Annotated in this window: 108 protein-coding genes, 1 other RNA gene and 1 pseudogene (2 of these 110 running past the window's edge); 70 read left to right on the forward strand and 40 right to left on the reverse strand. The window is 72.1% G+C overall.

The window, feature by feature from the left end:
* On the reverse strand, positions 1–148 hold the beginning of the coding sequence (locus tag HGA03_RS07815; protein WP_168629696.1) for a DoxX family membrane protein. Its footprint begins 350 nt before the window's first position; only the first 148 of its 498 coding nucleotides appear in the window; the start codon lies at positions 146–148; its stop codon lies beyond the left edge, outside the window.
* A gap of 92 nt (positions 149–240) precedes the next feature.
* On the opposite strand from HGA03_RS07815, the gene HGA03_RS07820 reads away from it, so the two are divergent.
* Together HGA03_RS07820 and rsrA are read left to right on the forward strand one after the other, a co-directional pair.
* Entirely contained in the window at positions 241–957 is a 717-nt protein-coding gene (locus HGA03_RS07820; RefSeq protein ID WP_275407576.1) for a sigma-70 family RNA polymerase sigma factor, read from the forward strand.
* A complete protein-coding gene (rsrA, locus tag HGA03_RS07825) occupies positions 954–1,238 on the forward strand; it encodes a mycothiol system anti-sigma-R factor (RefSeq protein ID WP_168629698.1) in 285 nt (94 codons plus the stop codon). The genes HGA03_RS07820 and rsrA overlap by 4 nt, the downstream gene beginning before the upstream one ends.
* Before the next feature lie 59 nt (positions 1,239–1,297).
* Here rsrA and HGA03_RS19695 read toward each other — a convergent pair whose 3' ends face one another.
* Complete coding sequence (locus HGA03_RS19695; protein WP_123371254.1) at positions 1,298–1,372, reverse strand: 50S ribosomal protein bL37; 75 nt, start codon at positions 1,370–1,372, stop codon at positions 1,298–1,300.
* 131 nt (positions 1,373–1,503) lie between these two features.
* Here HGA03_RS19695 and HGA03_RS07830 point away from each other — a divergent pair, with 131 nt between their 5' ends.
* From HGA03_RS07830 to HGA03_RS07840, 3 genes are all read left to right on the forward strand, one after another.
* Positions 1,504–2,592, forward strand: coding sequence for a type IV pilus twitching motility protein PilT (locus HGA03_RS07830; protein WP_203767232.1), 1,089 nt, complete (start codon positions 1,504–1,506; stop codon positions 2,590–2,592).
* Positions 2,593–2,700: 108 nt separating this feature from the next.
* The gene (locus HGA03_RS07835) at positions 2,701–3,519 is read left to right on the forward strand and encodes a DUF4097 family beta strand repeat-containing protein (protein WP_168629700.1); all 819 of its coding nucleotides are present in this window, start codon (positions 2,701–2,703) and stop codon (positions 3,517–3,519) included.
* Entirely contained in the window at positions 3,519–4,139 is a 621-nt protein-coding gene (locus HGA03_RS07840; protein WP_168629701.1) for a PadR family transcriptional regulator, read from the forward strand. Before HGA03_RS07835 ends, HGA03_RS07840 begins: the two co-directional genes overlap by 1 nt.
* A 4-nt stretch (positions 4,140–4,143) precedes the next feature.
* Here the strand turns inward: HGA03_RS07840 and HGA03_RS07845 are convergent, their stop codons facing one another.
* Both HGA03_RS07845 and HGA03_RS07850 read right to left on the reverse strand, forming a co-directional pair.
* Positions 4,144–4,743: a GDSL-type esterase/lipase family protein gene (locus HGA03_RS07845; protein ID WP_239073501.1), complete on the reverse strand. Its 600-nt coding sequence runs from the start codon at positions 4,741–4,743 to the stop codon at positions 4,144–4,146.
* 54 nt (positions 4,744–4,797) lie between these two features.
* Positions 4,798–4,986, reverse strand: a complete 189-nt coding sequence (locus tag HGA03_RS07850) for a hypothetical protein (RefSeq protein WP_168629518.1) — start codon at positions 4,984–4,986, stop codon at positions 4,798–4,800.
* A 93-nt stretch (positions 4,987–5,079) separates the two neighbouring features.
* Here HGA03_RS07850 and HGA03_RS07855 point away from each other — a divergent pair, with 93 nt between their 5' ends.
* The gene (locus HGA03_RS07855) at positions 5,080–6,045 is read left to right on the forward strand and encodes a helix-turn-helix domain-containing protein (RefSeq protein WP_168629702.1); all 966 of its coding nucleotides are present in this window, start codon (positions 5,080–5,082) and stop codon (positions 6,043–6,045) included.
* A gap of 82 nt (positions 6,046–6,127) precedes the next feature.
* Here HGA03_RS07855 and HGA03_RS07860 read toward each other — a convergent pair whose 3' ends face one another.
* The 5 genes from HGA03_RS07860 to HGA03_RS07880 all read right to left on the reverse strand — a co-directional run bounded on the left by HGA03_RS07860 (position 6,128) and on the right by HGA03_RS07880 (position 13,847).
* Positions 6,128–9,919, reverse strand: coding sequence for a multifunctional oxoglutarate decarboxylase/oxoglutarate dehydrogenase thiamine pyrophosphate-binding subunit/dihydrolipoyllysine-residue succinyltransferase subunit (locus HGA03_RS07860; protein WP_373307656.1), 3,792 nt, complete (start codon positions 9,917–9,919; stop codon positions 6,128–6,130).
* Positions 9,920–10,194: 275 nt separating this feature from the next.
* Positions 10,195–11,004 (reverse strand): ABC transporter permease subunit, encoded by an 810-nt coding sequence (locus tag HGA03_RS07865; protein ID WP_168629704.1) that lies wholly within the window; start codon positions 11,002–11,004, stop codon positions 10,195–10,197.
* Positions 11,001–11,924, reverse strand: a complete 924-nt coding sequence (locus HGA03_RS07870; RefSeq protein ID WP_168629705.1) for an ABC transporter ATP-binding protein — start codon at positions 11,922–11,924, stop codon at positions 11,001–11,003. Before HGA03_RS07870 ends, HGA03_RS07865 begins: the two co-directional genes overlap by 4 nt.
* 43 nt (positions 11,925–11,967) lie before the next feature.
* Positions 11,968–13,077, reverse strand: coding sequence for a sensor histidine kinase (locus tag HGA03_RS07875; RefSeq protein ID WP_239073500.1), 1,110 nt, complete (start codon positions 13,075–13,077; stop codon positions 11,968–11,970).
* A complete protein-coding gene (locus tag HGA03_RS07880) occupies positions 13,074–13,847 on the reverse strand; it encodes a response regulator transcription factor (protein ID WP_168629706.1) in 774 nt (257 codons plus the stop codon). The genes HGA03_RS07875 and HGA03_RS07880 overlap by 4 nt, the downstream gene beginning before the upstream one ends.
* A 163-nt stretch (positions 13,848–14,010) precedes the next feature.
* On the opposite strand from HGA03_RS07880, the gene HGA03_RS07885 reads away from it, so the two are divergent.
* From HGA03_RS07885 to HGA03_RS07905, 5 genes are all read left to right on the forward strand, one after another.
* Positions 14,011–15,321 carry a hemolysin family protein gene (locus HGA03_RS07885; protein ID WP_168629707.1) on the forward strand — a complete coding sequence of 437 codons (1,311 nt, stop codon included), beginning with the start codon at positions 14,011–14,013 and terminating at the stop codon, positions 15,319–15,321.
* Positions 15,318–16,388, forward strand: a complete 1,071-nt coding sequence (locus tag HGA03_RS07890; RefSeq protein WP_168629708.1) for a hemolysin family protein — start codon at positions 15,318–15,320, stop codon at positions 16,386–16,388. Before HGA03_RS07885 ends, HGA03_RS07890 begins: the two co-directional genes overlap by 4 nt.
* A 180-nt stretch (positions 16,389–16,568) precedes the next feature.
* Positions 16,569–17,429, forward strand: a complete 861-nt coding sequence (locus tag HGA03_RS19305; protein WP_168629709.1) for a M15 family metallopeptidase — start codon at positions 16,569–16,571, stop codon at positions 17,427–17,429.
* 256 nt (positions 17,430–17,685) lie between these two features.
* Positions 17,686–18,591: a hypothetical protein gene (locus HGA03_RS07900; RefSeq protein ID WP_168629710.1), complete on the forward strand. Its 906-nt coding sequence runs from the start codon at positions 17,686–17,688 to the stop codon at positions 18,589–18,591.
* A gap of 35 nt (positions 18,592–18,626) precedes the next feature.
* Positions 18,627–20,573, forward strand: a complete 1,947-nt coding sequence (locus tag HGA03_RS07905; protein ID WP_168629711.1) for a Tle-like phospholipase domain-containing protein — start codon at positions 18,627–18,629, stop codon at positions 20,571–20,573.
* 4 nt (positions 20,574–20,577) lie between these two features.
* On the opposite strand, the gene HGA03_RS07910 is transcribed toward HGA03_RS07905, so the two are convergent.
* The gene (locus HGA03_RS07910; RefSeq protein ID WP_168629712.1) at positions 20,578–21,489 is read right to left on the reverse strand and encodes an aldose 1-epimerase family protein; all 912 of its coding nucleotides are present in this window, start codon (positions 21,487–21,489) and stop codon (positions 20,578–20,580) included.
* Between the two features lie 54 nt (positions 21,490–21,543).
* On the opposite strand from HGA03_RS07910, the gene prfB reads away from it, so the two are divergent.
* The 5 genes from prfB (at position 21,544) to smpB (ending at position 26,351) form a co-directional block, all read left to right on the forward strand.
* The gene (gene prfB, locus HGA03_RS07915) at positions 21,544–22,662 is read left to right on the forward strand and encodes a peptide chain release factor 2 (RefSeq protein WP_168629713.1); all 1,119 of its coding nucleotides are present in this window, start codon (positions 21,544–21,546) and stop codon (positions 22,660–22,662) included.
* 155 nt (positions 22,663–22,817) lie between these two features.
* Positions 22,818–23,507, forward strand: a complete 690-nt coding sequence (gene ftsE / locus HGA03_RS07920; RefSeq protein ID WP_168629714.1) for a cell division ATP-binding protein FtsE — start codon at positions 22,818–22,820, stop codon at positions 23,505–23,507.
* Positions 23,508–23,517: 10 nt separating this feature from the next.
* Entirely contained in the window at positions 23,518–24,435 is a 918-nt protein-coding gene (gene ftsX, locus HGA03_RS07925) for a permease-like cell division protein FtsX (protein ID WP_168629715.1), read from the forward strand.
* A gap of 4 nt (positions 24,436–24,439) precedes the next feature.
* Entirely contained in the window at positions 24,440–25,804 is a 1,365-nt protein-coding gene (locus tag HGA03_RS07930) for a peptidoglycan DD-metalloendopeptidase family protein (protein WP_168629716.1), read from the forward strand.
* 76 nt (positions 25,805–25,880) lie between these two features.
* Entirely contained in the window at positions 25,881–26,351 is a 471-nt protein-coding gene (smpB, locus tag HGA03_RS07935) for an SsrA-binding protein SmpB (RefSeq protein WP_168629717.1), read from the forward strand.
* Here the strand turns inward: smpB and HGA03_RS07940 are convergent.
* On the reverse strand, positions 26,348–27,703 hold the full coding sequence (locus tag HGA03_RS07940) for an NAD(P)/FAD-dependent oxidoreductase (protein WP_168629718.1): 1,356 nt from the start codon (positions 27,701–27,703) through the stop codon (positions 26,348–26,350). The two genes, smpB and HGA03_RS07940, sit on opposite strands and share 4 nt — an antisense overlap.
* A gap of 69 nt (positions 27,704–27,772) precedes the next feature.
* Positions 27,773–28,267, reverse strand: a complete 495-nt coding sequence (locus tag HGA03_RS07945) for a GNAT family N-acetyltransferase (RefSeq protein WP_168629719.1) — start codon at positions 28,265–28,267, stop codon at positions 27,773–27,775.
* A gap of 487 nt (positions 28,268–28,754) precedes the next feature.
* Between HGA03_RS07945 and HGA03_RS19700 the strand changes: the two are divergent.
* A pseudogene (locus tag HGA03_RS19700) lies at positions 28,755–29,036 on the forward strand (CPBP family intramembrane glutamic endopeptidase); the annotation flags it as partial.
* A 108-nt stretch (positions 29,037–29,144) separates the two neighbouring features.
* Here HGA03_RS19700 and HGA03_RS07955 read toward each other — a convergent pair.
* From HGA03_RS07955 to HGA03_RS07965, 3 genes are read right to left on the reverse strand one after another with little or no spacing between them, the layout of a single operon-like run.
* Positions 29,145–30,203 carry an ATP-dependent DNA ligase gene (locus HGA03_RS07955; protein ID WP_168629720.1) on the reverse strand — a complete coding sequence of 353 codons (1,059 nt, stop codon included), beginning with the start codon at positions 30,201–30,203 and terminating at the stop codon, positions 29,145–29,147.
* Between the two features lie 45 nt (positions 30,204–30,248).
* Positions 30,249–30,983 (reverse strand): ABC transporter permease, encoded by a 735-nt coding sequence (locus HGA03_RS07960; RefSeq protein WP_168629721.1) that lies wholly within the window; start codon positions 30,981–30,983, stop codon positions 30,249–30,251.
* Positions 30,980–31,939, reverse strand: coding sequence for an ABC transporter ATP-binding protein (locus tag HGA03_RS07965; RefSeq protein WP_168629722.1), 960 nt, complete (start codon positions 31,937–31,939; stop codon positions 30,980–30,982). Before HGA03_RS07965 ends, HGA03_RS07960 begins: the two co-directional genes overlap by 4 nt.
* 98 nt (positions 31,940–32,037) lie before the next feature.
* Here HGA03_RS07965 and HGA03_RS07970 point away from each other — a divergent pair, with 98 nt between their 5' ends.
* Positions 32,038–32,820: a TetR/AcrR family transcriptional regulator gene (locus HGA03_RS07970; protein ID WP_168629723.1), complete on the forward strand. Its 783-nt coding sequence runs from the start codon at positions 32,038–32,040 to the stop codon at positions 32,818–32,820.
* Between the two features lie 4 nt (positions 32,821–32,824).
* Here HGA03_RS07970 and HGA03_RS07975 read toward each other — a convergent pair whose 3' ends face one another.
* Positions 32,825–33,331: a DUF6328 family protein gene (locus HGA03_RS07975; RefSeq protein ID WP_168629724.1), complete on the reverse strand. Its 507-nt coding sequence runs from the start codon at positions 33,329–33,331 to the stop codon at positions 32,825–32,827.
* A 159-nt stretch (positions 33,332–33,490) separates the two neighbouring features.
* On the opposite strand from HGA03_RS07975, the gene ssrA reads away from it, so the two are divergent.
* Together ssrA and HGA03_RS07985 are read left to right on the forward strand one after the other, a co-directional pair.
* Positions 33,491–33,858, forward strand: a transfer-messenger RNA (tmRNA) gene (gene ssrA / locus HGA03_RS07980).
* Positions 33,859–34,149: 291 nt separating this feature from the next.
* Positions 34,150–35,196 carry an alcohol dehydrogenase catalytic domain-containing protein gene (locus HGA03_RS07985; protein ID WP_168629725.1) on the forward strand — a complete coding sequence of 349 codons (1,047 nt, stop codon included), beginning with the start codon at positions 34,150–34,152 and terminating at the stop codon, positions 35,194–35,196.
* A gap of 233 nt (positions 35,197–35,429) precedes the next feature.
* On the opposite strand, the gene HGA03_RS07990 is transcribed toward HGA03_RS07985, so the two are convergent.
* The 7 genes from HGA03_RS07990 to HGA03_RS08020 are packed head-to-tail and all read right to left on the reverse strand — an operon-like array spanning position 35,430 to position 45,342.
* The gene (locus HGA03_RS07990; RefSeq protein WP_168629726.1) at positions 35,430–36,731 is read right to left on the reverse strand and encodes a glycosyltransferase family protein; all 1,302 of its coding nucleotides are present in this window, start codon (positions 36,729–36,731) and stop codon (positions 35,430–35,432) included.
* Positions 36,725–38,287: a glycosyltransferase gene (locus HGA03_RS19565; RefSeq protein WP_168629727.1), complete on the reverse strand. Its 1,563-nt coding sequence runs from the start codon at positions 38,285–38,287 to the stop codon at positions 36,725–36,727. The genes HGA03_RS07990 and HGA03_RS19565 overlap by 7 nt, the downstream gene beginning before the upstream one ends.
* Complete coding sequence (gene secA, locus HGA03_RS08000) at positions 38,284–40,608, reverse strand: preprotein translocase subunit SecA (protein WP_168629728.1); 2,325 nt, start codon at positions 40,606–40,608, stop codon at positions 38,284–38,286. Before secA ends, HGA03_RS19565 begins: the two co-directional genes overlap by 4 nt.
* Positions 40,601–41,053 carry an accessory Sec system protein Asp3 gene (gene asp3, locus HGA03_RS08005; RefSeq protein ID WP_168629729.1) on the reverse strand — a complete coding sequence of 151 codons (453 nt, stop codon included), beginning with the start codon at positions 41,051–41,053 and terminating at the stop codon, positions 40,601–40,603. Before asp3 ends, secA begins: the two co-directional genes overlap by 8 nt.
* Positions 41,050–42,537: an accessory Sec system protein Asp2 gene (gene asp2, locus HGA03_RS08010; RefSeq protein ID WP_168629730.1), complete on the reverse strand. Its 1,488-nt coding sequence runs from the start codon at positions 42,535–42,537 to the stop codon at positions 41,050–41,052. The genes asp3 and asp2 overlap by 4 nt, the downstream gene beginning before the upstream one ends.
* Positions 42,512–44,056: an accessory Sec system protein Asp1 gene (gene asp1 / locus HGA03_RS08015; protein ID WP_168629731.1), complete on the reverse strand. Its 1,545-nt coding sequence runs from the start codon at positions 44,054–44,056 to the stop codon at positions 42,512–42,514. Before asp1 ends, asp2 begins: the two co-directional genes overlap by 26 nt.
* Positions 44,053–45,342 carry a hypothetical protein gene (locus HGA03_RS08020; protein WP_168629732.1) on the reverse strand — a complete coding sequence of 430 codons (1,290 nt, stop codon included), beginning with the start codon at positions 45,340–45,342 and terminating at the stop codon, positions 44,053–44,055. The genes asp1 and HGA03_RS08020 overlap by 4 nt, the downstream gene beginning before the upstream one ends.
* Before the next feature lie 15 nt (positions 45,343–45,357).
* On the opposite strand from HGA03_RS08020, the gene HGA03_RS08025 reads away from it, so the two are divergent.
* The 10 genes from HGA03_RS08025 to HGA03_RS08065 all read left to right on the forward strand — a co-directional run bounded on the left by HGA03_RS08025 (position 45,358) and on the right by HGA03_RS08065 (position 50,637).
* Complete coding sequence (locus tag HGA03_RS08025; RefSeq protein ID WP_168629733.1) at positions 45,358–46,191, forward strand: hypothetical protein; 834 nt, start codon at positions 45,358–45,360, stop codon at positions 46,189–46,191.
* A 123-nt stretch (positions 46,192–46,314) separates the two neighbouring features.
* The gene (locus HGA03_RS08030; RefSeq protein WP_168629734.1) at positions 46,315–46,623 is read left to right on the forward strand and encodes a hypothetical protein; all 309 of its coding nucleotides are present in this window, start codon (positions 46,315–46,317) and stop codon (positions 46,621–46,623) included.
* Positions 46,624–46,674: 51 nt separating this feature from the next.
* Complete coding sequence (locus HGA03_RS18440) at positions 46,675–47,283, forward strand: hypothetical protein (RefSeq protein ID WP_203767229.1); 609 nt, start codon at positions 46,675–46,677, stop codon at positions 47,281–47,283.
* A gap of 249 nt (positions 47,284–47,532) precedes the next feature.
* Positions 47,533–47,751, forward strand: a complete 219-nt coding sequence (locus HGA03_RS08040; protein WP_168629735.1) for a hypothetical protein — start codon at positions 47,533–47,535, stop codon at positions 47,749–47,751.
* An 87-nt stretch (positions 47,752–47,838) separates the two neighbouring features.
* The gene (locus HGA03_RS18445; protein WP_203767226.1) at positions 47,839–48,123 is read left to right on the forward strand and encodes a hypothetical protein; all 285 of its coding nucleotides are present in this window, start codon (positions 47,839–47,841) and stop codon (positions 48,121–48,123) included.
* Positions 48,124–48,336: 213 nt separating this feature from the next.
* The gene (locus HGA03_RS18450) at positions 48,337–48,789 is read left to right on the forward strand and encodes a hypothetical protein (RefSeq protein WP_203767225.1); all 453 of its coding nucleotides are present in this window, start codon (positions 48,337–48,339) and stop codon (positions 48,787–48,789) included.
* 87 nt (positions 48,790–48,876) lie between these two features.
* A complete protein-coding gene (locus HGA03_RS08050; protein ID WP_168629736.1) occupies positions 48,877–49,233 on the forward strand; it encodes a hypothetical protein in 357 nt (118 codons plus the stop codon).
* 45 nt (positions 49,234–49,278) lie between these two features.
* On the forward strand, positions 49,279–49,932 hold the full coding sequence (locus HGA03_RS08055) for a hypothetical protein (protein WP_168629737.1): 654 nt from the start codon (positions 49,279–49,281) through the stop codon (positions 49,930–49,932).
* Between the two features lie 111 nt (positions 49,933–50,043).
* Positions 50,044–50,214 (forward strand): hypothetical protein, encoded by a 171-nt coding sequence (locus HGA03_RS08060; protein WP_168629738.1) that lies wholly within the window; start codon positions 50,044–50,046, stop codon positions 50,212–50,214.
* A 123-nt stretch (positions 50,215–50,337) separates the two neighbouring features.
* Positions 50,338–50,637, forward strand: a complete 300-nt coding sequence (locus HGA03_RS08065; RefSeq protein ID WP_168629739.1) for a hypothetical protein — start codon at positions 50,338–50,340, stop codon at positions 50,635–50,637.
* Between the two features lie 189 nt (positions 50,638–50,826).
* Here HGA03_RS08065 and HGA03_RS08070 read toward each other — a convergent pair whose 3' ends face one another.
* The 4 genes from HGA03_RS08070 to HGA03_RS08085 are packed head-to-tail and all read right to left on the reverse strand — an operon-like array spanning position 50,827 to position 53,235.
* Complete coding sequence (locus HGA03_RS08070; RefSeq protein WP_168629740.1) at positions 50,827–51,264, reverse strand: ATP-binding protein; 438 nt, start codon at positions 51,262–51,264, stop codon at positions 50,827–50,829.
* Positions 51,254–51,586 (reverse strand): STAS domain-containing protein, encoded by a 333-nt coding sequence (locus HGA03_RS08075; RefSeq protein WP_168629741.1) that lies wholly within the window; start codon positions 51,584–51,586, stop codon positions 51,254–51,256. The genes HGA03_RS08070 and HGA03_RS08075 overlap by 11 nt, the downstream gene beginning before the upstream one ends.
* 19 nt (positions 51,587–51,605) lie before the next feature.
* Entirely contained in the window at positions 51,606–52,805 is a 1,200-nt protein-coding gene (locus tag HGA03_RS08080) for a PP2C family protein-serine/threonine phosphatase (RefSeq protein ID WP_168629742.1), read from the reverse strand.
* Between the two features lie 10 nt (positions 52,806–52,815).
* Positions 52,816–53,235, reverse strand: coding sequence for a roadblock/LC7 domain-containing protein (locus HGA03_RS08085; RefSeq protein ID WP_168629743.1), 420 nt, complete (start codon positions 53,233–53,235; stop codon positions 52,816–52,818).
* A gap of 149 nt (positions 53,236–53,384) precedes the next feature.
* Here HGA03_RS08085 and HGA03_RS08090 point away from each other — a divergent pair, with 149 nt between their 5' ends.
* The 4 genes from HGA03_RS08090 to HGA03_RS08105 all read left to right on the forward strand — a co-directional run bounded on the left by HGA03_RS08090 (position 53,385) and on the right by HGA03_RS08105 (position 57,263).
* Positions 53,385–53,936, forward strand: coding sequence for a PadR family transcriptional regulator (locus HGA03_RS08090; RefSeq protein ID WP_168629744.1), 552 nt, complete (start codon positions 53,385–53,387; stop codon positions 53,934–53,936).
* Positions 53,937–53,938: 2 nt separating this feature from the next.
* Complete coding sequence (locus HGA03_RS08095; RefSeq protein ID WP_168629745.1) at positions 53,939–55,621, forward strand: ABC1 kinase family protein; 1,683 nt, start codon at positions 53,939–53,941, stop codon at positions 55,619–55,621.
* A 94-nt stretch (positions 55,622–55,715) separates the two neighbouring features.
* Entirely contained in the window at positions 55,716–56,951 is a 1,236-nt protein-coding gene (locus HGA03_RS08100) for a hypothetical protein (protein WP_168629746.1), read from the forward strand.
* Positions 56,952–56,969: 18 nt separating this feature from the next.
* Positions 56,970–57,263, forward strand: a complete 294-nt coding sequence (locus HGA03_RS08105) for a DUF1905 domain-containing protein (RefSeq protein WP_168629747.1) — start codon at positions 56,970–56,972, stop codon at positions 57,261–57,263.
* On the opposite strand, the gene HGA03_RS08110 is transcribed toward HGA03_RS08105, so the two are convergent.
* Positions 57,260–57,610, reverse strand: coding sequence for a CBU_0592 family membrane protein (locus HGA03_RS08110; RefSeq protein ID WP_203767222.1), 351 nt, complete (start codon positions 57,608–57,610; stop codon positions 57,260–57,262). The genes HGA03_RS08105 and HGA03_RS08110 overlap by 4 nt on opposite strands.
* A gap of 177 nt (positions 57,611–57,787) precedes the next feature.
* On the opposite strand from HGA03_RS08110, the gene HGA03_RS08115 reads away from it, so the two are divergent.
* From HGA03_RS08115 to HGA03_RS08160, 10 genes are all read left to right on the forward strand, one after another.
* Positions 57,788–58,663 carry a LysR family transcriptional regulator gene (locus HGA03_RS08115; RefSeq protein WP_239073499.1) on the forward strand — a complete coding sequence of 292 codons (876 nt, stop codon included), beginning with the start codon at positions 57,788–57,790 and terminating at the stop codon, positions 58,661–58,663.
* Between the two features lie 72 nt (positions 58,664–58,735).
* Positions 58,736–59,158: a VOC family protein gene (locus HGA03_RS08120; protein ID WP_168629749.1), complete on the forward strand. Its 423-nt coding sequence runs from the start codon at positions 58,736–58,738 to the stop codon at positions 59,156–59,158.
* Between the two features lie 78 nt (positions 59,159–59,236).
* Entirely contained in the window at positions 59,237–60,790 is a 1,554-nt protein-coding gene (locus tag HGA03_RS08125; RefSeq protein ID WP_168629750.1) for a PucR family transcriptional regulator, read from the forward strand.
* A gap of 66 nt (positions 60,791–60,856) precedes the next feature.
* Positions 60,857–61,984: a LacI family DNA-binding transcriptional regulator gene (locus HGA03_RS08130; RefSeq protein WP_203767220.1), complete on the forward strand. Its 1,128-nt coding sequence runs from the start codon at positions 60,857–60,859 to the stop codon at positions 61,982–61,984.
* A gap of 127 nt (positions 61,985–62,111) precedes the next feature.
* Entirely contained in the window at positions 62,112–63,761 is a 1,650-nt protein-coding gene (locus tag HGA03_RS08135; protein ID WP_168629751.1) for an ABC transporter substrate-binding protein, read from the forward strand.
* Positions 63,762–63,831: 70 nt separating this feature from the next.
* On the forward strand, positions 63,832–64,812 hold the full coding sequence (locus tag HGA03_RS08140; RefSeq protein WP_168629752.1) for an ABC transporter permease: 981 nt from the start codon (positions 63,832–63,834) through the stop codon (positions 64,810–64,812).
* Positions 64,813–64,817: 5 nt separating this feature from the next.
* Positions 64,818–65,759 (forward strand): ABC transporter permease, encoded by a 942-nt coding sequence (locus tag HGA03_RS08145; protein ID WP_239073498.1) that lies wholly within the window; start codon positions 64,818–64,820, stop codon positions 65,757–65,759.
* The gene (locus HGA03_RS08150) at positions 65,756–67,408 is read left to right on the forward strand and encodes an ABC transporter ATP-binding protein (RefSeq protein ID WP_168629753.1); all 1,653 of its coding nucleotides are present in this window, start codon (positions 65,756–65,758) and stop codon (positions 67,406–67,408) included. The genes HGA03_RS08145 and HGA03_RS08150 overlap by 4 nt, the downstream gene beginning before the upstream one ends.
* A complete protein-coding gene (locus HGA03_RS08155; RefSeq protein ID WP_168629754.1) occupies positions 67,405–68,268 on the forward strand; it encodes an alpha/beta fold hydrolase in 864 nt (287 codons plus the stop codon). Before HGA03_RS08150 ends, HGA03_RS08155 begins: the two co-directional genes overlap by 4 nt.
* A complete protein-coding gene (locus HGA03_RS08160) occupies positions 68,265–69,464 on the forward strand; it encodes a glycoside hydrolase family 1 protein (RefSeq protein ID WP_168629755.1) in 1,200 nt (399 codons plus the stop codon). The genes HGA03_RS08155 and HGA03_RS08160 overlap by 4 nt, the downstream gene beginning before the upstream one ends.
* Positions 69,465–69,638: 174 nt before the next feature.
* Here the strand turns inward: HGA03_RS08160 and HGA03_RS08165 are convergent, their stop codons facing one another.
* Together HGA03_RS08165 and add are read right to left on the reverse strand one after the other, a co-directional pair.
* Positions 69,639–70,097 (reverse strand): PPC domain-containing DNA-binding protein, encoded by a 459-nt coding sequence (locus tag HGA03_RS08165; RefSeq protein ID WP_168629756.1) that lies wholly within the window; start codon positions 70,095–70,097, stop codon positions 69,639–69,641.
* Entirely contained in the window at positions 70,097–71,104 is a 1,008-nt protein-coding gene (add, locus tag HGA03_RS08170) for an adenosine deaminase (protein WP_168629757.1), read from the reverse strand. Before add ends, HGA03_RS08165 begins: the two co-directional genes overlap by 1 nt.
* 323 nt (positions 71,105–71,427) lie before the next feature.
* Here add and HGA03_RS08175 point away from each other — a divergent pair, with 323 nt between their 5' ends.
* The 9 genes from HGA03_RS08175 (at position 71,428) to HGA03_RS08215 (ending at position 80,710) form a co-directional block, all read left to right on the forward strand.
* Positions 71,428–72,486: an ABC transporter substrate-binding protein gene (locus HGA03_RS08175; RefSeq protein ID WP_168629758.1), complete on the forward strand. Its 1,059-nt coding sequence runs from the start codon at positions 71,428–71,430 to the stop codon at positions 72,484–72,486.
* Positions 72,483–73,316: an ABC transporter ATP-binding protein gene (locus HGA03_RS08180; RefSeq protein ID WP_308439739.1), complete on the forward strand. Its 834-nt coding sequence runs from the start codon at positions 72,483–72,485 to the stop codon at positions 73,314–73,316. Before HGA03_RS08175 ends, HGA03_RS08180 begins: the two co-directional genes overlap by 4 nt.
* A gap of 1 nt (position 73,317) precedes the next feature.
* Positions 73,318–74,091 carry an ABC transporter permease gene (locus tag HGA03_RS08185; RefSeq protein WP_239073495.1) on the forward strand — a complete coding sequence of 258 codons (774 nt, stop codon included), beginning with the start codon at positions 73,318–73,320 and terminating at the stop codon, positions 74,089–74,091.
* Positions 74,088–74,867, forward strand: a complete 780-nt coding sequence (locus tag HGA03_RS08190) for an ABC transporter permease (protein WP_168629759.1) — start codon at positions 74,088–74,090, stop codon at positions 74,865–74,867. Before HGA03_RS08185 ends, HGA03_RS08190 begins: the two co-directional genes overlap by 4 nt.
* Entirely contained in the window at positions 74,864–76,438 is a 1,575-nt protein-coding gene (locus tag HGA03_RS08195; RefSeq protein ID WP_168629760.1) for an N-acyl-D-amino-acid deacylase family protein, read from the forward strand. Before HGA03_RS08190 ends, HGA03_RS08195 begins: the two co-directional genes overlap by 4 nt.
* Positions 76,435–77,481 (forward strand): alanine racemase, encoded by a 1,047-nt coding sequence (locus HGA03_RS08200; RefSeq protein ID WP_168629761.1) that lies wholly within the window; start codon positions 76,435–76,437, stop codon positions 77,479–77,481. The genes HGA03_RS08195 and HGA03_RS08200 overlap by 4 nt, the downstream gene beginning before the upstream one ends.
* A 14-nt stretch (positions 77,482–77,495) precedes the next feature.
* Complete coding sequence (locus tag HGA03_RS08205; protein WP_168629762.1) at positions 77,496–78,695, forward strand: amidohydrolase family protein; 1,200 nt, start codon at positions 77,496–77,498, stop codon at positions 78,693–78,695.
* 58 nt (positions 78,696–78,753) lie between these two features.
* A complete protein-coding gene (locus HGA03_RS08210) occupies positions 78,754–79,473 on the forward strand; it encodes a hypothetical protein (RefSeq protein WP_168629763.1) in 720 nt (239 codons plus the stop codon).
* Between the two features lie 106 nt (positions 79,474–79,579).
* A complete protein-coding gene (locus HGA03_RS08215; RefSeq protein WP_168629764.1) occupies positions 79,580–80,710 on the forward strand; it encodes a class I SAM-dependent methyltransferase in 1,131 nt (376 codons plus the stop codon).
* Here HGA03_RS08215 and HGA03_RS08220 read toward each other — a convergent pair.
* On the reverse strand, positions 80,682–82,364 hold the full coding sequence (locus tag HGA03_RS08220; protein ID WP_168629765.1) for an endo-1,4-beta-xylanase: 1,683 nt from the start codon (positions 82,362–82,364) through the stop codon (positions 80,682–80,684). The two genes, HGA03_RS08215 and HGA03_RS08220, sit on opposite strands and share 29 nt — an antisense overlap.
* Positions 82,365–82,496: 132 nt before the next feature.
* Between HGA03_RS08220 and HGA03_RS08225 the strand changes: the two genes are divergently transcribed.
* Positions 82,497–83,447, forward strand: coding sequence for a universal stress protein (locus tag HGA03_RS08225; protein WP_168629766.1), 951 nt, complete (start codon positions 82,497–82,499; stop codon positions 83,445–83,447).
* On the opposite strand, the gene HGA03_RS08230 is transcribed toward HGA03_RS08225, so the two are convergent.
* The gene (locus HGA03_RS08230) at positions 83,444–84,517 is read right to left on the reverse strand and encodes a LacI family DNA-binding transcriptional regulator (RefSeq protein WP_168629767.1); all 1,074 of its coding nucleotides are present in this window, start codon (positions 84,515–84,517) and stop codon (positions 83,444–83,446) included. The genes HGA03_RS08225 and HGA03_RS08230 overlap by 4 nt on opposite strands.
* 165 nt (positions 84,518–84,682) lie before the next feature.
* Here HGA03_RS08230 and HGA03_RS08235 point away from each other — a divergent pair, with 165 nt between their 5' ends.
* From HGA03_RS08235 to HGA03_RS08250, 4 genes are all read left to right on the forward strand, one after another.
* On the forward strand, positions 84,683–85,624 hold the full coding sequence (locus HGA03_RS08235; RefSeq protein WP_373307652.1) for a carbohydrate ABC transporter permease: 942 nt from the start codon (positions 84,683–84,685) through the stop codon (positions 85,622–85,624).
* 2 nt (positions 85,625–85,626) lie between these two features.
* Positions 85,627–86,526, forward strand: a complete 900-nt coding sequence (locus tag HGA03_RS08240) for a carbohydrate ABC transporter permease (RefSeq protein ID WP_168629769.1) — start codon at positions 85,627–85,629, stop codon at positions 86,524–86,526.
* A gap of 49 nt (positions 86,527–86,575) precedes the next feature.
* Positions 86,576–87,895, forward strand: coding sequence for an ABC transporter substrate-binding protein (locus tag HGA03_RS08245; protein WP_168629770.1), 1,320 nt, complete (start codon positions 86,576–86,578; stop codon positions 87,893–87,895).
* Between the two features lie 77 nt (positions 87,896–87,972).
* On the forward strand, positions 87,973–89,748 hold the full coding sequence (locus tag HGA03_RS08250; RefSeq protein ID WP_168629771.1) for a glycoside hydrolase family 35 protein: 1,776 nt from the start codon (positions 87,973–87,975) through the stop codon (positions 89,746–89,748).
* A gap of 329 nt (positions 89,749–90,077) precedes the next feature.
* On the opposite strand, the gene mtnN is transcribed toward HGA03_RS08250, so the two are convergent.
* From mtnN to HGA03_RS08275, 5 genes are all read right to left on the reverse strand, one after another.
* Positions 90,078–90,797: a 5'-methylthioadenosine/S-adenosylhomocysteine nucleosidase gene (gene mtnN, locus HGA03_RS08255; RefSeq protein ID WP_168629772.1), complete on the reverse strand. Its 720-nt coding sequence runs from the start codon at positions 90,795–90,797 to the stop codon at positions 90,078–90,080.
* Entirely contained in the window at positions 90,794–91,246 is a 453-nt protein-coding gene (locus tag HGA03_RS08260; RefSeq protein ID WP_168629968.1) for an S-ribosylhomocysteine lyase, read from the reverse strand. The genes mtnN and HGA03_RS08260 overlap by 4 nt, the downstream gene beginning before the upstream one ends.
* A 219-nt stretch (positions 91,247–91,465) precedes the next feature.
* Positions 91,466–92,371 (reverse strand): DNA-3-methyladenine glycosylase family protein, encoded by a 906-nt coding sequence (locus HGA03_RS08265; RefSeq protein ID WP_168629773.1) that lies wholly within the window; start codon positions 92,369–92,371, stop codon positions 91,466–91,468.
* A gap of 46 nt (positions 92,372–92,417) precedes the next feature.
* Entirely contained in the window at positions 92,418–93,377 is a 960-nt protein-coding gene (locus tag HGA03_RS08270; protein WP_168629774.1) for an alpha/beta hydrolase, read from the reverse strand.
* Positions 93,374–94,732, reverse strand: coding sequence for an MFS transporter (locus HGA03_RS08275; protein ID WP_168629775.1), 1,359 nt, complete (start codon positions 94,730–94,732; stop codon positions 93,374–93,376). The genes HGA03_RS08270 and HGA03_RS08275 overlap by 4 nt, the downstream gene beginning before the upstream one ends.
* A gap of 92 nt (positions 94,733–94,824) precedes the next feature.
* Between HGA03_RS08275 and HGA03_RS08280 the strand changes: the two genes are divergently transcribed.
* Complete coding sequence (locus HGA03_RS08280) at positions 94,825–95,697, forward strand: DUF72 domain-containing protein (RefSeq protein WP_168629776.1); 873 nt, start codon at positions 94,825–94,827, stop codon at positions 95,695–95,697.
* On the opposite strand, the gene HGA03_RS08285 is transcribed toward HGA03_RS08280, so the two are convergent.
* The gene (locus HGA03_RS08285) at positions 95,694–96,089 is read right to left on the reverse strand and encodes an RNA-binding S4 domain-containing protein (RefSeq protein WP_168629777.1); all 396 of its coding nucleotides are present in this window, start codon (positions 96,087–96,089) and stop codon (positions 95,694–95,696) included. The two genes, HGA03_RS08280 and HGA03_RS08285, sit on opposite strands and share 4 nt — an antisense overlap.
* Entirely contained in the window at positions 96,086–97,111 is a 1,026-nt protein-coding gene (locus HGA03_RS19570; protein ID WP_239073493.1) for a ketopantoate reductase family protein, read from the reverse strand. The genes HGA03_RS08285 and HGA03_RS19570 overlap by 4 nt, the downstream gene beginning before the upstream one ends.
* Positions 97,112–97,183: 72 nt before the next feature.
* On the opposite strand from HGA03_RS19570, the gene HGA03_RS08295 reads away from it, so the two are divergent.
* The 3 genes from HGA03_RS08295 (at position 97,184) to arfA (ending at position 101,598) form a co-directional block, all read left to right on the forward strand.
* A complete protein-coding gene (locus HGA03_RS08295) occupies positions 97,184–98,410 on the forward strand; it encodes an amidohydrolase (protein WP_168629778.1) in 1,227 nt (408 codons plus the stop codon).
* Between the two features lie 145 nt (positions 98,411–98,555).
* The gene (locus HGA03_RS08300) at positions 98,556–99,824 is read left to right on the forward strand and encodes a S1C family serine protease (protein WP_168629779.1); all 1,269 of its coding nucleotides are present in this window, start codon (positions 98,556–98,558) and stop codon (positions 99,822–99,824) included.
* Positions 99,825–100,083: 259 nt separating this feature from the next.
* Positions 100,084–101,598, forward strand: coding sequence for an arabinosylfuranosidase ArfA (gene arfA / locus HGA03_RS08305; protein WP_168629780.1), 1,515 nt, complete (start codon positions 100,084–100,086; stop codon positions 101,596–101,598).
* A gap of 63 nt (positions 101,599–101,661) precedes the next feature.
* Here the strand turns inward: arfA and pgi are convergent, their stop codons facing one another.
* On the reverse strand, positions 101,662–103,341 hold the full coding sequence (gene pgi / locus HGA03_RS08310; RefSeq protein WP_168629781.1) for a glucose-6-phosphate isomerase: 1,680 nt from the start codon (positions 103,339–103,341) through the stop codon (positions 101,662–101,664).
* Positions 103,342–103,473: 132 nt separating this feature from the next.
* Here pgi and HGA03_RS19325 point away from each other — a divergent pair, with 132 nt between their 5' ends.
* The 8 genes from HGA03_RS19325 to HGA03_RS08350 form a co-directional block, all read left to right on the forward strand.
* Positions 103,474–104,355: a PfkB family carbohydrate kinase gene (locus tag HGA03_RS19325; protein WP_210732361.1), complete on the forward strand. Its 882-nt coding sequence runs from the start codon at positions 103,474–103,476 to the stop codon at positions 104,353–104,355.
* 331 nt (positions 104,356–104,686) lie between these two features.
* Positions 104,687–105,880, forward strand: coding sequence for an ROK family transcriptional regulator (locus tag HGA03_RS08320; protein WP_168629783.1), 1,194 nt, complete (start codon positions 104,687–104,689; stop codon positions 105,878–105,880).
* Between the two features lie 82 nt (positions 105,881–105,962).
* Positions 105,963–107,261, forward strand: coding sequence for an extracellular solute-binding protein (locus HGA03_RS08325; protein ID WP_239073492.1), 1,299 nt, complete (start codon positions 105,963–105,965; stop codon positions 107,259–107,261).
* Between the two features lie 105 nt (positions 107,262–107,366).
* Complete coding sequence (locus tag HGA03_RS08330; protein ID WP_168629784.1) at positions 107,367–108,323, forward strand: carbohydrate ABC transporter permease; 957 nt, start codon at positions 107,367–107,369, stop codon at positions 108,321–108,323.
* A complete protein-coding gene (locus HGA03_RS08335) occupies positions 108,323–109,258 on the forward strand; it encodes a carbohydrate ABC transporter permease (RefSeq protein ID WP_168629785.1) in 936 nt (311 codons plus the stop codon). Before HGA03_RS08330 ends, HGA03_RS08335 begins: the two co-directional genes overlap by 1 nt.
* Before the next feature lie 2 nt (positions 109,259–109,260).
* Positions 109,261–110,226 carry an ROK family protein gene (locus tag HGA03_RS08340; RefSeq protein WP_308439738.1) on the forward strand — a complete coding sequence of 322 codons (966 nt, stop codon included), beginning with the start codon at positions 109,261–109,263 and terminating at the stop codon, positions 110,224–110,226.
* Positions 110,226–111,017: a glucosamine-6-phosphate deaminase gene (nagB, locus tag HGA03_RS08345; protein ID WP_168629786.1), complete on the forward strand. Its 792-nt coding sequence runs from the start codon at positions 110,226–110,228 to the stop codon at positions 111,015–111,017. Before HGA03_RS08340 ends, nagB begins: the two co-directional genes overlap by 1 nt.
* A gap of 810 nt (positions 111,018–111,827) precedes the next feature.
* Positions 111,828–112,722, forward strand: partial view of a hypothetical protein gene (locus HGA03_RS08350; RefSeq protein WP_168629787.1) — the 5' portion only. It continues 53 nt past the right edge of the window; 895 of the gene's 948 nt are visible here — the first part of the coding sequence; the start codon lies at positions 111,828–111,830; its stop codon lies beyond the right edge, outside the window.

Genomic DNA, 112,722 nt, shown 5'->3' on the forward strand with positions numbered 1-112,722 from the left:
GGTCGACGTCGGCCGGGATCGTGCCGTCCAGCCGGTCGAGCGCGGTGCGGGCGGTGGCGACGTGACCCTCGGGGTGCCGCAGGGCGTCGACGCCCTCGGCGACGAACCAGGATGCGAACAGCGGGCGGGCGATCCGGCGCAACAGCATGGGTCCTCCTCGACTCGACGTCCCCGGCGGGCCGTCCAGGATCCCACGCTAGTCCGGGAATGCACCGGCGTGCCCGTCGTGTTGTGCCCGGCATGATGACGACGACCCTGGAGCGGCCTCCGGTGCTCACGAGCACCCGGACGCGACTAGGCTCGGCCCCGATGAGCGAGGACACCACACGCGCCCCCGAGTCGGAGGACCAGGCAGCGCGCAGCGAGCGGTTCGAAGCCGAGGCTCTGGTCTACCTGGACCAGTTGTACGGCGCCGCCCTGCGCATGACCCGGAACCCCTCGGATGCCGAGGACCTGGTCCAGGAGACGTTCGCGAAGGCCTTCGCCGCCTTCCACCAGTACCGGCCGGGCACCAACCTCAAGGCCTGGCTGTACCGGATCCTGACCAACACCTTCATCAACTCGTACCGCAAGAAGCAGCGTGAACCGCAGCAGTCGCAGGCGGACGACATCGAGGACTGGCAGATCGCCCGGGCCGCGTCGCACACCTCCGCCGGCCTGCGGTCGGCCGAGGCCGAGGCGCTCGACCACCTGCCGGACTCGGATGTGAAGGACGCGCTCGCGCGGTTGCCGGAGGACTTCCGGATGGCGGTGTACCTCGCCGATGTCGAGGGCTTCGCCTACAAGGAGATCGCGGAGATCATGGGAACGCCGATCGGGACGGTGATGTCCCGCCTGCACCGCGGTCGCGGCCAGTTGCGCGAGATGCTCGCCGACTACGCCCGCGACCGGGGGCTGGTCGGCGCCGAGGACGAGGCGCCGGAGGCCGGCGTGGCGGGTTCGAGGAGGGGACGATGAGCGGCGAGGACGCGGCGAAGGAAGCCGGGGCCTGCGGCGGACCGGACTGCGAGGAGAAGGTGGACCGGCTGTTCGCCTTCCTCGACCACGAGCTGGCGACCGCCGACGAGGCCGAGGTGCGCGCCCACATCGAGGAGTGCCGGCCCTGCCTGGACGAAGTGACCGTCGACCAGGTGCTCAAGAACCTGGTCCGGCGCTGCTGCCAGGAGGAGGCGCCGGTGGACCTGCGGGTCCGGATCCGGGCGCAGCTGACCACCCTGCGGGTCGAGACCACCCGCTGACCGACGACGAAGGGCCCGGTGCGATCCGCACCGGGCCCTCGTACGTTGGGTGGCAGCGCTCAGGCGTTGGGGCGCTTGCCGTGGTTGGCGGAGCTCCCCGCACGGGAACGACGCTTGCGACCACGCTTGCTCATCGGAATCTCCTTGGCTCCTGGCGCTGATGCGCCGGTTGTCACCCGCCATCGTCCCACATCCCGGGCGGGCTGACGTCACCGGGCTCATCCCCGGGCTCATCCCCTGGCCCGGGGCGGCCGATAGGAACGGTGTGAGCGAACAGCCCCAGTCCGTCGTCCCCCTGTTGCACGCCCTGGTCCAGGCCGGTGGCTCCGACCTGCACGTGAAGGTCGGCTCCGAGCCCCGGGTCCGGGTGGACGGCCGGTTGCGCCGCCTGCAGGTGCCGTCGCTGAGTCCCAAGGACACCGCCTTCATGCTGGAGGAGGTGCTGCCGGACGAGCTGATGCCGGTGTTCGCCGAGCACCACGAGGCCGACTTCGCGTTCTCGCTGTCCGGGGTGGGCCGGTTCCGGGTGAACGCCTACCAGGCGCGGGGGACGTTCGGGATGGTGTTCCGGCTGGTCGGGGTCGGGGCGCAGTCGCTGCAGGAGCTCGGGCTGCCGGAGATCGTCGGCGAGCTCGCCCTGGAACCGCGCGGCCTGGTGCTGGTGACCGGCCCGACCGGTTCGGGCAAGACGACCACGCTGGCCTCGATGATCGACCTGATCAACACCGTGCGTGAGGCGAACATCGTCACGATCGAGGACCCGATCGAGGTGCTGCACCCGGACAAGCGGAGCATCGTCTCCCAGCGAGAGATCCGGCAGGACACCGCCGACTTCACGGTCGCCCTGCGCGCCGCCATGCGCCAGGACCCGGACGTGATCCTGGTCGGGGAGATGCGCGACGTGGAGACCGTGCGCGCCGCGCTGTCGGCCGCCGAGACCGGGCACCTGGTGCTGAGTACGCTGCACACCATCGACGCCGCCGAGTCGGTGAACCGGATCGTTGACTTCTTCCCGCCGCACGAGCAGCAGCAGATCCGGGTGGCGCTGTCGCAGTCGCTGCGCGGGATCGTGTCCCAGCGGCTGGCCCGCCGGGCGGACGGCGGGGGCCGGACCGCCGTGATCGAGGTGCTGGTCAACACCGGCCGCACCGCCGAGGCGATCGTCGACCCGGCGAGCACCGAGCCGCTGGCCGACCTGATCCGGGCGGGGGAGTACTACCAGATGCAGACCTTCGACCAGCACCTGGTGCAGCTGTTCGCCGCCGGGGTGGTCGACTACGAGGAAGCCTGTGCGATCGCGTCGAACCCGCAGGACCTGACCGTCGAGCTGCGCGCCGCCGGTCTGATCGCCTGACGGTCGCCCCACCCCCGCACTCCTGGGCGTCGTCGGGGCTTGCCTCGCGTAGTAACGCGATATAACGTGTCTGCGAACAGACGCGATATAACGTGATGGGAGAGCGAGATGGCAACCGAGTCGTGGGTGGTCTCCGGGCCGCAGGTGATCGAGGTGGAGGACGTGCACTCGCTGCGCGTCCGGGTGTCCGGCGGCCGGGTGGACGTGGTGGCCCACGACGACCCGGCGCGGACCGACGTCCGGCTGGAGGTGCACTCCGTCAGCGGGTACCCGCTGGAGGTGACCTACGCCGACGGTGCGCTCTGGGTGGGGGTCCGGGACGGTGACGGCCTGGACGGCTTCCTGAACCGGGTCACCGGCGGGTTCCGGCGGGACCGGGTCGACGTGCATCTGGCGGTGCCCCGCGCGGTGGTGGCGTCGGTGTCCAGCATCGAGGGGGAGCTGCTGCTGGCCGGGGTGGAGCAGGACTCGTCGCTGACCAGCGTCTCCGGCGCGATCGTCACCGACAGCACCCGCGGTGCCCTCAAGGTGCGCAGCGTCTCCGGCGACATCGTGGTCCGCGAGCACACCGGCGATCTGGGCTTGAACAACGTCTCCGGTGCCCTGACCGCCAGCGGCGAGCTCACCCGGGTGCACGTGAACACGGTCTCCGGCGAGGTCGCGGTCGACACCCGCTCGTCCTCGTCGATGTGCCAGGTGAAGTCGGTCTCCGGCGATGTCACCGTGCGGCTGCCGGCCGGGCACGGGGTCAATGTCGAGGCGACCTCGGTCAGCGGGCGGGTGCTGGTGGACGGCGTCCAGCGCGGCGACCGGCTGCCCGGCCGGACCCAGGTCGATCTGCGGGACCCCGGCGCGACCTGCTTCGTCACCACCCGCTCGGTCTCCGGTGACCTCACCGTGGTCCGCGCGCAGCCGACGGAGTCCTGATGCCTCCGGTCTTCGCCCACGGGCAACTGCGCCTGTACCTGCTGGCGATGCTGGCCGAGGGGCCGCTGCACGGGTACCAGGTGATCACGGCGCTGTCCGAGCGGTTCGGCGGCACCTACCGGCCCAGTCCGGGCACCATCTACCCGCGACTGGCCCGGCTGGAGGAGGAAGGGCTGGTCCGGCGCACCGATCTCGGTCGCAAGGCGCAGTACGAGCTGACCGACGCCGGGCGGGCCGAGCTGGCCGCGCACGCCGACGAGCTGGCCGCGCTGGAACGCGATCTGGCCGAGACGGTGCGCTCCCTGGCGGCGCAGGTCCGGGCCGAGGTGACCGGGGCGATGGCCGGGGTCCGGGCCGAGCTGGCCGCCGCCGCACAGGAGGCACGCCTGAGTGCCCGGGGCCGCGCGCAGCAGGACGCCGACAGTGCCGCGGCCCAGCGCCGGCATCAGAAGCAGCTGAGGGTGGAGTGCGAGGCGGAGCTGAATCAGTTCCGCGAGCAGATGCGCGCGGTGCTGCGGACCGCCGAGGCGCAGGGCCGGCTGGGCACGCTCGGCGCGGACACCCTGCGGACCATGCTGAACGGCGCACTCAGTGCGGTCGAGGCGGCGCTGGGCCGCTGAGGCCTCAGCCCAGGTCCTCCGGCAGCCCGAGCCAGGTGTTCCAGTGCGAGTGCAGCACCAGCCACGCGATCAGGCCGTAGCCGGCCTGGCCGGGCAGCGACCCGTCGCCGGCGGCCAGGTCGGCCAGCCACTGCTCGTGATCGGCCAGCGGGTGGTAGGTGTCCACGTAGGGCACCCGGCGGCGGCCGGCGACGTCGGCGAATGCGGCGGACAGATCGGCCAGTGCGGTGCCGTCGATGCCGCCACCCGGCGGTGGGCCCACCACGAAGGCCGGCACCCGGCGCTGGTCGGCCGCGTCCAGGATGTTCGCCAGGTTGAGCCGGCTGCGGGCCAGCGACACCCCCTGGGCCAGGTCGGCGCGGCCCAGGGCGATCACCAGGCGGTTGTCGGCCTCGGGGGACAGGCGGCGGTCGACCTCCTGCTGCCAGCGGGCGGCCAGGTCGTTGGTGCTCTCGCCGGGGACGGCCAGGGTGAGCACGGTGGGCGGCTGTGGGGCGGTGGTGCGGGCGACCACCCGGCCCACCCATCCCAGCGCTCGCGGATCCCCGGCCCCGGCGGTCATCTCGTCGCCGATCACCAGGAGGCGCAGCGGCAGCTCGCCCACGTTCCCACCCTTCTGCCCGCGGAGGACCCGGTGTCCGCCGATCGGGTCAGTGTCTCAGGTGTGCCGGTTCGGGCGACTTCGACGCGCGGGCCGGGTGTCCTGCCAGGCCGGGTCGGCATGCTCGGTCCAGTCCTGGTGGGAGGCGGGTGGGCGGCGCTCGCCCAGGCCGTCGCGGCGGACCGCCAGCGCCAGCCGGATCAGCGTCCACAGGATCAGGACCGCGGTCAGGATCAACAGCGTCATGGCAGAAAGTCTTGACCTGACGCGATCCGGCCACGAGTGGCGGTGCTGCCGTGGTGCATCGATCTTCCGCCAGATCGATGGCAGACTGCCGTCATGCTGCAGCGCGTGGCGGCCATCGCGGCCCCGGGTGTCTCCCCGTTCGAGTTCGGTCTGGTCAGCGAGGTCTTCGGCATCGACCGGAGCGACACCGGAGGGCCGGCCTTCGACCTGGTGGTCTGCACCCCCGAGCCCGGCGACATCCCGATGAAGACCGGGCTCACCGTCCGGATCGACGCCGGCCTGGAGGCCACCGCGGACGCCGACCTGGTGGTGGCGCTTCCCTACGGCGACGACTACGCGCTGCCGGAGCCGATGCTGGCCGCACTGCGGGACGCCCGGGCCCGTGGTGCCTGGGTGATGAGCATCTGCTCCGGCGCCTTCGCCCTGGCACAGGCCGGGCTGCTGGACGGCCGCCGGTGCACCACGCACTGGCTGTACGCCGCCGACCTGGCCGCGCGCTTCCCGGCCGCCCGGGTCGATCCCGCCGTGCTGTACGTCGAGGACGACGGGGTGATCACCAGTGCCGGCACCGCCGCCGGGATCGACGCCTGCCTGCACCTGGTGCGGGCCGAGCGCGGTGCCCAGGCCGCCGCCGGGGTGGCGCGCCGGATGGTGGTGCCCCCGCACCGGGACGGCAACCAGCTGCAGTTCGTCGACACCCCGCTGCCCTGCGAGGCGGACACCCTGGCCCCGCTGCTCGGCTGGATGACCGAGCACCTGGCCGACGAGCTCAGCGTGCCGGAGCTGGCCGCCCGGGCGCTGATGAGCGAGCGGACCTTCGCCCGCCGGTTCCGGGCCGAGACCGGCACCACCCCCGCGGCCTGGCTGACCCGCCAGCGGCTGGTCCGGGCCCAGGAACTGCTGGAGCGCACCGGGGCCGGGGTGGACGAGATCGCCCGGTCCTGCGGCTTCGGCACCGCCGCCGTGCTCCGGCACCACTTCGCCCGGGTGCTGGACACCACCCCGCAGGCCTACCGGCGGCAGTTCGCTTGCACCGACGAGGCGGTCCGGGTGGCCTGAGCCGGCCTGAACCCCGGTACGCGACCGGGGCCGCCCGGTGGTGGTCTCCCACCCCGGACGGCCCCGGTCGACGGGCCCGGACTCAGCGCCGGAAGGCCTGCTCCAGCAGCCCCGCCTGTTCCGCCTGGTGCGCCTTCGCGGTGCCGGCCGCAGTGGCCGCGGAGGCCGGACGGCTGACCGCCCGGATCGGCGTCCCGACCAGCTGCGGCAGGGCGAGCGAGAGGTAGCCCCAGGCACCCTGGTTGCGCGGCTCGTCCTGGACCCACACCAGCTCGGCGCCGTCGAAGGGCGCGAGCGCGGCGCGGATCCCGTCGCCGTCCAGCGGGTAGAGCTGCTCGACCCGGACGATCGCGGTCCGGTCGTCCTGGTTCTGCTCCCGCCGGGCGACCAGGTCCCAGTAGACCTTGCCGGAGCACAGCAGCACCCGGTCGACCAGTTCGGCCCGCACCCGGTCGTCGCCGATCACCGGGCGGAAGGTGCCCGAGGTGAACTCCGAGACCGGCGAGGCCGCCGCCTTGAGCCGGAGCATCGACTTGGGGGTGAAGACCACCAGCGGGCGGCGGGGCCGGGCGTAGGCCTGGCGGCGCAGCAGGTGGAAGTACGAGGCCGGGGTGGTCGGCTGGGCGACCACCATGTTGCCCTCGGCGCACATCTGCAGGAACCGCTCGATCCGGCCGGAGGAGTGGTCCGGTCCCTGGCCCTCGTAGCCGTGCGGCAGCAGCAGGACCACGCTGGAGTGCTGGCCCCACTTCTGCTCCGCGGAGCTGATGAACTCGTCGATGATGGTCTGCGCGCCGTTGACGAAGTCGCCGAACTGCGCCTCCCACAGCACCAGCGCGTCCGGGCGCTCCACCGAGTACCCGTACTCGAAGCCGAGCGCCGCGAACTCCGACAGCGAGGAGTCGTAGACCCAGAACTTCGCCTGGTCGCCGGACAGGTACAGCAGCGGGGTCCACTCCGCACCGGTGTTCCGGTCGTGCAGCACCGCGTGCCGCTGGACGAAGGTGCCGCGCCGGGAGTCCTGGCCGGCCAGCCGGACCGGGGTGCCCTCGATCAGCAGCGACCCGAAGGCCAGCAGTTCGCCGTAGCCCCAGTCGATGCCGCCCTCGCGGGACATCTGCTCCCGCTTGGCCAGCAGCTGGGCCAGCTTCGGGTGCACGGTGAAGCCCTCGGGTGCCCGGACGTGGGCGGCGCCGATCCGCTCCAGCACCTTGGCCGGGACGGCGGTCTGCCAGCCGATGATCACGCCGGCGTCCTCGCGCTGGGACTCCGGGCGTTCCAGGCCGGCGACCGGTTCGGCGTCGGCGGGCGGCGGGGTCCAGCCGTCCTCCCGGGTCTCGGCGAACACCCGCTCGAGCTGGGCCTGGTAGTCCTGCAGGACGTGCTCGGCCTCCTCCAGGGTGATGTCCCCGCGCGCGACCAGCGCCTCGGTGTAGAGCTTGCGCACCGAGCGCTTGGCCTCGATCAGGTTGTACATCAGCGGCTGGGTCATCGACGGGTCGTCGCCCTCGTTGTGCCCGCGGCGGCGGTAGCAGACCAGGTCGATGATCACGTCCCGGTCGAACTGCTCGCGGTACTCGAAGGCCAGCTCGGCGGCACGGACACAGGCCTCCGGGTCGTCGCCGTTGACGTGCAGGATCGGCACCTGCAGGCCCTTGGCCACGTCGGTGGCGTACTGCGAGGACCGCGAGGACGACGGTCCGGTGGTGAAGCCGACCTGGTTGTTGATCACCACGTGCACGGTGCCGCCGGTGCGGTAACCGCGCAGCTGGGACAGGTTGAGGGTCTCGAAGACCACGCCCTGCCCGGCGAACGCCGCGTCGCCGTGGATCAGGATCGGCAGCACCGAGAACCCGTCGCCGCCCAGGTCGATCCGGTCCTGCTTGGCCCGGACGATGCCCTCCAGCACCGGGTCGACCGCCTCCAGGTGCGAGGGGTTGGCCGCCAGGTACACCCGGGTGGTCGCGCCGGACTCGGCGGTGAACTGACCCTCGGTGCCCAGGTGGTACTTCACGTCGCCGGAGCCCTGCACGGACTTCGGGTCCTGGTTGCCCTCGAACTCGCTGAAGATCTGGCCGTAGGACTTGCCGGCGATGTTGGCCAGCACGTTCAGCCGGCCGCGGTGCGCCATCCCGATCGCGACCTCGTCCAGCCCGCCCTCGGCCGCCCGGGACAGCACCGCGTCCAGCAGCGGGATCAGGGACTCGCCGCCCTCCAGGGAGAACCGCTTCTGCCCGACGTACTTGGTCTGCAGGAAGGTCTCGAAGGCCTCGGCGCCGTTCAGCCGCCGCAGGATCCGCAGCTGGTCCTCGCGCGGGGTGGGGGCGTAGCCGGACTCCAGCCGCTCCTGCAGCCACTTGCGCTGCCGCGGGTCCTGCAGGTGCATGTACTCGATGCCGGTGGTGCGGCAGTACGAGTCGCGCAGCAGGGCCAGCACCTGGCGCAGGGTGGCCCGGGGCTTGCCGGTGAAGCCGCCGGTGGGGAAGGACCGGTCCAGGTCCCACACGCTCAGCCCGTGGTTCTGGATGTCCAGGTCCGGGTGCTTGCGCAGCCGGTAGGCCAGCGGGTCGGTGTCCGCCATCAGGTGACCGCGGGAGCGGTAGGCGTGGATCAGCTCGGCGATCCGGGCCGGCTTGATCGCCTCGGCGTCCGGGTCGTGGCCGGCGTCGCGCACCCAGCGCATCGGCTCGTAGGGCACCCGCAGCGAGGTGAACACCCGGTCGTAGAAGCCGTCCTCGCCGAGCAGCTTGCGCGCCAGGATCCGCAGGAAGTCACCGGAGGCGGCGCCCTGGATGATCCGGTGGTCGTAGGTGCTGGTCACGGTGAGCACCTTGGAGACGCCCATCTTGTTCAGCTGCTCGTCGCTGGTCCCGGCGAACTCGGCCGGGTAGTCCATCGCGCCGACGCCGATGATCGCGCCCTGCCCGGTCATCAGCCGCGGCACCGAGTGCACGGTGCCGATGGTGCCGGGGTTGGTCAGCGAGATCGTGGTCCCGGCGAAGTCGTCGACACCGAGCTTGCCGCCCCGGGCGCGGCGGACCACGTCCTCGTAGGCGGACCAGAACTGGGCGAAGTCGAGCGTCTCGGCCTTCTTGATGCTGGGCACCAGGAGCTGGCGGGTGCCGTCCGGCTTGGCCAGGTCGATCGCCAGGCCGAGGTTGACGTGCGCCGGGCTCATCACGCCGGGCTTGCCGTCCACCAGGGTGTACGAGGCGTTCATCGACGGCATCTCGCCCACCGCCTCGACCAGTGCGAAGCCGATCAGATGGGTGAAGGAGACCTTGCCGCCGCGACCGCGGGCCAGGTGGTTGTTGATCACGATCCGGTTGTCGACCAGGAGCTTGGCCGGGATGGCCCGCACCGACGTGGCGGTGGGCACCTCCAGGCTGGCCTCCATGTTGGTGACCACCCGGGCGGCCGGGCCGCGGAGCTTGGTCACCTCCTCGGTGGGCTCCGGCTCGGGCTCCGGCTGGTCGGAGCGCGCCTGGGCGGCATAGGCCGCGGTGGCCGGCTGCGCGGTGGCGACCGGCGCGGTCGGCGGGTTCGGCACGTCCGCGGCCACCGCGCCCTGCCCGGGGGTGCCGGGGGAGGCGGTCTCCGGGTCGGCGGTGCGGGCCTGGGCCTGCGGGTGCTTGGCCGTCGGGGTGGCGGGCGCGGACATCTCGCGCTGCGGCGCCGGGACCGCGTCGGCCGGCCCGCCGGGTGGTGTGGTCCCGTTCTGTGGTGCGCCCGAGCTGGTGGCGTCCGGCGCCGCGGGCCGGTAGCCCTCGAAGAACTCCCACCACGCGGGATCGACCGCGGTCTTGTCCTGGAGGTACTGCTCGTACAGCTCGTCCACCAGCCACGCATTCGCGCCGAAATCGGCTCGGTTCACGTCTGGATCCGCCTGCTGGGACACGCGAGGATCGCCCACTTCCTCCGCGGTCGATCGGACCGCGTCATCGCCGGTACTGTCCGGGCCACCCTACGTCGTTCCGAGGGCTGGTTCCCCCCTGAGTGGGTGGACGCGCCGGGTGGTTCCGGTGGCGTCTCTGCGCAGGTCAATGGGGGTGTCATCCCCAGGCCAGTACCGGGTTGTCTTGACGTCAAGAGAGGTCAAGACCGGGCCTGGCCGCGGGTGGCGGCTACCACGCGACCAGGCCCGCCGGATCAGCTGATGTCGCGCCGGAAGGTGGTCAGCCGGCCGATCACCGCGAACAGCAGCGCGTACCCGATCAGCACCAGCGCCCCCGCCCAGCCGGGCAGCAGGTCGCCCGCCCCGGCCTGGGTGTAGAACGACCCGCCGCTGATCGCCTCGCCCGCCGCGCCCGGCAGGAACGAGCCCACCGAGGACAGCGCGTCGACCTGGCCGAACAGCAACCGGGCCACCGGCTCCACGAACTGGGTGAAGGCCAGCACCACGACGATCGCCAGCACCTGGTTGGTCAGCACGCAGCCCAGGCCCACGCCCAGCACGCACCAGACGGTCAGTGCCAGCACGGTCCGGCCCACCACCGCGAGCACGTCCCCGTCGCCGAGCATGGGCGAGTGGTCCATCACGGCCAGCACCCCGGCGCCGGTGCCGGTGGTCGCCGCCGCACCCGCGAGCCCGAACAGCAGGCCGAGCGGCACACTGGCCAGCATCTTGGCCACGATCAGCCGGGTGCGGTTGGGCTCGGCCAGCAGGGTCGGGGTGATGGTGTGGTGCCGGAACTCGCCGGTCACCGACATCACGCCGACCAGCAGCGGGAACACGAAGCCCAGCGACGCGGCCAGGGTGTAGATCGTGATCGCGATCGTGCGGTCGTCCAGCCCGGTGGGCATGTCCGTGGTCATCCCGGAGCTCTCCGGGTCCAGGGTGAGCGCGACGCCCATCACCCCGGCGATGAACGCCATGTAGACCACCATGGCGAGCACCAGCACCCACCAGATCCGGGTGGTCACCAGCTTGCGGTACTCGGCGCGCAGCGTGTCGATCATCGGGCCACCCCCTCGGTCGTGGTGCCGGGATGCTCGGTGGTCATCCGCAGGAAGACGTCCTCCAGCGTTCCGCCGACGCCGGCCAGCTGGTGCAGTTCGAGTCCGGCGGCGAAGGCGGCGTGCCCGACCTCGGCCGTGGTGATCCCGGACAGCTCTGCGCTGCCCTCGGGCCCGGCGGTCAGCGTCCAGCCGGCCCGGGCGGCCAGTGCCTGCAGCCCTGCCGGGTCGGGGGTGCTCACCCGCACCCGGTGCTCGGCCAGCGCGACCAGCTCCGGGAGTGTGGAGGCGTGCACCAGGCGGCCGTGCGAGATCACCACGATGTCGTCCACCGTCTGCTGCACCTCGGCCAGCACGTGGCTGGAGACCAGGACGGTGCGGCCCTCGGCGGCCAGCCGGCGCAGCAGGTCGCGCAGCCAGCGGATGCCCTCCGGGTCCAGGCCGTTGGCCGGCTCGTCCAGCAGCAGCACCGGCGGGTCGCCGAGCAGCGTCGCCGCCAGGCCCAGCCGCTGCCGCATGCCGAGCGAGAACCCGCCCACCCGGCGGTTGGCGGCGCCGGCCAGTCCGACCAGCTCCAACAGCTCGTCCGCACGGCCGTCGGTGGCGCCGGCCTTGGGGGCGGAGACCCGCAGGTGGTCCCGCGCGGTGCGGCCGGGGTGGAAGTCCGCCGCCTCCAGCGCGGCGCCGACGGTCCGCAGCGGGCGCTCCAGCTCGGCATAGCGCTTGCCGCCGATGGTGGCGGTGCCCGAGGTGGGGGAGACCAGGCCGAGCAGCATCCGCAGCGTGGTGGTCTTGCCCGCGCCGTTCGGGCCGAGGAAGCCGGTCACCCGGCCCGGGGCGACCGTGAAGCTGAGGTCGTCCACGGCGCGCACGGGCCCGAAGGTCTTGGTCAGATGGCGGATCTCGATCGCCGGGGAGGTCATGCCGACGACCGTAGCTGTTCTAGCCGAGATAGAACAAGGACTTTCAGCCCGTAGGTGGTGTCCGCCGGCTCTGGCGCCGCGACGGCAGCATCACCCGCATGGTGCAGCCCACCGGGGTGTCCGCCACGCCGACGGTCCCGCCGTGCAGGTTCACCGCCCAGCGCACGATCGACAGGCCCAGGCCGGTGCCGCCGGTGGAGATCTGCCCGGTGATCGCCGGGGTGTTGCCCCGCGCGAACCGCTCGAACACCCGCTCGCGCTGATCGGGGGAGATGCCCGGGCCCTGGTCGACCACGTCGATCCGGACCCAGCCACCCGACCGGTGCGCCTCCAACCGGACCGGGGCGCCCACCGGGGAGTGCCGGACCGCGTTCTGCACCAGATTCGCCAGGATCTGGTGCAGGCGCTCGCGGTCGGCGGGGATCACCAGGTTCTCCGGTTCGACCACCACCGGGAAGGTCAGCCCCTTGCTCGCGCCGACCAGTCGGCCCTCGCTGGCCGCCTCCTCCAGGAACTCCCGCAGCGGCACGTCGGTCAGGTTCAGCTCCACCGCGCCGGCCTCCAGCCGGGACAGGTCGAGCAGGGTGGACACCAGCCGGCTCAGCCGCTGGGTCTGGGCGAGCGCGGCCTTCATCGTCTCCGGGTCCGGGTCGTCCACCCCGTCGACGATGTTCTCCAGCGACGCCTGCAGGGCGGTGACCGGGGTGCGCAGCTCATGCGAGACATTGGCCACCAGCTCGCGCCGGATGGTGTCGGTCTGCTCCAGCTCGTCCGCCATCCTGTTGAACGCCTCGGCCAGCTGCCCGACCTCGTCCCGGGAGGTCGCCCGCACCCGGCGGGTGTAGTCGCCGGCCGCCATTGCCCGCACCGCGGAGGTCATCTCCCGCAGCGGGGACGTCATGCCCCGGGCCAGCAACTGGGTGAACACCAGCACGATCACCAGCACCACCGGGAAGGTGCGCGACGGGCCCAGCGAGCGGTTCAGGCCGAACCAGGTCAGCAGCGCCGCCACCGCGGTGGAGGCGGCGACCAGCACCCCCAGCTTGATCTTCAGCGACTTGAAGCGGTCCAGCGGCCGGACGTCCGGCAGCCGGGGCAGGGAGGTCGCCGCCGCGATGGGCCGATCGCGGTCCCGGCGCGGTGACCCGGTCACTCCTGGCCCGCCTCCGCGGTGCCGGTGGCGGGCTCGAGCGCGTAGCCGACACCATGCACGGTGCGGATCAGGTCGGCGCCGAGCTTCCGGCGCAGCGCCTTCACGTGCGAGTCGACGGTGCGGGTGCCGGAGGCGTCCACCCAGTCCCAGACCTCGGCCAGCAGGCGCTCGCGGGTGAGCACGGTGCGCGGGCTGGCGGCCAGGGCGAGCAGCAGGTCGAACTCGGTCGGGGTCAGGTGCACCTCGTTGCCGGCCCGGTGCACCCGGCGCTGGGCGCGGTCGATCACCAGGTCACCGATGGTCACCGGCGGCTCGGCACCCGCGGAGGTGCTGGCCTGCTCGGCGGCCAGGGCGGCGCGCTGCTGGCGGCGCAGCAGGGCCTTGACCCGGGCGACCAGCTCCCGCATCGAGAACGGCTTGGTCATGTAGTCGTCGGCACCCACGCCGAGGCCGATCAGCATGTCGGTCTCGTCGTCGCGGGCGGTCAGCATCAGCACCGGCACCGGGCGGTCGGCCTGGATCCGGCGGCAGACCTCGAGGCCGTCGATCCCGGGCAGCATCACGTCCAGCACCACGGCGTCGGGGCGGAGCCGGGTCGCGGTCTCCACCGCGACCAGCCCGTCGCCGACCGTCTCCACCTGGTAACCCTCGGCGGTCAGGCGGCGGGCCACCGCGGTGGCGATGGCGGGCTCGTCCTCGACGACGAGCACCGTGGCGGTGCTGCCCCCCTGACCGGGGGCCGGGGTTCCGGGGCGCGTGGCAAAGGTCATGGGCTCAGCGTGGCACACCGGTGTGGAGGTTTTCGTATGATGCTGCGACCATGCCCAGCTCAAGTCGTAGCCGGCATCGCCAGACCCGGGCCACCGAGCCCGGGGGCGATCATGCCGGCCCCTTCTGCTCCTGCTTCCTCCGTCGCGCCCCCGGTGGTGACCGGTGCTGACCGACTGGCTGCTGATCGGCTTCGGCGTGCTGCTGACCGCCGGGACCGCCCTGTTCGTCGCCAGTGAGTTCTCCCTGGTCACGCTCGATCCCGGGGTGGTCGCCAAGAACACCCGGCCGGACGACCGGCGCGGCACCACCGTGCTCAAGGCGCTGCGCCGGCTGTCGACCGAACTGTCCGGCGCCCAGGTCGGCATCACGCTGACCACGGTGCTGCTCGGCTACACCACCCAGCCCGCGGTGAACCGGCTGCTGGGCGGTGCGCTGACCGGCACGCTCGGGCGCGCCGCCGGGGTGGCGATCGCCGGGGTGGTGACCGTGATCCTGGTGAACGGCTTCTCGATGCTGTTCGGCGAGTTGGTGCCGAAGAACTTCGCGATCAGCCGCCCGCTGGGCACCGCACGGTTCGTCGCCCCGCTGCAGCACGGTTTCACCACCGCCCTGCGGCCGCTGATCGGCCTGTTCAACTCCTCGGCGAACGCGATCCTGCGCCGGTTCGGCGTCGAGCCGCGCGAGGAACTGTCCGGCGCGCGCTCGCCGCAGGAACTGGCGGCGCTGGTGAAGCGCTCGGCACAGGTCGGGACGCTGGACGAGTCCACCGCGACCCTGCTGACCAACTCGATCGAGTTCTCCGAGCTGTCCGCGGTGGACGTGATGACCGACCGGCAGCGGATGGTCACCGTCGACCGCGAGGACCCGGCCACCGAGGTGATCCGGCTGGCCCGGGAGACCGGGCATTCCCGGTTCCCGGTGCTGGGCGAGGACTCCGACGACATCGTCGGGCTGGTGCACCTGCGCCGGGCGATCGCCGTGCCCTACGAGCGGCGCGGCGAGGTCCCGGCGGCGGCGCTGATGGTCGAGGCCCCGCGGGTGCCCGAGACCGTGCACCTGGGTCCGCTGCTGGTCGAACTGCGCGAGCAGGGCCTGCAGATGGCCGTGGTGGTCGACGAGTACGGCGGCACCTCCGGCGTGGTCACCCTGGAGGACGTGGTGGAGGAACTGGTCGGCGACGTCGCGGATGAACACGACCGCCGCCGCACCGCCGCTTCCCGCCGGGCCGACGGCGCCTGGGTGGTCTCCGGGCTGCTCCGGCCGGACGAGCTGACCGAGCAGACCGGTCTGGTGGTCCCGGACGACGCCCGCTACGAGACGCTGGGCGGTCTGGTGATGGCCGAACTGGGCCGGGTGCCGGAGGTCGGCGACGAGGTGGTCGCCGGCGACGTGCGGCTGTCGGTGGAGTCGATGCAACGCCGCCGGGTGGACCGGGTGGTCGTCAGTGCCGTGGCCCGGGAGGAGGACGAGTGAACCCGACCCTGGCCCTGGTGCTGGCCGTCCTGCTGCTGGCCGGCAATGCCTTCTTCGTGGCCGCGGAGTTCGCGATCATCTCCGCCCGCCGCTCCGCGATGGAACCGCTGGCCGCCGCCGGCGACCGCCGGGCCCAGACCGTGCTGTGGGCGATGGAGCACGTCTCGCTGATGCTGGCCTGCGCCCAGCTCGGCGTGACGATCTGCTCCACCACCCTGGGTGTGGTGGCCGAGCCGGCCATCGCGCACCTGATCGAGGCGCCGCTGCACGCCCTGGGCGTCAGCAGCGACCTCACCCACCCGATCGGCTTCGTGGTGGCGCTGCTGCTGGTGGTCTACCTGCACGTGGTCCTGGGCGAGATGGTGCCGAAGAACCTGTCGGTGTCCGGCCCGGACCGTGCGGTGCTGATCTTCGGCCCGCCGCTGGTCTGGCTCGGCCGGGTGGTCAAGCCGATCATCACCGCGCTGAACTGGCTGGCCAACCACGTGCTGCGCCTGTTCCGGGTGGACCCCCGCGACGAGGTGGCCTCCGCCTTCACCGCGCAGGAGGTGCAGTCCATCGTCGAGCAGTCCCAGGCCGAGGGGCTGCTGGAGGACGAGCAGGGGCTGCTGTCCGGCGCCCTGGAGTTCTCCGACCGCACCGCCGCCGAGGTGATGGTGCCCCGTGACCAGCTGGTCACCGTGCCACAGGACGTCACTCCGGAGGAGGTCGAGCGGCTGGTCGCCAAGACCGGCTACAGCCGGTTCCCGGTGCTGGACCGCGCCGGCGACCCCACCGGGTACCTGCACGTGAAGGATGTGCTGTACGCCGACGGCGAGTCGCGGCGGCTGCCGGTGCCCACCTGGCGGGTCCGGACCACCGCGGTGGTCGCCCCCGGGGACGAGGTGGAGGAGGCGCTGGCCGCGATGCAGCGCTCCGGGGTGCACGTGGCCCGGGTGGTGCAGACGGGTGAATCAGGTCACAGCAGCGTCATCGGTGCCGTCTTCCTGGAGGACATCCTGGAAGAGCTGGTCGGCGAGGTGCGGGACGCGATGCAGCGGGGTCATCTCCGGGTCCCGCCGCGCTGAGCGCCCGGCGGGATGGTGGACGGATCAGGCATCTCGGACAACCGATCCTGCCAGGGGTCTTGGAACGGGGCCCCTGGAGCCGTTATTGTTCCGTGATCGTTCCCCCGGAACCCTCCCGCAGGCTTGTCCTGTGTCCGGGCCTCCCGGGGTGCCCCATGTCCGCAGAACATCGGAGGACCCGTGGCGTCGCAGATCGCGCCCGCCGACACCGCCACCCCGGCGACCCGTCGGCAGCTGCGAGAGGCGGAGCAGGCATCGAGCCGGCGCTCCAGCCGTCGACCCACCGCTCCCGCCGGTGAGACCACCGTCGCCCGCCAGGGCCACCCCGCCGCCCGCTGGGGTGTCCGCACCGGTGTCCTGGTCACCCTGGCCGCCGTCACCGTGGCCGTCCCGCTCAGCCAGCAGCAGGACCGCTCGGTGGCCGCCACCGGCGAGTCCACCGCCGACGACGCCGTGCTCCCGAGCACCGTCGAGGCCCTGACCGGCACCCCGTCGGCCTCCCTGGTCCCGCCCTCGTCCCTGCTGTCCACCGACGCCTCGGTGGTGCGTAGCGAGGTGGCCGCCAGCCGTGGCGCCGACCGGGAGATCCTGCCCGGCTGCACCGGTGACGTCAGCACCCCGAACGCCGCCAACGGCCAGCTGCCGTCGGCCGACCTGTGCACCCTGTGGGACGGCGGCACCCAGCTGCGCGCCGACGCCGCCACCGCGCTCGCCGAGCTGAACGCGATGTACGTCGCCCGCTTCGGCTCCGACATGTGCCTGTCCTCCGGCTACCGCACCCTCGCCCAGCAGAGCGCGGTCAAGGCGTCCCGCGGTTCGCTGGCCGCCGCCACCGGCAAGTCCAACCACGGCTTCGGCCTGGCGGTCGACTTCTGCTCCGGCCTGACCAGCGGTGTGCAGTGGGAGTGGCTGAACGAGAACGCCGCGACCTTCGGCTGGGAGAACCCGGCCTGGGCCAAGCCCGGCGGCTCCGGCCCGTACGAGCGCTGGCACTGGGAGTACACCAAGGTGCAGACCGACGGGTTCTACTACGGGGAGTGACCCCCGCCGCTGAGCGCGTCAGCACTCAGCGCCCGCCCGCACGGCCACCACCGGGCCCGCCCACCACCTCGTTGTGGCGGCCGACCACGCAATCTTCGCGGTAGCTCTCCGCTGCCCGACGACCCTTCCCTAGCGTGCCGATCGTTCGCAGAGCGCGTCGGCAGGGGATGTGGTCATGGGACGGAATCGCCGGGAACGGTTCAGACGGCTGAGCTGCGCCATCGCACTCCTGGTTCTCCTGGGGGGATGTGGGCTGATGGATCAGGTGTCGGCGTCGAGCACGCCCGAGCCGCCGGAGCTGGTGACGGCGGAGGAGAAGGATCGCCTGGGTTATGAGGCACCCGAGTGGTGGCTCAACACGGAGTTGCAGCGCAAGGCGCTCGCGAACCGGGAGCAGATCTACTCGGTGGTGCAGCCCTATCTGGAGCGGACGTTCGGCCGGCCGGTGGAGATGGGCACTGTCGGTGCCCCGTACCCGTACGACGCGATCAAGGTGAGTTTCCGGACGACGACGGAACCGATCGTGGCCGACTCGGTGTTCGTCACCGTTGGGCCGGATGCGCGGGTACACAGCGAGGCCGACATCGAGACGTACTCCGAGGAGCAGGTCCGCTCGCGCACGGCGTCCGGGCTGTTCCGGATGGCATACCGGGCCGAGATCGACCAGGTCGGGGCGTGGCTGGCGGAGCAGTATCCGCAGTTCGGGGTGGACCTCCCCGCGAGGGACATGTGGCTGGGTGGCACGGGGAGCGGCACTCACGCCGGGATCCGGTACGACACCGGGGATCATGAGACGAAACCGGCACGGGACGCCATCGAGCAGCGGCTGTACGAGGCGTATCTGGCCAACCCTGCCGGCAGCGACGCGGAATGGCGGGCGATCGTCGATGGGGCCGACCCCGGACTGACCCTGGCGATCGGGATCCAGTTGATCGCGAAGGACCCCGACTACGAGTTCGAGGTCGGCCAGGTGCGCGAGATCGTCGACCACATCCACCACGCCCTGCCGATCCAGGGGTTCACCTGGTGGAGCATCGGGGTGGGGTCGAACCTGATGACCCGAGACGGTGGCGACTTTCACCACTACGTGAGCATCCGCTGGGGCACGGGGATCAATGGTGTCTTCGTCCAGGAGACCGTGGATGGGGGGACGGTCCGGTGAGCGGGGGGCCGACGAGTCACGCGGACCTGATGGACATGTCCAGCCGAGCCGCCTACGACCCGGACCTGTACAAGCGCCCCGACGAGGAAGAGACCCTCACCGTCACAATCAATGGCCGGGACTTCACGGTGGTGGAGTTCACGGTCGACCCGGCGACCGGTCTGGACGCGCTGGTGCTGCAGAACCCGGACACCCGGGAGATCACGGTGGCGTTCCAGGGCACGAACGGCAGCACGGATGTGGCGACCGACGGCATGCTGGTGACCGCGGTGACCCCCTCGCAGTACGCGGCGGCGGTGGCGTACGTCGCCGACGTCGCCGGGCGGCACGGCCGGGTGGACTCGGTGTGCGGCAACTCCCTCGGTGGTGGGCTGGCCGCCTATGTCGCACTGCTGGACCCGTCGATCCAGGCGGTGACGGTGAACCCGGCGCCGGTGCCCGCGCATGTGTCCGGTCTCAAGGCCCGCAACATCACGAACTACATCTCCACGCTCGATCCGCTGTACCGGGCGCTGAGTGCCGGGCGGTTGACGGACCGGATCGCGGGCCGGATCGAGTGGTTCGAGGGCGGCAGCGCGCAGCTGCGGTTCGCCGTCGAGCACCACATCGGCAGCGACCGGGAGGCCTCGCCGTACAACGCGAGCATGGCGGTGCCGTTCTCCCTGTTCCACCAGGACCTGGTGGTCGGTGCCGGTGGCTTCGGTGGGCGGATCCGGGTGACCGGCGACGCCCTGGTCCTGATGGCCCGCGGGCTGGGCGCCCAGCGCGAGAACCTGCTCGAGGTGTCCCGGTCCGAGCTCGATCGCGCCGGGGAGCGGCTGGCGTCCTACCGCGCGCAGATCCCGGTCCGGGAGGAGAAGTGCCGCCGGCAGTTCCAGGAACAGGCCGTCGAGTGGTACGCCCCGGTCCGGGAACTGATCGGACGGCTCGCCGCCGGGGTCGAGGAGTCGGTGCGCCGGGCCTGGCTTCGGCTGCCGGTCCCGCCGGTGGCCCGCCCGGTGTGCGGCTGGCTGTTGGCGGAGGTGGGTGACCAGATCACGCGGCTGGTCGCGCAGGTGCAGCAGGCGGGGGACGTGAGCGTCGAGGCGGCGGCGGACTGGGCGTGGCAACGCGACCGGGATCTGTTCCGGCTGGGATCCCAGGAGATCACCGACGGGCTGGTGGTCGAACTCGGGCAGTTCGAGCGCGGGCGGGCCCTGGCCGACCGCAAGTGGGTGACCTTCCAGAAGATGACCCTGTCCGCACACGCGGCGCTCACCGCGGCCGACGCCCAGGTGGCCGCCGACATCGCCGCCGGCCGGGCACCCTCGGCCCCGGTTCCGCTGCGGGCGGCGCCCTCCTGGCCGGCCGGTGCGGTCTCCCGGATCGAGGAGTCGGTGGCCAAACGCGGCCTGCAACAGATCGTCGACCGGCGCCAAGAGATCGCCGGGGATCTGGTCGGCACCCTCGGCACCGGGCTGGCCACCGGCCTGATGCTCGCCCTGGAAGCGGCCCTGACCCAGTCCCTGCTGGCGATCATCGCCCTGGAGAACGCCTGCACCCAGGTCACCGTCGCCCTGAACGTCGCCTCCTACAGCCCCGCGCTGCTGGTCGGCGCCGCGGTCACGGGCAACGGGGACGACCTGGCCGAGTTCCGCCGCGCGTTCAACCGGACCGCCGGCGACATCCTGGGCGAACTCGGCGATGCCCGCAGCCGGATCTGGCAGGTCCAGGACGTCCTGGCCCAGCTCCCGGTCCTGGTGCGCGCGTTCGCGGACTACCTGGAGGCGTCCTTGTTCGCCGACACCGAGATCGAGTCCGCGTACCACGCCCTGCTCAAGGTCCGCTCGCTCACCGACCGCTCGGAACTGTCCTTCGCCGAGGTCGGTCACCAGCTCGGCGACCACCAGGCCGAGCTGATCGACGCCCTCGCCGATCGCGCCGGCGACCTGCGCACCGACCTGGCCACCATGAGCGCGAACGTCACCGAGATGGTGACCTGACGACTCAGACCAGCGTCATCCCCCAGGTGACCGTGTGCGCGGCGCCGGGCTCGATCCGGATCAGCCGCTCGCCGGTGCGGAACGCGTCGGCGATGCAGCTCATCGGCTCGGCGGCCACCCCCCGGCGGTTGATCGCCGGGATGCCGTTGCCGGTGCAGACCTGCCAGGTGTCCATCGACCCGTCCATCCACACCGCGGCGCCGTGGCCGTCCGGGGAGCCGAGCACGATCCAGGCCAGCCCGTCGGCGTCCCGGTTGACGTCCAGGAACGCGTCGTCCAGGGCGACCCCGGCCAGCGGCTGCGGCGTGCGCCGGTCGTCGGCCCCGGTCAGGGGTGCGGTGCCGGTGGGCAGCAGCCGGTCGTCGACGGTCACGATGGTGGCGGCGTCGACCCGCAGGGTGCAGTCGTCGACGGTGGCGTCGCCGGGGGACAGCCAGGGGTGGAAGCCGACACCGTAGGGCGCGGGCCGGTCGCCGAGGTTGGTGGCGGCGACCCGCAGGGTGAGGCCCCGGTCGGCGGTCAGGGTGTACTCCGCCTCCAGCCGCAGCGGGAACGGGTAGCCCTGCGTGGGCACCAGGTCGTGCCGCAGGGTGACCGCCGCCTCGCCGGTCTGCACCGCGGTCCAGCGCACCTGGGCGACCAGGCCGTGCAGGGCGTTGCCCCGGTCGGGTTCGGTGAGCGCCACCTGGTGCTCGACGCCGAGCCAGGTGTACTGCCCGTCGGCCAGCCGGTTGGGCCAGGGGGCGAGCACCGCGCCGGAGAAGGCGGGGGCGATCGACTCGGGGGCGAAGGGCAGCACCACGTCGCGGCCGCCGACGGCGTACTCGCGGACGCTGGCGCCGACCTCGGCGATGACGGCCCGCTGGTCGCCCAGCACCAGGGTGTACTGCTGTCCGGAGGGGAAGGGGATGTTCACGCGCACACGGTAGCGGTCACCGGGGCTGGACGAGGGACGGTAGCCTGGTTCGTCGTGGCAGCCACCGACTTTCCCGCCGAGATCCGCGACCTGCGTTCCACGCTGGGCACGATCCAGGCGGTCTCCGATCCCACCGCCCTCCAGGCCAAGATCGCCCAGCTCACCGAGCAGGCGTCCGCCCCCGACCTCTGGGACGACCCGGACGCCGCGCAGAAGGTCACCAGTGCCCTGTCGGCCACCCAGGCGGAGCTGGACCGGGTGGACAAGCTGGCCGCCCGGATCGATGACCTGGAGACCCTGGTCGAGATGGCGACCGAGGACGGTGGCGACGCCGAGACCCTGGCCGAGGCCGAGGCCGAGTTGGAGACGATCCGCAAGGACCTGGGCGAACTCGAGGTCCGCACCCTGCTGAACGGGGAGTACGACCAGCGCGAGGCCGTGGTGACCATCCGGGCCGGCGCCGGTGGGGTGGACGCCGCGGACTTCGCCGAGATGCTGATGCGGATGTACCTGCGCTGGGCGGAGCGGCACGGCTACCCGACGAGTGTGCTGGACACCTCCTACGCGGAGGAGGCCGGCCTGAAGTCCGCCACCTTCGAGGTCAAGGCGCCGTACGCCTTCGGGCACCTGTCGGTGGAAGCCGGCACGCACCGGCTGGTCCGGATCTCGCCCTTCGACAACCAGGGCCGCCGGCAAACCTCCTTCGCCGCGGTCGAGGTCATCCCGCTGATCGAGTCCGGGGACGACAACATCGAGATCCCGGAGAACGAGATCAAGGTGGACGTGTTCCGTTCCTCGGGTCCGGGTGGGCAGTCGGTGAACACCACCGACTCCGCGGTCCGGATGACCCACATCCCGACCGGGATCGTGGTCTCGATGCAGAACGAGAAGTCGCAGATCCAGAACCGCGCCGCCGCGCTGCGGGTGCTGCAGTCCCGCCTGCTCCTGGTCCGCAAGGCCGAGGAGGACGCGAAGAAGAAGGAGCTCGCCGGGGACATCAAGGCGTCCTGGGGCGACCAGATGCGCTCCTATGTGCTGCACCCGTACCAGATGGTCAAGGACCTGCGCACCGAGCACGAGGTCGGCAACACCGCCGCGGTCTTCGACGGCGACATCGACGGCTTCATCGAGGCCGGGATCCGCTGGCGCCGGTCGGCGCAGGCCGAGAGCTGACCGACCCGGGACAACTCGGGCATTCCGGTCCCGGGCGGTCCGCTTCACAGCGAACCGGCGGCGTGTCACGGTCGGGTCACGGCACCGGGCTGCGTACCGTGCCGACAGGCCAGGTATGACCACCCTCCGTCCCCGACCGCTGGCCCCCACTGCTTGTGATCAGATTCGAGAACGTCACGAAGGTCTACGCCCGGGGCGCACGTCCCGCGCTGGACCAGATCTCCCTCGAGGTCGAGCGCGGGGAGTTCGTCTTCCTGGTCGGTGCCTCCGGCTCCGGCAAGTCGACCTTCCTGCGCCTGGTGCTGCGGGAGGAACGGCCCACCGGCGGCAAGGTCTTCGTCGCGGGCAAGGACCTGACCACGCTGTCGAACTGGAAGGTGCCCCAGCTGCGCCGCCAGATCGGCGCGGTGTTCCAGGACTTCCGCCTGCTGCACAACAAGACCGTGTTCGAGAACGTGGCCTTCGCGCTGCAGGTGATCGGCAAGCCGCGGCACCACATCCTGTCGACGGTGCCGGACGTGCTGGAGATGGTCGGCCTGGCCGGCAAGGAGAAGCGGCGCCCGCACGAGCTCTCCGGTGGTGAGCAGCAGCGGGTGGCGATCGCCCGGGCCTTCGTGAACCGCCCGGCGATCCTGCTGGCCGACGAGCCGACCGGGAACCTGGACCCGACCACGTCGCTGGGCATCATGCGGCTGCTGGACCGGATCAACCGGACCGGCACCACCGTGCTGATGGCCACCCACGACGACGAGATCGTGGACCAGATGCGCAAGCGCGTGATCGAGCTGTCCGGCGGTGAGCTGGTCCGCGACCAGTCCCGCGGCGTCTACGGCTCGGACCGGTGAGGGGTCGATCATGAGAATGCAGTTCATCCTCTCCGAAATCGGGATCGGCCTGCGCCGGAACCTGTCCATGGCGATCTCCGTCATCCTGGTGACCTTCGTGTCGCTGACCTTCGTCGGTGCCGCCGCGCTGCTGCAGATGCAGATCGGCAAGATGAAGGACGACTGGTACGACAAGGTCGAGGTGTCGGTCTTCCTCTGCCCGGCGGGGGAGTCGCCGGAACCGACCTGTGCCGGCGGTGAGGTCACCGACGAGCAGAAGGACGCGATCATGGCGGCCCTGGAGGCCCCGGACATCGCCCCGTACATCGAGCACGTCTACACCGAGACCAAGCAGCAGGCCTACGACTCGTTCGAGCAGCGGTTCTCCGGCCAGTTCTGGTCGCAGGTGATCACCGTGGACGACATGAACGAGTCGCTGCGGATCAAGCTGACCGACCCCGAGCAGTACCAGGTGGTCGCGGACGTGCTCTCCGGCCGGCAGGGCGTGGAGACGGTCCAGGACCAGCGGGAGATCTACGACACCCTGTTCCTGGTGCTGAACCGGGCCACCCTGCTGTCGGTGGGCCTGGCGGCGGTGATGCTGCTGGCCGCGGTGCTGCTGATCACCACCACGATCCGGCTGTCCGCGATGAGTCGTCGCCGGGAGACCGGCATCATGCGGATGGTCGGCGCGTCGAACCTGTTCATCCAGTTGCCGTTCATGCTGGAGGGGGCGATCGCGGCGTTCATCGGGGCGGCGCTGTCGGTGGCCGGCCTGTGGGCCACGGTCAAGTACGTGATCGGCGACTGGCTGGGCGGCACCCTGCAGTGGGTGCCCTATGTCAGCACCCGTGAGGTCTGGCTGCTCGCCCCGGCGCTGGTCGGGGTGGCGATCCTGCTGGCCGCCATCTCCTCGCTGGTCACCCTGAGCCGCTACACGAAGGTCTGATCCGATGCCCGACACCCGCCTGTTCCGCAGCCGTCGCGCCGGCCGGCCGGTCACCGGTACCCGCCGGTCGGCCTCGGCCGCGCTGGCCGCCGTGCTCGCGCTGCTGGCCGGCGTGGTGCTGGCCGGTCCCGCGGCCGGTGACGACCTGGACGACCAGCGCGCCGCCGCGGAGAACAAGCAGTCGGCGAATGCGCAGCAGAAGGCCGATGCCGAGGCCGCGCTGGAGGGCCTGAACGCCGAGTACGCCGACACCGCGATCGCGCTGCAGGAGGTGCAGGCCCAGCTGCCGGCCGCTCAGCAGGCGCTGGCCACCGCGGAGTCCACCCTGGCCGGGTACGAGCGTGAGCAGGCGCTGATCGCCAGCCAGTTGCAGGATGCCGAGGACCAGGAAGCCACGATCAGCGCCACGATCGAGGAGGACTCGGCCCGCTCGGACCAGATCCGGACCCAGGTCGGCCAGATGGCCCGGCAGGCGTACCAGGGCGGGGACACCGAGTCGAGCACGCTGAGCCTGGTGATGGGCGCGCAGAGCGTCGAGGAGCTGACCGAGAGCTACACCGCCGCCAGCACCGCCCAGCGGGCGCAGAGCCAGGTGCTGGACGAGCTGACCGCGGTGGAGGCGAACAACCGCAACAGCCAGGCCCGGCTGACCGCCGTCCGCGAGCGGATCACCGAGCTCAAGGAGGAGGCGGACGCCAAGGTCGCCCAGGCCGAGGAGGCGCGCCAGGAGGCCGCCGACCGCAAGGCCGAGGTCGAGGACCTGATCGCCCAGGAGCAGGAGAAGCAGGAGCAGCTCGCCGCGCAGAAGTCGGCGGTCGAGGCGCAGATCGCCCAGATCCAGGCCGAGGCCGACAAGATCGAGAACGAGCTGGCCGCGATCGGCGCCGAGGAGCAGAAGCGGGCCGCCGAGGCCGCTGCCGCCGCCGGTCAGCCCGCACCGGCTCCCGGTCCGGTCACCGGCGCGGTGTTCGGCAACCCGACCTCGATCAACCCGATCCACGTCACCAGCGAGTACGGGATGCGCCTGCACCCGATCCTCGGCTACTACCGGCTGCACGCCGGCATCGACCTGCGCACCTACTGCGGCACCCCGATCTACGCCGCGAAGGCCGGCACCGTGCAGTGGGCGAAGTGGCGCAACGGCTTCGGCAACCAGGTGATGGTCAACCACGGGCTGTACAACGGGTCGTCCCTGATGACCTCGTACAACCACATGACGTCCTTCGTGGTGAGCGGGGGCCAGTCGGTGTCCCAGGGACAGTTGCTCGGCTACTCGGGCAACACCGGCACCTCGGCCGCCTGCCACCTGCACTTCGAGGTGTACGTCAACGGGTCGACGGTGAACCCGCGGCCACTGCTGGGCCTGTAGCGAAATCGCTCGGAGCCCGGCCGGGCCGCCGGATAGGCTGTCGGGCCGGACGACGCACGAGCGAGAGGAGGGGCCGATGGCCAAGCAGACGGGACGGGCGCTGGTCGCCTCCAACAAGAAGGCCCGGCACGACTACTTCATCGAGGACGTGATGGAGGCCGGGGTCGTGCTGACCGGCACCGAGGTCAAGGCACTGCGCGCCGGCCGCGCCTCGCTGGTAGATGGCTGGTGCGCCATCGACGGCGGCGAGATGTGGCTCGAGGGCGTGCACATCCCGGAGTACTCCCAGGGGACCTGGACCAATCACGCCCCGCGGCGCAAGCGCAAGCTGCTGCTGCACCGCCAGGAGATCGACCGCTGGGAGGCGAAGACCCGGGAGAAGGGCCAGACCATCATCCCGCTGTCGCTGTACTTCCTGGACGGCCGGGCCAAGGTCGAGATCGCCCTGGCCCGAGGCAAGAAGGACTGGGACAAGCGCCAGTCGCTGCGCGAGCGCCAGGACAACCTGGAGGCGCAGCGGGCGATGCGGGAGCAGCGGGACCGCTAGAGCGTGGTCCGGTCGGCCGCCCCCGCGGTCGGCTGATCCGCCTGCCGCTGCCGCAGTGCGGTCCGGCCCACCACCTGCTGCCAGGTCGAGGTGCGCTCCGAGCGCCCGCGGCCGATGAAGCTCACCGCCCAGTGCAGCAGGGTGGTCAGGCGGTTCTTGAAGCCGACCAGGTAGAACAGGTGCACCCCGAGCCAGAGCAGCCAGGCGCCGAAGCCGGCGGTGCGCAGCGGCCCGATCTGGGCGACCGCCTGGAACCGGGACACCGTGGCCAGGCTGCCCTTGTCGTGGTACTCGAACGGCCCGGCGCTCGGCTCGCCGCGGTGCGCCCGGAGGATCTCCTCGGCGGCATACCGGCCGGTCTGCATCGCCGCGGGCGCCACCCCCGGCACGCCCTGGTGCGAGGCCATGTCGCCGACCACGAACACCTCCGGGTGCCCGGGCAGCGACCCGTTCGGTTCCACGATCACCCGGCCGGCCCGGTCGACCTCGGCGCCGGTGCGCTCGCCCAGGAGCGTGCCCAGCGGCGAGGCGGCGACACCCGCGGCCCAGACCTTCGCCCGGCTGGCGATCCGGGTCCGGCGGCCGTCGCCGTCCTCGACCTCGACCGCATCCTCGGTCACGTCGACCACCTTGTGGCCCATCAGCAGCTCCACGCCCAGACCCTCCAGGGTGCGGGCGGCGGCCTGTTGCAGGGAGCGCGGGTAGCCGGGCAGTACGGCCGGCACCGGGTCGACCAGCAGGATCCGGGCCTGCGCCGGATCGAGCCCGCGGAAGTTGTCCCGCAGCGACCGGTGCGCCAGTTCGGCGAGCTGACCGGCCATCTCCACCCCGGTCGGACCGGCGCCGACCACCACGAAGGTAGTCAGCATCGCGCGTTCGGCCGGGTCGGTGGACAGCTCGGCCAGCTCGAAGGCGCCGAAGATCCGGCCGCGCAGTTCCAGGGCGTCGTCGATGCTCTTCAGCCCGGGCGCGTGGTCGGCGAACCGGTCGTTGCCGAAGTAGGACTGGCCGGCCCCGGCGGCGACGATCAGGCTGTCGTAGCGGGTGCGGCGCTCACCGATCGGGCTGGTGGAGACCACCTCGCGGGCCTCGACGTCGATGTCGGTCACCGTGCCCATCAGCACCCGGGCATTGCGCTGACGCTTGAGCACCTCGCGGGTGGCAGGGGAGACCTCGCCCATCGACAGCACCCCGGTGGCCACCTGGTAGAGCAGCGGCTGGAACAGGTGCTGGGCGGTGCCGTCGATCACCGTGACGCGCAGATCCGGCGCACCGGCCAGGGCCTTGGTGGCGAACAGGCCGCCGAAGCCGGAACCGATGACGACCACGTCGTGCGGGCGGGTGCGGGTCATGGGAGAAGCCCTCCGGAGTCGGGGAACGAACCCGTTCGACCCTAGGTTCCGTTCGCCGGGAGCGCGCGTTCACCCCAGGCGCTTCTCCAGCAGCACGGTGTCCCGCCACTGCCCGGCGCTCGGCCCGGTGGTCATCAGCGCGATCCGTTCCCGGCGGCCGACCTCCCGGAAGCCGAGCCGCCGGTGCACGGTCAGGCTGCCGGTGTTCTCCGGGAAGATCGTCGACTGCAGGGTCCACAGCCCGAGGCCGGGCGCCCGCTCGACCGCGCTCCGCAGCAGGGCTGTGCCGACCCCGCGGCCCCTGGCATGCTCGGCCACGTACAGCCCGAGCTCCTGCACCCCGGCGTACACCCGGCGGGCGGAGACCGCGGTGCCGGACACCCAGCCCAGGGCGGTGTCGTCGTCGTCGACCGCCAGGTAGCGCAGCTCCGGGTGGTGTCCCGCGTCCCAGTCCGTCCAGGCCGGGGGAGCGACCTCAAAGGTGGCGTTCCCGGAGGCGATCCCGGCGGCGAAGATGTCCCGGACCGCGGCGGCGTCGGCGCTGGTGATGCTGCGGATCTGCATGGGGGTCACTATGCCCGGTCGCCGCGGCGCTGGTGGTTTCCCCCGGTCGGCTCGGGGGGATTCCCCCTGGTCGCCGCAGTTCGGGGGCGAGAAGGATCGAGGTGGTTCCTACCGAGAGGACAGCCCCGTGACCCGCCCCGCACGACCGATCGGCCGCTACCTGTTCCAGGCATTCGGCATCGCCTATGGCTGCTGGGGGGCCATCCTCGCCCTGCAGGCGGTCGGCGTCGCGTACGGGACTCCGGTCACGATGATCCTGCTCGTCATCGGTGGGAACGGTCCGCTGATCGCCGGGTTCCTGGCGCTGCGGCGGCGGGACCCGTCCTTCACCCTGCGCCGGCTGGTCGTGACGTCGTTCGACGTGCGGGCCCGTCCACTTCAGGTCGTCCTGTCCTTGGCGATCGTCGCCGTGTACTTCGGGACGGCCGCACTGGCGGGCGGGATCGCGTCCCCGGCGCCGCTCACCACGGTGCTGATCGCGGTCCTGATGATCCCGTTGATGGCGTTCGGCGGCGGGCTGGAGGAGGTGGGCTGGCGGCACTATCTGCAGCCGGCAATGCAGGAGCGGCTCCCGTTCGTCCCGGCGACCGCCGTGGTGTCCCTGATCTGGATCGCCTGGCACCTCCCACTGTTCCTGATCGTGGGCACCTCGCAGAACGGATCGAACTTTCTGGCCTTCGCCGCGACCACGTGGGGCCTGGGCTTCGCCCTGGGTGCGTTGCATGCGGTGAGCGGCAGCGCCGCGTTGTGCGTGCTGGCGCACTCGGCGATCAACTCGATGTTCTCCGCGTGGCCGGTGAGCCACGACCTCGGACCCAACCTGGTCGTGGCCGCCGCCCTCCTCGTGCTCGCGCTGCTCGTGGTCGGTGTGGGGGGGTCAGCGCCGACCCAGGATCTCCGCCAGGTCGAAGCGCACCGGTTCCTCCAACTGGGCATAGGTGCAGGACGCCGGGTCCCGGTCCGGGCGCCAGCGCTGGAACTGCGCGGTGTGCCGGAACCGGTCGCCCTCCATGTGGTCGTAGGACACCTCGACCACCAGCTCCGGGCGCAGCGGCACGAAGGACAGGTCCTTGCCGCCGGACCACCGGCTGACCGCGCCGGGCATCCGCTGCCCCTGGTGTGCGGCCTGGTCCGCCCACTGCGCCCACGGGTGATCCTGGACATCGGTGCGCAGCGGGGCCAGCTCCTCCACCAGGGCCTTGCGCCGGGCCATCGGGAAGGACGCGGCCACCCCGACGTGTTGCAGCCGGCCGTCGTCGGTCCACAGCCCGAGCAGCAGCGAACCGAGCACGTCCCCGCTCTTGTGCCAGCGGAACCCGGCGACCACGCAGTCCGCGGTCCGCTTGTGCTTGATCTTGAACATCGCGCGCTTGTCCGGCTGGTAGACCCCGTCCAGCGGCTTGGCCACCACCCCGTCCAGCCCGGCGCCCTCGAACCGGGTGAACCAGTCCTGGGCCAGCTCCGGGTCGGTGGTCGCCGGGGTGAGGAACACCGGGTCCGCCGCCCCGCCGAGCGCGTCCAGCAGTCGCGCCCGGCGGTCGGCGAACGGGGTGTGCATCAGGTCCTGGTCGTCCAGCGCCAGCAGGTCGAAGCCCACGAAGGACGCCGGGGTCTGTTCGCTGAGCAGCGTCACCCGGCTGGCGGCGGGGTGGATCCGCTGCTGCAGGGCGTCGAAGTCCAGCCGGTCGCCGGTGATCAGCACGATCTCCCCGTCCAGCACGCAACGCTCCGGGGTGTTCGCCTTGATCGACTCGACCAGCTCCGGGAAGTACCGGGTCATCGGCTTCTCGTTCCGGCTGCCGAGCACCACCTCGTCGCCGTCGCGGAACACGATGGTCCGGAAGCCGTCCCACTTGGGTTCGACATGGCCGGGCGGGATGGTGGCGACCGGCTTGGCCAGCATCGGCGCTACCGGGGGCATCACGGGCAGGTCCATGCCGGACATCGTGCTCCGCCCGGACGGCCGCCGCGCGCGGAGCGGTCAGTCCCGGCGGCGCAGCGCGAACCCGGCCCCGGCGACGGCCACCGCGCACCAGACCAGCAGCACCACCATCGACCGGGCCGGCACGTCGAACTCGGTGTGCACCAGTCCGGACCGCACCACCTGGGCCATCGGCTCGATCGGCAGCCACTCGTGCACCGACTGCAACCACTGCGGCATCCGCTCGGCCGGGTAGCTGACCGGGGAGAACAGCAGCACGATGAACAGCAGCGCCTGGGTCATCAGCATCGCCACCTGCGGGGCGAGCAGCATCGCCATCGCGTAACCGATCGCCGCCGAGGTCAGCGCCACCAGCAGCGCACCGGGCACCAGCCACCAGGACAGCGCCAGGTCGATGTCGAAGCGCAGCGCACCGACCAGCACCCCGAGCACCAGCCCGGGCAGGGCGATCAGGGTATAGACCAGCAAGTCGCTGAACAGGAAGGACATCCGCGGCACTGGCAAGGTGCGCATCCAGTCCAGGCTGCCCTCGGTGCGGGAGGTGGACAGCAGCTGTGGGGCCAGCACCAGGCCGACCATCACCAGGTTCACCGTCGGGGCCCCGGTGGCCAGGATCAGCGCGGAGTACGGGTCCGGGTCGCCGACCAGCAGGCCGTAGCCGATCACGGTGGTCACCGCGAGCAGCACCTGGACCAGGATGGTCAGCGGCAGGTAGTCGGCCTGGCGGCGGAACTGCCACTGGGACAACAGCAGGGTCTGGCGCAGCGCGGTCATGCCGCCACCTCCTGCCCGGCCGGACCGGAGTCGCGCCCGACCAGGTCGATGTAGACGTCCTCCAGCGAGGCCGGGGTCAGCGCGTAACGTTCGACGACGCCGGCCTGGACCTGGCCCTGGGCCCACTCGACCACCGCCGCGGCGGAGTCGGCCGGGACCGTGCCGCTCGCCCGGTGACCGGACTGGTCCGCGCCGGGCGTGACGGCGGGGTGCCAGTTGATCGGGACCCCGGGGTGCAGATCGAGCTCCACCACCAGGCGGTCGCGCAGCCGGGCGGTGAGCGCGGCCGGCGGCCCGGCGGTGAGCACCACACCCCGGTCGAGCACGGCCAGCTGGTCGACCACCCGTTCGGCCTCGCGCACGTTGTGCGTCACCAGCAGCACGCTGTGCCCGGCGTCGGCCATCACCCGGATCTGCTGCCAGAGCAGGCGGCGGCGGACCGGGTCGACGTCGTTGGTCGGCTCGTCCAGCACCACCAAGGGTCCGGGCTGCACCGCGGCCATCGCGAACGCGGTCAGGCGGGCCACCCCGCCGGAGACCTTCTGCGCCGGGGTGTCCGCCCACGGTCCGAGGTCCAGGGCGTCCATCAGGACCGCGGCCCGGGTCGAGACGTCCGCGGCGGTCCCGCCTCGGATCCGGCCGACCATCTCGATCGCCCGGCGCGGGGTCAGGCCGCTGATCGGGACGTTCGCCTGTGCCTGCACCGAGATGTGCTTGCGGGCCAGATCGGGTCGCGCGATCGCGTCGATCCCGGCCAGCGTGATCTCACCGGCGTCCGGGCGCACCAGCCCGGCGATCTGGTTCACCAGCGTGGTCTTGCCGGCACCGTTGTGGCCGAGGAGTCCCATCACCTCCCCGGCCGCGACGTCCAGGTCGATGCCGTCGTTGGCCTGTACCCCGTTCCGGCCTCGATAACGCTTGCGCAGCCCGCGGACGCGCAGGACTTCCGTGCTCATCTCACCCTCCTAGATACCAAGCGGTATGTGACCGGAAGGTATCAGATGCCGAGTGGTATGAGTGGGATACCGATTGGCATGCGGGTAGTCTGAGCGGTATGTCCGAGCCGCAGGAACCGAACGAGTCGATCAGCGCCGCCGCGCGCGCCCTGGCCGATGCCACCTCGGCGCTGACCCGCGCCCTGGGCGAGGAGGTGCAGGCACTCGGACCGCAGCTCTCCGAGACCCTCGCGTCCTCGCTCGGCGAGACCTCGCGCGGCCTGTTCGTCGTCTCGGGTCGACTCAGCAACTCCGCCCGGGCCAAGCGCGGCCGGGCGGGCCGGCGGGCCCAGCAGGTCGAACAGACCCGCGCCGACCTGCTCGCCGCCGCCGCGACCGCCTTCGCCGAGCACGGGTACGAGGGGGCGTCGGTGGGGGAGATCGCCGCGCTGGCCGGCTACACCAAGGGCGCGGTCTACGCGCACTTCGGCTCCAAGGAGGAGCTGCTGCACGCCCTGGTCAGCGAGATCGACGACGGCGACGAGCGGAACCCATTCGCCTGGCTGACCGGCGACGGGCCGAACATCGACGCCCTGACCACCGAGATCCTGGCCTCCCAGCAGGACCCGCGCACCCTGCTCGCGGTCGAGGTCTACCTGTACGCGATGCGCCACCCCGAAGGCGGCTCCACCGTGACCGACCGGTACCGGGCCAACCTCGACCGGTTCACCGAGCGGGTCACCGCCCTCCGCGGCGAACGGGACGCCCGGGAGGTCGCCTTCGCCGCGCTCGCCGTGATCAACAACGCCGTGCTCTACGGCGCCGCCGTCGACGACCCCGAGGCCAACGCCCGCGCCGCCGCCCGCCAGGTCGCCCGGCTACTGGAGCCCGACCCGCGCTGAGTCGCTACCCGTCCGCTCGTGCGGGCGGCGCCGACGGGGCCGACCGGGCCAACCGCACCGGCATCGCCACCCACAACACCGCGAGCACCACCAGCACCACCGCACCCGCGACGATCCCCGCCGTCCGGTTCAGCACGATGTCGAACAGCAGCAGCGCCGACCCCGCCAGCACCAGCGCCAGCGCCGCCAACCCCGCCTGCGCCAACCGGTCCGCGTGCTCCACCAGTGACGCCTTGCGATGCCGCCGGAACAGCACCCGGTGCAACGACACCGGCGCCACGATCAACGCCGTCGCGGAGATCGCCAGCACCACCAGCACCAGGTACACCGCGCGCTGGTAGTCGTCCAACTCGGTGAACCGGGACTGGAACGGCACCGTCAACAGGAACCCGGTCAGGATCTGCACCCCGGTCTGCGCCACCCGCAGCTCCTGCAGCAGCTCGTTCCAGTTCCGGTCCATCCGCTCCGCGACCGACTCGTCCCGGTCGTCGGTGGGGTCGGCGTCCACCATCGTTCCTCCAGCTCACCGTGCCACGCCCGGTCCCGGCGCCAGGCTCCGACATGGTGCCGCCCCACGCGCCCGAGCGCACGCGGGAATGACGGTGCGAGCAGCGTGGTTGCACCCGTAGACTGTCTGGTGCCGCCTCGCGCGGTGGTTGACAACTTCACAGGGGGTGATCGGTTTCGACGGTGATCGTCGATCCAGGGGAAGCGGGCCGAGGATGCATGGTCATCTCGTCAACGCTCCATGCAAACCTATAGGTGCCGATTCCAAGCGCACCGACTTCGCCCTCGCCGCCTGAGCGAGCCTCGAAGTCCGTCAGCCTGAGCTAGCTTCCGACTCAGATCCTGGCGTCATCTAGGGAGCCACTGCTCGTAGTCTTCGTCATCGGGGCTGCGGGGACTTTCAGGTGACTGGGCCCGTCCACCACTTGTCCGCGTGAGGGTGGGGGCCGAGAAAAGCAGCAGCGGACTGCGCCCGGAGAAGCCCTGGTTCCACGTCATCGGACGCGGGTTCGATTCCCGCCACCTCCACTCTGTGATGCCTCAGGCATCGTCAACGGCTGAACCCCCGGGTCGGGGGTTCAGCCGTTTTTCGTGGAAGCAGTCGCCGGAGCTGGCGAGTCGGCAGTCGCGCCACAGGCGGTCGCGGCGAACTCGGGACCTCGGTCCCCGACCGGCACCCCGACACCTCATCAGCCTGGCCACAGTCGCTCGCCGGCTCCGCCGCGGGGACCTTAGGCCCGGGCCGGATGTCCCCACTACCTGCGGTTTCGCGGTCCTACCGTGCTCTTGACCCACCCAGCAATGGCGCCAGGAGGTACTGCGATGAAGGCACTCGTCTACCAGGGAGAAGGACGCACGTCGTGGGACACCGTCCCGGACGCCACGGTCCAGGACTCCACGGACATCGTCGTCCAGGTCGACACCACCACGATCTGCGGCACCGACCTGCACATCCTCAAGGGTGATGTGCCGGCGGTGAAGCCCGGCACGATCCTCGGTCACGAGGCGGTCGGCACGATCGTGGACGTCGGGTCCTCGGTGACGTCCCTCAAGGTGGGGGACCGGGTGCTGGTGCCGGCGATCACCTCCTGCGGTTCCTGCGTGTACTGCCGCCGCCAGATGCCCAGCCACTGCCAGGCGGTCGGCGGGATCGGCTGGATCTTCGGGCACCTGATCGACGGGACCCAGGCCGAGTACGTCCGGGTGCCCTACGGCGAGACCTCCGTGCACAAGCTGGCCGAGGACATCCCCGACGAGCAGGCCATCTTCCTGGCGGACATCTTCCCCACCGGCTTCGAGATGGGCGTGCGCTACGGCAAGGTCAAGCCCGGTGACGTGGTGGCCGTCGTCGGGGTCGGCCCGGTGGGGCTGGCCGCCGTCGCCACCGCCGGCCTGTACGGCGCAGCCAAGATCATCGCGGTGGGGCGGTCGCAGCCGCGCATCGATCAGGCGCTCACCATGGGTGCGACGCACGGGATCACGACCAACGATCCCGACTGGAAGGCTCAGGTGATGGCCCTGACCGACGGTCTGGGCGTGGACGTGGTGATCGAGGCCGTGGGCGTGCCGCAGACCTTGGGTGACGCGTTCAGCATCGTGCGTCCGGGCGGCCACGTGGCGAACGCCGGTGTGCACGGCACGTCGTTCACGTTGCCGATCGAGGACCTGTGGATCCAGAACATCACCTTCTCCACCGGCCTGGTGGACGGCGTCACCGTGCCGATCCTGCTCGACCTGATCCGGGCCGGGCGGATCCACCCCGAGGTCATGGGCACGCACAGCTTCGTGCTCGACGAGATCGAGAAGGCGTACGAGGTCTTCTCCGACTCCCCGAAGCACGGGTGCCTGAAGACCGTCATCCGTCGCTGACCGGCCGTGGGCAGAGCCGCTCTCCGGCCCCGGGGCGGCTCTGCCCATGCCACCCCTGCGACCGCTGCCGGGCTGAGCCTTCGGTCGCACCGGTTTGTTGCGCTCAGTTCGTCAGCGGTGTGTCGAGGTCGGCTGCCGCGTTGACGATCTCGGTGCGGATGGGCCGAAGTCGGCGTTGGTAGACGTGGGGCGGCAGGCCGGGGAGACCGGGCGCGGCGGGGGAGGCGCCCGCCCTACTCCAGCACACGCCGCCAGTCCGTCCCCGTCGACAGCCGACCCTGCTGCCCGTGCAGCGCGTTCAGCGCCTGCGCCCGCCCCTCCGGGCCGGACAGCGCCCCGCCGAGCCAGCTGACCAGCTCCGGCACGGACCCGGCGACCAGCGCGTGCTCGGGGACTTTGGCGTGCGGGGCGAGGGCGAGCACGACCAGGTTCAGGTAGTACGCGGCGTCGGCGGCGTCGAGCACCTGGGGGCCGGTGTTGAGGTCGAGGTAGACGGCGGCGCGGGCGAGCTCGTGGGTGAGGGCGGCGTGCGTGATGGTGGGCAGCAGCCGGAGGTGGGGGTGGGCGCGGGCCAGGGCGTGCAGGCGGTCGCTCATCTGGGTGAGGGCGGCGACGGTGAAGGTGACGTCGGGGAACGCCATGAGCAGCTCGGGCAGGCCGGGCAGCTCGTCGGTGGCGGTGAGGGTGAAAGTGCTGCGTGCGCCGGGGTCGGGGTGGCGTGCGAACTGGTCGAGCGGGGTGAGGTGCTCCAGGCGCAGGGGGGTGTGCGGGAACTCGGCGGCGATCCTGCGGCGGTGGCGGTCGTCGGCGAAGGCGATGCCGGTCAGGGCCTTGGGGTCGGCGAGTTCGGTGACCATGTTGCCGGGGACCTCGCCGGGCAGCGGTTCGTGCCAGAACAGGGTGGTGTTCGGGCGGCGGGCGCGGTCGCGGGTGACGAACAGGGGGTAGGACAGCGAGTCGATGAGGACGTGCTGGTCGTCGAGGTGCTGGTCGTCCAGGAAGTGCGAGACGAAGTCGGTGAGGGTGCCGAAGGTGAGCAGCCGGTGGGCGGAGCGCAGGGTGACGGTGCGGGCGACGTGCTGGACCTCGATGGTCCACGGGCCGGGGCCGCGGTAGACGGTCTGGTACGGCACGGCGTCGGCGTAGTGGGTGGTGGCGTAGCGGTGGCCGTACCGGTCGTAGTGGTCGGTGCGGTCGAGCGCGCCGCCGGGCAGCAGCCAGTCGACGCTCTCGACCTGGCGGAAGGTGTTCGGCTCGTAGTGGATCCGGCCGATCGGGTGGCCCTCCCGCAGGATGTCGCCGTGCGGGCCGCGGTCCTGGCGGATCTCGCACCAGGGTGGCACCGGCACCTGATCGAAGAACAGGGGTTCGCCGGTGCGGTCCAGGCCGGTGTAGGCGGTGAACGGGCACAGCACGCCCTCGGGCAGGTCGCCCTCGTACCGGATGACCACCGGGGTGGCGTCGATGCCGGCGGCGGCCAGGGAGTGCAGCAGCAGTCGGGAGCCGTGACCGAGGGTGTCGAGCAGGACTAGCACGGCGCCTCCCCGGCGAGCAGGAGTTCCCACTGCCGGCGGACCCGGTCGGCGCTGTACTCGGTGGCGGTGTCCAGGGCTCCCCGGCGCAGGTGGTCCAGGGTGCCGGAGGTGAGGGTGTCGACGATGGCGCGGGCCAGGGCGGGGACGTCGCGCAGCGGGGCGCCGGGGGTGGTGGGCACCAGGTGACCGTTCACGCCGGGGCGGATCAGTTCGCGGTTGCCGTAGTCGACGTCGAAGCCGATCACCGGCAGCCCCTCGGTCAGCGCCTCCAGCAGGGACAGCCCGAAGCCCTCGGAGGTGGAGGCCGACACGTAGAGCGCGTACCGGCCGAGCACCCCGGTGAGGTCGCGGTGCCCGAGCAGTCGGACGCAGTCCTGGGTGCCGGTCTCGGCGATGGCGGCGGTCAGGCCGGTGCGGTCGCCCTCGCCGTAGATGTCCAGGTGCAGGCCGGGCAGGGTGGCGCGGGCGGCGGTGACGGCGCGGACCAGCACGTCCAGGTGCTTCTCCTCGGCGAGCCGGCTGGCGGTGACCAGGGCCAGCGGGTCGTAGCCGTCGGCCGGTGCGGGGGTGCGGGCGACCCCGACCGGGATCCGGTGCACCGGGGGCGCGCCGGTGGGGAAACGCGCGGCGAGCTGGGCGGTGAGCGTCTCCTGCTGGCGGCGGGTGGACACGATCAGGCCGTCGATGAGTTCGGGCCGGGTGAACACGTGCTCGTAGTGGTTGTTCCACAGCAGCACGCCGTCCTGCAGCTGCTTGAGGTCGACGTGTTCGGCGTGCACGACGGAGAACAGCCGCCGGTCGCCGATCACCGGGTACACCGCGTCGATCACGTCCAGCGCGCGGTCCACGATCACCACGTCGTCCGGCCGGTCCAGCAGCCGTTCCAGGACGTAGCGGAAGAACGCCGACCGGCCCTCCAGCAGGACGTCGCCACCGAACGAGTCCGGGCGGCCGCGGCGGACCGGCCGGTCGTACAGCGGCGAGGCCGGGGTGATCGTGGTGCGCAGGATCGGGCGGTCCGGGTCGCCGGTGTGGGTCTGGGTGGCCGCGAGCCGGCCGTCCGGGGTGAGGAAGTCCCGGCGGACCAGCCGGCCGGCGTGGAAGTGCTCGATGTTGTTCAGGCTCTGGTCGTAGTGCTCGGCGCGGACCAGCTGGTCGCCGGTGTGGGTCTCCACCCGGTCCACCCGGCCGTCGGCGACGGTCCAGATCCGATACCGCACCGGGGAACCGGGTAGGGCGACCTCGGTGCGGTCGGGCAGCACCACCGGCTCGGCGTACGGCTGGCCGAGGGTGGACAGGAACTCCGGGACGGTCAGGGTGTTCGGGGTGGTGCGGCGGCCGGTGACCAGGTCGTAGATCCACAGCACCCGGTCGCGGGGCAGGCCGAGCGGGTCGGTGAACAGGCACAGGTTGGTGCCCAGGTAGTCGGTGAAGACGTAGCGGTCGTCCACCCAGTCGATCCCGGCCAGCAGCTCGCGCCGGTAGCGCTGGGCGTACTCGACCCCGCTGGAGGCGCGGCCGACCGCCTTGTTCAGGTTGACGACGCGCACGGTCACGCGAACTGGATGACCAGGCCGCCGTCGGCGCCCCGCTCGATCCGGCTCAGGCAGAGCAACCGGACGATGTCCCGGTCGATCCGCCGCTTCATCTCCTCGAATGCGAAGTACGCCTCCCGCCGGTACTCGTACTCCACCTTGTGTTGGGCCATGTTCCGATCCTGGACCACGGTCTTGAGCTGCTCCAGGAAGTCGACCTGTTCGATCCACGCCACGTCGATCGCCTTGAGGAAGATGATGTGCTCGAACCGGGTGTACAGCTCGGTGTCGGCCAGGAACTCGACTTTCTCCCGGATCGCCTGCTCGGCGACCTCGGTCAGCAGGGCGTGCACCCGGTCCGGCCGGGAGGTGTCCAGCTCGTCGATCCGGTCCGGCAGGTGGTAGCTCAGGTTGTCGAAGATGTACCGCCGCACCGCCCACCGGTCGGCCCAGGCACCGGCGGACCCGGCCTCGGTCAGCACCCGGTCGATCAGCAGCCGCAGGTCGTCCTGGCCGAGCGGCTCGGCGGTGATGATCCGGTCGCGCTGGGCGTAGACCAGCTCCCGCTGCCGGGCCATCGCCACGTCGAAGTCCTTGGACAGGGTGCGGGCACCGGCGGCGGAGTCCTCGCTGGCCCGCTGCGCCCGGTCCAGCAACCGGCGCATGGTGCGCGGGCTGCGCGGCCGGTGGTGGATCCGGTGCTGGCGCACCGAGCCGAACTTCACGAACAGCTCGTCCTCCATCGAGGCGTAGAACCGGCTGCCGCCCGGGTCGCCCTGCCGTCCGGCCCGGCCACGGACCTGGCCGTCGACCCGCTGGTTCGGCATCTTCTCGGTGCCGATGATCACCAGGCCGCCCAGGGCCTTGGCCTCGGGGTCGAGCTTGATGTCGGTGCCGCGCCCGGCGATCAGGGTGGCGATGGTGATCGCCCCGACCCGGCCGGCCTCCTGGACCATCTGGGCCTCCTTGGCCTCGCTGAGCGCGTTGAGCAGGTTGTGCTCGATGCCGCGGTCGAGCAGGTGCTCGGACAGGGTGACCGAGCTCTGCACCGAGGCGGTGGTCACCAGGATCGGCCGGCCGGTCGCCCGGACCTCGTCCAGGTACTCCAGCACCAGGCGGTCCTTCTCCGCCCGGGTCGCCACCACGATGTCGGGCTCGTCGTACCGGATCACCGGGCGGTAGGTCGGGATCTCCACCACCTCGGTGCCGTAGGTCTCCCGCAGCTCCTTCTCCGCGCCCTTCGCGGTGCCGGTCATCCCGCCCATCCGGTCGAACATCAGGAACAGGTTCTGGTAGGTCACCGACGCCATCGCCCGGTTCTCGGTGCTGATCTCCAGGCGCTCGCGGCCCTCGATCGCCTGGTGCAGGCCGCCCTGGAGCTTGTTGCCCTCCAGCAGCCGGCCGGTGACGGCGCTGAGCAGGATCAGCTGCCCGCCGACCACCATGTAGTCGCGTAGCGGCTGGAAGGCGGTCCGGGCTCGCAGTGCCAGGTGCACGTGCCGGTTCAGCGAGAACAGCTCCGGGTCGTACAGGTTGTCGACGTGGAAGAACCGGTGCGCGGCGGCGATCCCGGCGTCGGTCAGCGCGACCACACCGTCGCTCTCGTCGTACTCGTAGTCCAGGTCCTCCCGCAGGGTGGCGGCGAACTCGTCGGCCAGCGGGTAGAGGTTCGACTGCACCCGCGGCGACCCGGAGATCACCAGCGGCATCTGCGCCAGATCGAGCAGGACGGCGTCCGCCTCGTCGATCAGGACGTAGTGGAACGGGCGCAGGTACTTCTCCTCACTGGTGCCGACCAGGTTCTCCAGCAGGTAGTCGAAGCCGACCTTGTCGCTGGTGGAGTACACGATGTCGGCGGCGTAGATCTCCTTCTTCTGTGCGGCGGTGAAGTCCTCGGTGGGCACCTCCGGCACCCCGACCGCCAGGGTCAGCCCCATGAACGCGAACAGCGGCTCGAACTCCTCGGCGTCCCGGCGGGCCAGGTAGCCGTTGACCGTGACCAGCATCGCGCCCTGGCCGGACAGCGCGTTCAGGTACAGCGGGAGGGTGGCGGTCAGGCTCTTGCCCTCGCCGGTCTTCATCGCCGCGATGTCGCCCTGGTGCATCACGATCCCGGCCAGGAGCTGGTTCTCGTACGGGAACTTGCCGAGCACCCGCAGCGCCGCCTCCCGGATCGCGGCGAAGGCCTCGGGCAGCAGCTGGTCCGCCGTCTCGCCCTCGGCGATCCGCTGCCGGAACCGGCGGGTCTGGTCCTGCAGTTCGGCGTCGGTGAGTGCCCGCATCGCGTCCTGGTGGGACAGCACCTGGGCGATCAGCCGCTGCCGGCCGGCCTGGTCAGCCACGGCGGGTCACCTCCGCGTCCAGGAGCGTGAAGGAGTCGAACCACACCTCGTCGCAGCCGCCGTTGAGCAGCCGGATCGTGTAGTGCCGGCAGTCGGCCGGGTAGTCGAAGGCGTACTCCGGCGGGTGCAGGATGTCGGTGCGCAGCACGGTGTCGAAGCGGTCGAAGTAGCGGATCTCCACGATCACGGTGTCCGGCGGCGCCGACCGCAGGTCCGGGGCGATCCGGTACCGGCGGCCCGGTCGCAGCAACGGCAGGGTCGGCACCGCCCGGACCGCCTGGTAGTCGGTGAACGAGTACCACTCCTGCAGCGGGGTCCCGCTCGGCATCAGGTGGTTGATCAGGTGGATGCTGCCGGTGGCGTCCAGGACCAGCTCGGTCCCGTAGAGCGCCGCCTGGCTGTTCGGGTTGCCCCAGCGCACCGTCGCGATCTGCTCACCGGTCATCGTGACCTCCGGTACTCGGCGATCACCCGTTCGTACTGGGTGACGAACCAATTCACGATCGAGGCGCTGTCGTCGTTGTGCCGGCCCTGGTAACCGCGGGCGATCACCGTGGTGGGCTTGCCGGTCTGCGAGGCCAGCAGGGTGTAGTACGCCTCGTCGTCGTAGTCGTCCTGGGCCATGTACGCCATCAGGATCGCGGTGTCGCCGAAGCCGGGATCGCCGTGCCAGCGTTCGGTCAGCTGCCGGGTGAAGGCGTCGACCCCGCCCGGGCGGTCCCAGAAGTTGACCAGGTCCAGGATGGTGCCGAAGTCCCGCGGCCGGACCAGGCGGCCGCGCCGGGCGACCCGGCCCAGGTCGATGATCGGTTTGCCGGCGATGATCGCCAGCGGCTCGAACCGGGAGCCGTAGTACAGCGCGCCGAACGAGCCCATCGACAGCCCGGAGAAGATCACGTCGCGGTCGGTGAACCCGAGGTCGGCGATCCGGTCGGCGATCACCCCGTGCAGCGTGTCCTCCAGCTCCTCGCTGCCCAGGTAGAACCGGCCGCCTTCCAGCCGCGGGTCGGTGATCAGCAGGAACGGGTGGCCGAGCTTGGCCATCATGTAGTAGCCCTCGAAGCCCTCCGCGGGCCGGTACCCGGCGAAGTAGATGTTCAGCGGGGGAGTGAGGTCGCCGGGGTGGAAGTACCAGAACAGTTCCTCGCGCCGGGCGTCCGCGATCCGCCGGCCACCGGGCAGGAAGTGGCCCGCGCCGAGCCGGGAGTGCCGGTAGTGCAGCGGGCCGATCCGCGCCCGGCCGTGGCCGCGGGCGTAGAACGACACCGACAGGTAGCCGCTGTCCGGGTGCGAGAACACCACCGGTTCGGCCAGATCGGCCTCGGTGTACCGGCGCTGGTCGGCCATCACGTCCGGGGTGCCGGTCCGGATCAGCTGGATCACCAGTTCCACCTGCACCCCCGGGTCGGTGACGAACTCCGGCCACAGGTCCAGCGCGCGGTGGTTCTCGTAGAGGATGTTCTCCTTCCACATCATCAGCTGACGTGGCTCGTCGTCGTGGTCGACCCCGATCACCAGCGCGGCGTTGCCCTCGTACCGGGCGTCACCACGGTGCAGCGGCGCGACGGTCGCCGAGCGCAGCTCCAGCTTCTGACCGAACTGCCGCGCGAAGAACCGCTGCGGCAGACCATCGATCAGGCCCTGCCGGTCACCGGTGTCCACCGGCACCGCGCCCTTGCGGGCCAGGAACTCGCCGCCCTCGGCCGCCAGCGCCCGGTCCACCAGCAGCGTGTAGGGCGTGACCAGCGCATCGATCGCGCGCAGCCGGTCCGGATCGCACCGGGCGTCGAGGATGGTGACCTCCACCCGGCCGATCAGGTCCGGGTCGAAGCCCACCGGGTCGTCGACGTCGACGAACACCCACTCCAGGCCGTCGGGTAGCCGGGACAGCGCCGACCAGTCGTCACGGCCGATCTGCAGGGCCCGCATAGCTCACCCCCTCGCGCAGCAGCTCCCACCGGGCCAGCACCTCCGGCGCGCTGAACAAGTCCTCCAGCACCCGGCACTGCACCAGCGACTGGTTCCAGTGCTCCAGCCCGGACAGGAAGTAGTCCAGGGCCGGACCGAGCTCGGCGTCGTCGGCGATCAGGTAGCCGTTGATCCGGTCGGTGGCCAGCTCCTGGGGCACCCGGTTGATCTGCGGCACCCCCGCGTTCACCGCCTCCGCCGCCAGCCGGGAATGCACCGGGCTGCCCAGGTCGATCAGCACCCGGGACCGGGCCATGGTGGCGATCAGGTCGGCCTCCCGGTCCACGAACACCAGCTGGATGCGCTCCTCCGGTCCCGCGCTGACGCCGATGTCCGCACCCAGCAGCGCCTGCTCGTCGTCGAACGCCAGATCGAGGCGCTGGTACCCGGCGATCACCTGCCGGATCGCCCGCAGGTGGTCCACGTCCTGGGAGCGGAACGTGCAGATCAGCAGCCGGGTGTACTCGTTGCCGACCAACTGGGTGGCCGAGATCGCGATCACGTAGTCCAGGTCCGGCATCGACAGGTCGTCGGCGAACAGGGTCAGGTACACCGTCGACTCGTTCGCGCTCGCCCCGAACGTCGACCGGGACTCCAGCGGGTAGATCGACAGCACCGGCAGCGCCCAGTCCTCACCCGGGGCCTGGTCCGAGTCGGCGAACACCACACCGGCCCGGTCGACCACCCGGTCGGCGACCACGGTCGGCCGGGCGACCGCACGGGACAGCACCAGCGTCTGATCGCGCAGCACCGAGGTCACCAGCTCGTCGTGCTGCTCGGCCAGCGACAGCACCACGGTGTCCCCGGCGCCGGCCCGCCGGTCCAGATGGGCGGCCAGCAGCTCGGCGATCAGCGTCTCCCAGTCCGGGTAGGACGATTGCCGGAACCGGCCGTCCGGGTTCTCGACCACCTCGATCCCGCCACCGGCCAGGTCCTCGGAGACGATCACGTCGCCGGTCCGGGACAGGTAGTACTGGGTCATCGGGCGACCCTCCTCGTCGTGCAGCTGCACGCTCGACAGGAAGCCGCGGTCGTCGTACAGGTGGTCCACCGACGGCATCCCGGCGCCGTAGTACCGGATCGACTGCACCGTGCCCTCGCGGGCCAGCTGCACCCGGGCGTACACCTCCTCGCCGCGCATCACCGTGACCAGGAACGGGTTGTAGAAGAAGCCGGCGTCCTCCGGCCAGTCCAGGTCCAGGAAGTCCAGCGGCCGGGTGTAGTCGTCGGCCAGGCCCTGCACCGCGTCGAAGAACGACCAGTACGGCACGTCGATCAGCTGCTGCGCGTGCAGGAACCGGCGCAGGCTGGGCGCGTAGTTCAGCACCACCAGCCCGGTCTCCTCGGTGCCGCGGCGGAAGATCCGGGCCCGGGTCACGGTGTCGTCCGCCGCCGCCTCGGCACCGCTGCGGAACCACACCTCGTCGGTGGTGTACCAGGGCCGGGTCGGGTGGTACCAGGCCGGGATGAAGTGGATCATGCCGCCCTCCGCTCGGCCCCGGACGCGAAGCTGAAGGAGTAACGGGTGCCGATCATCAGGTCGGCGATCTCCTCCTGCAGCAGCCAGAGCAGGCCCAGGAACACCATCAGCGTGCCCGGCAGCCCCAGCAGGTACTGCCGATCGGGGTACTCGCCGACGAAGCCCAGCGGCAGACCGGTGAACGTCACCAGGAACCCCCCGGCGAGCATCGACAGCATCACCACCCGCGCCCGCAGGAAGACCCGGGTCGGCCGGCCCGGCGGCACCCCGTCGAAGTACGAGCCCGAGTCCCGCATCCGGTCCGCGGTGTCCCGGGGGCTGACCGTGAACAGGCCGAAGAAGATCGACAGTGCGAACAGCAGCACCAGGTAGGCCGTGAAGCCCAGCGGAGTGCTCAGCCCCCACGAGGCCAGGAACCGGTCGGCCGGTGCCTCCAGGGCCGGGAACACCTGCCCGATGGCGTGCACCACGTACTGCGGGATCGCCAACAGGGCCAGGGCGTACATGATCGGTGACGCCCCGGCCGGGTTGAGTTTGATCGGCAGGTAGGACACCCCGATGAACCCGCTGTCGATCGCCACCTTGTTCACGTGCAGGCGCAGCTCCGCGTTCCCGCCGAACACCCCGAGGAACACCACCACCAGGCATGCCAGCCCGACCAGCAGCAGCATCCGGTCGTAGTCCCAGTCACCCTCGAGGGGCACCACCTCCAGGTTCGACATCGCCGTGATCACGATCTGGTACAGGATGAACATCGTCACCCCGCCCAGGCCCAGATCGTCGTTGCGCTGTGCCAGCCACGCCACCGCCACCGCGCCCGCGGTCAACAGCACCACGATCACGATCTCCGAGGCCAGCGGACCGGAGAACGGCCCCCAGGCCAGGTCCTCGACCTGGTAGGACGCCATCAGGCTGATCGCCTGGAACACCGCCAGCCCCACCATCAGGATGTTGCGAGCCCGGGTCACCGTCTCCTCCGGGATCCGGCGGTCACGCGCGATCTTCCCCAGGAACAGGAACCGCCACAGGATCGCCGCGCCCATCCACGGCCCCAGGCCCAGCGAGAACAACGACGGCGAGTAGAAGTTGCCGCCGGTGGCCACATTCGCCGCGCTGAGCACCTGCGCGCTCGCCGCCGACGGTTCGGTCACCGACCCGTGCAGCAACGGGATCGGGAGCTCCCGCCCCACCAGGAACGCGACCAGGAACAGCGCGCTCCAGGCCAGCTTCGCCCGCAGTTCGGCGAACCGGTCGTCCGCGAACGCCGCCAGGGTCGGCCGGCTCATCGACGGTTACCGAAGATGTTCAGGGACGACAGCAACGAGCCCAACCGGGACTGCCGCGCCTGCGGCGCCGTGGACTCGCTGGCCAACTCGCTGCGCACCTCCGACAGGCTCTGCACCACCGAGTCGCTGACCGAGGACTCCGAGTCGCTCGCCGACAGGGTGCCGCTGACCGACTCGACGAGGACGCCGCTGGGGGTGTGGCTGGTCGGGGTGGAGTCGGCGGTGGTCTCGGAGGTGGACTCCTGCCCCGGCACCGTCGCGGCCGACGCTGCGGCGGCTGCCGCGGTGGACGCTGCGGTGGCAGCTGGGGTGCTGGCCGAGGCGGACTCCGCGGACTCGCTGAGCGACACCGACGCCGAGGCGCTGGTGGAGGCGGACAGGCTGGCTGAGGCTGAGGCGGACTGGCTTGCCGAGGTCGACTCGGAGGTCGACTGGCTGAGGGAGACCGAGTCCGAGACCGAGGCGCTCGTGGACTCGGACTGCGAGGCGGAGTCGCTGGTGGAGGCCGACTGGCTGGCGGAGTCCGAGCTGCTGGCGGACTCGGACTGGCTCAGGGAGGTGGAGGCGGACTCGCTGGCCGATGCCGAGTCGCTGGTGGAGGTCGAGGCACTGGCGGACTCCGACTGGCTGAGCGACGTCGAGGCGGAGTCGCTGACCGAACTCGACTCGGACGTGGACTGGCTCAGCGACGTCGAGGCGGACTCGGAGCCGGACTGGCTGGCCGAGGTGGACTCGCTGGCCGACTCGGACTCGCTGACCGATGTCGACTGCGATGCCGACTCGCTCACGGACGTGGAACCGCTGACCGAGGTCGACTCGCTGACTGAGGTCGACTCGGAGGCGGACTGACTCACGGATGCGGAATCGCTGGCCGAGGTGGACTCGCTGCTCGAGGTCGACAGCGACGCGGAGTCGGACTCGCTGATCGAGGTGGACGTGCTCGCGGACTCGGACTGACTCAGGGAGGTCGAGGTGGAGTCGCTGAGCGAGGTCGACTGGCTGGCGGACGCCGAGTCACTGGCCGATTCGGATTGGCTGGCGGACGCCGACTGGCTGGTGGACGTCGATGCCGAGTCGCTGAGCGACGTCGACTCGCTGGTCGAGGCCGACTCGCTGGTGGACGTCGAGGCGCTGACCGATCCCGACTCACTGGTCGACGCCGACTCGCTGAGGGAGACCGACTCGGACCCCGACTGGCTCGCCGAGGCGGAACTGCTGACCGAACCGGACTCGCTGACGGACGCCGAGTCGGAACTCGACGCGCTGGTCGACGTGGACTGACTCAGCGAGGTCGAGGCGGACTCACTGGCGGAGGCCGACTCGGAGCCGGACGTGCTGGCGGAGGCAGACTCGCTGGCCGACACCGACTGGGAGGCGGAATCCGACGCGCTGGTCGAACTGGACGCGCTCGCGGACTCCGACTCGCTGAGCGACCCGGACTCGCTGGTCGACGCCGACTGGGAGGCGGAGGCGCTGACCGATCCGGACTCGCTCGCCGAGCTCGACTCGGACTCGCTCTCCGAGGCCGAACCGCTGATGGACGCCGATTCGGACTCCGATGCGCTGGCCGAGACGGAGGTGCTGCCCGACTCGGACTGGCTCAGGGAGGTCGATCCGGACTCGCTGGCCGATGCGGACTCCGACTGGCTGGTGGAGGCCGACTCGCTGGTCGATTCGGACTGGCTGAGGGAGGTGGACTCGGACTGGCTGGCCGAAGTCGACTCGCTGGTGGACTCGGAAGCCGACTGGCTGGCCGATGCGGACTCGCTGGCCGACTCGGACTGGCTCAGGGAGGTCGATCCGGACTCGCTGGCCGAGGTGGACTCCGACTCGCTGGTGGAGTTGGAGGTGGAGGTGCTGGTGGACTCGGACTGGCTGGCCGAGGCCGATCCGGACTCACTGGTGGACTCGGAAGCCGACTGGCTGGCTGACGTGGACTGACTGGTCGAGCCGGAGTCGCTGAGCGAGGTCGACTCGGACACCGACTCGCTGGCGGAGGTCGATTCGCTGGTCGATTCGGACTGGCTGAGGGAGGTCGATCCGGATTGGCTCGCCGAAGTCGACTCGCTGGTGGACTCGGAAGCCGACTGACTGGCCGATGCGGACTGGCTGATCGAGCCGGAGTCGCTGAGCGAGGTCGACTCGGACACCGACTCGCTGGCCGAGGTGGACTCCGACTGACTGGTGGAGGTGGAGGTGCTGGCGGACTCGGACTGGCTGGCCGATGCAGACTCGGACTCACTGCTGGAGGTCGACTCGCTGGCGGAGACCGAGTCGCTGAGCGAAGCCGACTGCGACGTGGAGGCGCTGGCGGAGGCCGATTCGCTGGTCGATTCGGACTGGCTGAGGGAGGTCGATCCGGATTGGCTGGCCGAAGTCGACTCGCTGCCGGACTCGGAAGCCGACTGACTGGCTGACGTGGACTGACTGGTCGAGCCGGAGTCGCTGAGCGAGGTCGACTCGGACGCCGACTCGCTGGCGGAGGTCGATCCGCTCGTGGAAGCGGAGGCGCTGGCGGACTCGGACTGGCTGGCCGAGGCCGACCCGGAGTCACTGCTTGAGGTCGACTCGCTGGCGGAGACCGAGTCGCTGAGCGAAGCCGACTGCGATGTCGAGGCACTGGCGGAGGTCGACTCGCTGGTCGATTCGGACTGGCTCAGGGAGGTCGATCCGGAGTCGCTGGCCGATGTGGATGCGCTCGTCGACTCCGATTGGCTCAGGGAGGTGGAACCGGACTGGCTGGCCGAAGTCGACTCGCTGCCGGACTCGGAAGCCGACTGACTGGCTGACGTGGACTGACTGGTCGAGCCGGAGCCGCTGAGCGAGGTCGACTCGGACGCCGACTCGCTGGCGGAGGTGGACCCGCTCGCGGAAGCGGACTCGGACTGGCTGAGTGAGGTCGATCCGGACTCGCTGGCGGAGGCGGACGTGCTGGCCGAGGTGGATTCGCTGGCGGAGTCCGACTGACTGGTCGATGCCGACTCGCTCGCCGAGGTGGACTCGGATGTCGACGCCGAGTCGGACTCACTGGTCGAGGTGCTCGCGGACTCGGACTGGCTGGTGGAAGCCGACTCGGATGTGCTGGTCGATGTGGACGCGCTGGCGGAAGTCGACTCGCTCACGGAGCCCGACTCGCTCGCCGAGCCGGAGGTGCTCGCGGACTCGGACTGGCTGGTGGAGGCGGAGTCGCTGGTGGAGGCGGACTGGCTGGCGGAGGCGGAGTCGCTGAGAGAGGTCGACGCCGACGCCGACTCGCTGGCCGACGTCGAGCCGCTGGCGGAGGCGGACGTGCTGGCGGACTCCGACTCGCTGGTCGAGGCCGACTCGCTGGCGGATGTGGACTCCGACTGGCCGGCCGAGGTCGACTCACTGGTCGAGGCGGACGCGGAGGTGGACGCAGAGTCCGACGCGCTGGTCGACGTGGACGCACTGGCCGAGTCGGACTGACTCACGGACGCCGACTCGGACTCGCTGGCAGACGTCGACTCGCTCACGGAACCCGAGTCGCTGAGTGAGTCCGACGCGCTGGTGGACGTGGAGTCCGAGGTGGACTCGCTGGCCGAGGTCGAGGTGCTGACCGAGGTTGATGTGCTGGCGGAGTCGGACTGGCTGAGGGAGCTGGACGCACTGGTCGAGGCGGACTCGGACTGGCTGACCGAGGCCGAACCCGAGGTGCTGGTGGACTCGGAGGCGGATTGGCTGGCGGAGCCGGAATCGCTGAGGGAGGTCGACTCCGAAGTCGACTCGCTGGTCGATGCGGAGGTGCTGGCGGACTCGGACTGGCTGAGAGAGGCGGACCCGGACTCGCTCGCCGAACTGGACTCACTCGCCGACGCGGACTGGCTGAGCGAGGTCGATCCGGACTCGCTCGCGGATGTGGACGCCGACTGACTGTCGGACGCTGACGTACTGGTCGAGGCGGACTCGGACTGGCTCATGGAGCCCGACGCGGAGTCGCTGGCCGAGGTCGATGCGCTGGTGGACGCCGACTGGCTCAGGGAGGTGGACCCGGACTCGGAGGTCGACTCGCTGGCCGACGTCGATCCGGACTCGCTGGTCGAGGTGCTGGCGGAGGCGGACTGGCTCGCGGAGCCGGAGTCACTCAACGACGTCGATTCGGAGGCGCTGGCCGAGGTGGACCCCGACGTCGATGCGGATGCCGATTCGCTCGCCGACGCGGAGGTGCTGGCGGACCCGGACTGGCTCAGGGAGGCCGATCCGGACTCGCTGGCGGAGGTGGAGGCCGACCCGCTCGTCGAGGTGGACTGGCTGGCGGACGCAGACTGGCTCGCGGAACCGGAGGCGCTCAGTGACGTCGACTGGGACGCGGATGCGCTGGCCGACCCGGACTGGCTGGTGGAGGTCGATGCGCTCGCGGACTGCGACTGGCTCAGCGAGGCCGACCCGGAGGTGCTGGCGGAGACCGACTGGCTCAGCGACGCGGATCCGGACGCGCTGGCCGACCCGGATTGGCTGGTGCTGGTCGTGGTGGACGGGGTGGCGGACTGCGACTGGGAGGCGCTGGCCGACTGGCTGTCGGACACGATCTGGCTCGGGGTGTTGCCGGGGTTGGCGGAACTGTTGAAGTAGTAGAACAGCGAGCTGATGCTGTAGACGGAGACGCCGCCGGTCCCGACGGCCTGGACGGCGATCATCACGCCGCTGCCGGTGGTCATGTAGCCGGCGTACAGGGTGTCGCCGATGTACATCGGGTACGCGACGAAGTGTGCCTGCACGCCGTTGATCGTGATGTTGGTGGCGGTGAGCACGGCGTCGAGGTTGGCCGAGGTGATCGTGCCGGTCTGGGTGGTGATCGCGGTGTTGTACTGGACGGTGCTGCCGTTGTACGTGCCGCTGCCGGTCCCGCCGTAGGCCGCCTTGCCGGCTCCGGTGGCGGACAGGCTGGAGTCGGAGCCGCCGCCGTAGGAGATGCCCGCGTTGGTCAGGCCCTCAGTGGAGTAGTGCGGGAGCGCGGCGGTCTGGGTGGTCTGGGCCTTGGCGGCCATCCGGGTGGTCTTCTGCGTGGCGGACGCGCTCTGCGAGGCCGAGGTGCTGGCGCTCGCCGATGCGCTGACCGAGGCGCTGGCGGACAGCGAGCCGCTGGCGGAGGCCGACTCGCTGCTGGAGATCGACTCGCTACCGGAGGTGGAGGTGGAGGTGCTGGCTGCGGTGGACTCGCTCGCGGAGGCCGATCCGGAGTCGGAGTCGGAGGCCGGGGGCGCGGATGACGCGGACTCGGATGCCGGGGCTGGTGCGGCGGAGTCCGAGGCGACCGCCGACTGGCTGCTGGTCTGAGACACCGACTGTGAGGCGGACTCGCTGGTGGACTCGGTCGCGGACTCGCTGGCCGGGGCGGTGCTCCCGGGGGTGAGTGCGGCGCTGTTGTCGGTTGCGAGCGTGTTCAGCTGGGCGGCGTTCGCGTCGTAGGCGATCGGCGTGCTGTCGGTCACGGTGTTCACCCCCTCCGAGCCGTGATGTGGGATCTCAGAGCTGCGGCAGGTGCCCCAGGCGGCGGATCATCCGCCAGTGGTTGGTGTCGCCGGTGCGGGTGAACTCGATCTGGTCCAGGAGGGCCTCGGCGAGCGGGAGTCCGCGGCCACCCTCGGCCTGCTCGTCGGGCATCCCCTTGCCGCGGGTCGGCTGGAAGGACTGGCCGGTGTCGTCCAGGTCGGCCTCGATCTCCTCCGGGCGGACCTGGATGGTGAACCGCCAGCGGACCTCGCCCTCGGGTTGGCCGTACTCGACGACGTTGTTGGCGATCTCGATCACCGCGGTCTCGAACAGCATCACGTCGGTCGGGTCGAGTTCGGGATGGTCGTGCGCCGCCTGGGCCAGCAGGTCGTGCACGGCGCCGATCTGCTCGGGCACTGCGAAGCCCTCGAGGGTGTAGACCCGCTCCGCCGAGGGCTGCTCACCAGTCATGGAGTGCCTCGTCGATGGTCGTGTAGGGCGACAGGATCCGGTCGAGGTTGGTCAGCTTGAGCACCGCCAGCACCTGGGCGCTCGGTGCGGCGACCCGCAGATCGCCGCCCTGTTGGCGTGCCGCCTTGAGCCCGCCGATCAGCGCGCCGAGCCCGGAGGAGTCGATGAAGTCGACCTCGTGCAGGTCGACCACCAGGCGGGCCTTGCCGGCGGTGATCAGGTCGTCGATCCGCGACTTGAACGGTGGTGCGGCCACCAGGTTGAACTTCCCCTGGGGGGTCAGCACCACGTGCGTGCCCTGATCTGCTTCCGCAAAGGTCATCGGTGGTGCTCCTTGTCTGTCAGGCTGTCGCGGTCTCGACGGCCGAGCCGCCCATGCGCCGGAGCACGACGGCGGTCACGTCGTCGGTCGCCCCCTGTCCGACCGCGAACTCGACGATCCGGTCGACGATCTGCCGGCAGCTCAGCGCCGGGTCCTGGATGGCCGGGAGCTGTGCGGCCGCGAGCTCGAAGGAGTCGTCGAAGACGTCGAACACCCCGTCGGACACCACGACCAGCAGCTCGTCCTCGGCCAGGACGTCGGAGGCGGAGGTCCAGCTGTCCTGGATCGGCATCCCGAGCGGCAGGTACTGCTGGGCCAACCGGCGGTGGCCGCGCGGGGAGACGATCACGGCCAGGCCGTGCCCGGCGTCGACGTAGTCGAGTGCGCCGGTGGCCGGGTCGAGCCGCCCGACCCAGAGCGTGGAGAACCGGTTGTTCGCGTCCAGGTCGTGCTGGACGGTCATCGCGGTCTGCCCGATCGCGTCACCGACCTGCGAGTACCGGGAGTGCCCGCGGAGCACCGCCCGGACCTCGGAGGCGATCAGCGACGCGGCTAGGCCCTTGCCCATCACGTCTCCGAGCACGATCTGCAGTCGCTTGCCGGTGCCGGAGGGACCGTCGACGACGTGCCAGTCGAAGTAGTCGCCGCCGGCCTCGCGCGCGGGCTGGACCCGGCCGGCGATCTCCACCCCGGAGATGGCGGGGGCGGCGGTCGGCAGCATGAGCTGCTGCACCTGCCCGGCCAGGTCCATCTCCTCCTGGACCGCCAGCTCCCGTTCCAGCAGGGCGCCGAGGTCGGAGAGCATCTCGCGCTGCTGCCGGCCGAGCGTGCGGGGTGAGACGTCCAGGATGCACAACGCGCCGATGTTCTGGCCGCTCTGCCCGCGCACCGGCACCCCGGCGTAGAACCGCACCCGCGGCCCGCTCTGCACGGAGGCGATGGTGGAGAAGCGCTCGTCCTCGCGCAGGTCGCGGATCTCCAGGATCTCGTCCTGCTGGACCGTCACGCCGCACAGGGAGTCCTCGACCGGCATCTCCCCGGTGGGGTAGCCGACCGAGGCGACGGTGAACTCGGAGTCGTTGCCGATCAGGTTCAGCGCGGCGATCGGGGCGCCGAAGATCGCCTGGGCCAGCCGGACGACCCGGTCGTACCGCTCGCCGGGAACGCTGCGCGCGATCGCCTCGGCCTCGATCCGGCCGGTGCTGGGGGGCATCACCATGGTGGACACCTCAGACCGGCAGGCTGTCGAGGAGGGGCTCGATCCGCAGCACCGACCGGCGCGTGGCGGACCACCCCATTCCCAGGGACGTCTCCCGGCCCGTGATCAGGACCACTACGGCCTCGGGGTGGTTGGGCAGCACCATCATGAAGTGGATCGTGTGCCGGGTGGTCATCTGCATCTCCTCCACCAGTCGCTCGCTGGGGCGACCGCGTTTGGCGGAGATCAGGTCCTCCACATGGCGGACGGTCCGGCCGCGGAACATCTCCACCGAGGCTGCGGCCACGGCCTCCAGGTACTCCTGCGTGAAGTAGGACACCCGGTGTGCGACGCCGAGTAGGGCGCCGGATCGCATGTCGGCGACGGCGCAGCCCACCGCGCCGTCCACCTCGTCGATGACGGACTCCATGACGCTGTCGAGCGCGGTCATGTTTTGGACGCTAGCACTCAGTTCTCCACCCCGACAGTGGGCGGAACGAGCGATTTGCGGACTTTTCCTGATGAGTACACGAGCGATGTTCATCTGGGTGCTTGCGGTTTACGATATATCGGTACCTATCGCTGAGAGAGGAGCTCGTCATGCATACGGCATTCGGCACCGACGGCCTGCGTGGTACCGACCGGCTCGGGTCCGGTCTGCGGGAGATGGTCGAAGGGGCACGCGAACTACTGGAGAACCGGCCCGGACAGACCCGGCGGCCACGCGGTGACGTGCGCGCGGCCATCCTGGCGCTGCTGGCCGAGGAACCCATGCACGGCTACCAGCTGATCAGCGAGATCGAGAAGCGCAGCGGGGGATCCTGGCGCCCGAGCCCCGGTTCGGTGTACCCGACCCTCCAGCTGCTGGCCGACGAGGGCCTGGTCCGGGTCGAGGTCGTCGGGGAGAAGAAGACCTACTCGCTGACCTCCGCCGGTACCGAGGCGGCCGCGGCGGGGGCAGACTCGCTGCCGTGGGAGTCGGCGCAGACCCGGGACGCGGAGCGGGCCAGCGCGCTGCCCCGGGCCGGGGTCAAACTGGCGCAGGCGCTGGCACAGCTCGGGCACGACGCCACCCCGGAGCAGGTCGAGCAGGCGGTGCAGGTGGTGAACGACGCCCGCCGGAAGATCTACACGATCCTCGCCGAGAGCTAGGCATGGCGGCGGATCACCAGGCGCTCACCACCCGTCAGGCCCGTGCCCGGTACCGCCGGATCGTGCGCTTCGCCGCTCGGGTCATGGTCGTGGAGTGGTGGTACGAGCTCGTGCTGCCCCGGATCGGGCTGGCCCGGCTGTCCGAGCGCGGGCGGCTGGACCGGATGCGGCGCTTCGCACGCGGGTTCCACGGCCTCGCGCTCGCCCTCGGTGGGCTGATGATCAAGGTCGGCCAGTTCATGTCCACCCGGTTGGACGTGCTGCCACCGGAGATCACCGGCGAGCTGGACGGGCTGCAGGACGAGGTGCCCGCGGTGCCCTACGACGCGATCCGGGCGGTGGTGGAGGCCGACCTCGGGCACCCCCTGTCCGCGGCCTTCACCGCCTTCGACCCGGTGCCGGTCGCCGCCGCCTCGCTCGGGCAGGCACACCGGGCGCGGCTGTCACCCGCGCTGGCCGCCGACTCCGGCTTCGCCGAGGTGATGGTCAAGGTGCAACGGCCCGGCATCGACACCATCGTCGACGTCGACCTGGCCGCGCTGCGCCGGATCGCGGGCTGGCTCAGCCGGGTGCGGTTCATCTCCTCCCGGGTCGACGCGCCCGCCATCGTCGAGGAGTTCGCCACCACCAGCCTGCTGGAGATCGACTACCTGCACGAGGCGGTCAACGCCGAGCGCTTCGCCGAGGACTTCGCAGCCGACCAGCGGGTCGCCACGCCACGGGTCGCCTGGGAGCGGACCGCCGGCCGGGTCCTCACCCTGGAGGACGTCAGCGCGATCAAGATCTCCGACGTCGACGCGCTGCGCGGTGCCGGCATCGATCCCGGGAAGGTCGCCGACGAGCTCGCCCGGGTCACGTTCGAGCAACTGTTCGTGCACGGCTTCTTCCATGCCGACCCGCACCCCGGCAACATCTTCGTCACCCCAGGCGAACCGGACTGGACGCTCACCTTCGTCGACTTCGGGATGATGGGCGAGATCCCCGACACCCTGCGGGACGGGCTGCGGGACGTGGTGATCGCGATCGTCGGCCGGGACGCCCGCGGCATGGTCGCCGGCATCCAGCGGGTCGGGGTCCTGCTGCCCACCGCCGACACCGCCGGCCTGGAACGGGCGATGACCGAACTGTTCGACCGGTTCGGCGGGATGGCGGTCTCCGAACTGGCCGCGATCGACCGGCGGGAGATGACCGACTTCGCCGATGAGTTCGGCGACACGCTGCGCTCGCTGCCGGTCCAGCTCCCGGAGAACTTCCTGCTGGTGATTCGCGCGATCTCGGTGGTCTCCGGGGTCTGCACCGCGCTCAACCCCGCGTTCAACATGTGGGAGGCGGTCGACCCCTACGCCCGGTCACTGGTCCGCGACGAGGGCGGCCGGACCGTGCAGCAACTCGGCCGTCAGGTCATCTCCACCGCCAGCACGGTCGCCGCGCTGCCGCGCCGGATCGACGGTGTGCTGACCCAGCTGGAACAGGGCCGGCTGTCGGTGGCCTCACCCGCGACCGAACGACGACTGCTGGCCGTGGAGCGGGCGGTCGGCCGGGTGGTGTCCGCGGTGCTGTTCGCCGGGCTGCTGATCGCCGGGGTGCTGCTGCGGCCGGAGTCGCCGGGGTGGGGGACCGGGCTGATGGTGGCGGCGGTGCTGCCGCTGGGGCACGCGCTGCTGTCCGGGCGGCGATGGCGGTAGGACGGTCGCCGACGCGCCGCGCCTGATCCGCCCGAACCGCCAGGAGCGCGGCCAGGATCGAAGCGGGGGACGCGACAAGGACCAGGAGCCCACGGTGAGTGACGAGATCGAGCTGATCAGCGACGGAACAGGGGTGGCGGTGCTCGGTCACCCCGGGGCGGTGGAGCGGTTCCTGACCGCGCATGGGCTGTATGCCGAGAGCCGTACGCTCGCCCTCCCCGGCGCCGCGCTCGGGGCCGCCTCGGACGTCCTCACGCTCGGAGCCACCGTCGCGGAGAACTCCGGTCGATGGGTCAAGATGACCAAAGAGTCTGCCCGGCTTTTGGCGGAGCACACACCCATGAAAGGGAGCACTCCCGGGACCTTCCGCGGGGTCATCCGAAACGACAACGGCATCACGGATCTCTTGGAGTTCTTCCGACCTGGGTCGCCGTTCGCCAACCCCGCCATGCTGGCGGGGATCGGCGGTGTGATGGCCCAGCTCGCGATGCAGCAGAGCATGGCCGAGATCACCGACTACCTGGAGGCGATCGACAAGAAGGTCGACGACGTCCTGCGGGCCCAGAAGGACGCCGTGCTGGCGGACATGATCGGCGTCGACCTGATGATCGACGAGGCGATGGCGATCCGGGACGAGGTCGGCGGCGTCTCCGAGGTGACCTGGTCCAAGATCCAGGACTCGGCCGGGACGATCGCCCGGACCCAGGCCTATGCGCTGCGCCGGCTGGACGGACTGGTCGAGAAGCTGGCCGAGACGACCAAGGTCGGCGACCTGGCGCGCATCGCCCGTGACGTCGAGACCGAGGGGCAGGAGTGGCTGGCAGTCCTGGCGCACTGCTGCCGGCTGGCCGACGGATTGGCGGTGCTGGAACTCGACCGGGTGCTGGACGCGCTGCCCGAGGAGCTGGATCGCCACCGCCTCGCGCTGCGGACCGCCCGGCGCCGGCGCCTGGACCTGATCGACCAGACCCTGGACCGGCTGGCCGGGCGGATGGCCGAGGCCGCCGACCGGGCGAACCAGCGGGTGCTGCTGCACCCGGGTTCGGCGCCGGCGGTCGTGGAGTCCGGTGAGCGGGTCCGCGGTGAGCTGGCCGCGTTCCGGGACGGACTCGGGCTGAGCGGCGAGTGGGAGTCGCTGGCCGCCCGCCGGTGGCTGGACGCGGCGGGGGACGTGCGGGACCGGGCGCTGGAGACCGGCGCGGAGGGTCTGGGCGTCGCTCGCCGGATCGGGGTCGAGACCCTTGGCCGCACTCGCGCCGTCACCGGTGGGATCGCCGAGCGGGCCCGGCGGCGCCGGGGGCCGACCGAGGACGAGCGCCCTGTCGGTTGAGTGCGGCACGATCGCCCCATGCGCGTCAGCTTCGAGGCCCCGCTCTGGCAGTGGCAGTCCCGCCCCGACCTGTGGACCTTCGTCTCCGTGCCCGCCGACCTGTCGGACGAGATCCTGGACCGGGCGGCGGGGCACACCCACGGCTTCGGGTCCGTGCGGGTGGAGGTGACGGTCGGGGCGACCACCTGGCGGACGTCGATCTTCCCCGGTGACGACGGCTATGCGCTGCCGGTCAAGCGGGCGGTGCGGGACGCGGAAGGGCTGTCGCTGGGTGGCCCGGTCGGGGTGAGCCTGCGGTTGCTGGACCTCTAGGCGGCGAGCCCCACGGTCTCCGGCGCCGACTCGACCGCCGGTGCGCCGGCCTGGGTGGGCAGCACTGCGGACTCGGCCTCGGCCGCGCGCTGCTGCGCCCGCTGCCGCCGCGCCCGCAGCACGACCATGACCGCGTGCGTCCCGACGACCGCCCAGACCGCGTTGGTGACCACCGACGGCCAGACGCCGGAGGAGGCGGCGACCAGTCCCATGAACAGGCCGCTGATCACGTTGGCGAGCTGGTAGCGCCCGGAGGTGGGCGCCCAGGTGCCGCGGGTGACGAAGACGTACGCGATGAGGCAGGTGACCGCGCCGACCCAACCAAGGGCGGTGATGACGGCGGACATGGGCGTCTCCGGGCAGGACGAAAGTGGGCACGAGAGGGGAGATGTCGCCCGGATCGCCGGTGCGACACACCAAGTCTGAGCCCTCTGCTAGCTTCAGCACAATCGAACAACGTTGGACCAGGGATGTAGCGGAGCTTAAGGGGTAAAGCGTTGGCAACGGACCCGCGAAGACTTGCTGTGCTGCTGGCCGTGCACCGGGCCGGTGGGGTGCTCGCAGCAGCGGATCTGCTTCATGTCACGCCCTCGGCCGTGTCACAGCAGATTCAGCGACTGGAGGCCGAAGAAGGGGTGGCGGTGCTGGACCGCGGGCCCCGCGGCGCCACGCTCACCGCGGCCGGACGGATCCTGGCGGAGGCGGCCGAGCGGATCGAGGCGGAGCTGGTCGAGGCGCGCAAGTCGCTGGCGGCGATGGAGGGGGAGCTGTCCGGCCGGGTGACGGTGGCCGGGTTCCAGACCGCGATCCGAGCGGTGATCGCCCCGGCGATGGGGGTGATCGCCGAACACCATCCCGGCATCGACCTGGTGATCGAGGAACGCGAGCCGGCCGAGTCGCTGCGCCGGCTGCGGGAGGGCGACGCCGACATCGTGCTGCTGGAGCGGGACGAGGAGGCGGACGCCCATGTGCCGCGCGGACAGCGGGACGTGGTGCTGCTGGAGGAGCCGTGGCGCGCGGTGCTGCCGCCGGCGGTCGCCACCCCGGCCCAGCTGTCCGACCTGGCAGGGGCGACCTGGCTGGGGGCGGAGCCGGGGACCGCGGCGGCGCGGGCGCTGGGCCGGATCGCCGGAGCGGTCGGGCCGATGACGGTGCGGCACGTGTACTACGACTTCGATGTCGCGCTGGCGTTGGTCGCGGCCGGGCAGGGGATCGGGATGCTGCCCGCGCTGGCACTGCAGGGCGACCTGCCGGAGCAGGTGACGGTGGCGACGGTGCCGGGGCTGGGCTCGCGCCGACTGGTGGCGCGGCACCGGGCGACCCGGCGCGAGCCCGGCCCCGCGGTGTCGGCGGTGATCGACGAGCTGCTGGCGGCGGCGTCGGGGCTGGATCTGGTGTGAACGCTTGACGCGGCGCGGTCCCGGTCGGAGAGTGACCTGTGTCACACTCAGCCGCCGCAGGGGAGCAGCGCCATGCCGACACGTCTCAACCCGTACCTGAGCTTCCGGGACAACGCCCGCGAGGCGATGGACTTCTACCAGTCGGTGTTCGGCGGGGAGCTGACCCGGAGCACCTTCGGCGAGTTCGGGGTCAGCCAGGACCCGGACGAGCAGGACAAGATCATGCACGCGCAGCTGATCGGGGCCAACGGCCTGGTCCTGATGGGCGCGGACACCCCGAACTCGATGGACTACACCCCCGGCGGTGCGATCTCGGTGTCGCTGAGCGGGGACGCGGATGCCGACGCCGAGCTGCGCGGCTACTGGGAGAAGCTGTCCACGGGGGCGACCGTGATCGAGCCACTGGCGGTGGCGCCCTGGGGTGATGCCTTCGGGATGCTCACCGACCGGTACGGGATCACCTGGCTGGTGAACATCGCCGGATCGGCCGGGTGACGCTTCGGGCGATTGACGGCGGGTCGCGCGCACGGCCGAACTAGGATGGGCGGATGCGCAGGCGGACGGTGGTGATGAGTGGACGTCCGTGACCTGCTCGCGACACCGGAGCTCGGGCTGAGCCTGGTGACCGCCGAGCCCGACGCGCTCGACCGCCCGGTGACCGCGGCGTACATCACCGATCTGCCCGACCCGTCCCGCTTCCTGTCCACCGGTGACCTGGTGCTGACCAGCGGGCTGTGGCTGGACCGCGACGACGGTGCGGAGACCTTCCTGTCCGCGCTCGCCCGGCAGAAGGTGCCGGCGGTGGTGCTGGGCCTGATCGAGATCGGGGTGATCCCGGACGAGGTAATCGCCCGGTCCCGCGAGCTCGGCCTGACCCTGCTGACCGTGTCGCCGGGGGTGTCCTTCCGCCGGATCGCCGAGGTGGTGGCCGGACGGCAGCCCGGGTCGGCGAGCGGGATGGCCGAGCGGTCGATGCGGTTCAGCCGCCGGCTGGCCGACGCGGTGTCCCGGGGCGGTGGGGTCAGTGAGCTGCTCGCCCTGTTCAGCTCGGAGTTCTCGGTCGGCTGCTGGGTGATCGACGAGACCGGCACCATGCTGGCCTCCTCCGGGCAGGTGCCGGAGCGGGTGCAGGTGGCCGAGCAGTGGAACACGATGCTGCGCCGCGAGGACGAGCAGCGGCTGATCGTGGCGGGGGAGCGCGGCCCGGCGACGATCACCCGGATCGGCGGCCGGGACCGCACCGGGTTCTTCGGCTGCTGGGGCGATCACCGGGGCTTCTCCGAGGAGATGGGCCTGGCGGTGGACGCCCTGGTCGGCGCGCTGCGGGTGGAGATGGAGCTGACCAGCCGCTGGCGGCAGACCCGCAATGCGCAGGTCGCCGAGCTGGTGCGCTCGATCCGGGACCAGGAGGCGTCGCCGGGGGCGATCTCGGCCCGGATGCGGCTGGAAGGGCTGGCCCCGCAGGACGAGAAGACCGTGCTGGTCGCCCGGGTGGAGGACCCCCGGTTCCCGGTGGCGGCGGTGCTGGACATGGTGCAGCGGACCCTGGCGGCCCGCGGGCACCGGGTGATGGGCGCCCCGATCGACGACACGGTGTTCCTGCTGGTCAACGGCGCGGACGAGCCCGACCTCCCGCTGGCCGACCAGCTCACCGCCGAGCACGGCGCCCTGCTGGCCGGGCGGCAGCTGCGGATCGGGATCAGCGACCCGGTCTCCGGGGTGAGCCGGCTGAACTCGGCGCTCGCCACCGCCCTGGAACGGGCCGACAGTGCGAGCGGCACCGAGCCGGTGCTGGTGTCCACCGCCCTCCACGTGCAGGGGCACCGGGCCCTGCTGCGGATGCTGGGCGAGAGCACCCGGCACGGCTACGCGCACGAGGTGCTCGCCCCGCTGCTGTCCTACGACCAACGGCACAACGCGGATCTGGTGGGCACGCTGCGGGCGTTCCTGGACGGCGGCGGCGCCTGGCAGGAGACCGCCCGCTCGCTGCACCTGCACACCAACACGCTGCGGTACCGGATCGCCCGGATCGAGGAGCTCACCAACCGGGACATGAGCACCATGGCCGACCGGGTGGACCTGTTCCTGGCGATGGTGTGCCTGGACGAGGACGAGCCCGAGGACTGAGCGGCCGGACCGCGCATCGGGTTACCGTGTGCGACGGCGTGACCGGCACAGTGCAAGGGAGGACCGGTGCCGAAGACCCCGACGGTGTACGACGTGGCCGAGCGTGCGGGTACCTCGATCGCCACCGTGTCCCGGGTGCTGCGCCGCCCGGACGAGGTGCGAGCGGAGACCCGGGCGCTGGTGCATGCCGCGATCCAGGAGCTGGGCTATGTCCCCTCCGGGGCGGCGCGTGGCCTGGCGGCGCGGCAGACCGGCGTGCTCGGGCTGTGCTTCCCGGATGTGGACGGCATCGACGACCCGGCCGCGCTGCCCTCGCCGGTGACGGTGGGGCAGACCGTGGAGGTCGTGGTGGACACCGGGCAGCTGCCCGCGGTCCATCCCGGGAACCTGTACATGGGCGAGGTGATGCGCGGCGCCGAGCTGGAGGCGTGGCGTACCGGGCTGGCGGTGATGATCGCGGTCGCCCGCGGTGCCGGATCGGCAGCGCTGGTGTCGGACCTGGCCGGGCGGGTGGACGGGCTGGCGGTGCTGTCGGCGACGGTGCCGGACGACGTGCTCAGCCACATCGCGCGGCGGATCCCGGTGGTGGTGATGGCCGGCCCGCGGATCGAGGGCGACGTGCACGATCACATCAGCGTGGACAACGCGGCCGGGATGCGGGCACTGACCGCGCACCTGATCGCCGACCACGGGCTGCGCGACCTGGCGTTCGTCGGGGGCCCGGCGGATGCCCCGGACGACGCCGAGCGGTTCCTGGGCTACTGCGCGGCGCTGGCGGAGGCCGGTCTGCCGGTGCCGACCGGGCCGGTGGTGCGCGGTGACTTCACCCGGGACACCGCACGCGGGGTGGCGCGGCGGATGATCGCGGACGGCGAGCTGCCCGCGGCGCTGGTGTGCTCCAACGACCAGACCGCGCTCGGGTTCCTGGACGAGTTGACCGCCGCCGGGATCGACGTGCCGGGCCGGGTGGCGCTGACCGGGTTCGACGGCATCGACGCCGGCCTGACCGCGGTGCCGACGCTCACCACGGTGCGCCAGCCGATGGTCGAGTTGGGCCGGGCTGCGGTGGAGCGGCTGCGGCGGCGGATGGCCGATCCCGCACTGCCGCCGGCGACGATCAACCTGCCGGTCAGGGTGCTGTTGCGCCACTCCTGCGGTTGCGGGACGGCGGGTCCGGCCGCAGCCTCGGCCTGAGTAGTTCCGCGGACCACTCACCCGACCCAGGGTTGCTCGATCGGATGTATGCGCATACAGTCGCCGACGCGCACCCCTCGGCGCACCGGCCCGCCCGGGTCGACCTCAACGTGGAGGAGAACAACTCATGACGCGCTCGCGCTGGACCCTCGCCGCAGCCGCGGCGGCCACGGCGGCAGTGCTGGTGACCACGGCCTGTTCGGCCCCGGTCCAGACCTCCGGCGGTGGCAATGCCGCCGACGGCACCACCTCGATGCTGATCGCGGCGGACAACGGTTCGCCGACCTTCGACCGCAACTTCAACCCGTACTCCTCGGGCAAGCGCAACACTGCGAGCTACATCTACGAGCCGCTGGTGATCGTGAACGAGATGTCCGGCGAGGAGACGCCCTGGCTCGCCGAGTCCTACGAGCAGCCCGACGCCAGCACGGTGGTCTTCCACCTGCGCGAGGGCGTGACCTGGTCCGACGGCGAGGAGTTCACCGCGGACGACGTCGTCTACACCTTCGACCTGCTGCTGGCGAACCCCCAGCTCGACCTCAAGGGCATCGGCGAGCACATCGAGTCCGCCGAGGCCGACGGCAACGACGTGATCGTCCACCTGTCCAGCGAGGACGTGCCGGGCGCGGTGATCATCGCCCAGACCATGATCGTGCCCGAGCACATCTGGTCCGAGGTCGACGACCCGGTCACCTTCACCAACGAGGACCCGATCGGCACCGGCCCGTACACCCTGGGCGACTTCACGCCGAACCAGTACACGCTGGTCAAGAACCAGGACTACTGGCAGGCCGACAAGGTCGCCGCCGACGAGCTGGTCCAGCCCGCGGCCAACTCCGAGCTGGACATCGTGAACAACGGCTACGACTGGGCCTACGCGTTCATGAGCGACGTCGAGGACACCTGGGTCGCCGCCAACCCGGACAACACCTACTGGTACCCGGCCGGCGCCACCATCGCGCTGATCCCGAACATGACCAAGGAGCCGTACAACAACCTGGACTTCCGGCAGGGCATCGCCGCCGCGCTGGACAAGCAGGCGATCGCGGACAAGGCCGAGCAGGGCTACGTCGACCAGGCCAGCCAGTCCGGGCTGATGCTCCCGGCGCAGGAGGACATCCTCAACCCCGACCTGGAGAACCAGGGCATCATCGAGCAGGACACCGACGCCGCCCTGGAGCACTTCGCCGCGGCCGGCTACACCCAGTCCGGCGGGAAGATGGTCGACGCCGCCGGACAGCAGCTCACGATCCGGATCACCACCCCCAACGGCTGGTCGGACTGGCTGCAGGGCGTGCAGCAGGTGAAGAACCAGCTCGGTGCGCTCGGCATCAACGTCGAGGTGGTGCAGCCGCAGCCGGCCGCCTACCAGCAGGAGATGCGCTCGGGTGACTTCGACATGGTGATGGGCACCGTCGGCGGCAGCGGCCAGCCGTACCAGGACTTCGGCGGGATGATGGGCGAGCAGTTCTACGCCGAGCTCGGCACCACCGCGTCGGGCAACTTCGGCCGGTTCCAGTCCCCGGAGGCCGACGCGCTGCTGGCGGAGCTGAAGGTCACCGTCGACGAGGACCGACAGACCGAGATCGCGCAGGAGCTGCAGCAGATCGCCTACGACCAGATGCCGATGATCTCGCTGTTCTACGGCGGGTCCTGGGGCCTGTTCTCGAACAAGTCCTTCACCGGCTGGCCGAGCGCGGAGGACCCCTACGCCTCGCCGAAGACCTGGGACTCGACCCCGCTGCTGATCCTGACCAGCCTCGAAGTCGCCTCCTGACCCCGTCGCCCGGGCGCACCGCCGTGCGCCCGGGCGGCCCCTCCCTCTGATTCGAACCTAGGAGGCTCCGGTGCGCTACGCCCTGCGCAAACTCGGTCTGCTCCTGCTGACACTGTGGGCGGCGGTGACGCTGAACTTCGCGCTGCCCCGCCTGATGCCGGGCTCGCCGGCCGACGCCGCGATCGCGAAGCTCGCCCAGAACGGGCCGGTCTCCCCGGCGGTGCAGCAGGCGATCGAGATCCAGCTCGGACTGCCGGACGGCAGCATCTGGGACCAGTACGTCAGCTACCTGCACAACGTGGTCACCCTGGATTTCGGGGTCTCCTACACCTTCTTCCCGCAGAAGGTCTCGGACCTGGTGGCGAACGCGCTGCCGTGGACGCTGATCATGGTCGGCCTGGTGACGATCATCGCCTTCGTGCTCGGCACCCTGATCGGGATCGGCGCCGCCTGGAAGCGCGGCACCTGGATGGACTCGCTGCCGACGATGACCGGCAGCTTCCTGTCCGCCTTCCCGTACTTCTGGACCGCCCTGCTGATCCTGTTCTTCGCCGGGTACGTCGCGGGCTGGTTCCCGACTTCGGGTGCCTACTCGGCGACCGCGGTGCCGAACTTCTCCGCCGAGTTCATCGGGGACGCGCTGTACCACGCGGCGCTGCCCGCGATCACGATCCTGCTGACCTCGCTGGGCGGCTGGATCCTCGGCATGCGCAACACGATGATCAACACCCTGGGCGAGGACTACGTGACCTTCGCCGAGGCGAACGGCCTGCGCGGGCGGACCGTGGCGATCCGCTACGCCGCCCGGAACGCGATCCTGCCGAACCTGACCGGCTTCGGCATGGCACTCGGCGGGGTGGTCGGCGGCTCGCTGCTGGTCGAGCAGGTCTTCGCCTACCCGGGCGTCGGTTACCTGCTCTACAACGCCGTCACCAACCAGGACTTCCCGCTGATGCAGGCGCTGTTCCTGATGATCACGGTCAGCGTGCTGGTGGCGAACTTCCTGGTCGAGATCCTCTACGGCGTCCTCGACCCGCGGACGAGGCGGTGAACGCAATGACGGAATCCACGACCATGCCCGATCGCGTGGTGGTCCCCAAGCCGCCCAGCCGCCCGAGCCGGACCAAGCTCGGCCGTGCCTTCCAGGTGCTCGGCCGCGGCGTGGCCACCGTGTGGGCGAACCCCAAGGCCCGGGTCGGCCTGGTGCTGCTCGGCCTGTTCATCCTGATGGCGATCTTCGCCCCGGTGCTGGCGCCCTACAGCCCGCACGACGACTCCTTCGGCCGCAACGAGCCCGGCTCGGCGGCGCACTGGCTGGGCACCACCGGCAACGGTGAGGACGTGCTCAGCCAGGTGATCTACGGCTCGCGGATCTCGCTGCTGGTCGGCTTCGTGGCCGGCGGGCTGTCCACCGTGGTGGCCGTGGTGATCGGCCTGTCCTGGGGTTACCTGCGCGGCTGGGGCAACGACGTCGTCAACTTCCTGGTCAACCTGTTCCTGGTGGTGCCGGGGCTGCCGTTGATGATCATCATCGCCGCCTACCTACAGAACGGCGGGCTGCCGATGATCATCCTGGTGGTGGTGATCACCGGCTGGGCCTGGGGTGCGCGGGTGCTGCGCTCGCAGACCCAGTCGCTGCGCAGCCGGGACTTCGTCACCGCGGCGGTGTTCTCCGGCGAGCGCCCGGCGCGGGTGGTGTTCCGGGAGATCCTGCCGAACATGACCTCGATGATCGCGGGGTCGTTCTTCGGGGCGGCCACCTCCGCGATCCTGGCCGAGTCCGGGCTGTCGTTCCTGGGCCTCGGCGACATGGCGACCGTGAGCTGGGGCTCGATGATCTTCTGGGCCCAGAACTCGATGGCGATCCTGACCGGCCAGTGGGTGCTGCTGTTCGCCCCCGGGCTGTGCATCGCGCTGCTCGCCACCTCCATGACCCTGGTGAACTTCGGCGTGGACGGCCTGTCCAATCCGCGCCTGCGGGAAGGGACCGGCCGATGAGCCTGCTGCAGATCGAGGACCTGACCGTCGTCTACGAACCGCGCGGCGCCCAGCCGACCACCGCGGTCGACCGGGTGAGCCTGAGCCTGGAACAGGGCGAGTTCATCGGGCTGGTGGGGGAGTCCGGCTCCGGCAAGTCGACGCTCGGCTTCGCGGTGACCCGGCTGGCCAAGGCGCCGGCCCGGATCGCGTCCGGCCGGATCGTCTTCGACGGCACCGACATCGCCCGGATGGGTGCCGAGGAACTGCGCGAGCAGCGCCGAGGCGGCTTCGCGATGGTGCTGCAGTCCGGGATGAACGCGCTGAACCCGGTCCGGTCGATCGCGCACCACTTCGGCGACATCTTTGCCGCGCACCGGCACGTGCCGAAGCCGAAGCGCCGGGCCCGGGCGATCGAGCTGCTGGACAAGGTGCAGCTGCCCGCCACCGTGCTGGACCGCTACCCCGGCGAGCTGTCCGGCGGGATGCGCCAGCGGGTGTCGATCGCGCTCGCGCTGTCGCTGGAACCCCGGCTGATGGTCTTCGACGAACCGACCACCGCGTTGGACGTGCTGGTGCAGCACGCGGTGATGGACACCATCCGCGAGCTGCAGAAGGCCGAGGGCTTCACCGCGGTGCTGATCTCGCACGACCTGGGGGTGGTGCTGGAGTCCGCCGAGCGGGTCGCCGTGATGCACGACGGCCGGATCGTGGAGGACGCCCCGTCCCGGGAGGTGTTCCGCCACCCGCAGCACGAGTACACCCGGATGCTGCTGTCGCACTACGCCGACCCGCGCGCCGAGGTGGTCGAGCTGCCCGGCCTGAGCTCGCGCACCGTGGACGCCCCGGAGGTCACCGACCACAAGGTCGCCCACGACGCCGTGGTGGTCGACCACGTGACCAAGGTCTACCCGGCCCCGCGGCGCGGCGAGCAGCCGGTCACCGCGGTGGACGACGTGTCCTTCACCCTGGAACCGGGCGGTGCGCTGGCGCTGGTCGGCCAGTCCGGGTCGGGCAAGTCGACCATCGCCAAGATGCTCACCGGGGTGGAGCGGCCCACCAGCGGAACGGTGCACTTCGGCGACCGGCGGGTGGACAAGCTCAGCCGCCGCCGGCTGCGCGGGCTGCACGCCGACATGCAGATGGTGTTCCAGGACCCGTACTCGGCGCTGAACCCGCTGAACACGGTCGAGTACACCCTGACCCGGCCGGTGGAGAACTTCACCGCGCTGCGCGGCGAGGCCGCCCGGGCCCGGGTGCTCGAACTGCTGGAGATCGTGGGCCTGACCCCGGTGGAGCAGTACGCCGCCAAGCTGCCGCACCAGCTCTCCGGCGGTCAGCGGCAGCGGGTGGTGATCGCCCGGGCGCTGGCCTCCAACCCGCAGGTGCTGGTCGCGGACGAGCCGGTGTCGATGCTGGACGTGTCGCTGCGGGCCGGGGTGCTGGCCCTGCTGCAGGACCTGCGCCGGGAGACCGGGGTGTCGCTGCTGTACATCACGCACGACCTGCTGTCGGCCCGGGTGATCGCGGACCAGATCATGGTGCTGCACCACGGCAAGGTGGTCGAGCGCGGCGAGACGGTCCAGGTGCTCCGGTTCCCGGAGGACGCCTACACCACCGAGCTGCTGGCGGCCGTCCCGCAGCCCGCCCGCCGATTCGAGGCGTCATGACCGGCTTCGGCGGCCTGCCGGTCCCGGCGGGGGTCGAGGCCACCACGATCGCGATCCGGGCGGGGGAGCTGACCGCCCTGCACGCCGCCCCGGCCGGACCTTCGCGCGGCACCGCCCTGCTGGTGCCGGGGTTCACCGGCTCCAAGGAGGACCTCCGGGTGCTGCTGCCGCTGCTCGCCGAGCGTGGCTTCGACACCTGGGCGATCTCCCAGCGCGGGCAGGGCGACTCCGTGGCCCTGCCCCGGGTCGAGGACTACGCGCTGGACCTGCTCGCCGGGGACGTGCACCAGGTCGCCGACCGGATCGGCGGCCCGGTGCACCTGCTCGGCCACTCCTTCGGCGGGACGGTCGCCGCAGCGGCCGCGGTGTCCGGCACCGAGCGATTCGGCAGTCTGACCCTGCTGTGCTCCGGGCCGCACGGCTGGCCCGGTCGCAAGGCCGACCTGCGCGAACGCCTGCTGGCCGCCGGGGGGCAGGCCGACCTGTGGAGCCTGGACAACCCGGGCCTGGCCTGGCGGATCGCGCAGGGCGAACCGGTCGACCTCGACCCGGAGGCGGCCTTCCATCGCGCCCGGTCGCTGGCCACCAGCACCGCCCAGCTGATCGCCGCGATCGACATCCTGGCCGACCCCACCGATGTCACCCCCGCGCTGGCCGCCACCGGGCTGCCGGTGCTGGTCGCCCACGGCGAATACGACGACACCGCCTGGCCGCAGTCCTGGCAGCGCCGGACCGCGGAGCAGGTGGGCGGGCACTACGCCGTGCTCCCCGGCGCCGCGCACTCGCCCAACCTCGAGACCCCCGAGGCCACCGCCGACCTGCTGGCCGGCTTCTGGTCCTCCTGTTCTGCAACCGAATGAAGGAAAGCCCCGTGGCACACACCCTGCAGTTCCCCGACGGATTCCACTGGGGCGCGGCGACGGCCGCCCACCAGATCGAGGGCAACAACATCAACAGCGACTGGTGGCCGCGTGAGCACGCCGCCGGGACCAGCATCGTCGAGCCCTCCGGTGACGCCGCCGACTCCTACCACCGGTACGCCGAGGACATGCGCCTGCTCAAGGACGCGGGCCTGGACACCTACCGGTTCAGCATCGAGTGGGCCCGGATCGAGCCGGAGAAGGGCTTCGTCTCCCGCGCCGAGATCGACCACTACCGGCGGATGGTCGACACCGCCCTGGAGCTCGGCATCACCCCGATGGTCACCCTGATGCACTTCACCGTGCCGCGCTGGTTCGCCGACGAGGGCATGTGGCGGGCCGCCGACGCCACCGATCGCTTCGCCCGCTACGTCGAGACCGCCCTGCCGGTGCTCGGCGACGACGTGCACTGGGTCTGCACCATCAACGAGCCGAACATCGCCGCGATGATCGCCGGCGGCGAGGACCCGGCCAACCTGGTCGCCTACGGCCTGCCCGCCCCCGATCTCGCGGTCGCCGACACCCTGCTCGACTGCCACCACCGCGCCCAGGAGATCCTGTCCGGGGTCGGCGGCATCCGGTCCGGCTGGACCATCGCCACCCAGGCGTTCCAGGCCGAGCCCGGCTGCGAGGACGTCAAGCACGCTTACGGGTACCCGCGCGACGACTGGTACCTGGAGATGTCCCGTGGCGACGACTGGGTCGGCGTCCAGGCCTACACCCGCACCATCATCGGCCCGGACGGCCCTCGCCAGGTCCCCGACGGCGTCGAGACCACCCTCACCGGCTGGGAGTACTACCCGCCCGCCATGGCCGAGGGCGTCCGCTCCGCCTGGGAGCTCACCGGCGGCGTCCCGGTGTTCGTCACCGAGAACGGCATCGCCACCGGCGACGACCCCCGCCGGATCGACTACACCGAGGCCGCCCTGGCCGAGCTGCACGCCGCGATCGCGGACGGCATCACCGTCGAGGGCTACCTGCACTGGTCCCTGCTGGACAACTACGAATGGGCCTCCGGCTACCGGCCGACCTTCGGGCTGATCGGCTGGGACAAGGAGACCTTCGAGCGCCGGCCGAAGCCGAGCCTGGCGTGGCTGGGCGAGCAGGCGAAGGCGAACGCGCTGACCGTGCGCTGAGCGGTGCCCGGCGCGGCCCCGTCCTCCTGCGGGAGGGCGGGGCCGTGGTGCATTGACCCGGGCCGCGCTGACTGCCGAGTGCGGTGCTCCGGCGCCGAGTGCGGGGGCGGGGTTGCCGAAGTGCGAGCGGGAGTGACGAACTCGGACCCGGCGCAGCAGGGCGGGCGCGCGCGGTCAGCCGAAGTGCAGGGTCGCGATCCCGTACGCCCGGGCGTCGGCGACCCGGAGCAGCGCGGGGGTGAGCACCTCCTCGATCACCACCTCGGCGGTGTAGTGCACCTCCCCGCCGAGCAGGTGTCCGGCGTAGCCGGTGGCGCCGGTGTTCTTCACGCCGAGGGCGACGTGCAGGTGCGGGACCGCGCGCTGGTCGGTCTCGTCCCACATCACCATGCCGGAGCCGATGCCCTCGGTGTAGGTGACGGTGACTTCCTGGGGCAGCGGCGGTTCCTGGTCCTGGACCGGGGTGTGCGCGGCGATGAACCGGGCGCTGCGCAGCGCGCCGGAGAACACCGGGATGGTGGCCTGGCGGATGCCGTGTTCGGCGCAGACCTTGGTCAGGGCTTCCAGCACCTCGTCACCGGGGTCGAGGGCGACCGCGATCCGGCGGCCGATGGTGATCTCGGCGGAGCGCATCAGGCGGGCACCCGCACCGGGTCGGGCAGGCCGAGGCCGGCGGCGTGGGCGCTGATCGCGTCCAGCAGCTCGGTGCGGCGGGCGTCGGTGACGAAGGCGGAGCGCACGGCGTTGACCGCGAGCCGGCCGAGCACGGACTCGGGCACCGCGCCGGCGACGGCCAGGGCGCGCAGGGTGTCGTCCAGGTAGCCGCCGAAGTAGGCCGGGTCGTCGGAGTGCACCGAGGCGAGCAGGCCCTCGTCGAGCATGACGGACAGCGGGTGGTCGGCCAGGTCGGGGCCGGCGGTGCGCAGCGCGAGGTTGGACAGCGGGCACACGGTCAGCGGGACCTGGCGCTCACGGAGCACGGCGACCAGCTCGGCGTCCTCCAGGGCGCGGTTGCCGTGGTCGATCCGCTCGGCGCCCAGCACGTCCAGCGCCTCCCAGACGTAGTCCGGTCCGGCCTCCTCGCCGGCGTGGGCGACCCGGCGCAGGCCGAGTTCGGCGGCCCGGGCGAAGACGGTGCGGAACAGCGAGGGCGGGTAGCCGACCTCGGCGGAGTCCAGGCCGACGCCGAGCAGGCGGTCGCGCCAGGGGAGCACGGCCTCCAGGGTGTCGGCGGCGGCCTCGGGGCCGAGGTGGCGCAGGAAGCACACGATCAGGCCGGTGGTCAGGCCGTGCCGGTCCCGGGCAGCGTCGAGGGCGCCGAGCACCCCGTTCAGCACCGCGGCCAGCGGGACGCCGCGGTCGGTGTGCGACTGCGGGTCGACGAACACCTCGGCGTGCCGGACCCCGGCGGCGGCCGCGCGGTCCAGGTAGGCGGTGGTCAGCTCGGCGAAGTCGCGTTCGGTGCGCAGCACGTCCAGGTTGGCGTAGTAGACGTCGAGGAAGGCCTGCAGATCGGGGTAGGGCGCGCGGTCGTCGATCCCGGCCGGGACGGGCAGGCCGTTGCGCTGCGCCAGTGTGCGGATCAAGGGCGGTTCCAGGGTGCCCTCGAGGTGCACATGCAGTTCAGCGGTGGGCCACACGTCGGTGAGGTCCTCTCGGCGGCAGGAGAAGGGGATGTCCGGCAGTTCATCACAGGGGTGCCGGACGCATCTTCGGACGATCGACCAACGACCGGACGGCCCCCGGCGCCCGGCTGTGGAGGATCGGCCAGGGTCACGTCACAGGGGTCCGGCAGATGTCCGGCATGTGACCGCTCTCGGTGGTCCGCACAACGGATCACACCATCGGCCCCCGTGGACTTCGGACGATCCCACATGGCGGCGCGCCGGGGCTGGAGGGTTGCATGATTGCCGTCGTCCCGTGGCCCCACCCGACGGCCACCCGATCCCGATCCGAGGTAGACGTGACCCGCACCGCCCGTGCCCGCCGGTTCTCCGGTCTGGTCGCCGCTGTCGCCGCAGCCGGCCTGCTGCTGACCGCGTGCTCCAGCTCCGACGACTCCACCGCCGACGCCACCGGGAGCAGCGGTGACACGGGCTTCGCCCCGGTCAGCGTGCAGCTGTCATGGCTGAAGAACACCCAGTTCGCCGGCGAGTACGTCGCCGTCGAGGACGGGCTGTACACCGACGCCGGCTTCGAGGAGGTCACCCTGACCGCGGGCGGGTCCTCGGCGACCTCCGCGGAGGCGGCCGTCGCCGGTGGCCAGGCCCTGGTCGGGCTGTCCTCCCCGCTGATCACCGCCCCGGCGATCCAGGCGGGTGCCGAGGTCAAGATCATCGGCGCCACCTACCAGCGCAACCCGTTCGCCCTGGTGTCGGCGGCCTCCGCCCCGATCGAGGGCCCGGACGACCTGGCCGGCAAGACCATCGCGGTCTCCGACTCCAACACCCTGGTGTGGAACGCCTTCCTGGCGGCGAACGACATCGACACCACCGAGGTCACCACCGTCCCGCTGTCCGACACCTCGATGCTGACCACCGGCCAGGTCGACGGCTACATCGGCTACACCACCTCCGGCGCCAGCACCCTGGTGCAGGCCGGGTTCGACGCGGTCGAGTTCCTGCTCGCCGACGAGGGCCTGCCGATCGTGGGTGAGGTGCTGGTCGCCTCCCAGGCCGACATCGACGAGCGCCCGGACGAGCTGAAGGCGTTCCTGCTGGCCACCGTGCAGGGCTGGCAGGCCGCGCTGGACGACCCGGAGCGCGCCGTGTCCCTGACCGTGGACAAGTACGGCAAGGACCAGGAGTACGACCGCGACGCGATGACCCTGGCCTTCGACCGCCAGGCCGAGCTGATCGCCACCGACGACACCGAGGCGAACGGCCTGCTCACGATCACCGACGAGCTGCAGCAGGGCACCATCGACTCGCTCGCCTTCGCCGGGATCGACATCACCGCCGACGAGCTCTTCGACCTGTCCCTGCTGGACGAGGTGCTCAGCGAGAACCCGGACGTCAAGTGACGGACGGCCCCCAGACCGCACCCGCCTCCGCGTCCCCGCCCCCCTCGGTGGACGCGGGGGCGGGTGCGCCACTTTCCCCGGGCATCGAGATCCGCGGCCTGGACAAGGTGTTCCGCACCGGCCGCCGCGAGGTGCACGCCCTGGATGACGTCAGCCTGAGCACCCCGCGCGGGTCGTTCCTGTCGCTGCTCGGCCCGTCCGGCTGCGGCAAGTCGACCGTGCTGCGGATCCTGGCCGGGCTGGAGACCGCCACCGCCGGGACGGTCGCGGTGAACGGCACCCCGGTCGCCAGCGGCAAGCGCGCCCCGGGGATGGGCATCGCGTTCCAGGACCCGGCGCTGCTGCCCTGGCGCTCGGTGCGCAAGAACATCCAGCTGCCACTGGAGATCCAGCACCGCCGGGACGACGCCACCGTGGACGAGCTGATCGAGCTGGTCGGGCTGACCGGGTTCGAGAACGCCCGGCCGGCGCACCTGTCCGGCGGGATGCGCCAGCGCGCGTCCATCGCCCGGGCGCTGGCGGTGCACCCGGACTTCCTGCTGCTGGACGAGCCGTTCGGCGCGCTGGACGACATGACCCGGCAGCGGCTGAACTTCGAGCTGCAGCGGATCTGGACCGAGCGCTCGGCGACCACGCTGATGGTCACGCACGGCATCTCCGAGGCGGCGCTGCTGTCCGACTACGTCGCGGTGATGTCCGCCCGGCCCGGCCGGATCGTGGAGATCGTCGAGATCCCGTTCGAGCGGCCGCGCACCCCGGAGCTGATGCGGACCCCCGAGTTCCACGAGGTGGTCGACCACCTGTCCGGTCTGCTGTTCGGGGAGAGCTGAGTTGGGCGGATTCCGCGCCGCCCTGGCCCGGCCCTGGGTCGGCGGCACCGTCGGCATCGTGCTGCTGATCGCCCTGTGGTGGGCGGGCACGGCCGGGCTGACCAACTCCACCAGCTTCCCGACCCCGGACGCCGTGCTGCGCTCGGTGTTCCGGGACGGCTGGGGCTTCTACCAGGCGAATCTGGTGCCGACCCTGAGCCGGGCGGGGCAGGGCTACCTGTGGGGCAACCTGGCCGCGCTGCTGGTCGCCGCGCTGGTGTTGGTGGTGCCGAAGCTGGAGAGCGTGGTCACCCAGGTCGGTGTGATCAGCTCCTGCCTGCCGCTGACCGCGATCGGGCCGATCATCATGGCGATGTTCGGCGGGCGCGCGTCGGCGATCTTCCTCGGTGCGCTGCTGGTGTTCTTCACCACGCTGGTCGGTGCGCTGCTCGGGATGAAGTCGGCCTCGCGCAGCTCGCTGGACCTGGTGGCCGCCTACGGTGGCGGGCGCTGGACCCAGATCCGCAAGGTGCAGCTGATGTCCGCACTGCCCGCGCTGGCGACGGCGCTGCAGGTCGCGGTGCCCGGTGCGCTGCTCGGCGCGATCGTCGGGGAGTACCTGGGCGGGATCGACTCCGGGATCGGCGTGGCGCTGAACGCGGCGCAGCGCCAGATCATGCCGGACCGGGTGTGGGCGCTGAGCATCCTCACCGGGCTGATCTCGCTGGCCGGCTACGGGCTGGTCGGGCTGCTCGGCCGACTGGCCACCCCCTGGGCGAAGGAGCGGCGCGGATGACCCGCTTCCTGCTCCGCCGGATCGGCACCCTGGCGATCGCGGTGCTGATCGCGCTGGCGATCTGGTCGCTGGTGCTGGTGGTCTTCGACGTGAACCCGCTGATCGCCCGGCAGCCCTGGCAGGTCTTCGACTGGCTGGTCACCGCGCCGGACGCCGCCGAGAACCGGGAGCTGATCTCCGGCAACCTCGCGGTCACCCTGCGGGACGCCGGCTTCGGTTACCTGGTCGGCCTGGTCGCGGCCTTCGTGCTGGCGGTGATCTTCTGCATCTCCCCGGTGGCGGAGCGGATCGTGATGCCGACCGCGATGGTGCTGCGCTCGATCCCGCTGGTGGTGATGACCCCGCTGATCACGCTGATCTTCGGCCGGAACCTGACCGGGGTGACGGTGATCGTGATCATCGTGGTGTTCCTGCCCGCGCTGGCGAACATCCTGTTCGGGCTGCGCTCGGTCACCGGCGAGCACCGCGACCTGGTGCTGGCCTACGGCGGGTCGTCCTGGACCGTGCTGCGGAAGGTCGCGCTCCCCGCCGCGGTCCCGGCCACGCTGGCCTCGGCCCGGGTGTCGGTGCCCTCGGCGGTCACCGGCGCGATGATCGCCGAGTGGCTGTCCACCGGTGAGGGCCTGGGCGGGGCGATCTCCCGCGCCGCGGGCTCCTTCGGCTACGACCAGATGTGGGCCTCGGCGATCACCATCGCCGCGGTGACCATGCTGGCCTACGCGGTGGTGTCGATCGCGGACACCCTGGTGCTGGAGCGGATGGGCCAGCTGTCGTGAACCTGCTGGTGCGCGGCGGGCAGGTGCTGGACGGGACGGGCGCCGCCGCCGTCCGCGCCGACGTGCTGATCGCCGGGGACCGGGTCGCCGCGGTCGGCACCGGGCTGGACGTGCCGGCCGGGACCCGGGTGATCGACGCCGGTGGCCTGCTGGTCACGCCCGGGTTCATCGACCCGCACACCCACTCCGACGTGGTGCCGTTCATGGCCGAGCCGCAGCCGTTCAAGCTGCTGCAGGGGGTCACCACCGAGGTGGTCGGCAACTGTGGGAACTCGGCTGCCCCGCTGGTCGACGACCGGGCGGTGGAGCTGCACCGGCCGATCAGCTCGACGGTGGCGGCCGGGGTGGACGCGGTCTGGAACCAGCCGCGCAGCTTCGCCGGGTACCTGGATGCCGTGGAGCAGCATGGGCCGACCACCCACGTCGCCTCGCTGGTCGGGCACCACACGCTGCGGATCAGTGCGAACGGGATGGAACAGGAGCTGGCGCCGGGCGCGCTGGACCGGATGACCGAGCTGGCCGACCGGGCGTTCGCCGAGGGCGCCTTCGGGCTGTCCACCGGCCTGATCTACGCCCCGGGCGTCTACGCCGACACCGACGAGGTCGCCGCCCTGGCCGCGGTCGCCGCGCGCTGGGGCCGGCCCTACGCCACCCACATGCGCGACGAGGGCGACGGGCTGGCCGACGCGCTGGCCGAGACGCTGGAGGTGGCCCGCCGCACCGGTGTGCGGGTGCAGGTCTCGCACTGCAAGGCGGCCGGCCGGGCGAACCACGGCCGCTCCGCCGAGCTGCTGGCCACCCTGCACGAGGCCCGGTCCCGCGGGATCGAGGTGCTGGGCGACGCCTACCCGTACACCACGGGGGAGAGCTTCCTGACCGCGCTGCTGCCCGCCGCCGCCCAGGTCGGTGGCCGGGACGCGCTGGTCGAGCGGCTGTCCACCCCGGAGGGCCGCCGGGCGCTGGCCGAGCGGGGTGCCGCCGGTGGGCCCGGTTCCGGCTCGTGGTCGCAGACCAGCCCGGACGGGGTGTACGTGTCCATGCACCGGGACACCCGGCTGCTCGGCCGGTCGCTGGCCGAGCTGGGCGGCGACCCCTGGGACACCCTGTGCGACCTGATCGTCGCCGATCCGGGGGCGATGATGGTCTACCGGCTGATGGCCGAGGACGACGTCCGGGCGATCCTGGCCGACCCGCTGATCGCGATCGGCTCGGACAACTCGGTGCCGGTCGGGAACGCCCACCAGCGGGGCTGGGGTTGCTTCCCGACCGTGCTGGGCCGGTACGTGCGCGAGCTCGGCGTGCTGGACTGGCCGGAGGCGATCCGGAAGATGACCTCGCTGCCGGCCCGCGCGCTGGGACTGCCCGGCCGGGGCTACCTCGCGCCCGGTGCGGTGGCCGACCTGGCGGTGATCGACCCGGCGACGGTGGGCCACGACGGCACGGTGCAGCAGCCCTGGCGGCGGCCGACCGGGGTGCGCTGGACCGTGCTGGCCGGTACCCCGGTGGTGGCCGACGGCGAGTTCACCGGCGAGCGGGCCGGCCGGGTGCTGCGCGCGGGGCGGGCCGGATGAGCCTGCCCGAGCTGGTGCTGCACGAGTCGGCGCTGGCGCACAACCTGGCGGTGATGGCCGATTACTGCCGGACCGCCGGGGTGGAGCTCGCGCCGCACGCCAAGACCCACATGTCGCCCGAGCTGGCCGCCCGGCAACTGGCCGCCGGTGCCTGGGGCCTGACCGCCGCGACCCCGGCGCAGCTGCGCACCCTGGCCGGCTGGCGGGTGCCGCGGATCCTGCACGCGAACCTGCTGGTCGACCCGGCCGACATCGACTGGGTGGCGACCGAGCTGCTGGTGCCGGGTGGCCCGGAGTTCCTCACCTACGTCGACTCCGGCGCCGGGCTGGACCTGCTGCGGGACCGGCTGGCGGCGCACCGCCCGGCCCGTCCGCTGCGGCTGCTGCTGGAGCTCGGCTCGCCGGGTGGCCGCACCGGGGTGCGTAACGACGACGACGCCCGGGCCCTGGCCGCCCGGGTGCGCGGCTCGGCGCTGGTGGAGCTGGCCGGGATCGCCGCCTTCGAGGGACTGACCCACGACCCGGCGCCCCGTGCCGCCCTGCTGGCCCGGGTCCGGGCGCTGACCGAGGAGCTGCGCCCGCCGCTGGTCACCGCCGGGGGATCGTCCTACTTCGACGAGGTGGTGGCCGCCCTCGGCGACCTGGACGCGACGCTGGTGCTGCGCTCCGGCTGCTACCTGACCCACGACCACGGCGTCTACCAGCGCACCTCGCCGCTGCGTGACCGGTTCCGCCCCGCCCTGGAGCTGCGCGCCGCGGTGCTGTCCCAGCCGGAGGACGGGCTGGCGATCCTCGGCTTCGGCCGCCGCGAGGCCCCCACCGACGACCGGCTGCCGGTGGTGCTCGGCCACGACGACTGGACCGTCACCGCCGTGAACGACCACCACGCCTTCCTTGCCCTGCCCGCCGGGGTCCGGCTCGCCCCCGGCACCGTGCTCCGGCTCGGCCTCAGCCACCCGTGCGGCGCCTTCGACCGCTGGCGGACGATCCCGGTGCTGGCCGACGACGGCACCCCGCTGTCCACCGTCCACCCCCACCTGTAGGAGAGACTCCCCGCATGACCATCGAGCAGCACCTGGACGGCATCCCGCTGTGGGACGGCGAGCGCCTGCACGGCCCGAGCCGGATCACCTGGTCCGGCGACCGGATCCTGGAGGTGCGCGAGTCGGCGTCGCGGCACCCGGAGCTGGCGGTGATCCCCGGGCTGATCGACACCCACGTCCACCTGGGCTACCCGGCCGGCGAGCCCGCGCGGGACGCCGCCACCTGGCCGCTGATCACCCCGGCCGAGGAGCGGTCGCTGCACCTGGCGGCCAACGCGATCCGGTGCGCCCGGGCCGGGGTGACCACGCTGCGCGACCTGGCCGCCGACTCGATCCAGCTCGCGGTGGGCCGGGCCTTCGACGCCGGGATCCTGACCGGGCCGCGGCTGCTGTCGCACGGGCAGGTCGGGATGACCGCCGGGCATGGCGACCTGTTCGTCCCGCCGCACTACCCGCACCGCCCGCCGACCGCGGACAGCCCGGACGAGTGCCGCAAGCTGGTGCGCACCTGGGCCCGGGCCGGGGCGAGCGGGGTGAAGATCTACACCTCCGGCGGGGTGCTGTCGATGGGGGACAAGGTCGGCTGGCGCAACCAGACCCGCGAGGAGATCGCCACCACCGTCGACGAGGCGCATGCGCTGCAGCTGCTGGTCGCGGCGCACACCCACTCCGCCGAGGGCCTGGACATCGCGCTGGCCGAGGGGGTCGACTCGATCGAGCACGGCACCGCGATCGCCGAGCGGCACCTGCCCGCGCTGGTGGAGCGGAACCTGCCGGTCGCCCCGACCCTGTTGATCAACGACATCATCGCCGAGGCCCGGCGGCCGGTGTCCGCCGAGGCCCAGGCCAAGGCGCGCGAGGTGGTGGCGCTCCGGGACGCGGGCTTCGCCGCCGCCGCACAGGCCGGGGTCAGGTTCGTGCTCGGCACCGACGCCTCCGGGCAGTTCGTGCAGTTCGGCGACCAGATGGAGGAGGTGCGCACGATGGCGTCGATGTTCGGCTGGTCTGCCGAGCGCACCCTCGCCTCGGCGACCTCGGACGCCGCCGACGCGATCGGGCTGGGCGAGGTGACCGGCCGGCTGCGCACCGGCCTGGGCAGCGACTTCGTGCTGCTGCGCGGGCGGCCGTGGGAGGACATCGACGCGCTGCGGGTGGAGAACATCGTGGCGGTGGTCTCCCGCGGGGTGCTGATCGCCGGACAGCTGCCGGACTGAACCCCGGGGCGGGACCTCCGGTGGGCGGTCCCGGGGCCGGGTCGGTGACAATGGGCGGGTGACACCTCGCCGCCTCCGCCGCGGCGCCGCCCTTCCCGCGTCGCTCGCCGTGCTCGCCCTGCTGGCCGCCTGCGGTGGTCCCACCGCCGCGGCGCCGCAGCAGGGTGAGCCCTTCTCGCCGTTGATGCCGAGCCAGGGACGCGGCGATCTCCCGGCCCCGGACGCCGACCTCGGCACGGTCGCACCCGGCCGGTCCGCGACGGCCACCCTGTCCGGCACGGCCTCGGTGGGCTTCGAGGCACCGGGCGAGACCGCCCTGGTCGCCGCGCTGGACTGCTCGGCCTGCACCGGCCCGGTCGAGGTGACCAGCCCGGGCGCCGGCACCACCTGGGGGACCGCCGCCGCCCCGCTGACCGGCCAGTTCCTGGTCGACCTCAGCAACGCCGTGGTGCCGGACCGGGTGCAGGTGTCGGCGGACGGCGACTGGACGCTCACCCTGAGCAGCCCGGAGGACCTGCCGGAGTCCGGTGGACCGCAGAGCGGCACCGGTCCGGTGGTGCTACGGATGGCCGACGAGGGCAAGCACGTCCGGGTGGAGGCGACCTCGGCCGGCACCGGGGACGACATCCACGGCCGGCTGGTGTCGGCCGTCGGCGACGACCCGATGTCCCTGGCGGTCGGGGCGGACGCGGAGCTCGACCAGGTGTACCCGGTGCCGATGCCCGGCCTGGTCGCCCTGGACACCGACGGGTCGTGGACCGTGACGGTGACGCCCTGACCGCGGCGCCGGAGCACGCCCGCCCCCACCGACCCCACTGTGCCCACTGTGCCCGATGTGCCCGCTGTGCCCGCTGTGCCCGTGACGACCCGCCCCGAGGAGCCCGATGACCGACGATCTGTTCGCCGCCCTGCGCTGCGAGCCGGAGATCGCCTCCCCGGACCTGGTCGCGGTGGACGCCTCCGACCGGCTGATCCTGGACGAGGCGGCCGGAGCGCTGGCCGGGGCCGAGGACGGCACGGTGGTGGTGATCGGCGACCGGTACGGGGCGCTGACCCTCGGCGCGGCGGCCCGGCACGGGCTGGACGGTCTGCGCACGCACACCGACCGGCTGACCGGCGAACTCGCACTGGCCGCGAACGCGGACCGGCTGGCGATGACCGGGCGATACCGGGCGCTGGACCTGGTACCGGAGCTGGTCGCCGGGGCCCGGGTGGTGCTGGCACAGCTGCCGCGCTCCCTGGACGCGCTGGACGAGCTGGCCGCCCTGCTCGCCGCGCACGCCGACCCGTCGGTGGTGCTGGTCGCCGGCGGCCGGGACAAGCACATGTCCCGGGCGATGAACGACGTGCTGGCCCGGCACTTCACCACCGTGCACGCCAGCCGGGGACGGCAGAAGTCCCGGGTGCTGCACGCCGCGGGTCCCCGCCCGGGGCGTGGCCGCCTGTGGCCGGTCCGGGTCCGGCACGACGACCTGGGCCTGACCGTGTGCGCACACGGGGCCGCCTTCGCCGGGCCGCGGATCGACATCGGCACCCGGTTCCTGGTCGAGCGGCTGGACGCGGCGATGCCGGAGGCCCGGGTCGCGGTGGACCTGGGCTGCGGCACCGGGGTGCTGGCCTGCGTGCTGGCCCGGCGGGACAACCGGCCGCTGGTGATCGCCACCGACGAGTCCGCCGCCGCAGTCGCCTCCGCCCGGGCCACCGCCGCCGCGAACGACCTGGGCGACCGGGTGCGGGTGCAGCGGGCCCGGGGCACCGACGGCATCGACCCGGGCAGTGCCGACCTGGTGGTGCTCAACCCGCCGTTCCACATCGGCGCGGCGGTGGAGGACGGCATCGCCCGCACCCTGTTCGCCGAGGCCGCCCGGGTGTTGCGCCCGGGCGGGGAGCTGTGGTGCGTGTGGAACTCCGCCCTGCGCTACCGGCCGAGCCTGACCCAGGCGGTCGGGCCGACCCGGCAGATCGCCCGGAACACCAAGTTCACGATCACGGCGTCGGTGTCGGTCCCGCGCTGAGTCCGGCCAGGAAGCCCTGGTAGGCGGGTTTCGCCTGCAACTCGTCGTCGAACAGCAGCGGCGCCTCCAGCGGCCGGTCCCGCGGCCAGGTGCGCAGCCAGGACCGGGTGTCGTACAGCCCCCACACCCCGATGAACTCCGGGTCCCGGGCCACCACGGCGGTGACCAGCTCCCGCACCAGGTCGCCCTGCTCGGCGAGCTGGTCGGCGGTGACCCGGTCCAGGTCCTGGTCCGGGGCGGTCAGGGCGACGTCGAGCTCGGTCACCGCCTGGCGCAGGCCCAGGGCCGCGACCTCGTCCAGGGTGTCGGCGACCCGCTGCACCGACGCCCCGAGCCGCAGGTGCATCTGGTGCCCGACCGCGTCCACCGGCACGCCCTCCGCCCGCAACCCGGTCAGCACCGACACCAGGGCGCGTCGCCGGTCCGGGGCGTCGGTGTCGTAGTCGTTCAGGTACAGCGTCACCCCCGGGCCGAAGGCATCCCGTGCGGTCCGGAACGCCTCGCCCAGGTAGCCGGGGCCGAGCACCTGGTACCAGCGCGAGTGCCGCAGGCCGTCCGGCTGGGCAGGATCCAGCGGCTCGTTCACCACATCCCAGGAGAGCACCGGGTTGTCCGCCCCGTAGCGCTCGGCCAGGTGGTCGGCCACCGCCTGGATGTGGGTGTGCAGGCGCTGGCGGAGCAGTTCCTGGTCGGCGGGGCTGTCGGTCAGCGGACGGCCGTCCGGCGCGGTGAAGAACCAGTCCGGGGTGGAGCGGTGCCAGACCAGGGTGTGGCCGTGCACCCGCAGCCCGTGCTGCACCGCGAAGTCCAGTACCCGGTCCATCGGCCCGAAGTCGAACTCGCCCTCGGCCGGCTGGACCACCGCGGGCTTCATCGCGTTCTCCGCGGTGAGCTGGTCGAAGTGCCGCAGCAGCAGCTCCGCCGGGCGGCCGCTGAGGTCCTGGTCGGCCACCGCGGTGCCGATCGGCAGGTCGGTGGCGCCGGCCAGCGAGGCCAGGCCGGACTGCACCGGCGGTGTCGGCCGGGCGATCCGCACGTCATCCAGGCGCAGATCGGCCAGGGTGTCCGTGGTCTCCAGGTAGAGCCGCCATTCGCCGCCGCCGTCGTCCTCGGGCACGGTGACCTCCCCGGTGAGTGCGGTCCAGCCGTCGGTGCCGACCTCGGCCCGGGCCAGGTGCCAGAACCGCTCGTGCTCGCCGGTGCGCTGCAGGGTCAACTGGGCCTGGCCGTGCCGGTCGGCGCCGGGTTCCGCGCCGCCACCCTGGCCGAGCCGGACCCAGGCGGTCACGGTGTGCGGCTGTCCGGCGGCGATCATGCCGGTGACGTCGACCTGCGCACCGTGCCAGACCTGAGCCCGGCCGGTGATCAGCAGCGACCCACCGCCGGAGTGCGGCACCTCGGCCGAGCGCTCCACCGCGACCCCCTCGCCGAGAGCCGTCCACCCGGCCGCGTCCTGCTCCGGGTCGTCGAAGCCGGTCGCCAGGACGGTGGTCAGGTCGGTGGTGGCCGTGGCCGACGCCGCGGGGTTGGGTGCGGGGGCAGGTTCGCGGAGGACCATGAGCACGGCGACGGCGACGACGGCGGTGGCGAGGGCGGTGCAGACTCCGATCACGGCCGGTCGGCGCACGGGCGGGTCCTCTCGGTCGGCGGGCACGCCCGGACACGATAGGCACGCCCGGGTGCGGCCGTCCTGCGCTGCCCGGGATGACCGAACCGGGACCTTCGCCCTGGCGTGTCGTCCGGTTTGTGGCGCAATGTGGGGGAAAGGACCCTCGGGGAGGTCATGATGGGCAACGCGATGGTGGTCGGATACGACGGATCGACGGAGTCGGCGACCGCGGTGCGCTGGGCCGCTGCCTGGGCCCGGGACCGGCACCGGCCGCTGGAGGTGGTGCACGCCTGGGGCTTCGCCGGGCAGCCGAACGGCGGTGCCGGTGACGGCTGGCTGGGCCGGCAGGTGCTGGACCAGGTCCGTGAGGTGCCCGAGGAGGGCGCCCGGATCGCGGCGGAGGCGGCTCCCGGGCTGGAGGTGACCCCGGTGCTGGACCACGGGTCGCCGGTGGCCGTGCTCGCCGCCCGCGGGGCGCACGCGCCGATGGTGGTACTCGGGCGGCACGGTGCCGGGCAGAGTGCCGGACCGCTGCTCGGTTCGGTCACCTCCGGCGTGCTGCACCAGGCGCCCACCGCGGTGGCGGTGGTGCCCGAGGACGCCACGGCCGGTGGCGCCGGACCGGTGGTGGTCGGCTTCGATGGGTCGCCCGCCTCGTTCATCGCCCTGGAGGAGGGCCGGTCGGCAGCCGAGGCGACCGGGGTGGAGCTGCAGGTGCTGGTCGCCTGGACCCCCACCGCGCAGGGGACGACGCCGACCCTGACCGGGCTGGCTGCGCTGACCGCGGACGGTGCCCGGCAGGCCGCCGAGCAGGTCGCCGGGCGGGCGCGGCGCTGGTGCCAGACCCGGCCCGAGCTGGACACCGCGGTCCGGCTGGTCGAGGGCCGGGCCAAGGACGTGCTGATCCGGCGGTCGGTGGATGCCTCGCTGGTGGTGGTCGGGTCCCGGGGCCGGGGCGGGTTCGTCAGCCTGGTGCTGGGCTCGGTCAGCCGGGCGGTGGTGCACCGCGGGCACAGCCCGGTGCTGGTCACCCGTGATCCGGAGGCGGTGCAGCGGGCGCTGAGCGCGATGGAGCTGCCCGCGCAGCGGGTGGACACCCCGGCGGACGGGGTGCGGGTCCAGCCCTAGGCGGGGGTGCCGCTGCGCGGTGGGGCAGTGCTGGCCCGCTGCACCAGGCGGGTCGGCACGATGATGCGCTGATCGGCGACCACCTCCCGGTCCCGGATCTGGCGCAGCAGCAGGTCCATCAGCTGCCGTCCGATCAGGTGGAAGTCCTGCTGCACGGTGGTCAGCGGCGGCCAGAGGAACTCGGCCAGCGGGATGTCGTCGAAGCCCACCACCGACACGTCCCGCGGCACCCGGAGCCCGGCCTCGGACAGCGCGCGGATCAGGCCGGCGGCCATCTCGTCATTCGCGGCGAACACCGCGGTGATCGCGTCCCGGCGCACCGCCTCGGCGATCCGCTGCCCGTGCTGGTAGCCGGAGCGGGCCGACCAGTCGCCGCGCAGCGGTTCGGGCACCGGGCGGCCGGCGCCGATCAGGTGTGCGCGCCAGGTCTCCACCCGGATCTCGGCCGGGGCGGAGGAGGCGGGTCCGGCCAGGTGGTGCACGGTGTGGTGGCCCAGGTCGAGCAGGTGCTGCACCGCCAGGTGGGTGCCGGTGACCTGATCCGCGCCGACCGCGGGGTGGTGCCCGGCGAACCGGCTGTCGGAGACCACCACCGGCACCCGGGGCGGCAGCACCAGGTTGGTCGGGGTGGCGGTCTCGGCGCGGATGATCACCAGGCCGTCGATCGACTGGTGCGACAGCCGGGCGGCCGCCTCGGTCACCTCGTCCGAGGAGGGGGACTGCACGTCCACCAGGCTGACGGTGTAGCCCTCGGCCCGGGCGGCCTCGACCACCGCCTCGACGGTGCGGGACTCACCGGTGCGGGCCAGTCGGTGGGCGATCATCCCGATGGTGCCGAAGCTGCCGGAGCGCAGGGCCCGGGCGGCGTGGTTGGGCGAGTAGCCGAGTTCGTCCATCGCTGCCAGCACCCGGTCCCGGGTCGCGGGGCGCACGTTGTCGGCGCCGGTGGACACCCGGGAGACGGTCTGGGCGGAGACCCCGGCGAGCCGGGCGACGTCGCCGATCGAAGGGCTGGGCCGGGCGGGGCGGGCGCCACCGGCGGTTCCGTCGGCGGACACAGCGGTCGACATGCGCCGATCGTAACGGTGATGACGTGAACATCGGAGCGGTCCGCGCCGAATGGTGACGTCACCATTTCGTGACCGATCGATCGTTGACGCGGGTTCCGGGCCTGTGGGAGCGTTGCGGCGCATCGGATGTTGACGTCAACATCTGCCCCGAAGGAGTGGCTCCCCGTGACGCAGATCGTCCCACCCGCCCTGGCGGCCACCGCCGTGGCGACCGCTTCACCGCCCGGCCGGCGCCGCCGTGGCCTGGCCCGCCGCTGGACCGGCTGGGGGTTCGTCGGCCCGTTCATGCTGGTGTTCGCGCTGGTGTTCCTGGCGCCGATCGGCTACTCGCTCTACCTCAGTCTGTTCCGCCAGCAGCTGGTCGGCGGCAACGCCTTCGTCGGGCTGGACAACTACAGCCGGGCGCTGGCCGATCCGCTGTTCTGGTCCGCGGTCGGCCGGGTCGCGCTGTTCCTGGTGGTGCAGGTGCCGATCATGCTCGGCATCGCGCTGCTGGTGGCGCTGGCGATCGACTCCGGGCGACTGCACGGCAGCAACTTCTTCCGGATCTCGATCTTCCTGCCCTACGCGGTGCCCGCGGTGGTCGCCACCCTGATGTGGGGCTTCATGTACGGCACCCGGTTCGGCCTGATCGGCAACATCAACGACGCCTTCGGGATCAGCCTGCCGAACCCGCTGTCCCCGGAACTGGTGCTGGCGTCGATCGGCAACATCGTCACCTGGGAGTTCGTCGGCTACAACATGCTGATCTTCTACTCGGCGCTCCGGGTGATCCCGCACAGCCTGTACGAGGCGGCGGAAATCGACGGGGCCGGGCAGTGGCGGATCATCCGCGCGATCAAGCTGCCGGCGATCCGTGGCGCGCTGGTGATCGCGACCATCTTCTCGATCATCGGCTCGTTTCAGCTGTTCAACGAGCCGAGCATCCTGCAGTCGCTGGCGCCGAACGCGATCACCACCTCCTTCACCCCGAACCTCTACGCCTACTCGCTGGGCTTCTCCGGCCAGCAGTACAACTACTCGGCGACCGTCGCGATCATCATGGGCCTGCTCACGATGGCCATCGCCTACGTCGTCCAGCTCCGCGGCATGCGGAAGGAGTCGTGACGATGAGCTCGACCACCCTGCGCACCCCGCGCCGTTCCCGCCCCGCCTACTCCGCCGACCGGCCGCGGCGCAGCCCGCTGCTGACCGTGCTCACCGCGATCGTGCTGATCTACAGCCTGATCCCGCTGGCCTGGCTGGTGATCAATGCCACCAAGACCCAGAACGCGCTCTTCGACTCGTTCGGGCTGTGGTTCAGCGGCGACTTCGCCCTGTTCAGCAACATCGCGGACACCCTGACCTACTCGGACGGCATCTTCGTCCGCTGGCTGGCCAACACGGTGATGTACGTGGTGGCCGGGGCCGGCGGAGCGACCCTGCTGGCCGTGCTCGGCGGCTACGGGCTGGCGAAGTTCCGGTTCCCCGGCAAGCGGGCGGTGTTCGCCATCGTGATCGGCGCGGTGGCGGTGCCCGGCACCGCGCTCGCCGTCCCGACGTTCCTGATGTTCAGCAAGATGGGGATCACCAACACCCCGTGGTCGGTGATCATCCCGTCGCTGATCTCGCCGTTCGGGCTCTACCTGATGTGGACCTTCGCGGCCGAGGCGATCCCGACCGAACTGATGGAGGCCGCCCGGGTGGACGGCGCGGGCGAGGCGCGCACCTTCGCCCGGATCAGCCTGCCGCTGCTGGCCCCCGGCATCGTCACCGTGCTGCTGTTCACGATGGTCGCCACCTGGAACAACTACTTCCTGCCGCTGATCATGCTGAAGAACCCGGATTGGTACCCGCTCACCCTGGGCCTGAACGCCTGGAACGCCCAGGCGGCCACCGCCGGCGGGCAGGCGATCTTCAACCTGGTGATCACCGGCGCCCTGCTCACGATCCTGCCGCTGATCGCGGCCTTCCTGCTGCTGCAGCGCTACTGGCAGTCCGGTCTGGCGGCCGGCTCCGTCAAGGAATGACCCCACCCCGCAGTGCCCCCTGTCTGACAACGATGTGAGAGGACTTGGCATGACTCACCCCACCCGCACCCTGTGGCGCACCGCCGCTGCCGCCGGTGCCCTGGCCCTGACCCTGGCGGCGTGCTCCTCCGGCGGATCCTCCGGTGACTCCACCGGCGACTCCGGCTCCGGCGGCGAGGGCGGCACCCTGACCGTCTGGGCCTGGGACAACACCGTCGAACCGATCGCCGAGCAGTACATGGCGGAGAACCCGGACGTCACCATCGACGTGGTCAACGCCGGCACCGGCAACGACCAGTACACCGCGCTGCAGAACGCGGTCGCTGCCGGCTCCGGCATCCCGGACATCGCCCAGATCGAGTACTACGCGCTGCCCCAGTTCGCGCTCGGCGGGGCACTGGCCGACCTGTCCGACCTGGGCGCCGCCGACCTGGACGGCACTTTCAGCCCCGGGCCGTGGAACGCCGTGCAGAGCGGGGACGGGATCTACGGCCTGCCCGCCGACTCCGGTCCGATGGCGCTGTTCTACAACACCACCGTGTTCGAGAAGTACGGCATCGAGATCCCCACCACCTGGGAGGAGTACGTCGCCGCCGCCCAGGCGCTGCACGCCGCCGACCCGAACGTCTACATCGCCAACGACACCGGGGACGCGGGCTTCACCACCAGCATGATCTGGCAGGCCGGCGGTCAGCCGTACACCGTGGACGGCACCGACGTCACCGTCGACTTCACCGACGAGGGATCGCAGAAGTTCGCCGACCTGTGGCAGCAGCTGATCGACCAGGACCTGCTCGCCCCGATCAGCTCCTGGTCCGACGAGTGGTACCAGGGCCTGGGCAACGGCACCATCGCCACCCTGACCATCGGCGCCTGGATGCCCGGCAACCTGGAGTCCGGTGTCGAGCAGGCCGCCGGGCAGTGGCGGGTCGCCCCGATGCCGCAGTGGGAGGCGGGGGAGTCCGCCACCGCGGAGAACGGCGGCTCCGGCCTGTCGGTGACCGAGGCGGCGCCGGACAAGGAGCTGGCCTACGACTTCCTGCACTACGCGACGGTCGGTGACGGCGTGGCCATCCGGATCGAGCGGGGCGGCTTCCCGGCGACCACCGCCGACCTGGAGTCCGAGGAGTTCCTGAACAAGGAGTTCGACTACTTCGGCGGCCAGAAGATCAACGAGGTGCTCTCGCAGTCGGCGGCCGACGTGGTCGAGGGCTGGCAGTACCTGCCGTACCAGGTCTACGCCAACAGCATCTTCAACGACACCGTCGGCCAGGCCTACGTCTCCGGCACCACCCTGACCGAGGGGCTGGCCGACTGGCAGGAGAAGACCATCAGCTACGGCAACGAGCAGGGCTTCACCGTCGACTGACGCCGGAGTCCACGGGGCCGGCCGCCCGGGGAACGGCGGCCGGCCCCACCCAGCCACACCGAGGAGCGAGAACACCGATGGGCAGCAGGTTCGAGATCGGCGACCGGGACTTCCTGCTGGACGGCGAGCCGTTCCAGGTCATCTCCGGGGCGCTGCACTACTTCCGGGTGCATCCGGACCAGTGGGCGGACCGGATCCGCAAGGCCCGGCTGATGGGCCTGAACACCATCGAGACCTATGTGGCCTGGAACGTCCACGCCCCCCGGCGCGGCGAGTTCGACCTGACCGGTCCCCGCGACCTGGGCCGGTTCCTGGACCTGATCGCCGCCGAGGGGATGTACGCGATCGTCCGGCCCGGCCCGTACATCTGCGCCGAGTGGACCGGGGGCGGGCTGCCCGGCTGGCTGCTGGCCGACCCGGACGTCGGAGTGCGGCGGCACGAACCGCGCTACCTGGCCGCGATCGCCGAGTACTACGCCCAGCACCTGCCGCTGGTCGCCGCACGGCAGATCGACCACGGCGGACCGGTGATCGCGGTCCAGGTGGAGAACGAGTACGGCGCGTACGGCGAGGACGCCGACTACCTGCGCGCCCTGATCGACCTGGTCCGCGGACACGGCATCACCGTCCCGCTGCTCAGCTGCGACCAGGCCGACGACGCGATGCAGCAGCGCGGGTCACTGCCCGAACTGCACCGCACGATCACCTTCGGCTCCCGGGCCACCGAGCGGCTGGCCCTGCTGCGCCGGCACCAGCCGACCGGCCCACTGATGTGCATGGAGTTCTGGAACGGCTGGTTCGACTCCTGGGGCCGGCAGCACCACGTCGCCCCGCCCGGTACCAACGCCCAGGACCTGGACGACCTGCTGGCCCAGGGGGCGTCGGTCAATCTGTACATGTTCCACGGCGGCACCAACTTCGGCTTCACCAACGGGGCGAACGACAAGGGCACCTACCTGCCGATCACCACCAGCTACGACTACGACGCCCCGCTCGCCGAACACGGTGCCCCGACGCCGAAGTTCCACGCGATGCGGGAGGTGATCGCGCGCTACGCCCCGGTGCCGGACGAGCTGCCCGAGCCCGCCCCGCCCGCTCCCGAGCTGACCGTCCCGCTGACCCGGGCGCTGCCGCTGCTGGACGCGCTGGACGCCGGGCTGCTGGGCGACCAGCGGGTCTGGGACCGGCTGCCCACGATGGACGACGCCGCGCAGTGGGAGGGCCTGATCGCCTACCGCACCACCATCACCGCCGAGGACGCCGTGCTCAGCGTCGGCGAGGTCCGGGACCGGGCGCTGGTGCTGTTGGACGGCGAGCCGGTCGGGGTGCTGTCCCGCACCGGCCACGACCGCACGCTGCCGTTGCCGCGCCGGGCCGGGGAGCTCACCGTGCTGGTGGAGGACCAGGGGCGGGTCAACTACGGCCCGAAGATCGGCGAGACCAAGGGGCTGATCGGCGGCGCGCGGACCGCGGTCCGGGAGCTCACCGACTGGCGGACGGTGTCGCTGGAGCTCGACCCGCTCGGGCCGGAGCTGCTCGCCGCCCTGGACCGTGGCGCCGCGCTGCAGCCGGAGACCCCGCTGGCCGGGCCGGTGCTGGTCGCCGGGAGCTTCGACACCGTGGCCGGCGCCGATCACTTCCTGCGCACCGACGGCTGGGGCAAGGGACTGGTCTGGGTGAACGGCTTCCTGCTCGGGCGGTACTGGTCTGCCGGCCCCACCGGCACGCTCTACCTGCCCGGACCGCTGCTGCGCGAGACCGGGAACGAGCTGGTGCTGCTGGAACTGCACGGGGCGGCGGCGCCGCGGGTGGAGTTCGTGGCCGGGCCGGACCTGGGCCCGATCGAGGAGTGACCCCAGCGATCGGGTCCCTCGGGCCTGCTTCCTCCTCGAGAGTGCACGAATGCACGTCTCCGGGGCCGGGAGGCGTGCATTCGTGCACTCTCGGCGCGGCGGGGACGGGTGCGGGTGGCGGGTTCGGGCGAGTTCGGCGGGGTCGGGCGCGGCGGGCGCAGGCCGGGCCGGCTCGGGGGTCGGGTCGGCTCGGGGGGTCGGGTCGGCTTGGGGGGTCGGGCCGGCTTGGGCGGGCCCGGCTGGCTCGGGGGGCCCGGCTGGCTCGGGCGCCTGCCCGGCTCGGGGAGCCCGGCCGGCTCGGGCGGGCCGGCCGGGGACGACCCTCCCGGTCAGTCCAGCCGGGCCAGCAGCCCGGTCACCACGGCGGCCGACCGCTCGGCGGCGTCGTCGACGTGGGTGAGGAAGTCGTCCGCCCCCGCCGGGCCACAGAGGTCGGAGATCCCGCGCACCGCGAGGAACGGCACGCCGTACACGTGCGCCACCTGCGCCAGGGCGGTGGTCTCCATGTCCGTGGACAGTCCGGCCGGGAACTGCTCGCGCACCGGCCCGACCAGCGTGGCGTCGACGAACTGGTCGCCGGAGAGCATCAGCCCGGCCCGCAGCGTGAGGTCGCCGGCGTCGGCGGCCAGCGCGGCGCGGCGCAGCTCCGGGTCGCCGGTGTAGACCGCGGGCATCCCGGGCACCTGCCCGAGCGCGTAGCCGAAGGCCCGGGCGTCCGCACCGGTGTACAGGTGCTCGGTGCCGACCACGACCTCGCCGACGTGCACCCCGGCCTGCACCCCACCGGCGGATCCGGCGGAGATCAGCGCGGCCGGCTGGCCACCGGCGGCACTGACCAGGACCAGGGCGGCGGAGGCGGCCGAGGCGGCGTTGGCCAGCCCGATCCCGCCGCGGACCAGCAGCACCGGTCGCCCGGCCAGCTCGATCTCGTGGTGCTCGGCGCCGCCGACGGTCACCGGGTCGGCGATGTGGTCGGCGCGCTCCAGGAACGGTGCGGCCTCGTCCGGCATGGCGACGGCGATCACCGCGCGCACGTGCGTCAGGCTCATGCGGTGACCTGGCTCCACTCGGCGCGGTGCGCCAGGAAGGTCGCGGCGGCCTCCTGGGCGCCGGTCAGGGTGTGGTTCGCGCCCCAGCCGCACTGCACCTCGTTCGCGGCGGGCACCTCGGTGGCCTCGGTGATGTCCTGGAGGGTCGCGGCGACCAGCTCCTGCACCTCCTCGTCGGCCCACTCACCCTGCAGGATCAGGTAGAACCCGGTCTGGCAGCCCATCGGGGAGAAGTCGATCACCCGGTCGGAGTGGTTGCGGGAGTGCTCGGCGAACATGTGCTCCAGCGAGTGCACCACCGGCATCTCCAGGTGGGCCTTGTTCGGCTGGGCGAAGCGCACGTCGAACTTGCTGATCACGTCACCGGCCGGCAGCACCTTCTTGTCCGCCAGCCGGATGTACGGCGCGACGACGGTGCGGTGATCCAGGTTGAAGGACTCGACGTTCATGCGGGGCTGGTTCACGGTGGGGGTTCCTCTGCTCGGGGCCGGACCCGCGGGTCCGCCGGTGTGCCGATCCATTGTGCAGCGCGAACCGGCCGGGCGGCATTCCCGTCCGGTCCGAGAGCTGGACCCGCCAGGGCCCGGGCTCAGGCGCGCAGGCGTCCGGCGGCTGAGGCTCGCGGGCGCCGGGCACCGGGCGGCTGGGGCTCCCGGGCAGCCGTCAGCTCAGGCGAACCGGGCCGCCCGCCGCGGCCGGGGCCGGTCCCGCCCACCGCGTCGTTCGGTCAGCTCCAGCAGCCGGACCACCCGTCCCCGGTGCGGCGCCCAGGGTGCCAGGGCGTCCAGCACCTCCTCCTGCGCCACCCGGCGGCCCAGTGCGGCACCCACCAACCGGGGCAGGTGCAGGTCGCCCACCGACACCGCGTCCGCGTCGCCGAGCACCCGGCGGCAGACCTCGGCGGCGGTCCACACCCCGATCCCGGGCAGCACGCACAACCGGCGGGTTAGCTCCGCGGTCGAACCGAGGGCGACCGCCTGTTCCAGCTTGCCGGCCACCGAGGCGGCCCGGCGGACGGCCCCGGTCCGGGCGTCGTCCACCCCGGCCCGCCGCCAGTCCCAGACCGGCACCTCCCGCCAGCCCGCGGCATCCGGCGGCACCCGCAACCAGGCCGGGGCGGGTCCCGGCGCGGGGGAGCCGTGCCGCCGGACCAGGAACCGCCAGGCGGTGTGCGCGTCGACGGTGAGCACCCGCTGCTCCAGCACGGCCGGGACCAGCGCGCCGAACAGGTCCCCGCTGCGGGTCATCCGCAGTCCGGACATCGCACGCGCCGCCCGGTGCAGGCCGAGGTGCCCGGCGGGGTCGAACCGGCGGGGGTCGTCATGGTCGCCGAGCAGCCCGGGCAGCCCGTCCAGCAGCCGCGCCGCACCCGGGCCCCAGGCGGTGCCGGTGACCTCGGCGGCGGAACCGGCCAGGTGCAGGGTGGCCGGGCCGTCCGGGGTGCGCACCGCCCACCACGCCGACCCGTCCGGCTCGAAGCCCAGGGCAGGGTCGCCGGGTCCGCGCTTGAGGGACAGCAGGGTCAGCCGGAGGTCCAGCGGCCCGTCCGGGCGGTGGGTGCGGGTCAGGGGCACGGCGCCAGGATGCACGACGGGACCGACAGCCCGGACATCGCGCAGGTCAGGCGGCGCGGGCGGCCAGGTTCTCGTCCACCCAGGCCAGCATCCGGTCCAGGTACAGCTCCCGGGGCCGATCCGCGGACAGCGTGAGGTCGTGGATCCCGCCCGGCACCCGCAGTTCGGTGACGTCCGGCCCGAGCCGGGGGATCCGGGCCCAGATCTGCCGCACGTCCAGCACGGTGTCCTGCGCGTCCAGCAGCGGGTTGTCCAACCGGTTCGGCCCGGACTCGGCGGCGGTGGCGGCCAGCACCGGTGCCTCGATGCCCAGCCCCCGGGCCAGCCGGGCCTGCCCGCGCCGCACCGCCCGCAGCCAGCCCGCGCGCACCGGGAAGCCGTCCGGTGGTTTGAGCCGCAGGTCGTAGTCCCAGCGCCCGCCGTGGTCCCGGTGCAGGTGGTAGGAGTACGCCGACGGCCCGTCCGCCAGCACCCGGTCCGGGTCCAGCGGCCCCAGGGTGTCCAGCACCCAGGTGGAGACCACCCGCTGGAACCACCGGGCGTTGAGGTCGAACCACGGGCTGTTCAGCACCAGCGCGTCCACCGCCTCCCGGCCCGCCGGGCTGGCCGCCCACAGCGCCGCGGTCAGCCCGCCGGTGGAGTGCGCGTGCAGCACCAGCCGATCGTGGCCCAGCGCGCGCAGCCACCGGGCGGCCAGCGCCAGGTCCACCCGGTACTCGGCCAGGTCGGCCACCACGTGCGGCAGCTGTCCCTCGCGCCAGGACCGCCCACACCGGCGCAGGTCGAGTGCGTAGAACGCCAGCCCGGCCTCCGCCGCCGCCCGGCCCAGGTGCCGCTGGAAGAAGTAGTCGTTGAACCCGTGCACGTGCAGCATCGTCGGTCCCGGCGGTTGCTCGCCGTGCCGGACCAGGGTGGCGACCAGCTCCGGGTCGGCTACCGACACCGGCAGCGTGGCCTGTTGCCAGCCGTCGCCGAGCGGGTCCGGTCGCCAGTCGAGCCCGGTCATGCGCCCACCCGCGGCCGCACCGCCAGCAGTAGCCCGCCCCCGATTGCGATCACCAGCACGATGCCCAGGATGCCCCACCGCTGGCTGCCGGACACCCCGACCGCCACCGAGAACGCCAGCGGCGACAGGAACGCGGCCGCCCGCCCGGTGGTGGCGTACAGGCCGAACATCGCGCTCTCCCGCCCGGCCGGGGTGACCCGCAGCAGCAGGCTCCGGCTCGCCGACTGCGCCGGCCCGACGAACAGGCACAGCAGCAGCCCGCAGACCCAGAATGCCGACTGCCCGGCATCGGCGAGCGCGAAGGTCGCGATCCCGGTGACCACCAGGCCGGCCAGCGCCGCCAGCACGATCCGCCGCGACCCGAGCACGTCGTCCCACCGCCCGCAGGCCAGGGTGGAGATCCCGGCGACCACATTCGCCGCCACCGCGAACACCAGCACCCCCGACGCGCTGAACCCGAAGGTGCCGGAGGCGATCACCGCCCCGAAGGTGAACACCCCGGTCAGCCCGTCCCGGTACACCGCACTGGCCAGCAGGAAGCCGACCGTCCCGCGCAGCCCGCCGGCCTGGCGCCACAGCTCGCGCAGATCCGCCCACACCCGGCGGTAGCTGTCGATCAGCCCGACCCGGGGCGTCCCGGCGACCACCGCCGGCTCCGGCACCGCGACCAGCACCGGCACCGCGAACACCCCGAACCACACCGCCGACGCCAGCACCGCCGCCCGGATGTTCGCGCCGCCCTCGGCCGTCACCCCGAACCAGCCGACCTCCGGCTGCACGAACCCGACCAGCAGCACCGCCAGCAGCACGATCCCGCCCAGGTACCCGGCGCCCCAGCCCAGTCCGCTGACCCGGCCCACCGTGGCGGGCGTGGACACCGAGGACAGCAGCGCGTTGTAGTGCACCGAGGCCAACTCGAAGGTCACCGTGCCGACCGCGAGCAGGGCGATCCCGGCCAGCAGATTCGCGGTCAGGGCGTCCGGGTCCGGCACGATCAGCGCCATCGCCGCGCAGGCCAGCACGGTCAGCCCGGTGTGCCAGGCCAGTGCCCGCCGCCGGTGCCCGGTGCCGTCCGCACGGCGGCCCAGTGCCGGGGCGAGCACCGCCACCAGCACCCCGGCGGCGGTCAGCCCCCAGCCCAGCCAGGACGAGTGCCGGGCCAGCGTCCGGTCCAGCGCGTCGCCGGACAGCCCCGGTGCGGCGAAGGCGTCGCTGGTCAGCCACCGGGTGAACACGAAGGTCGTGACCACCGCGTTGAAGGCCGCCGATCCCCAGTCCCAGGCCGCCCAGGCGAGCACCCGGCGGCGCGGGATGGTGGGGGAGCCGGCGAGGGTCGCAGTGGAGGCCACGGCCATGGTGTACCGCCTTCGTCCGACCGCCCGGTGAACACAGGGTGGACCCCGGGTGCGGTTGCTGGGCCAGGCCGCTCTGCCTAGCGTCGGCGATCATGGCAGGGGACATCCGGGTCGGCATCTCCGGCTGGCGCTATGCCCCCTGGCGGGGCGACTTCTACCCGCGCGGCCTGCCACAGCGCGCCGAACTCGCCTACGCCGCCGAGCGGATGACCGCGATCGAGATCAACGGCTCGTTCTACGCCCTGCAGCGGCCGGCCTCCTACCGGCAGTGGGCGAGCCAGGTGCCGCCCGGGTTCCGGTTCAGCGTCAAGGGCCCGCGGTTCATCACCCACATGAAGAAGCTGGCCGACGCCCGCACGCCACTGGCCAACTTCTTCGCCTCCGGGGTGCTGGCCCTCGGCCCGGCACTCGGCCCGGTGCTCTGGCAGCTGCCGCCCACCCTCGGCTTCGACCCGGACCGGTTGCGCGCCTTCGCCGCCGACCTGCCGCGCAGCACGATCGAGGCGGCCACCCTGGCCCGGGAGCACGACCAGCGACTGGACGGCGAGGGCCGCGCCTGGACCGAGACCGACGCCGACCGGCCGATCCAGCACGTGCTGGAGGTCCGGCACGACAGCTTCCGCGCGCCGCAGTTCCCGGCCCTGCTGCGCGAGCTCGGCATCGGGCTGGTGGTCGCCGACACCGCCGGTCGCTGGCCCTACCTGGAGGACGTCACCGCCGACCTGGTCTACGTCCGGCTGCACGGCGACAGCGAGCTGTACGTCTCCGGCTACGACGACCCGGCCCTGGACCGCTGGGCGCAGCGGCTGCGGACCTGGGCCGCCGGTGGCGAACCACCCGACGCGCACCGGCTCGGTGGCCCGGCGGAGGTCCGGGAGCGGGACGTGTGGGTGTTCTTCGACAACGACACCAAGGTGCGGGCGCCCAAGGACGCGATGGGGTTGATCGACCGGGTGGGCCGCTAGCGCTCGCGGCCGCGCAGCCGGTCGATCTCCCGCCGTTCCCGCTTGGTCGGCCGCCCCGCACCACGGTCGCGCTGGGCCGCGACCGCGACGTGCTCCTTCGGCGGGGGCGGCGGGGTGTCGTCCCGGTAGCACTGCACCGCGACCGCCGCGCCCACCCGGCGCTCGATCACCGCCCGGACCACCACGATCCGCTCCGGTCCGTCGCCCCGGACCCGCACCTCGTCGCCGGCCTTGATACTGGTGGCGGGCTTGGCGCGCTCGCCGTTCACCTTCACGTGCCCGGCCCGGCAGGCGGTCGCCGCGGCGGCCCGGGTCTTGGTCAGCCGCACCGCCCACACCCACCGGTCCACCCGGGTGCTGGCCGGTCCGGGCGGGGGAGTGGGCTGGCTCATCGCACCTGCTGGGTCGCCTCGGCCAGCAGCGCCGCCGCGTCGTGTCCGCCCGCACCCGCACCGTTCGCCGCCGCCTGTTCCACCCGGCGCAGCAGCAGCGCGTTCACCGGCGTCGCCGCCCCGTGCAGCCGGCCGAGCAGCACGATCTCCCCGTTCAGCCAGGTCGCCTCCACCGATCCCGCGCCGCGCTGCAACGACTGCCAGGTCGACCCGCCACCGCGCGACTGGCCGGGCAGGTCCACCAGCCGGTACCCCTCCCGCGCCGCCGCCTGCTCGTCCTCGCCGGTCCAGGTGATCCCGGCCGCGACCAGCACCCGCTCCGCCTCGTCCACCGCGGCGTTCAGCAGTTCCCGGGCGGTGTCGTTGCCGCGCAGCGGGCCGCACAGCGCCTCCACCGCATTGCCCAGATTCGACAGCAGCTTGGCGTACTTCCAGGCCAGCACGTCCGGCACCACCGGCGCCCGGAACCCCGCCGCCACCAGGTCCTGCGACACGGTCGCCAGATCGGCATCCGGGTCGTCGGTGACCGGCACCGTGCCGAGCGTCAGCACCCCGGCCACCGGCGCCCCCGCCGCGGACACCCGGCCCGGCTCCAGGAAGGTCGCCGGCAGCCACACGCACATCCCGGCGACCCGGTCGAACCGGCGCAGCGCGGTCCGCTCGTTGTCCACCCCGTTCTGCGCCAGCACCAGCAGCAGTTCCTGCGCCGCCGTGCGCCCCGGGTCGCCGTCCACCGGCCGGTCCGCCCACGCCGCCAGCGTCGCCGCGGTGTCCTGGCTCTTGACCGCCAGCACCAGCACGTCCCCGGTGCGCAGCTCCACGTCCTGCGGCCCGCCCGCGACCGGTGCGCGCAGCACCCGCGCGCCCTCCGGTGTCGTCAGGTGCAGGCCGTCGTCCCGCATCGCGGCCAGGTGGGCGCCCCGGGCGACCAGGACCACCTCCCGCCCCGCCTCGTGCAGCAGTCCGCCGATGGTCCCGCCGACCGCGCCGGCCCCGATGATCACGTATCGCACGCAGGTCACCGTGCCACAGTGGGGGCACTCAGGACAGTGGCGCGTCCATCGCGATCGCCGATGAGGTCCTACCGTGGCCCCATGACTACTTCCCCCTCCCTGGTCGCCATCACCGGCGGCCGTGTCGTGCCCGTGTCCGCCCCGGTGATCGAGGGCGGCACCGTCCTGATCCGGGACGGCAGGATCGAGGCGGTCGGCGCCGACGTCGACGTGCCCGCGGATGCCGCCGTGGTGGACGCCACCGGCAGGTGGGTGCTGCCGGGGTTCATCGAGGCGCACGGCCACGTCGGGATCGACGAGGAAGGGCTGGGCTGGGCCGGCGACGACACCAATGAGATGACCGGGCCGAACATGGCCGGGGTGCGGGCGCTGGACGCGATCAACATCGAGGACGAGGGCTTCCGGGACGCGCTGTCCGGCGGGATCACCTCGGTGGTGGTGAAGCCGGGGTCCGGCAACCCGATCGGCGGCCGGACGGTGGCGATCAAGACCTGGGGCGGCCGCACGGTCGACGAGCAGGTCATCTCCACCGAGGTGAGCGTGAAGGCCGCGCTGGGCGAGAACCCGAAGCGGGTCTACGGCGAGAAGAAGCAGACCCCGTCCACCCGGCTCGGCGTGGCGTACATCATCCGGCAGGCGTTCACCGAGGCGCAGCACTACCGGGCGGCCAAGGCGGCGGCGGAGGCCAAGGGCGAGCCGTTCAAGGCCGATCTGACCCTGGACACCCTGGCCCGGGTGCTGGACGGCGAGCTGGTCTGGGACCAGCACACCCACCGGCACGACGACATCGCCACCGCGATCCGGCTGTCCGAGGAGTTCGGCTACAAGCTCGTGGTCAACCACGGCACCGAGGGGCACAAGATCGCCGACGTGCTGGCCGAGAAGGACATCCCGGTGATCTACGGGCCGACCTTCACCTCCCGGTCCAAGGTCGAGCTGAAGGACCGGGCGGTGACCAACCTGGTGGACATGGTCCGGGCCGGGGTCCGGGTCGCGATCACCACCGATCACCCGGTGGTGCCGATCAACTTCCTGGTGCACCAGGCGACGCTGGCGGTGAAGGACGGCCTGGCGCCGGAGGTGGCGATCGAGGCGCTGACGGTGAACCCGGCGTCGTTCCTGGGGCTCGATGACCGGATCGGCGCGCTGGAGCCGGGCCGGGACGGTGACGTGGTGATCTGGTCCACCGACCCGCTGGACGTGCACGCCCGCGCCGAGCGGGTGCTGATCGAGGGCCGGACGGTGTTCACCTGGTCGCCGGAGGACGGCGCCCGCACCGTGGAGCGCTCGGAGCGCTTCGCCCGGTGAGCCGGTGCCGGGCGGTGCCGGTACGCCGGTGCCGCCCGGTTTCACGGCCGACTCCCAGGAAAGACCCAGTGCACCTTCGGGTCGGCGTTCTCTACTGAGTGCTGTCGGCGCCACCGTGGCGCCGGTTCCGCAGGAGGTAGTCACCATGGAGCAGCAGCAGCACCCGGGCCGGCAGGACGGGACGGGTCCGGTGCCGGCCACCGTCGTCACCGAGCCGGCGCGTCCCCGCCGTCGCCGCACCGCCGTGGCCCTGTTCGCCTCCGGTGTGCTCTCGCTCGGCCTGATCGGCGGGGGCGTGGGGCTGGGCCTGGCGCTCGACCACGACGACACCGGGCTGGCGGTCGCGCCCTCGCAGTCCGAGGACTCCACCGCCCAGGGCCAGCTGCCGGGCTCCGGCGGCTACGGCTCCTTCGGCCAGTTGCCCGGCGGCGGGAGCAGCCAGCAGCAGGCGCCGGACTCGTCGGCGGGCACCGGCTCGCTGGACGCGACCGAGGCCACCGCGGAGCAGTCGCAGGGGGTCGTCCTGATCAACACCGTGCTCGGCTACGCCTCCGCCGAGGCGGCCGGCTCCGGGGTGATCCTGACCTCCGACGGCCTGGTGCTGACCAACAACCACGTGATCGAGGGCGCCACCGAGATCACGGTGACCGACCCGTCCACCGGGCAGGCCTACACCGCCCGGGTGGTGGGCACCGACGCGACCTCCGACGTCGCGGTGCTCCAGCTGGAGGGCGCCTCCGGGCTGACCACCGCCACGGTGGACGACGACGGCGACCCGGCGGTGGGCGACACGGTCACCGCGGTGGGCAACTCCGAGGGCGGCGGCACGCTGATGGCGGCCAGTGGCCCGGTCACCGCGCTGGGCGAGTCGATCACCACCCAGTCCGAGGGGGTGTCCGAGGGGGAGTCGCTGAGCAACCTGATCGCGGTGAACGCCGACGTGGTCTCCGGCGACTCCGGCGGGGCGCTGCTGGACGACGAGGGCGAACTGGTCGGCATCACCACCGCGGCCTCCTCCGGGTCGTCCGACATCACCGGCTACGCGATCCCGATCCAGGACGCCCTGAGTGTGGCGAAGCAGATCGTCTCCGGCGAGGAGGCCGACGGCATCACCCTCGGCTACCCCGCGTTCCTGGGTGTGCAGCTGTCCAGCAGCAGCACCGGCCTGCCCGGCTCGACCGGCACCGGCGCGGTGATCGGCGGTGTCATCGACGGCACCCCGGCCGCGGAGGCGGGTCTGGCCGCCGGCGACACGATCACCGCGGTGGACGGCACGGCGGTGAGCTCGGGCGACGACCTGAGCGCCGCGCTGGCCGAGTACGCCCCCGGCGACCAGGTGACGCTGACCTGGACCACCGCCGCCGGGCAGTCGCAGACCGCGACCGTCACCCTGATCGAGGGTCCCGCCGACTGAGCCGGACCCGCAGTGACCCCCGGGGTGGGGGAGGTGGCCGAGGGCCCCGCACCGACCAGGTGCGGGGCCCTCGGTGGTGTCGCTGCCGAATCGTTCCGATCCGTCTGTACATCGATGTAGAACTAGGGCACAGTGGAGTCGTCGGCACCCGCCGGTCCCGCCCCGCACCGCCGCGGCGTGGCTCCCGGACGGTCCGCCACGACCATCGCCACCGCCGGACCCCGCACCGGGCACCCGGCACTCCACGGAAGGACCCCGCGTGTCCGCACCCACCGCACGTCTCACCGTCGACCCCGCCCTGATCGTCTCGCCGGTCCGTCCGCGCACCTTCGGCTCCTTCGTCGAGCACCTCGGCCGGTGCGTGTACACCGGCATCCACGACCCGGCCCACCCCTCCGCGGACGCCGACGGGTTCCGCCAGGACGTGATCGACCTGGTCCGGGAGATGGGCGTCACCGCGGTCCGCTACCCGGGCGGCAACTTCGTCTCCGGCTACCGGTGGGAGGACGGGGTCGGCCCGAAGGAGGACCGTCCCGCCCGCCTCGACCTGGCCTGGCACTCGCTGGAGCCCAACCAGGTCGGCACCGACGAGTTCATGCGCTGGGCCGCCAAGGCCGGCGTCGAGCCGATGATGGCGGTCAACCTCGGCACCCGCGGCGTGCTGGAGGCGGTCGACCTGCTCGACTACTGCAACGGCACCGCCCCGACCGCCCTGGCCGACCAGCGCCGCGCCAACGGGGGCGAGCAGCCGTACAACGTGCGGATGTGGTGCCTCGGGAACGAGATGGACGGCCCCTGGCAGACCGGGCACAAGACCGCGCACGAGTACGGCCGGATCGCCGCGGAGGCCGCCCGCGCGATGCGCCAGGTCGACCCGGACCTGGAGCTGGTCGCCTGTGGCTCCTCCGGCCCGCTGATGGACACCTTCGGCGAGTGGGAGCGCCAGGTGCTCACCGAGTGCTACGACCAGGTCGACTACATCTCGATCCACCGCTACTACGAGGAGACCGACGGCGACCTGGCCAGCTTCCTCGGCTCGGCGGCCGACATGGACGCCTTCATCGACGACGTGGTCGCCACCGCGGACTCGGTGCGCGCCGCCTTGAAGAAGGAGAAGCGGATCCAGCTGTCCTTCGACGAGTGGAACGTCTGGTACGCCTCCCGCGCCGAGTCGATCGTGCCCTCCGGTGACGACTGGCCGGTCGCCCCGACCCTGCTGGAGGACAAGTACAACGCCGCCGACGCGGTGGTGGTCGCCAACCTGCTGATCAGCCTGCTCCGGCACAGCGACCGGGTGCACGCCGCCTGCCAGGCCCAGCTGGTCAACGTGATCGCGCCGATCATGACCGAGCCGGGTGGCCGGGTCTGGAAGCAGACGATCTTCCACCCGTTCGCCCAGATCGCCGCGCTGGCCAAGGGCGACGTGCTGGACATCCGCCCGCAGTCGGTCACCTTCCCGACCAAGCAGCACGGCGACGTCACCGCGGTCGACGCGGTCGCCACCTGGGACGAGGCGGCCGGCACCGGGTCGGTACTGGTGGTCAACCGGCACCCGGAGCAGGCGAGCGAGCTCAGCGTCGACCTGTCCCGGTTCGGCGACGTGCGGATCACCGCCGCCACCACGCTGCACGCCGACGACCCCTACGCCCGCAACAGCGCCGATGACCCTGACCGCGTGGTGCCGGTCGGCCGGGACGACGTGAAGCTGGTCGACGGCGTGGTGTCGCTCGAGCTGCCCGCGGTGTCCTTCTCCACCATCGCGTTCAGCCGCTGACCCCGGCCGGACAGCCGAAGGGCCCGACCATCCGGTCGGGCCCTTCGTTCGTGCTGCAGGTGATCAGCCGCGCAGCTCCAGGTACCGGGCGATCAGCGCGCGGGTGGACGGGTCCTGCCCGGCCAGCGCATCGGTGTCGCCCTCGACCGCCGGGGCGATCTCCAGCGCCAGCTTCTTGCCGAGCTCGACGCCCCACTGGTCGAAGGAATCGATGCCCCAGACGACGCCCTGCACGAAGGTGATGTGCTCGTACAGCGCGATCAGCTGGCCGAGCACCGACGGGGTCAGCGCCGGGGCCAGGATCGACGTGGTCGGGCGGTTGCCGGAGAACACCCGCGCCGGGACGATCTCCTCCGCGGTGCCCTCGGCGCGCACCTCGTCGGCGGTCTTGCCGAAGGCGAGTGCCTTGGTCTGGGCGAAGTAGTTCGCCAGGAACAGCGCGTGCACGTCGGTGTCGCCGTCCTTCAGCGGGTGCGCCGGGTTGGCGACCGCGATGAAGTCGGCCGGGATCAGCCGGGTGCCCTGGTGGATCAGCTGGTAGAAGGCGTGCTGGCCGTTGGTGCCGGGCTCGCCCCAGAACACCTCGCCGGTCTCGGTGGTGACGGGGCTGCCGTCCCAGCGGACCGACTTACCGTTCGACTCCATGGTCAGCTGCTGCAGGTACGCCGGGAAGCGGTGCAGGTACTGGGCGTAGGGCAGCACCGCGTGGGTGTGCGCGTCCAGGAAGTTGACGTACCAGACGTTCAGCAGGCCCATCAGCACCGGCACGTTCTGCGCGAACGGCGTCGTGCGCACGTGCTCGTCCACCGCGTGGAAGCCGGCCAGGAAGTCCGCGAAGCCCTCCGGCCCGATCGCGATCGCCAGCGAGGTGCCGATCGCCGAGTCCACCGAGTACCGGCCGCCGACCCAGTCCCAGAACCCGAACGCGTTCTCCGGGTCGATGCCGAAGGCCGCCACCTTGTCCAGCGCCGTGGACACCGCGACGAAGTGCTTCGCCACCGCGCCGGTCCGGGCCTGCTCGGTGTCCTCGATCGCCCCGGCCGCGATCAGCTCGCGCCACAGCCAGTCCCGGGCCAGCCGGGCGTTGGTCAGCGTCTCCAGGGTGCCGAAGGTCTTGGACGCGACGATGAACAGCGTGGTCGCCGGGTCCAGGTCCTTGGTCTTCTCGGCGATGTCGGTCGGGTCGATGTTCGACACGAACCGCAGCTCCAGGCCGTCCTGCACGTAGGGCTTGAGCGCCTCGTAGGCCATCACCGGGCCGAGGTCCGACCCGCCGATCCCGATGTTCACCACCGTGGCCACCCGCTCGCCGGTGACGCCGGTCCACTGACCGGAGCGCACCTGCTCGGCGAAGGCGTACACCTTGGCCAGCACCGCCTGCACGTCCGCGTCCACGTGCTGCCCGTCGACCACCAGCTCCGGGGACGCACCGGCCGGGCGGCGCAGCGCCGTGTGCAGCACCGCGCGGTCCTCGGTCACGTTGATGTGCTCACCGGCAAACATCGCGGCCAGCCGCCCGGACAGGTCCACCTCGTCCGCGAGCCGGGTCAGCAGCTCCAGCGTCTCGTCGGTGATCAGGTTCTTGGACAGGTCGACGTGCAGGTCACCGACCTGCCGGCTCAGCCGCGTCGCCCGCTCCGGGTCCGCGTCGAACCACGCGCGCAGGTCCGGGGTCAGCCCGTCGCGGTGCGCGGTCAGGGCGGTCCACGCGCCGGTGGCGGTCGCGTCGATGGGTGTGCTCACAGTTGTCCCTCTCGAGTGCACAGTGCGTCGGGGACCACCGTAGTCGTGCGCCGGGCCGCCGCACCCAGGACCCGGAGGGCGCCCGGTTGCCGCCGGTGGGGCGCGGCGCGAGAGGGTGGGGGCGTGGACGCGATGCTGCTGTGCTGCGGGCTGGTGACGCTGGACGTGACCCAGGTGGTCGAGGCGGTGCCCAGGCCGGACCAGAAGGTGGTGGCCGACCACCTGGACGTGACCTTCGGCGGCCCGGCCGCGAACGCCGCCGCCACCGCGGTCGCCCTCGGGGTACCGGCCCGGCTGGTCACGGCGATCGGCACCGGCCCGGTCGCCGACCTGATCCGGTCCGGGCTGCGGGAGTCCGGCGTCGAGGTGGTGGACCTGGCCGCCGGCAGCGACGCACACCCGCCGGTGTCCACCGTGCTGGTCACCCGGGCCACCGGCCAGCGCGCGGTCGCCTCGGTGAACGCGATCGGCATGCCGGTGCTCGGCGGGCCCGGCCCGGAGGTGGTCGACGGCGTGACCGCGGTGCTGGTGGACGGCCATCACCTGGGCGCCGCGCTGCCGGTCGCGGCCGAGGCCCGGCGCCGGGGCATCCCGGTCGCGCTGGACGGCGGGTCGTGGAAGCCGGGGCTCGGGGAGTTGCTGGGGCAGGTCGACCATGCGGTGCTGTCCGCCGACTTCGCACTGCCGGACCCTGGCGGCCTCGATGCCGCCGCGTCCGGCGAGGTGCCCGACCTGCTCGCCCGGCTCCTGGCCGGCTGGCCGCTGCGTTCGGTGGCCCGCTCGGCCGGGGCGGGTCCGGTGGAGCTGCGCGAGCGTGGGGGAGCGCCGGTGCTGCTGCCAGTCGAGCCGGTGACGGAGGTCGTCGACACCCTCGGTGCGGGCGATGTGCTGCACGGGGCGCTCGCGGCCGAGCTGGCCCGGGGGAGCGGGATCGAGGCGGCCCTGCGCGCCGGGATCGCCGTGGCCTCCCGGTCGGTGCGCTACGCCGGGGCGCGGGGGTGGATCGGCCGCTGAACGACCCCGGCCACCGACCCGCCAGGGGGCTTCCGTCGAGCCGCCAGAGGCCTTCGCTGAGCCGCCAGGGGTCCCTCCGCCGACCCGCCGCGGAAGCCGTCGGCACCCGTTCCGACGTGCACTGCACGCCCTGAATCGCCGATCTCACCGATCTCGCCACGCCGCTTCGCGCCACCCCTCCCGCCAGGGCGCACCCCTCTGACCTGCGCCAACGCGCCGCCGCCTGCGCCAGTCGGGCGATATGTCGCCCAGGTGAACGCTCGGTCACGACTCGGTCACGGTTCGCCGAACCCCTTGCGTCCGAGTTTGTAAGGAAGCTTCACTAACAAACATGACCACAGCGACGCGGTCGGCCGGCCGCCCTGCTCCTCGGGGAGTCGGGCGGACCATGCGACCCACCGGCAAGCTCCTCCCGGAGCACGGCCGCGCGCACAACCGGTCCATGGTGCTGCAGCACCTGTTCCACAGCGGCCCGTCCTCCCGGGCGGACCTGGCCCGCAGCACCGGACTGACCCGGGTCACCATCTCCGACCTGGTCTCGGTGCTGATCTCCGAGGGCCTGGTCGCCGAACTCGGCATCCGCCCCGAGGGCAAGGTCGGCAAGCCCGCCACGCTGGTCGGGATGCGCACCGAGGACTTCCACGTGGTGGCGGTGGACCTGTCCGACGACGCGAAGCTGCGCGGCGCGGTGATGACCCTGACCGGCAGCGTGGTGGCCCGCCGCTCGGCCTCGCTGGACGGCCGCACCGGTGCCGACGCGGTGACCGTGCTCGAGGAGCTGTGCGCCGACCTGCTGGACGCCGCCTCGGCCCGCCCGGTGATCGGGATCGGCATCGGCTCGCCGGGTGTGATCGATCCCAAGGGCACCGTGATCTCCGCGCCGAACCGCGCCTGGTACGACCTGCCGCTGGCCGCCGACCTGACCGCGACCCTGGGCGTGCCGGTGTACGTGGCGAACGACGCCAACACCCACGCGCTCGGCGAGTACACCTACGGCGGCGCGGCCGGCGACGGCCTGATGGTGATCACCGTCGGCCAGGGCGTCGGCGCCGGGATCGTGCTGGACGGTGTGCTGGTCCGCGGGCCGCACAACGCCGCGGGGGAGATCGGCCACGTGACCGTGGTCGACGACCGCGACCTGCGCGCCGGTGACGCCGAGCCGCTGGCCTGCGCCTGCGGCCGGCACGGTTGCCTGGAGACGCTGCTCTCCCTGCCCGCCCTGCGCCGTGCCACGGCCGGCCGCGGGCCCGAGGATTCCGACGCCGTCCTGGCGTCGGTGGGACGGAAGCTGGGCATCGCCCTGGCCCCCGTCGTCAGTGCCCTCAACCTCTCCGAGGTCCTGCTCTCCGGACCCCCGGAGCTGCTGGACGGACCTCTGCGGGAGGCGGCACTGACCACCGTCCGGAACCGGACCATGCCCCTGATCGGGGATGACCTGGTGATCCGGACGGGCTCCCTGGACGAGGACGGAGCGCTCTCCGGCGCCGCTGCCCTGGTCCTGAACGGCCAGCTCGGGGTGACGTGACCACCCCGAGCCGGCCTGCAGTGCTGGTTTCAACCCGGCGACGCCAACCGGCGCTCGCCTCGCATCTGGGAGGAACACCAACGTGAAGATCGTACGTATGGCGGCCGTCGGTGCGGCGGCGGCGCTCGCGCTGACCGCTTGCTCGTCCGGTGGATCCGGTGGCGGCGACAGCACCTCGAGTGGCGACGGCGCCACCGTCAAGGTGTGGCTGGTCGGCTCCGACACGCCCGATGAGGCCCGTGACTACCTCAAGACCACCTTCGAGGAGCAGAACCCGGGCTCCGAGCTGGTGATCGAGGAGCAGCAGTGGGACGGCCTGGTGGACAAGCTGTCCCAGGCGATGACCGACCCGAAGACCTCGCCGCAGATCGTCGAGGTCGGCAACACCCAGTCGACCACCTTCACCTCGGCCGGCGCGTTCATGCCGCTGGACGACAAGTACGAGGAGCTCGGCGGCGACGACCTGCTCTCCGGCTTCGTGGAGATCGGCACCTTCGACGACACCCTGTACGCGGTGCCGTACTACGCCGGTTCCCGCCTGGTCTTCTACTCGAAGTCCGCCTACGAGGCCGCGGGCGTCGACGTCCCGACCACGCTGGACGAGTACATCGAGGACGGCAAGACCCTCAAGGCCGCGAACGCCGACACCCCGAACTACTCGGGCATCTGGTACCCCGGTCAGGACTGGCGCAACGGCCTGCCCTTCATCTGGTCCGAGGGCGGCGAGCTCGCGGTCGAGGAGGACGGCCAGTGGGTCGGGGCGATCAACACCCCGGAGGCGGTCGCCGGCCTGGAGAAGGTCCAGGACATCATGCTGAACGCGAACGGCGCTGCGCCCGACGCCAAGGAGACCGACCCGCAGATCCCGTGGTGCGCCGGTGAGACCGCGACCCTGTCCGCCCCGGGCTGGGTGTGGGGTTCGCTGCTGAACGCCGACAACGGCGGTTGCCCGGACACCGAGGGTGACATCGGCGTCTACGCCCTGCCGGGTGACAGCGAGGGTGAGACCGCCCCGGTGTTCCTGGGTGGCTCGAACATCGCCATCCCGGCGCAGGCCGCCAACCAGGACCTGGCCTACAAGGCGATGCAGATCATGCTCTCCGACGAGTACCAGACCATCCTGGCCCACAACGGCCTGACCCCGGCGAAGGTCTCGCTGGCCTCCGAGATGCTGAACAGCGAGTCGACCCCGCCGGCCGTCGCCGAGGCTGCCGCCAAGGCCGCCGAGAACGTCAAGCTGACCCCGGTCGCCCCGGGCTGGTCGAACGTCGAGTCCGACCTGATCATGGAGACCCTGTTCACCGAGATCGCCCAGGGCAAGGACGTCCAGACCGCGGCCGACGCCGCGAACGACAAGATCACGGACGCACTGAACCGCTGATCTCCGCAGGTCCGTGGGGCCGTCGCACTCCGGCGGCCCCACGGACCTCCCCGGCGGTGCCCTGCGCCGCCCGCTCCTTCGCACCTGACGTCCCGAGGACTGCCCATGTCTGTCTCCACCGCGCCCCCGGCACCGCCCCGGGCCCCCCGGCGCAAGCGCCGCGAGACCCGCGACCGCGGGGTCTCCTGGTCCGCGCTCGCCCTGCTCATCCCCGCCGTGGTCGTCCTCGGCGTGTTCGTCGGCTACCCGCTGGTGCGGATGCTGACCTTCTCCTTCCAGGACTTCTCCCGGCAGAACAACCTGTTCTCCGGCAAGGCCCCCAACTGGGTCGGCATCGACCAGTACCGGAAGGTGCTGACCGACGGTGAGTTCTGGGCGCTGATGGGGCGCTCCTTTGCCCTGATGATCGTGCTGGTCACCCTGACCATGACGCTCGGCATGCTGATCGCCCTGCTGATGAACCGGCTGGGCAAGTGGATGAAGCTGCTGGTCAGCGTCGGCCTGCTGCTCGCCTGGGCAATGCCCGCCCTGACCAGCACGGTGATCTTCCAGTGGATGTTCGACACCTCCTACGGCGTCGTGAACTACGTGCTGACCCAGATCGGCCTCGACTTCGACCGGTACGCCTGGCTGAGCCAGCCGCTGACCTTCTTCATGGTCGTGGTCTTCCTGGTGACCTGGCAGTCGGTTCCCTTCGTGGCCTTCACCCTGTTCGCCGCCCTGACCCAGGTGCCCGGCGAGGTTCTGGAGGCCGCCGAGTTGGACGGTGCCGGCCGGGTGCAGCGGTTCCGCCAGGTGATCGTGCCGTTCATCAGGCCGGTGATCGCGGTGGTGCTGATGCTGCAAGTGATCTGGGACCTGCGGGTGTTCACCCAGGTCTACGCGCTGCGGCAGTCCTCCGCGGCCGCCAACACCGACGTGATCGGGACCTACATCTACCGCTACGGCGTGGCGCAGGGGAACTACTCCGAGGCGAGCGCGATCGCGGTGATCTTCGCGCTGATCATGCTCGGCCTGGCCTTCTTCTACATCCGCTCGCTGCTTCGGAACGAGGACGTGTGATGAGCACCGTCGACACCACCGCGCCGCTCGGCACCCGCGAGTCCACCGCCACCGATGCCGGCGCCGCCCGCAAGGCCGGGCGCACCAACCGCAACGCCCGCGCCCGCCGGGACCGCCCGGGCTGGTTCCTGACCGTCTGCGCGGTCGTGGTCTTCGCCTTCTCGGTGTTCCCGGTCTACTGGATGGTCAACAGTTCCTTCCTGCCGACCAACCGGATCCGGAGCACCACGCCGACCTTCTTCCCGGTCGACGGCACGTTCGAGAACTACCGGAAGATCTTCGCCGGGGAGACCAACTACCTGTTCACCCCGGCACTGCGGGTCAGCCTGACCGTGGTGGTCGTGGTGCTGGTCTTCGCGCTGCTGTTCGGCTTCCTCGCCGCGCTGGCCGCCACTCGGTTCCGCTGGCGGGGCCGCAAGATGTTCATTGTCACGATCCTGGCGATCCAGATGATCCCGGGCGAGGCGATGATCATCTCGCTGTATTCGATGCTGCGGGACTGGAACCTGCTGGACCAGATCTTCGGCCTGATCCTGCTCTACACCGCCTCGGTGCTGCCGTTCACGATCTGGACGCTGCGCGGCTTCGTCGCCGGGGTGCCGGCCGAGCTGGAGGAGGCCGCGCAGATCGACGGCTGCTCCAAGATCGGCGCGTTCATCCGGGTGACGTTCCCGCTGGTGGCGCCCGGTCTGATCTCCACCGGGGTGTTCGCTTTCATCCAGGCCTGGAATGAGTTTGTGCTGGCCCTGGTGGTCATGGAAGGTAACAAGACGCTGCCGATCTGGCTGCGCGCCCTGCAGGAAGCGACCAAGGGCACCGACTGGGGAACGGTGATGGCCGGGTCGACGCTGATCTCGATCCCGATCGTCATCTTCTTCCTCTTCGTCCAGGGCCGGATGACCTCGGGCATGGTGTCCGGGGCGGTGAAGGGCTGAGCGTGCGCAGCGATGACACCGGGTGGTCGGTGGGCCTGGACATCGGCGGGACCAAGACCCTCGCCGTGCTCCTGGACCCCACCGGCACCCCGGGCGACCAGGTCCGGCTGTCCACCGAGCGCGGCGCGCAGGCCGTCGTCGACACCGCTGCGTGTGCCGCCGCCGACCTGCTGACCCGCGCGGGCCTCGGCGGGGACGACCTGGCCGGGATCGGCATCGGCCTGCCCGGCATCGTCGATCCGGCCACCGGACAGGTGGAGCACGCGGTCAACCTCGGCATCGACTCCGGCGTCCCGCTGGCCGACCGGGTGGCCGAGGCGCTGACCCACCGGCTGAACGGACACGGCGGCACCCGCCCGGTGCGGGTCCGGCTGGAGAACGACCTGAACGCCGCAGCGCTGGGCGCCGCCCACCTGCGCGGGGAGGACGACGGGGACCTCGCGTTCCTGGCGCTGGGCACCGGCCTGGCCGCCGGATTGGTGCTGAACGGGCGGCTGCACCGTGGGGTCGGCGGCGCGGCGGGGGAGATCGGTCACCTGGTGTACATGCCCGGTGGCCGGCCCTGCCCGTGCGGTCAGCGGGGTTGCCTGGAGCAGTACGCCTCCGGGTCCGCGCTGAGCGCCGCCTGGCCGGGGCCCGGCGACCGCCCGGCACCGGTCGCACTGTTCGAGGCGGCGGCAGCCGGGGACCCGGCCGCGCTGGCGATCCGGGACGAGTTCGCCGAGGCGGTGGCAGCCGCGGTGCGGGTGCTGCTGCTGACCACCGACGTCGCCCACGTGGTGATCGGCGGCGGGGTGAGCGAGTTGGGGGCTCCCTTGCTGCAGGTCGTCCATGACAGGCTGGAGCTGTCGGCCCGGGAGTCCCCCTTCCTGGCGTCGATGCGAATGGCGGAGCGGGTCGATCTCGCCCCGCATGGTGTACCGGTGGGTGCGGTCGGCGCTGCACTGGTCGGACGGAAGGAGCCCTGATGGAGGTCATCATCGCCCCCGCGCCCCAGTTGGCGCGGCTCGCGGCCGATGCGGTGGAGCGGGTGGTCCGCCCCGGTGAGGTGAACGGTCACCGCCCGGTGATCGGACTGGCCACCGGGTCGAGTCCGTTGGCGGTGTACGACGAGCTGGTGCGGCGGCACACCGAGGAGGGCCTGTCCTTCGCCGGGGTGACCGCGTTCATGCTCGACGAGTACGTCGGGCTGCCCGCCGACCACCCGGAGCGGTACCGGAACGTGATCGAGAAGGAGATCGCCTCCCGGATCGACATCGACCCGGCGGACGTGCACGGGCCGGACGGCCTGGCCGAGGACATCCCGGCCGCCTGCGCCGCCTACGAGCAGGCGATCCTGGACGCAGGCGGGGTGGACGTGCAGATCCTCGGGATCGGCACCGACGGGCACATCGCCTTCAACGAGCCCGGCTCCTCGCTGGCCTCCCGCACCCGGATCAAGACCCTGACCCGCCAGACCCGGGAGGACAACGCCCGGTTCTTCGGTGGCGACATCGACCAGGTGCCCCAGCACTGCCTCACCCAGGGCCTGGCGACCATCATGTCCGCCCGGCACCTGGTGCTGCTGGCCACCGGCAAGGGCAAGGCCGAGGCGGTGCACCAGCTCACCGAGGGCCCGGTCAGCGCCATGTGGCCCGCCACGATCCTGCAGCACCACCCGCACGTGACGGTGCTGGTCGACGACGCCGCGGCCGGCCGCCTGCAGCTGGCCAGCTACTACCGCGAGGCGTTCAGCGGCAAGCCGGCCTGGCAGAACTGACCCGGCCCGCGAGCCCCGTCGCCCTCCGGGCGGCGGGGCTCCGTCGTGTCCGGCGCGGTCCGTCCGCCCGCGCGACCCGCTCACCCGCGTGCCCATGCTGTGCCCCAGCCGGCTCCGCCCGCCCCGTCCGCGCGCCCACGCCCGCGAGTTCGTGACTCCCGCGTCGACTTCGTCAACCCCGCTACCGCACTCGGCCCCGGAGGACCGAACTGGGCGCCCGGCCCGCCCGGGTTCCGTCTGCCCGCCCGGGTTCCGTCTGCCCACCCGGCCCACCCGGCCCGCCGGGTTCGGTCTGCCCGCCCGGCCCGCCTGGCTCCCGGCCGCCCGCCAACCGGCTCGCCCGTGTCCCCGGTGCCCGCGAGTTCGTGACTCCCGCGTCGACTTCGTCGCCCCCGCTACCGCACTCGGCCCCGGAGGCCGAACTGGGCGCCCGGCTCGCCCGGCTTCCGTCTGCGCGCCCGGGTTCCGTCTGCCCGCCACCCGGCTCGCCCGCGCCCGCCCACGCCGCCCGCCCACGCCCGCGAGTTCGTGACTCCCGCGTCGACTTCGCCGACCCCGGTACCGCACTCGGCCCTGGAGGACCGCACTCGGCGCCCGGCTCGCCCGGGTTCCGTCTGCCCGCCCGGCCCGCCTGGCTCCCGGCCGCCCGCCACCCGGCTCGCCCGTGTCCCAGGTGCCCGCGAGTTCGTGACTCCCGCGTCGACTTCGTCGACCCCGTCGACTGTGCACAGGGGCGGTCCGGACGGGGGTGGTCCCCAGGGAGTGCGGGTGGGGTCCGGTCGGAGGGTCGCGGTCGGTGATGCTGCGGGGATGCCAGAGAGTCCACCGATCGTCCTGGTTCCCGCCCAGCACCCGCCGCGGTCGCTCGAACGGCGAGCCCGCGCCGGCGAGCTGGTGCGGGTGCGGCACGGCGCCTACATCCCCGCCCCGACCGGCACCTCGATCGAGCAGCGGACCGCGCGGGCATTGGCCCGGATCCACGCCGTCGCCGCGCAGAGCTCCATCCGAGTGACCTTCAGTCACCGGTCGGCGGCACTGGTGTGGGGGCTGCCGCTGCTGTCGGTGCCGGATCGAACGCACCTGATCCAGGCGGTGCGCCCAGGCGGGCGGCACGACCCGGGGATCGTCCGCCATGTGATGCGGCTGGACGAGGGCGAGCGCGCCATGCGGGACGGGCTCCCCGTCACGACCCTGGAGCGAACGGTCGTGGACTGTGCGTGTTCGCTGCCGACCCCGGACGGTCTGGTGATCGCCGACGCGGCGTTGCACCTCGGTGCCGACCCGGACGCGATCGAGCGACTGCTCCGGCGACGGCGGGGCGGGCGCGGCGCCGGGGTGGCGCGCTGGGTGTGGGAACGTGCGGACGGCGGATCGGAGTCGCCGGGTGAGTCGCTGACCAGGAGCGCGTTGCTCGACGCCGGTCTGCCGCGCCCACGGACGCAGGTCCAGGTCACGACCCGGCGAGGGGCCTTCCGGATCGACCTCGGCTGGCCGGAACACCGGGTCGGTGTCGAGTTCGACGGGCGGGTAAAGTACTCCGGTGGCGCGGCCGGTGACCCAGCCGTGGTGGTCTTCCGCGAGAAGCGGCGCCAGGACGCACTCGAGGACGCCGGCTGGCGCCTCCTGCGAGTCACCTGGCACGACCTCCGCCAGCCCACGACCCTCGCTGCCCGCGCCCTCGATCTGCTTCGCCGGCGCGACTTCG

The organism is Cellulomonas denverensis, assembly GCF_012396125.1.
GTDB classification, from domain to species: domain Bacteria; phylum Actinomycetota; class Actinomycetes; order Actinomycetales; family Cellulomonadaceae; genus Cellulomonas; species Cellulomonas denverensis.

Excerpts from the sequence above, each read along its gene's own strand:
- HGA03_RS08230 (WP_168629767.1), bottom strand. The coding sequence starts at position 84,517 with ATGTCGACCGCTGTGTCCGCCGACGGAACCGCCGGTGGCGCCCGCCCC.
- HGA03_RS08215 (WP_168629764.1), top strand. The coding sequence starts at position 79,580 with ATGACCGACGATCTGTTCGCCGCCCTGCGCTGCGAGCCGGAGATCGCC.
- HGA03_RS08090 (WP_168629744.1), top strand. The coding sequence starts at position 53,385 with ATGCATACGGCATTCGGCACCGACGGCCTGCGTGGTACCGACCGGCTC.
- HGA03_RS08330 (WP_168629784.1), top strand. The coding sequence starts at position 107,367 with ATGTCTGTCTCCACCGCGCCCCCGGCACCGCCCCGGGCCCCCCGGCGC.
- HGA03_RS07835 (WP_168629700.1), top strand. The coding sequence starts at position 2,701 with ATGGCAACCGAGTCGTGGGTGGTCTCCGGGCCGCAGGTGATCGAGGTG.
- HGA03_RS07930 (WP_168629716.1), top strand. The coding sequence starts at position 24,440 with ATGCCCGACACCCGCCTGTTCCGCAGCCGTCGCGCCGGCCGGCCGGTC.
- HGA03_RS07965 (WP_168629722.1), bottom strand. The coding sequence starts at position 31,939 with ATGAGCACGGAAGTCCTGCGCGTCCGCGGGCTGCGCAAGCGTTATCGA.
- HGA03_RS08145 (WP_239073498.1), top strand. The coding sequence starts at position 64,818 with ATGACGGAATCCACGACCATGCCCGATCGCGTGGTGGTCCCCAAGCCG.
- HGA03_RS08275 (WP_168629775.1), bottom strand. The coding sequence starts at position 94,732 with ATGGCCGTGGCCTCCACTGCGACCCTCGCCGGCTCCCCCACCATCCCG.
- HGA03_RS08095 (WP_168629745.1), top strand. The coding sequence starts at position 53,939 with ATGGCGGCGGATCACCAGGCGCTCACCACCCGTCAGGCCCGTGCCCGG.
- HGA03_RS07905 (WP_168629711.1), top strand. The coding sequence starts at position 18,627 with ATGTCCAGCCGAGCCGCCTACGACCCGGACCTGTACAAGCGCCCCGAC.
- HGA03_RS08205 (WP_168629762.1), top strand. The coding sequence starts at position 77,496 with ATGACCATCGAGCAGCACCTGGACGGCATCCCGCTGTGGGACGGCGAG.
- HGA03_RS08135 (WP_168629751.1), top strand. The coding sequence starts at position 62,112 with ATGACGCGCTCGCGCTGGACCCTCGCCGCAGCCGCGGCGGCCACGGCG.
- HGA03_RS07940 (WP_168629718.1), bottom strand. The coding sequence starts at position 27,703 with ATGACCCGCACCCGCCCGCACGACGTGGTCGTCATCGGTTCCGGCTTC.
- HGA03_RS07865 (WP_168629704.1), bottom strand. The coding sequence starts at position 11,004 with ATGATCGACACGCTGCGCGCCGAGTACCGCAAGCTGGTGACCACCCGG.
- ftsX (WP_168629715.1), top strand. The coding sequence starts at position 23,518 with ATGAGAATGCAGTTCATCCTCTCCGAAATCGGGATCGGCCTGCGCCGG.
- HGA03_RS07985 (WP_168629725.1), top strand. The coding sequence starts at position 34,150 with ATGAAGGCACTCGTCTACCAGGGAGAAGGACGCACGTCGTGGGACACC.
- HGA03_RS08075 (WP_168629741.1), bottom strand. The coding sequence starts at position 51,586 with ATGACCTTTGCGGAAGCAGATCAGGGCACGCACGTGGTGCTGACCCCC.
- HGA03_RS07975 (WP_168629724.1), bottom strand. The coding sequence starts at position 33,331 with ATGGTGGACGCCGACCCCACCGACGACCGGGACGAGTCGGTCGCGGAG.
- HGA03_RS08060 (WP_168629738.1), top strand. The coding sequence starts at position 50,044 with ATGTACATCGGGTACGCGACGAAGTGTGCCTGCACGCCGTTGATCGTG.
- HGA03_RS08260 (WP_168629968.1), bottom strand. The coding sequence starts at position 91,246 with ATGAACGTCGAGTCCTTCAACCTGGATCACCGCACCGTCGTCGCGCCG.
- HGA03_RS07870 (WP_168629705.1), bottom strand. The coding sequence starts at position 11,924 with ATGACCTCCCCGGCGATCGAGATCCGCCATCTGACCAAGACCTTCGGG.
- HGA03_RS08285 (WP_168629777.1), bottom strand. The coding sequence starts at position 96,089 with ATGAGCCAGCCCACTCCCCCGCCCGGACCGGCCAGCACCCGGGTGGAC.
- HGA03_RS08225 (WP_168629766.1), top strand. The coding sequence starts at position 82,497 with ATGGGCAACGCGATGGTGGTCGGATACGACGGATCGACGGAGTCGGCG.
- HGA03_RS08165 (WP_168629756.1), bottom strand. The coding sequence starts at position 70,097 with ATGCGCTCCGCCGAGATCACCATCGGCCGCCGGATCGCGGTCGCCCTC.
- HGA03_RS08295 (WP_168629778.1), top strand. The coding sequence starts at position 97,184 with ATGACTACTTCCCCCTCCCTGGTCGCCATCACCGGCGGCCGTGTCGTG.
- HGA03_RS08070 (WP_168629740.1), bottom strand. The coding sequence starts at position 51,264 with ATGACTGGTGAGCAGCCCTCGGCGGAGCGGGTCTACACCCTCGAGGGC.
- HGA03_RS08120 (WP_168629749.1), top strand. The coding sequence starts at position 58,736 with ATGCCGACACGTCTCAACCCGTACCTGAGCTTCCGGGACAACGCCCGC.
- HGA03_RS08080 (WP_168629742.1), bottom strand. The coding sequence starts at position 52,805 with ATGGTGATGCCCCCCAGCACCGGCCGGATCGAGGCCGAGGCGATCGCG.
- HGA03_RS07970 (WP_168629723.1), top strand. The coding sequence starts at position 32,038 with ATGTCCGAGCCGCAGGAACCGAACGAGTCGATCAGCGCCGCCGCGCGC.
- HGA03_RS08150 (WP_168629753.1), top strand. The coding sequence starts at position 65,756 with ATGAGCCTGCTGCAGATCGAGGACCTGACCGTCGTCTACGAACCGCGC.
- HGA03_RS07820 (WP_275407576.1), top strand. The coding sequence starts at position 241 with ATGATGACGACGACCCTGGAGCGGCCTCCGGTGCTCACGAGCACCCGG.
- HGA03_RS07855 (WP_168629702.1), top strand. The coding sequence starts at position 5,080 with ATGCTGCAGCGCGTGGCGGCCATCGCGGCCCCGGGTGTCTCCCCGTTC.
- HGA03_RS08335 (WP_168629785.1), top strand. The coding sequence starts at position 108,323 with ATGAGCACCGTCGACACCACCGCGCCGCTCGGCACCCGCGAGTCCACC.
- HGA03_RS08245 (WP_168629770.1), top strand. The coding sequence starts at position 86,576 with ATGACTCACCCCACCCGCACCCTGTGGCGCACCGCCGCTGCCGCCGGT.
- asp3 (WP_168629729.1), bottom strand. The coding sequence starts at position 41,053 with ATGACCGGTGAGCAGATCGCGACGGTGCGCTGGGGCAACCCGAACAGC.
- HGA03_RS08200 (WP_168629761.1), top strand. The coding sequence starts at position 76,435 with ATGAGCCTGCCCGAGCTGGTGCTGCACGAGTCGGCGCTGGCGCACAAC.
- HGA03_RS19325 (WP_210732361.1), top strand. The coding sequence starts at position 103,474 with ATGCTGCTGTGCTGCGGGCTGGTGACGCTGGACGTGACCCAGGTGGTC.
- HGA03_RS08160 (WP_168629755.1), top strand. The coding sequence starts at position 68,265 with ATGAAGGAAAGCCCCGTGGCACACACCCTGCAGTTCCCCGACGGATTC.
- HGA03_RS08320 (WP_168629783.1), top strand. The coding sequence starts at position 104,687 with ATGACCACAGCGACGCGGTCGGCCGGCCGCCCTGCTCCTCGGGGAGTC.
- HGA03_RS07850 (WP_168629518.1), bottom strand. The coding sequence starts at position 4,986 with ATGACGCTGTTGATCCTGACCGCGGTCCTGATCCTGTGGACGCTGATC.
- asp2 (WP_168629730.1), bottom strand. The coding sequence starts at position 42,537 with ATGCGGGCCCTGCAGATCGGCCGTGACGACTGGTCGGCGCTGTCCCGG.
- nagB (WP_168629786.1), top strand. The coding sequence starts at position 110,226 with ATGGAGGTCATCATCGCCCCCGCGCCCCAGTTGGCGCGGCTCGCGGCC.
- HGA03_RS08085 (WP_168629743.1), bottom strand. The coding sequence starts at position 53,235 with ATGACCGCGCTCGACAGCGTCATGGAGTCCGTCATCGACGAGGTGGAC.
- mtnN (WP_168629772.1), bottom strand. The coding sequence starts at position 90,797 with ATGAGCCTGACGCACGTGCGCGCGGTGATCGCCGTCGCCATGCCGGAC.
- HGA03_RS08155 (WP_168629754.1), top strand. The coding sequence starts at position 67,405 with ATGACCGGCTTCGGCGGCCTGCCGGTCCCGGCGGGGGTCGAGGCCACC.
- HGA03_RS07880 (WP_168629706.1), bottom strand. The coding sequence starts at position 13,847 with ATGACCTTTGCCACGCGCCCCGGAACCCCGGCCCCCGGTCAGGGGGGC.
- HGA03_RS08110 (WP_203767222.1), bottom strand. The coding sequence starts at position 57,610 with ATGTCCGCCGTCATCACCGCCCTTGGTTGGGTCGGCGCGGTCACCTGC.
- HGA03_RS07960 (WP_168629721.1), bottom strand. The coding sequence starts at position 30,983 with ATGACCGCGCTGCGCCAGACCCTGCTGTTGTCCCAGTGGCAGTTCCGC.
- HGA03_RS08190 (WP_168629759.1), top strand. The coding sequence starts at position 74,088 with ATGACCCGCTTCCTGCTCCGCCGGATCGGCACCCTGGCGATCGCGGTG.
- smpB (WP_168629717.1), top strand. The coding sequence starts at position 25,881 with ATGGCCAAGCAGACGGGACGGGCGCTGGTCGCCTCCAACAAGAAGGCC.
- HGA03_RS08105 (WP_168629747.1), top strand. The coding sequence starts at position 56,970 with ATGCGCGTCAGCTTCGAGGCCCCGCTCTGGCAGTGGCAGTCCCGCCCC.
- asp1 (WP_168629731.1), bottom strand. The coding sequence starts at position 44,056 with ATGATCCACTTCATCCCGGCCTGGTACCACCCGACCCGGCCCTGGTAC.
- HGA03_RS07840 (WP_168629701.1), top strand. The coding sequence starts at position 3,519 with ATGCCTCCGGTCTTCGCCCACGGGCAACTGCGCCTGTACCTGCTGGCG.
- HGA03_RS08250 (WP_168629771.1), top strand. The coding sequence starts at position 87,973 with ATGGGCAGCAGGTTCGAGATCGGCGACCGGGACTTCCTGCTGGACGGC.
- HGA03_RS08270 (WP_168629774.1), bottom strand. The coding sequence starts at position 93,377 with ATGACCGGGCTCGACTGGCGACCGGACCCGCTCGGCGACGGCTGGCAA.
- rsrA (WP_168629698.1), top strand. The coding sequence starts at position 954 with ATGAGCGGCGAGGACGCGGCGAAGGAAGCCGGGGCCTGCGGCGGACCG.
- HGA03_RS08025 (WP_168629733.1), top strand. The coding sequence starts at position 45,358 with ATGTTCAGGGACGACAGCAACGAGCCCAACCGGGACTGCCGCGCCTGC.
- HGA03_RS07900 (WP_168629710.1), top strand. The coding sequence starts at position 17,686 with ATGGATCAGGTGTCGGCGTCGAGCACGCCCGAGCCGCCGGAGCTGGTG.
- HGA03_RS07955 (WP_168629720.1), bottom strand. The coding sequence starts at position 30,203 with ATGGACCTGCCCGTGATGCCCCCGGTAGCGCCGATGCTGGCCAAGCCG.
- HGA03_RS08280 (WP_168629776.1), top strand. The coding sequence starts at position 94,825 with ATGGCAGGGGACATCCGGGTCGGCATCTCCGGCTGGCGCTATGCCCCC.
- HGA03_RS08055 (WP_168629737.1), top strand. The coding sequence starts at position 49,279 with ATGGAGCCCGACGCGGAGTCGCTGGCCGAGGTCGATGCGCTGGTGGAC.
- HGA03_RS08240 (WP_168629769.1), top strand. The coding sequence starts at position 85,627 with ATGAGCTCGACCACCCTGCGCACCCCGCGCCGTTCCCGCCCCGCCTAC.
- HGA03_RS07945 (WP_168629719.1), bottom strand. The coding sequence starts at position 28,267 with ATGCAGATCCGCAGCATCACCAGCGCCGACGCCGCCGCGGTCCGGGAC.
- HGA03_RS08300 (WP_168629779.1), top strand. The coding sequence starts at position 98,556 with ATGGAGCAGCAGCAGCACCCGGGCCGGCAGGACGGGACGGGTCCGGTG.
- HGA03_RS08020 (WP_168629732.1), bottom strand. The coding sequence starts at position 45,342 with ATGAGCCGGCCGACCCTGGCGGCGTTCGCGGACGACCGGTTCGCCGAA.